Below are 115,343 nucleotides of genomic sequence, written 5' to 3'. Positions count from 1 at the left end.
AACGGTCCGGCGGTGAGGGTGATGCCGTCCACGAGGCTCTTGTTGAACGCCTCCGGCGTTTCGGTGACCGACTTCGGGTACAGGAAGCTGTTGCCCGCGAGCTGACCCTTCCACTCGCCGTAGTGCTTGGCGAAGGTGATGACGGCCTGGCGGTCGTCCACGCCGCGCTCGACCTTCTCGACGCGATCGAAGCCATTGGGCGCGGCGATCAGGAACTCGGTGTTCCTGCCGCTCATGGCCTCGGCCTGGGAGCGGATGTCCTCCCAGGTGATGGGGCTGCCGTCGGACCAGACCGCCTCGGGGTTGATGGTGTAGGTAACCTGCTGCGGTTCGGTGCTCGTCAACTCGACGCTGGTGAAGTAGTCGGTGTTGACCGAAAGTTCGCCCGCCGCATCGGTGTGGAAGGCGCGCGGCATCATCGGCCGCAGGATGCCCGCGATCTCGGCATCGTTGCCGTCGTTGGACAGCGCGTTCCAGTTCTCCGGGATGGCGCTCACCGCGAGCCGCAGGTTGCCCCCGTCGCGCAGGTCGCTCACCGGGCGCGGATTGATGTCGTTGGTGGTGCCGAGTTCGGCGACCGCCCCTTCGGGCGCGCTGTCGTCGCCGCCCGCACAGCCGGTGGCCGCCACGGCGACGGCCACCAGGGGTACCGCGAGACGCAAGCCTATCGAGCGCAACCGCATCGATCGCTCCTTCTGTTGGGAGAACTGCCGGATCACTTCAGGAAACCGATCTTGGTGTAGTCGTAGGAGGCCAGGCCCGTCGCCCCGTAGTTGGCGAGATCCGCCCGCACCGCCACATTGCCGGCCGACTGCATGAGCGGCAGTGAGAAACCGATCTCCCACAGCTTGCGGTCGATCTCGTTCGCCAAGTCGATCGCCCGCTGCGGATCGAGCTCGGCCAGCACCCGATCGATCAGGTCGTTGATCTCCTGCGAACCGATGCGGCCGTAGTTTCCCTGCAGATCATCGGGGTCGTACCGGTAGACCTGCGGCAGATTCTTCAATGCGAAGACGTCACTGGACCACACCCAGTGCGCCATGTCGAAATTACCGGGCCGGATGACGTCGGTGAACAGGCCCTGGCCCGGCTTGGTCTCGATGACCAGCTGCACGCCGATCCGGGCCAGGTTCTGCTGCATGATCTGCGCCATCTGGACCCAGGTGTCGGAGTTGTACATGACATCGCGGATCACCAGCTTACGGCCGTCCTTCTCCCGGACATCGCCGTTGAGCGTCCAGCCGAGCGCGTCCAACTCCCGTGCCGCGGCGTCGGGGTCGAACGGGAGGCTGTTGTCCTGGTATCCCACCTGGCCCTGGATGTACACGTGGTTGCCCAGCGGTGTCGGGTTCTCCACCAGCCCGTTCTGCAGGGCGGTCGCGATGCCCTGCCGGTCGATCGCCTTGGTGATGGCCACCCGAACGCGGGCGTCCTCGAGGATCGACCCCGGCGCACCATTGAAGGTCACATGCGACCAGCTAGCGCCGGGTGCGCGCCGGATCGCCACGCCCGGGGTGCCCTGGGCGATCTTCATATCGTCACGGGTCGCGATGCCGATCGCGTCGATCTCGTTGTTCTGCAGCGCGGGTAGCATCGCGTCGTCGGCGAGCACGCTGAAGGTCATGGTGTCGAGCTTGGGGGTGTCACCCCACCACTTCGGATTGCGGGCCAGGACGACGCGTTGCAGGGCGCGGTCCACCGATTGCAGCGTGAACGGTCCGGCGGTGAGCGTGATCTCGTCGCGCAGACTCTCGTTGAACGCCTCCGGCGTCTCGGTGACGGCCTTCGGGAACAGGAATCCCTCGCCGGCGAACTGTCCCTTCCAGTCGGCCCAGTGCTCCTTGAACGTGATGACCGCCTGCCGGTCGTCGACGCCGCGTTCCACCTTCTCCACCCGGTCGAATCCGAAATTCATTCGGATCAGATAGGCCGGATCAGACCCGCTCAGGGCCTGCGCCTGGGAACGGAGATCCTCCCAGGTGATAGGGGTGCCGTCGGACCAGACCGCGTCCGGATTGATGGTGTAGGTGACCCGCTGTGGCTCCGTGCTGGTGAGCTCGATACTCGTGAAGTAGTTGGTGTCCACCGAGAGGTTGCCCGCCGCATCGGTTCTGAACGCGCGCGGCAGCTGCGGCCGCAGCAGGCCGCCCACCTCGCCGTCCGCGTCGGTGTGCAGCGCGTTCCAGGTCTCGGGCATGGAGCTCAGCGCGAGCCGCAGATTGCCGCCGTCGCGCAACTCGCTCACGTCACGGGGGTTGATGTCGTTGGTGGTGCCGAGTTGGGCGGCGGTGCCCTGCGGCGTATCGCTGTCGTCGCCACCGGCGCAACCGGCGAGTACGACCGCCGCCGTGATCAGGGGCACGGCCAAACGTGTTCCCAGCGAACGGATTCCCACGGCTGTCTCCTATCGTGCTACCACCGGGACCGGTACCGCGTCGATGAGAGCGCGGGTGTAGTCGTGGCGGGGAGCGGTGAAAATCTGTTCCGCCGGGCCGTATTCGACGATCTCGCCGCGATACATGACGGCCACCTCATGAGCGAGGTTACGCACCACCGACAGATCGTGGGAGACGAACAGATACGACAGTCCACGCTCGGCCTGCAGGTCCCGCAGCAGATTCAGCACACCCGCCTGAATCGACACATCCAGCGAGGAGACCGGTTCGTCCAGCACCAGGATCTCCGGGTCCAGGGCGAGCGCGCGGGCGATATTGATGCGCTGCTTCTGGCCGCCGGAGAAGTCCGCCGGATAGCGGTCGGCGTGTTCGGGCCGCAATCCGACCTGCCGCAGCAGTTCCGGGACCCGCCGGTGGATCTCCTCACGCGGTCGGCCGTCGATGCGCAACGGCTGCGCCAGTGCGTCGAAGATCGGCAATCGGGGGTCCAGGGAGGCCGAGGGGTCCTGGAACACGATCTGCATACGTCGCCGGATATCGCGGCGCTGCTCCTTGGTGAGCGATTCCACGCTCCGGCCCAGGATTTCGATGCTGCCGCTCTCCGGCCGTACCAGGTCCATGATCTGGGTGAGGGTGGTGGACTTGCCCGATCCGGACTCTCCGACCAGTGCCAGCGTGCGGCCCGCTCGCACCTCGAAGCTGATGTCGTCCACCGCCTTCACCTCACCGATGCGGCGGCGGAAGACGACGCCCTTGGTGATGGGGAAGGACTTCTTCAATTGCGTAACCTTCAACACCACATGGGAGTCGGTGTCGGAGACGTGATCCGGTTCGGGGATGTCGCGCCGGTAGGCGTCGAACAGTGCCGCCGAACCGACTTCCGCGGTGCGGATACAGGCGGCACGGTGGCCGGGCTCGGTGTCCTGCAGCGGCGGTTCGGCGGCGCGGCAGTCGCCCACCGAGACGGGGCATCGGGGTGCGAACGTGCACCCGGGCGGCAGCGCGTGCATGGCGGGCGGCGCGCCGACAATGGGAATCAGGGCAGTTCGCGCCGGCCCGTCCATCCGCGGGATGGAGCCGAGCAGGCCGACCGTGTACGGCATCCGCGGGGCGTTGAAAAGTCCGGCGACGGGCGCGGTTTCGACGATCCGCCCGGCGTACATGACCGCCACGCGATCGGCGAGGGTGGCCGCGATCCCCATATCGTGGGTGATCATCACAACGCCCGCGCCGGTGATATCGCGGGCTTGGCGCAGCAGATCGAGAATCTGCTTCTGCACCGTCACGTCGAGGGCGGTGGTGGGCTCGTCGCAGATGATGAGTTCCGGATCGTTGGCGATGGCCATGGCGATCACCACGCGCTGGCGCATACCGCCGGAGAACTCGTGTGGGAACATCTTGGCCCGTACGGCGGGCTCCGGAATGCCGACCAGCTCCAGCAGTTCCACCGCCCGCGCGGCGGCCTGCTGCTTGCTCATCTTCTTGTGCGCCAGCAGCGCCTCGGCGATCTGATCCCCCACCCGGTACACGGGGGTGAGGGCCGAGAGCGGGTCCTGGAACACCATGCTGATCCGGGCGCCGCGCAGCGCCGACAGATGTTTGTCGCTGAGCCCCAGCAGTTCCCGTCCGCGCAGCCGGATCGAACCGCGCACCCGCGCCTGATCCGGCAGCAGGCCCATCACCGCCAGTGAGGACACCGACTTGCCGGAACCGGATTCGCCGACGATGGCCAGCACCTCACCGTCCTGCACGGTGTAGCTCACCCCGCGTACCGCGTCGATGCGGCCCTCCTCGCCCGGGAAGGAAACGTGCAGGTCCGCGACCTCCAGCAGGGGTGCGGTGGTGGTGCGCGTGTTCTTGTCGTCCGTCATGCCCCCGCCTTCTGTGTCGCCTTCGACGTCTTGCGCGCCCGAGCCCGCGCGGAACTCGGATCGAAGGCGTCACGCAGACCGTCGCCGACCAGATTCGCGCACAGCACCGTGGCGATCAGCAGGCCGCCGGCGAACATGAACAGCCACGGATAGGTCAGCGCCGACTTGGTGCCGGTGGCGATGAGCGAGCCGAGCGAAACGTCGGGCGGCTGCACACCGAAGCCGAGGAAGCTGAGTCCGGTTTCGGCCATGATGGCCGCACCCACCGACAGCGTGGTGTCGATGATCAGGATCGAGGCGATGTTCGGCACGATGTGGGTGGTGATCACCGTCCAGGTGGACGCGCCCATATACCGTGCGGCCCGGACGAATTCGCGCTCGCGCAGGCTCATGGCCAGACCGCGCACGATGCGCGCACTGATCATCCAGCTGAAGACGCTCAGCAGGCCGATCAGCAGCAGGATGGAACCGCTGCCCTTGGTGCGCGGTGCGAAGATCGCCACGATGATGAAGCTGGGCACCACGAGCAGCAGGTCGACCAGCCACATGACGGCCCGATCCGTCCAGCCGCCCAGCAACCCCGCCAGCGACCCCGCGAGAGCGGCGATGGTGGTGGAGATGAGTGCCACGCACAGGCCGATGATCAGCGACTTCTGCAAACCTCGCAGCGTCTGCGCCAGTACGTCCTGACCGATCTGGTTGGTGCCGAACGGATGTTCCGCACTCGGCGGCTGGAGCAGCGCCGTGTAGTCGAGCTCCTGATAGTCGTAGGGCAACAGCGGTGGCAGCGCGAACGCCGACACGAACATCAGCACCAGCACGATCAAACCGACCACGGCCGGCTTGTTGCGAAGGAAGCGGCGCAGCACCAGCTTTCGGCGTCCGGCCGCGGCCGGTGCGCCCTGGACGATGAGTTCGGCCTCGGTCATCCCACACGCACCCGGGGGTCGAGGATCGCGTAGACCACATCGGACAGCAGGCCCGATACGAGTACCACCAATCCGGCGAAGGCCGTGATGGTTACGACCGGATACAGGTCCTGGGCATTGATGGAGTCCACCAGCCATTCACCGACACCGTGCCAGCCGAAGATCTTCTCGGTGAAGGTCGCGCCCGTGATCAGGCCGCCGAAACTGTAGGCGAACAGTGTGGCCATGGGGATCAGCGCGGTGCGCAGGCCGTGCTTGTACAGCGCCCGGCTGCGGGTGAGCCCCTTGGCACGGGCGGTGCGGATGAAATCGGACTGGAGCACGTCCAGCATGGCATTGCGCTGGTAGCGGCTGTATCCGGCCATCGCGCCCAGCGCCAGGCCCAGGGTCGGGACGACCATGTGCTGGAGGCGGTCCACGAACTGGTTCCACAGGCCGTGGACGGCGGTCGCGGATGTCTCACCGGTATAGAGGAAGATCTGTTTGCCCGTGGCCATATTGATTTCCAGCGCACCGAATTTCAGCAGGGTGGCGAGCAGGAACACCGGTGTGGACAGCACCAGCAGCGAGATCACCGTCGTGAAATAGTCGCTGAACCGGTACTGCCGTATCGCGCCCGCCGCGCCGATCAACACGCCCAGCACCGTGCCGACCACCGAGCCGATCAGGAGGAGTCGCAGGCTGACCGCGATCCGGCGCGGCAGCTCCTCCGAGACCGGCTGTCCGGCCAGGGTCTGGCCGAAATCGCCGTGCAGCACGCCGCCGACCCACTGCACGTACCGGGGAATGACCGGCTCGTCCAGGTTCAGTTCCGCGCGCTTGGCGTCGATCACCGACTGCGGTGGCCGGGGATTGCGCTGCTCCAGGCTTTCCAAGGGATTGAAGGACCAGGATGCCGCCACGAACGTGAGAAACGACGCCAGTAGCAGCAATACGACATAGTTGAGCGCACGTCGCAGCAGAAATCCGGCCATCAGTCCCTCTCGGGTCGAGTCTGTAGCCCCAGATCATAGGGACCGACCTGAAGATATGCGCAGTACCGCGCAGCCAATGGCGGGCAAGTCGTGGCGGGCGGGTGCCGGTGGGGGTGCGCACGCCGTGATCGAACCGATTGTGAACGGTGGGTGGGGGATAGTCGACGGTACTGCTGCGAATGGGCATCTTTCGGGCAAGCGGGGGTCCTCTCGAGGCAGGATGGAACAGGTGACTCTCTTTCACCTGCCCAAACCCAAGATGGTCGCCACCGATGTCGACGGCACGCTCATCGACCACCGGGAGCAGGTGAGTGCCCGTACCAGAGCGGCCGTGGCGGCGCTGATCGCCGACGGCGTGCCGTTCGTGCTCGCGACCGGGCGTCCACCGCGCTGGATCGACCCGGTGGTGGACGGGCTGGGGTATGCGCCGCTGTGCGTGTGCGGCAATGGGGCGGTGATCTACGACAGTGCGCAGGATCGGATCCTGTCCACGCGGGTGCTGGATGTGGACACCCTCGAATGGCTGGCGGAACTGGCCGAGCGGCTGCTACCCGGGTGCGGGCTGGCGGCCGAGCGGGTGGGGGTCAGCGCGCACGATGCCGCCACGCCGCAGTTCGTGAGTTCGCCGGAGTACGAGCACGCCTGGCTGAATCCCGATGACACGCGGGTGGCGCGGTCGGAGGTGATCGCGGCGCCCGCCATCAAGATGCTGATCCGGCTGGCGGGAGCGACGAGCGCGTTCATGCGGGAGGTGCTGGAACCGCACCTGATCGGCCGCGCGGACCTGACCTATTCGACCGATGACGGGCTGGTCGAGCTGTCGGCCCCCGGCGTCACCAAGGCCACCGGGCTGGCCACCGTCGCCCAGCGGCTCGGGGTGCAGCACGCCACCATGATCGCCTTCGGCGATATGCCGAACGACGTGCCGATGCTGCGGTTGGCGGGGCACGGCGTGGCCATGGCCAACGCGCATCATGAGGCCAAGGAGGCCGCCGACGAGGTGGCCGCCACCAACAACGAGGACGGGGTGGCCCGCATCCTCGAACGTTGGTGGGTGTGAACGACTCTCGCCGCGCCGCCCGGTTACGGTGCGGGCAGCGGGGCCGGGATCGGGTCGGCGGCGGGCGCCTGCCCCAGTGGCTGCGGGATCGGCGCACCGGCGAGGGACTGGGAGGTCCCGAAGGTGTCGAGAATCGTCGTGATGATGCCGGTGGCCCGGTTGAAGATCAGCGAGCCGTACTGGAAGTCGGCGCGCACGCCGTCGGGCACCTCGTATTCGTCACTGGTCGGCATGCCCAGTAGGCCGGTGAACGCGCCCAACTGGATGAAGCGCTCCAGAATCTTGCCCACCACCCGGTAGACCCGGCCATCCGGGGTGGAGTAGGCGATGCCGTTGGCGAACTGCACGTACTCGCCGCCGTCCACGGTGGGCCGCGGTTCGGAGATGGGCGCGCCCAGCGGTCCGGCCGCCCCGCCCTGCTCGTTCCAGGTGCGTGCCACCGCGCTGCGGTCCAGCATGTCGAGCAGCAGGGTGGTCAGATCGGCCAGCGCCGTCAGGTCCGCGTCGGTCTCCGGATCGATGGACTGCTGCTGGTCCGCGCGCTGATCGGTGCGCGAGCGCGGCGGTGACGGCACCTCCTGCTGCGGGGAGACTCCGCCGGAGGCGTCCTCGGCGATCGAGCGGATCCGGTCCATCAGCCCGTAGGCCGCGTCGCCGGGGCAGCTGGTGTTGCCCACGTCGCGGTGCGCGAACACGATCGGCAGCCGGACCTCCTCGCCGAGCGCGTAGGGGGTGTAGCTGCTGCCCTCCGAGATCATGGTGGTGGTGCCCTCGGGGTCGAGTCCGGCCACCTTGGCCCGCCAGCCGATGAATTCGCCCATGGACCGCACGGCGGCCTCGCTCGGGGCCTGCTCCTCGTGGTTGCCCATGAACGACACGCCCGCGGTGTTCTCGTTGAACCCGCCCGCGTGCGCGCCCTGCACCGGCTTGTCGAGTCCGCCGGCGCGGCCCTCGAAGATCTGGCCGTACTTGTCGACCAGCGCGTGGTAGCCGATATCGCACCAGCCCAGGGTTTTCGCGTGATACGCGTAGATGGCGCGCACGATGCCCGCTGACTCGGATTTGGAGTAGTCGTTGCGGCCCGCGGTGTGGTGCAGCGTGATGCCCGCGACGCCGTCCTTGTCGTAGGTCGGGTCCTGGCAGCGCATGTTCTCGTCCGCACCCCACTGGGCGCGCGAGATCACCTTCGGGCCGCCGCCCGGCAGCGGCGCGGCCACCTCGGACAGCGTGGCGTCGATGACCCCGCGGCCCGGGTCGATGAGGACGGCCGACAGCGCCTCCAGCCCGATCTGCGCGGGATCGCCCGCCGCCGTGTCGGTGCGCGGCACGACGGCCGGATCGGCGGGAGACTGTGCCGGATCGGCGGGCGGTTGCGCCGGGTCGGCGGGGGGCACCGCGGCGGGATTCGTGGAGGCGGGCTTGCGGGTCACCAGGATCTGCACGGATTTGGTGTCGCCGACATAGATCGGCTCGGTGCCCGTGCGGGCGTCGGTGACGCCGTCCTTGGAGGTCGTCTCCACCGGTTCGGCCTCGTACCAGGGCCCCCAGGTGCCGTCCGGGGCTTGCGCGCGGATCATGGTGGTCGTGCCGGCCAGTTCCTTGGCGGTGAGCGCCACCATGCTGAACGGGGTGTCGCGGGTGATCTCCTTGACCTGCGCGCCGACCTGGTCGATGAGGTCGCCCGGCACCACGCCGGGGGCCAGGGCGGGACGTTCGGGGTCGCCGCCGATGACGGGTGCGGCGGGCTGGGCGGGAGCGTGGGTCTCCTCGCCGGACTCGGGGTCGAGGTGCGGGCTCGGTGCCGCGGGAACGTCGGCGGCGGGCGCTTCGGGCGCATTCGCGCCGGGTACCGCGGGACCTTCGGGGACCGCGGGAGCGGGGGCCTGAACAGTTCCGGATTCGCCTGGCGCGGTGTGGAATTCGCTGCCGGGGGCGGAAGGGGCGGCTGGATCGGGAGTGATCTGGGGGTCGGCCGCGCCGGGCTCGGCGATGAATCCGGGTGCGGCGGTGAAGGGGCCGACGGGGGTGCGGGGCTGGTCCAGCCGGGGTAGCGGGATCTCGCCGGGCAGTTCGACCCCGGGTGGCAGCGGGAGATTCTCGGGAATCCGGATGGACGCCGGTAGCGGCAGCATCCGTAGGTCGGATAGTCGTAGGTCCGGTAGCGGTAGGCCGGTGATGTCGCGCAGCGGCAGCACCACGTCGGGTGCGGCGGCCAAGGCGAGTTCGGCCACGTTCGCCGGTATTGCCGCGAGGTTGCGTTCTTCGGTATCGCGGTATGCCGGTGCGTCGCTCAGTGCTAGGGCACCGATCGGCGCGGTGACCGCCAATATGGTGACGACCGGGAGGACATATGAGCGTTTCGGTTTGCGGTACGGCACGAGCATCTCCCATTCCAGGTAGAACCGTTGATCGTCACCCGGTGTCGGGGGTTGATTCCTGACAAATCAACGATCACACTAGTCCCATCTGTCACAAGCCCTAAATCTGTAGTTGAGGATTACCAAGTAGCTCGAATGTAGCCTCGCGACACGGAAGAGCGGGTATGACATGCCGAACGGTTACTTGCTACAGCGACGTAGACGATGGAGGACGGTCAGCCTGTGCACGGTGGCCGCGGCACTGGCCGGGGGCACCGCCCTGATGCTCTGGGCCTGGCCCGACGGTGAGGTGCGCAATCAGGTGGCCGCCGGACCGTACGGCCACGGCCGCGGCCTCAGCCAGCACGGCGCGTACAACCAGGCCCGGGACGGCTGGAGCGCCGAACGCATTCTGGCCCACTACTATCCGGGCGCCGAGCTGGGCGCCATCGGACCCACCAATGTCCGCGTGCGCCTGATGGCCCAGGACGACAGCACCCTCGACGTCCGGTCCGACTCCGGCTTCTTCGTCGCGGGCCGCCGCGTCGTCGCGGGCCAGGCCGCCCATCTCACCGCCACGCCGACCGGGGCCGACGTGGTCGTCACCAGCGGCTGCGACGGCGAGGTGCTGTGGACGGGCAGCACCGACGATCCGTGGGTCTACCCGGTCGCGGCCGGACCCGACCGGCCCGCCGCCGAACATCTCACCCTCTGCGGCGGCAGCGCCTATCGCGGCGCGCTCGGCGTCGCCCTGGAGGGCGCGTCCGCACGCACCGTCAACGACGTGGACGTGGACGACTACCTGAAGGGTGTGGTGCCCGCCGAAATGGTGCCCGCCTGGGCCGACCACGGCGGCGCGGAGGCCCTGCGCGCCCAGGCCGTCGCGGCCCGCTCCTACGCGCTGGCCGAACAGCGCTACCCGTACGCGCAGACCTGCGACACCACCGACTGCCAGATGTACCCGGGCACCGGCAAGGAGGACGCGCGCACCTCCGAGGCCGTGCGCGCGTCCACCGGCCAGGTGCTGCTGCGCGACGGGCGCATCCTGCGCAGCGAGTATTCCGCCGCGCCCGATGGCGGCTCCGCCATCGACATCCGGACCCTCGAGGTGGGACCGACCCCGGCCGAACTGGCCCCGGCCCCGCTGCCCGCCGAGGTGCCGCCGACGGAAGGACCGGACGGCGAGGGGCTCGGCCCCGAACTCGTCGACGCGGTGGAGGTCGTCCTCGACCTCATCGACCTCATGGCCGCGCCGCCCGCCGCGGCCGGTCCGGATGCCCTGCCGACCAATCCCGTGCGGCAGCCCACCCCCGGCGGCACGATGGCCCCGAGCACCGCGTCCACGCCGACCCCGCCGCCGGTCACCACCACCGGGTCGGGCGGTGACACGTCCGCACCGGGCGCGGCAGCGTCCGCTCCGGAAGGCGGGGTCGTGGCGAGCGATCCGGCGCCGCGCGCCACGGTCGTCGACGTGCCGGGTCCGACGGTGGCGGGCGAGTCCGTGCCGCTGGGCTACGGCTCAGGTGAGTGAGGTGTCGCCGAGCGATTCGGCGAGGGAACGCAGCAGGGTCGCCAGCTCGTCGCGATCCTGACCGGACAGGCCGCCGAGCAGCCGTTCCTCATTGGCGACGTGCAGCGGAAGCACCTCGTCGACCAGGGCGCGGCCGCGGTCGGTGAGCCGCACCCGGACCGAGCGCCGGTCGACCGGATCGGGCACGCGCACCACCAGGTCCTTGGCCGCGAGCCGGTCGATGCGGTTGGTGATGGCACCCGAGGTGATCATGGCCGCGCGGTTGAGCGCGCCCGCGGTGAGCCCCTCCGCGCCGCCGGAGCGGTGCAGGGTGGCGAGCACGTCGAACTCCCACCGCTCGAGCCCGTGACCTTTGAAGAAGTCGGTGAGTTCGCGGTCGAACACGCGCGCCAGCCGGGTGATCCGGCCGACCACGGCCATGGGGGAGGCGTCCACGTCGGGGCGCGCCGCCCGCCATGCGGCCAGGATCTGGTCGACTGCGTCGGCCATCGTCACTCCTCTCGAGGGGAATAATCTCAACATGAAGATACTTGACGCTGAAGTACATAGCTGATTTTATTTCAACGTTGAGATTATCAATGGGGAGTGAAGAGATGACCGCCACCCGCGCCGGAGCCGCCTACACCGGCACCCTCGCCCTGACCGCCCTCGCCCCGCTGGTGTGGGGGTCCACCTACATCATCACCACCGAATTCCTGCCGCCGGACCGTCCGCTGTTCACCGCGCTCATGCGCGCCCTGCCCGCCGGACTGCTGCTGCTGGCCGTCACCCGACTGCTGCCGCGTGGCGAATGGGTATGGCGCGCGGGGATTCTGGGCCTGCTGAATATCGGCGCGTTCTTCCCGCTGCTGTTCCTGGCGGCCTACCGCCTGCCCGGCGGCGTGGCAGCCGTGCTCGGTTCGGCCCAGCCGCTGTTCGCGCTCGGTCTCGCCGTGCTGCTGCTCGGTGAGAAGCCGACGACCCGAAAGATCTCCGCCGGAGTGATCGGCCTGTTCGGGGTGGCACTGGTGGTCCTGAAGGCCACCGCGGTCCTCGATACCGTCGGCGTCCTCGCCGGACTGCTGGGTGCGGCGTCCATGGGCGCGGGCACCGTGCTCACCAAGCGCTGGGGCCGCCCCGAGGGCGTCGGCCCCCTCGCCCTCACCGGCTGGCAGCTCACCGCGGGCGGACTGGTGCTGCTGCCGCTGGCGCTGCTGGTGGAGGGCGCTCCGCCCGCCCTGGACGGGCGCGCCGTCACCGGCTACCTCTACCTCGGCCTGCTCGGCACCGCCGCCGCCTACGCCCTCTGGTTCCGCGGCCTGAGCCGCATGCCCGCCAGCTCGGCCGCCCTGCTCGGCCTGCTCAGCCCGGTATCGGCCGCCGTCATCGGCTGGATCGCGCTCGGCGAGGCGCTCAGCCCGATCCAGGTGCTCGGCATCGTCATCGCCCTCACCGGCACCCTGCTCGGTCAGCTCGGCGGCATGCCGAAGCCCGCGGTGCGGGCGGAGACACCCGCACCGGCGGTCACCTCGCGGATGCTCACCCGCACGTGACCTCCGCCCCCCGGTCCGGCGACCCGGTTCGGTCGCCAACGGGCGACCGCCTGGTCCGGCGGATCTCACCCGGCGGACGCTCACCGGGCTGCCGACGCGGCCTGCTCGAAGTGGTGAACGTAACCAGGTGGCTGCGCATCCCACCGTCCGGTGGCCCCGCCGTGATTCCGCCGGTCACTGCCGGAGCGGCCTGTAGCAAGTCCCCCCCCGCACACCGGGCGGGAAACCCGCAATCCCAACCAATTCCGAAAGGTTCGACAGCTATGCACATCACGGTATTCGGAGCAGCGGGCGGCGTCGGCAGCCGCGTCGTCACCGAGGCGCTCGGGCGCGGCCACGGCGTACGTGCGGTATCTCGCAATCCCGAACGGTTGCAAGGACTCCCGGCGGGCGTCGAGCGGCGGGCCGGGGATGCTTCCGACCCGGAACAGATCGCGGCCGCCAGCGTCGGCAGCGACCTGGTGATCAGCGCGACGCGGCCGGTGCCCGGTCGCGAGCACGAACTCGCCGAGGTCGCGACGGCCCTGCTGAAGGGCTTGACCGGCACCGGGATTCGGCTGCTGGTGGTGGGCGGCGCGGGCAGCCTCACCGTCGCGGGCACCGGGAAGACACTGCGCGAGCAGCCGGACTTCCCCGCCGAACTGCAACCGATCGCCACCGCCTGCGACCGGCAGCTGGAGGTGTTCCGGGCGGCGGACGGCTCCGTCGACTGGACCTACCTCAGCCCGTCGGCCCTGCTGGAACCCGGTGTGCGCACCGGCCGATTCCGCCTGGGCCGCGACGAACTCCTCGTCGACGCCGCGGGCGACTCCAGCATCTCCATGGAGGATCTGGCGGTGGTCCTGCTCGACGAGGCCGAGCGGCCGCGGCACTCACGGACCCGATTCACCGCCGGGTACTGAGCGAGGACGCCCGGGGCGAAGCGAACCGAGCGCCGAAACGAGCAGAGCGCCCCTCCGGTCCGGAGGGGCGCTCGTGTAGGCACGGTCCGATCAGAACACGCGGAATCCGGCTCCGACACCGCCACGGTGATCGATATCCGCCAGCACCAGGGTGATATTGGTGGACACCTCCGGGCGGTGAATGAAGTCACCGGCGCCCGCGCAAGCGCCGGGATCGATGGACAGCGGCCCGATCTGGACTTCCGAACCGGCCACGATCATGCCGACCAGCTGATCACCCAGCAGCACCGGACCGCCGGAGTCGCCCTGGTCGGCGCACACCTGGCTGCGGAAGTACCCCGGTTTGGTCTCCCACACCACACCGCAGGTGAAGCCGGTGGTGCGCCCGTTCTTGCAGACGTTGTCCCCGATGTTCGGCGGCGCGCCGACGCCGTTGATCACCGTCTGCGCCACCTGCCGGGTGGGCGCCACCCGGTCGGGGTCGAAGGCGATGACCGCCCAGTCGTTGCCCGCGCTCTTCTCCGCGATCACGCCGATGGTGCCGCTGTCGAGGGAGTACTCGGCGGCGATGCGCGCCCCGACCTCGCCGCAGTGCCCGGCGGTCAGGCCGACCAGGCGGTCGTCCCGGTCGAATCCGATGGCGGTGAGCGTGCATTCGCCGACGCTGTCGGGATCGTCGAGCTGCTCGACATAGATCCCGGAACCACCGCCCAGGACCGCCGCGGGCACCGCCTGCGCGGCACCGGCGGTGAGCACCGAGCCCCCCAGCGCCAGCGCCGCCACGACCGCCCAGCGAAGCATCCGGGCACGGCCGATCGCAATCATGAAGTTTTCCCTTCCCCCCAAGAACCTGGTGGAGCAGATAGTGCCAAAAGATCGTGGTCAGGAGCATACTGTAAAGGCTTGACCTTGACGTAGCGTCAACTTGCATCCTGGATTCCGTCGATGCGAAACGAAGGGGAAAGGACGTGACGGCGACAACCGAATGGTCCATCCAGGACCTGGCCAAGGCGGCCGGGACCACCAGCCGGACCCTGCGGCACTACGGCCAGCTCGGCCTGCTGCCGCCGAGCCGGGTGGGCGCCAACGGTTACCGCTATTACGACCAGGGCTCCCTGGTGCGACTGCAACGCATCCTGCTGCTGCGCGAACTCGGCCTCGGCCTGCCGGTCATCGCCGAAGTCCTCGCGGGAGAACAGGATACGAGCACCGCACTGCGCACGCATCTGGATCTGCTCCGGCAGGAGCAGGACCGGATCGCGCGTCAAATCGCTTCGGTGCGAACAACATTGCGCAAAACGGAAGCAGGTGAGCAACTCATGGCAGACGAAGTATTCGACGGCTTCGACCACACGCGGTACAAGGGCGAGGTCATCGAGAAGTGGGGCCGGGAGGCCTACGAGCGCGGCGACCGCTGGTGGCGGGGTCTGAGCGAGGCCGACAAGCGGGCGTTCCAGCAGACCCAGCTCGATATCGCCGCCGACTACGGCCGGGCCCACGCGGCCGGGCTGCCGGTCGACAGCGAGGAGGTCCAGGCCATCACCCAGCGACACTACGAGTGGGTGGCCGTGGGCTGGCAGGGCCGCCGCCCCGAGGCGGAGGCGTTCGTCGGCCTCGGTGAGATGTACGTGGCCGACCCGCGTTTCGCCGTGAACTACGACAAGCACGGCGCGGGCACCGCGGCCTATGTGCGTGACGCCATGAAGGCCTACGCTGACGCCCGGCTGTAACGGCGGAAACACGATCGCCTCCCGAGGGCGGCCGCAGGTAGAGTGCGCGCAACAATCCACGGGAGGGGATCAGGTAGGTGCATCCGTCCAGTCCGCACGCGTACACAGCGCGGCCGATTCCGGCCCCGACGCATGCGCCGCCGCGAGCGAACCCCTTCACCGGTATCACCGGTGGCGTGCTCGCGGCGCTGGGCGGTCTGGCGCACGGCCTGCTGGCGCTGGCCGCCGGATTCGTCCTGCTGGCGGGCACGGACCTGGTGCCTCCCGACCCGGAACCCGCCGCGCAGGCCGCACCGGGCAGACCAGACGATGCGATGCTGGCCGCCGCCCTGCTGATCTGTCCGGTATCCCTGCTGGTGGCAATAGGTTTGATCACCGGGACGGTGCTGCTGTTCAGCCGCCTCACGGCGGGCCGCTACACCATCATCGCCATTGCGACCATCGCCCTGCTGCCCTGGCTGGCGGTCATGCTGGCGGGCCACACCCTCGGCGCCATCGGCGTCCTGTTCCCGCTCACCACCGTGGTCCTCACCGCCTGGGCCAGCACCGGCCACTGGCTTCGCGAACAGCGTGTCCCGTGCCTCCCGGCAATGAAAATGTGAATTGCCAAGGAATAGCGGAGCTTTCATTCCGCACTCTGCACCGAGGTGCTGCGGGCTGGTCGCCCGGTAGGTTCGTCGAAACAAGCCCCCGAAGTCTTGGGCAGTCGACCGAAATGCTGCAATGCGATGGCAACCCTTTCGTAGCGTCGAGTGGAATCGCGGATGGTGCCGCATCATCGGAATGTGATATCAGTTTCGTCATCGGAATCGATCACGACTCCGATCACCTGGCGGGGGGCCGGAGTTCTCCCCGCGCGGTGGGAGAACGCATCCCAAGGGGAATTTATATGAAGAAGTTTGCTGCCGCCGGTTTCGCCGCTTTCGCGGCCGCTGGAATCATGATCGCGGGTGCGGGTCTGGCGACCGCGGATGAGGGCGACGGCGGCGCCGGTGGCACCGGTTCCGCGTCGCAGCTCACCGAAGTGCTCACCGCGCTGATCACCGGCAGTGCCGGAAGCACCCCCGGTGGCGGCGGCGACGAGTAATTCGGCCGGTACCGGGCAGGACGACAGGCGGGTGGCGCTCCGGGTGGAGCGCCACCCGCCTGTCATCTTTCCGCCTGTTCACCGGCCCCGTCCGGCCTAGCGCGGAACGGAGTACTCGGCTCCACCCAGCTACCGCGCGGACTTCCGATACGCTGGGCTCCCGTGACCGTCGCATCCCCCTTCGATCTCATCGTCGTCGGCTCCGGCTTCTTCGGGTTGACCATCGCAGAACGCACCGCCAACCTGCTGGGAAAGCGGGTGCTGGTGGTCGAACGCCGCTACCACCTCGGCGGCAACGCGTACTCGGAGGCGGACCCGGAAACCGGCATCGAAATCCACAAGTACGGCGCCCATCTCTTCCACACCTCCAACAAGCGGGTGTGGGATTACGTGAACCAGTTCACCGAGTTCACCGGGTACCAGCACCGCGTCTTCGCCATGCACAAAGGCCAGGCGTACCAATTCCCCATGGGCCTCGGCCTGCTGTCGCAGTTCTTCGGCCGCTATTTCACCCCGGACGAGGCACGCAAGCTCATTGCCGAGCAGTCCGCCGAAATCGACACCAAGGACGCGGCCAACCTCGAGGAAAAGGCCATCTCCCTGATCGGCCGCCCGCTCTACGAGGCATTCATCCGCGACTACACCGCCAAGCAGTGGCAGACCGACCCCAAGGAACTGCCCGCGGGCAATATCACCCGCCTGCCGGTGCGCTACACCTTCGACAACCGCTACTTCAACGACACCTACGAGGGCCTGCCCAAGGACGGCTACACCGCGTGGCTGGCCAAGATGGCCGAATCCGACCTCATCGAGGTGCGCGTGGACACCGACTGGTTCGAGGTGCGCGACGAGATCCGCGACCGGAATCCGGACGCCCCCGTCGTCTACACCGGCCCGCTGGACCGCTACTTCGACTACGCCGAAGGCGAACTGGGCTGGCGCACCATCGATTTCGAGACCGAGCACCTGGACACCGGTGACTTCCAGGGCACCTCGGTGATGAACTACAACGACGCGGACGTGCCCTACACCCGCATCATCGAGCCGCGCCACTTCCACCCCGAGCGCGACTACCCGGCCGACAAGACGGTCATCATGCGCGAGTACTCGCGCTTCGCGCAGACCGGCGACGAACCGTACTACCCCATCAACACCCCGGACGACCGCGCCAAACTGCTGGCCTACCGCGAGCGCGCCAAGGCCGAGACCGCCGCGGCCAAGGTGCTCTTCGGCGGCCGCCTGGGCACCTACCAGTACCTGGACATGCACATGGCCATCGGCAGCGCGCTGAACATGTTCGACAATGTGCTGCGCCCGCACCTGGAGTCCGGTGCGCCGCTGGTGGACACCGCCGAATGACCGCCCACGTGATGTTGGAAGAGATGACCACCGACACCCGCGCGAAATCGCTGCTGCAGCGCATCATCCTGCCCCGGCCGGGTGAGCCCCTCGACGTGCGCAAGCTCTACCTCGAGGAGTCCGACACCAATGCCCGGCGCGCGCACGCGCCGACGCGGACCTCGCTGTCCATCGGCGCGGAGTCCGAGGTGTCGTTCTGCACCTACTTCAACGCCGTGCCCGCCAGCTACTGGCGGCGCTGGTCGGTGCTCACGTCGATGGTGCTGCGCCTGGACCTCTCCGGCCACGGCCGCGTGGACGTCTACCGCTCCAAGGCGGACGGCTCCCGCATCCACGTGCGAGGCGACGAGTTCAGTTCCAGCGGAACCGAATCCACCACCGTGGAATTCGAGGTGGAGCTGGCCCCGTTCGAGGACGGCGGCTGGATCTGGTTCGACATCACCACCGACACCGCCGTGGACCTGCGCGGTGGCGGCTGGTACGCACCCGTCGAGGCCCCGGGCGCGGGCAGCATCGCCATCGGCATGCCCACCTTCAACCGGCCCGGCGACGCGGTGAAAACCATTGCGGCCCTTGGTTCCGATCCGCTGGTGCTGGAGAAGATCCGGGCGGTCATCATTCCCGACCAGGGCACCCGCAAGGTGGTGGACGAGCCCGGATTCGCCGAGGCCGCAACGGCTCTCGGTGACCGGCTGACCTTCCACGACCAGCCCAACCTGGGCGGCTCCGGCGGCTACAGCCGGGTCATGTACGAGGCGCTGAAGACCACCGACGCCGAGTACATCGTCTACATGGACGACGACATCGAGATCGAGCCGGACTGCATCCTGCGCGCACTGGCCTTCTCGCGCTTCGCCAAATCGCCCATCCTCACCGGCGGGCAGATGCTCAACCTGCAGGAGCGCTCGCACCTGCACGTCATGGGCGAGGTGGTGGACCGCTCCATCTTCATGTGGACCGCGGCCCCCAATGTCGAATACGACCACGACTTCGCCAAGAACCCGCTGCGCGACCGCGACAACTCCAAACTGCTGCACCGCCGCATCGATGTGGACTTCAACGGCTGGTGGACCTGCGTCATCCCGCGCCGGGTGGCCGAGGAGATCGGGCAGCCGCTGCCGCTGTTCCTGAAGTGGGACGACGCCGAATACGGCCTGCGCGCCCGCCAGGCCGGGTACCCGACCGTCACCCTGCCGGGTGCGGCCGTGTGGCACATGGCGTGGAGCGACAAGGACGACGCCATCGACTGGCAGGCGTACTTCCACCTGCGCAACCGCCTCGTGGTGGCCTCGCTGCATCTGCCCAATGACGGCCGCCCCATGGTGGTCAATACGGTCAAGGCCACCCTGAAACACCTGCTGTGCCTGGAGTATTCGACGGTCGCCATCCAGAACGAGGCGATCCGCGACTACCTGGCCGGTCCGGAGAAGCTGTTCGACCTGCTGCCCACCGCGCTGGGCAAGGTGCACGCCATGCGCCAGCAGTATCCGGACGCGGTGATCCTGCCGTCCTCCACCGAACTGCCGCTGGCCAGTCACGCCGATGTCGGCGCGGTCGGCGAACCGGCCAACCCGATCGCCAAGGTGGCCCGGCTCGGCAAGGGAGTGCTGCACAACTTCCGCAAGGCCAAGCCGCGGCATCACGAGACCCCGCAGCTGAACGTGCCCACCCTGGACGCCCGCTGGTTCCTGCTGTCGCAGGTCGACGGCGTCACCGTCACCACCGCCGACGGCCGCGGCGTGGTGTACCGCAAGCGTGATCCGCGCCGGGCCCTGGAGCTCTTCCGGGAAGCCATGCGGTTGCGCAAGGAGCTGGCCGAGCGCTTCCCCGAGGTGCGCGAACAGTATCGTCGCGCGCATCCGTGGTTGACCAGCAAGGCCGCATGGGAGAACGTCTTCGGCATCGGCACCACGCAGCACGCCGACACCACGAACAACGCTGAGACCACCGAGAACTCAGGAGAGCGCCCGTGACCGCCGCCCCCCAGCCGCCCGGCCCCGACCGTGAGCTGCCCATCTCCGACGTGGCATCCGAGCGCGCCGGGCTCGCGGTGGCCGAGCAGGACGGTTGCTGCGGCGGCGGCTGCTGCGATCAGCCCCGGCCGCCCGCCGAGGTCGCGATCATCAACGCGGTGCAGAGCCGGATCGGGACTCCGCGGGTGATCAGGGCGGCGCGCGGCATGTCGCACTTCGGTGAGCACGCACTGGGCTGGATGGCCATCGGCGCGGCCGGAGCGCTGGTCGACCGGAAGCGCCGCCGCCAGTGGGCCGGGGTCGCGGTCGGCGCGTTCGGCTCGCACGCGGCCTCGGTGGTGATCAAGCGGATCGTGCGCCGCCCGCGGCCCAACGACCCGTCGGTGCAGGTCAATGTGTCGACCCCGAGCAAACTGAGCTTCCCGTCCTCGCACGCGACATCCACGACCGCGGCGGCTGTGTTGCTCGGCAGGCTCACCGGGCTACCCTTGCCTGCGGTGCTCGTCCCGCCGATGCTGCTCTCCCGGGTCGTCCTCGGAGTGCACTACCCGTCCGACGTGCTCGCCGGTTCCGCGCTGGGCGCCGCATCAGCCGCCGCAGTGCTAGCCGCCGAAAAGAGACTCGCCAAGTGACGACACAGGAAAGAGCCGACGTTGATATGAGCGAAGAGCCGACCAGCACCGACCTGGACGAGGCGGTCGTCAAGGGTCCGCCGAAGACCTTGGCCGGCGGTCTGATCAAGGCCGCGCGCCCGCGCCAGTGGGTGAAGAACGTGCTGGTCCTGGCCGCGCCGCTGGCCGCGGGCAAGACCGCCGCCGGTGATCTGGTGATCGGCGACTGGACGGTCATCTGGCACGTCGGCATCGCGTTCGTGGTGTTCTGCCTCGCGGCCTCGGGCATCTACCTGGTCAACGACGCGCTCGACGTGGAGGCCGACCGGGCGCATCCGACCAAGCGCTACCGGCCGATCGCGGCCGGTGTGGTGCCGGTCAATCTGGCCTACGCGCTGTCGGCGGTGCTGCTCGTCGGCTCGATCCTGCTGTCGTTCGTGGCCTCCTGGAATCTGGCCGTGGTGATGGCCGTCTACATCGGCATCCAGCTGGCCTACTGCTTCGGCCTCAAGCACCAGGCCGTGCTCGATATCTGCATCGTCTCCTCCGGTTTCCTGCTGCGCGCGGTGGCCGGCGGCGCGGCGGCGGATATCGCGCTGTCGCAGTGGTTCCTGCTCATCATGGCGTTCGGTTCGCTGTTCATGGCGGCGGGCAAGCGCTATGCCGAATTGAAGATCGCGCTCGACACCGGCGCCAAGATCCGCAAGTCGCTGCAGTACTACACGCCGACCTACCTGCGTTTCGTCTGGACCCTCGCCGCCACCGCCGTGGTGGTGTTCTACGGTCTGTGGGCGTTCGAACAGGGGCGTGCCAAGGACACCGAGTGGTTCGCCATCTCGATGATCCCGTTCACCGTCGCGATCATGCGGTACGCGGTAGACGTCGACGGCGGTGAAGCCGGTGAGCCCGAAGAGATCGCCCTGGGGGACAGGGTCCTCCAGTTCCTCGCAATCGCCTGGATCGGAGCGGTAGGTGTCGCTGTCTATCTCACCTGATGTGGTAGCGGGACAAGTGCGGGAAGAAGACGAGGACAACCCGACGCGGGCATTGCCGGTCGGGCGGTCCCGGCATGCCGACGCGTCGGCGCGCCGCTTCACGCGACTATCCCGCGCCACATTCGCCGGTGGGATCGTGCTGGCCGCCACGCTGTTCGCGGTCGGCGGCTGGCAGCGGCGCTGGATCGCCGACGACGGCCTGATCGTGCTGCGTACCGTGCGCAACCTGCTCGCGGGCAACGGGCCCGTGTTCAACGCGGGCGAGCGCGTCGAGACGAACACGAGCACGGCCTGGACCTACATCGTCTGGTTCTTCAGCTGGCTCACCCAGATCCGGCTGGAGTACGTGGTGCTCGCGATCGCGCTGACCCTGTCGGTGGGCGCGATCGTGTTCGCCATGCTCGGCGCGGCCAGGCTGTGGGGCGGCGCCGGCTCGGCGCTGCTGCTGCCCGCGGGCGCGCTCGTCTACATCGCGGTGCCCCCGGCCCGCGACTACGCCACCTCCGGTCTGGAGTCCAGCCTGGTCATCTTCTGGCTGGCCCTGCTGTGGTGGTGGATGATCCGCTGGTCGCAGGCCGAACGGGTGCGGCTGGCCAATTTCTTCGGGCTGGTGTTCACCGCCGGTCTGGCCCCGCTCGTCCGGCCGGAGATGACGCTGGTCGGTGCGCTGGCGCTGCTCATGATCTTCTGCGCGCCGCTGCCGGAGACCCGGCTGCGGCCCATGGTGTTCCGCGGTCTGATCGTCGCGGTCGCGGGCCTGCTGCCGGTGGGCTACCAGATCTGGCGGATGGGCTACTACGGGCTGCCCTACCCGAATACCGCGGTCGCCAAGGACGCGGGCGGGGCCAAATGGGGGCAGGGCTTCGTGTACCTGTGGAATCTGCTGGGGCCGTACTGGCTGCTGCTGCCGCTGGCGCTGCTGTTGATCGTCGGCGTGGTGGCGTGGCGGACCGTGTCGCCGTCGCGGTACGCGCCCGCGGTCTCGGCTTCGGACTCGGACTCGGCTTCGGGCGTGCGCGCCCGCCTGCACCGCGTCGGCGTCCGGCTGCGCACCCCCGGTGCGGTGGTGGCGCTGGTGCTGGTGAGCGGAATCCTGCTCGCGCTGTACCAGATCCGGGTCGGCGGCGACTTCATGCACGGCCGGGTGCTGCTGCCCCAGCTGTTCCTGCTGTTGCTGCCGGTCATGGTGATCCCGGTGCGCGCGCCGCGGTGGGATCCGGCGGCGGAGTCGGCGCTGCGGCGGATCGACTGGGTCTTCGTGGCGATCGTGGCCGCCTGGATCGGCACCGTGGGCTGGGCGCTGTTCGCCTGCAACACCACCGCCATCAAGAGCGGTACCAAGATCGACTCGTCGGGCATCGTGGACGAGCGGGTGTACTACGTGCTCAACACCGGCCACGACCACCCGATCCGGGCCGAGGACTACCTCGACTACCCGCGCATGCGGGCCATGATCGACGACATCGCCAACAACCCCAACGGCGGCCTGCTGCTGAATTCGCCGTCGTTCATGTTCTGGTACATCGCACCGCCGCCGCAGCCGATTCCCGACGGCGGCGCCGGACATACCGTTTTCTTCCTGAACCTCGGCATGACCAGCATGAACGTTCCGCTCGACGTGCGGGTCATCGACCCGATGGGCCTGGCCTACCCGTTGGCCGCGCACACCGATCGGCTGGTCGACGGCCGCATCGGCCACGACAAGAGCCTGTATCCGGACTGGGTGATCGTCGATGCCGGCATGGTGGACAAGAAGCCGTGGATGCCCTGGTACCTGGACGAGAAGTGGGTGACCCAGGCCCGCACGGCGATGTCCTGCCCGGACACCGTCGCGCTGCTCATCTCGTCCCGGGAACCGCTCACCTTCGAGCGGTTCCGGCACAACCTGAAGCATGCCCTCGACTTCGCCTCCTACCGCATCGAGCGGGTGCCGAAGTACGAGATCCAGCGCTGCGGTCTGGTGGATCCGACGACACCGCCGCCCGCGCCCCGATAGCAACGACCGTGCCGCGCCCCCTTCGAGCCGCGAAGGGGGCGCGACGCGTTGTCCGGCCGACGGATCGGCGATAGCGGAAACGAATGAGGAGGTTCGATCTCCGTATCGGCCTCCGCGACGACGGTCGCGATGAACGACAATTGTGTGATTCACCGCATCCCCACGGTCAGGACCATGACCTCGGTAGGGTGCGGTAGACGGTTCACCGTCCGCCCGGGTCCGTGTCGCCGCCCGCGACACGCGAACTTCCGGACAAACCGTGCGTTGTCTCACCTTTATCTCGTTTTGGTAACGCTCCGTGACGTCGGGCGCGATACGCTCATCGAGATGAACGCCCGCCGCGGCCGCATGCCCGCATGCGCCGTGGCCGTTAGCGCAAGATGCCGCCGAGTTCTTTTTCGGCAGGGGAAGGTCCGGCGGCACAGACCGAAAGGCCGGACACACATATGCGAGGCGTGGATAGACGTCGGAGATCCCGCGGCTGGTTCAAGAAATCGGTAGTGGGCGTGGCTCTGGCGATGTTGCTGCCGTTCGGGGTGTCGGTGGCAGGCGCGGGGACCGCTTCCGCCGCGTTCAACCCGGATGGGTTCGACTTCTGGGTCGACTCCAGCATGGGACCCATCAAGTCGCGCGTCTTCCGCGCGGCCGACGGCAACACCAACCGTGTCGTGTACGCCCTGGACGGCATGCGCGCCCGCGAGGACCTGAACGGCTGGGAGATCGACACCGAGGTCGCCCGGTCCCTCACCGCCGCCAATATCAATGTGGTGATGCCGGTCGGCGGCCAGTCCAGCTTCTACGCCGACTGGAACGCCCCCAGCACCATCTTCGGCCTGCCCGCCGGTTCCTCCTCCGGTTCCTCGGGCTCGGCGTCGGGCTCCTCCTCGGGCTCGGGCGCGTTGCAGCTGGCCGCGGGCGGTCCGGGCAAGAGCTACACCTACAAGTGGGAAACGTTCATCACCCAGGACCTGCGCAACGCCCTGCGGGACCGCCTCGGCTTCAGCCCGTACCGCAATGGCGTGTTCGGCCTGTCAATGGGCGGCTCCGGCGCGCTGACCCTGGCCGCCTACCACCCGGACCAGTTCAGCTTCGCGGGGTCGTTCTCGGGCTACCTGAACATCTCCGCGCCGGGTATGCGGGAGGCCATCCGCGTCGCCATGGTCGATGCGGGCGGCTACAACGTGGACGCCATGGCCCCGCCGTGGGGGCCGCAGTGGCTGCGCATGGACCCGTTCGTCTTCGCGCCGCGCCTGGTCGGCAGCAACACCCGCCTGTGGATCGCCGCCGCCAGCGGCCTGCCCAACGGCGACCCGGTCGCCTTCTCCACCCTGAACGGCATGGGCCTGGAGGCCCTGGCCCTGGCCAACACCCGCGCCTTCCAGGTGCGCATGGCCACCCTGGGTGCGAACAACGTGCACTACGACTTCCCGGCGTTCGGCATCCACAACTGGCGCAACTGGGAAGACCAGGTCAACCGCATGATCCCGGATCTCTCCGCCAATATCGGCTAGGAGGCTCCCAGTACCGAGTCGTCCCGCGATCACCGAGGCTGTGATCGCGGGACGACTTGTTTCGCAAGGTTCGGGGTAACTCACCGGGTACGCCCGAAATCGGATTGGCACACGACCGCCGGCACGCGTGCGCGATGGTCGACGGCACTCAGCCGTGCGCCGAAGTCGCGGAGAGGCGGTACAGACTCGCCGGGGGCGACACGCGGAACGGGATCGGTCAGACGTCCGATACTCGATTCGTATCGAAGATCAAGTGAGCGCTGCCGGCGCTCGATGGATCTGCACTGCTCGAAGAACTGCTCGGAACGACGCCCGGGGCGGCTGCCGCGGGTGACTGCTCGGACGGAGGTCGAGGTCGATGCGTGGTACGAGGTTGAGGAAATCGGTGCTGGGGATCGCGGCGGCGCTATTGCTGCCGCTGGGGCTCTCCGCACCGCTGGCACCGCAGGCGGCCGCCGCCTTCGACCCGTCGGGCTTCGACTTCTGGGTGGACTCCCCGGCCATGGGTCCGATCAAATCCCGCATCTTCCGCGCGGCCGACGGCAACACCAATCGCGTCGTCTACGCCCTCGACGGCATGCGCGCCCCGGAGACCCTCAATGGCTGGGAGATCGAGACCAATGTCGCCCAGGTGTTGACCAGCTGGAACATCAATGTGGTCATGCCGGTCGGCGGCCAGTCCAGCTTCTACGCCGACTGGAACGCCCCCAGCAATTTCTTCGGGGTGCCGCCCGGTGCGGCGGGCTCGGTCACCGGTTCGGGTGCGACCGAGGCGTTCATGGCCGGTCCGGGCAAGAGCTACCGGTACGAGTGGGAGACCTTCCTGACCAACCACCTGCGCTGGGCGCTGCGTGACCGCCTGGGCTTCAATCCGCACCGCAACGGCGCGTTCGGCCTGTCCATGGGCGGCTCGGCGGCGCTCACCCTGGCCGCCTACCACCCGGACCAGTTCAGCTTCGCGGGGTCGTTCTCCGGCTACCTGAACATCTCCGCGCCGGGTATGCGGGAGGCCATCCGCGCCGCCATGGTCGACGCGGGTGGCTACAACGTCGACTCCATGGCCCCGCCGTGGGGGCCGCAGTGGCTGCGCATGGACCCGTTCGTCTTCGCGCCCACGCTGATCGCCAACAACACCCGCCTGTGGATCGCGGCGGGCAGCGGCGTGCCCATGCAGCAGGACCTCCAGCAACCGTTCGGGGTGGCCGCCGACCGCGTGATCCGCGGTGCGCCGCTGGAGGCGCTCGCGCTGGCGAACACCCGGGCCTTCCAGGTGCGCATGATGTCGCTGGGGGCCCGGAACGTGGTCTATTCGTTCCCCAACGTGGGCCTGCACGCCTGGACGAATTGGCAGGACGAGGCGTATCGAATGATTCCGGATCTGTCGGCGAATATCGGCTGAATTCTCGCTCGTTCAGCCCCCTTGCGAACTATCACGATTCGGCAACCGAAGGCGTTTCGTGGCCGGTCGGAAACGTAGCTGCGCCTTAGCTGGGCGGCAAGGCGTGTGCGTTTCGGTTGCGGTCAACGATGATCGGCGGAGGGCGAAGTGTGATGCGGTTCGGGCTCGGCTCCATACGTGCGACGGTGGCGGCGGCGGTCGCCGCGCTGGCGGTCCCCTTGGCGGCGGCGGTGGGCGGGGTGAGCGCACCCGCGTCGGCCGCCTTCGATCCGGGCGGCTTCGATTTCTGGGTGGATTCCAGCATGGGGCCGATCAAGTCGCGCATCTTCCGCGCGGCCGACGGCAATACCCAGCGCGTGGTGTACGCCCTCGACGGCCTGCGGGCCCGCAACGACCTGTCCGGCTGGGAGGTCGACACCGATATCTCCCGCGTGCTCACCGCCTGGAACATCAATGTGGTGATGCCGGTGGGCGGCCAGTCCAGCTTCTATTCCGACTGGGTGGCGCCCAGCAACACCAACGGCCAGCAGGTGCGCTACGCATGGGAGACATTCCTGACCCAGGACCTGCGCAATGCGCTCGCCACCCGGCTGGGCTTCAACCCGCGCGGCAACGGGGTGTTCGGCCTGTCCATGGGCGGCAGCGCGGCGCTGGTGCTGGCCGCCTACCACCCGGATCAGTTCCGTTATGCCGCATCATATTCCGGTTATCTCAATATTTCCGCGCCGGGTATGCGTGAGGGGTTGCGGGCGGCCATGCTGGATGCGGGCGGCTACAACATCGACGCCATGTGGGGTCCGCCGTGGAGTGAATTGTGGCTGCGCAACGACCCCTTCGTTTTCGCGGAACGGCTGCGCGCCAATGGAACCCGCCTGTGGATATCGTGTGGAAACGGACTGCCCGGTGCTCGGGACCAGGTGCGTCATCCCATCGACGCCTACCACATCGGCAATGCCATGGGCCTGGAGACCGTCGCTCTCGCGAATACCCGCGCCTTCCAGGCCCGGCTCGACAGCCTCGGCCCGCACAACGCCCACTTCGACTACACCTCGGACGGCATCCACAACTGGTTCTACTGGCAGGATCAGGTCCTGAAGATGCTGCCGGACCTGAGCGCGAACATCGGTTAGCCGTAACGTTTTTCCGTTTGCCGCGACAGTTGGTGCGAACCACGATAAGGTCACCGCACGATAACGGTCATCGAGTGGGCGGATTTCGGCCACGTGATTGGCTCGGTCTTGCTAAGGCAATCACGGTCGAATATCGTCCAGCGAGCGCAAGTGTGACCACATCGTGGTAGCGCCGTCGTTGGCACCGGAGAGTCGGGATCCGTGCGAGCGGCTCGAGCGCACCGGCCACAACAGCAGAAAGAGAGCAGTATTCATGCGTTTCGGCAGGACCGCCGCGCGGGTGGAGTCGGGACGGCGGGGCGCGACCCGCGGTTGGAGCAAGCGGATGCTGGCCGCCGGAGCGGCCGCGCTGGCACTGCCGCTCGCCGCCGGTGTGGCGGCCCCGACGCTCGCTACCGCCGCCCCCGTCCACGGACCGGTATTGCGAGCCCCGGCGGGCGGTTACGAAGAACTGATGGTCCCGTCCAGCATGGGCCCGATCAAGGTTCAGGTGCAGTGGGCCAGCCAGGGCGGCAGCGCCGCGCTGTACCTCCTGGACGGCATGCGCGCCCGCGACGACCGCAATGCCTGGGCCAATGCCGACGAGGGCGGCGCACCCCAGCTGTTCGCCAATGACAACGTCACCGTCGTGATGCCGGTCGGCGGTCAGTCCAGCTTCTACACCGACTGGTACTCGCCGTCGAACACCAACGGCCAGAAGTACACCTACAAGTGGGAGACCTTCCTCACCAAGGAACTGCCGCAGTTCCTGGAGGGCTACGGCGTCTCCCGCACCAACAACGCCATCGCCGGCCTGTCCATGGGCGGTTCGGCCGCCCTCATGATGGCCGCCTACCACCGCGAGCAGTTCAAGCACGCCTCCTCGTTCTCGGGCTACCTGAACATCTCCGCGCCGGGCATGCGCGAGGCCATCCGCATCGCCATGCTGGACGCGGGCCGCTTCAACGTGGACTCGATGGCCGCGCCGTGGAGCCCGCAGTGGCTGCGCATGGACCCCTTCGTCTTCGCGCCGCAGCTGAAGAACCTGCCCATGTACATCTCGGCCGGTTCCGCGCTGCCGGGTCAGTACGACCGCCCGGCCTCGGCGGTCGGCGTGTTCAACACCGGGAACGCCATGGTGCTCGAGGCGCTGTCGCTGGTGAACACCCGTGCCTTCCAGGCTCGCCTGGGTCAGCTGGGCATCGGTGCCCGCTACGACTTCCCGGCGACCGGTACCCACACCTGGCTGTACTGGCGCGATCAGCTGGCGAACGCGCGCCCGGATATTCTGCGCGCGCTCGGAGTCTGATAGTCGGAGTCCGATAGTCGGAGTCCGATAGTCCGACACCGGTCTGATAGTCCGACACCGGAACGCAGGCGGCGGCCGACCTCGAAAACGAGGTCGGCCGCCGCTTTTCGTGGTCTATCGGCGGGGTCGGGCGGCGTCACAATTGCGCCGAAAGCGCATTCCGTGCCGGACATCTTCCGCCAACCGGGACCGATTACCGCGCGTCTTCCCGGTCTTTGCCTCGTTTTGGAGGTACAAACACTCCTGTGACTGGTGTTGTTCGTGAGGCGAAATTGGTACGGCGCTGGGTCGCCTGTGCCGTCGCCCTGCTGCCGTTGGCGGCGGGGATCGCCATCGCGGGTCCGGTCGCGGCCGCCCCCGAGGCCGCCGTATCGGCTCCGGCGACCGTGCAGCGGGCGGTGTGGCTGACCGACCGGCGAGTCGCGCTGTGGGTGCATTCGCCCGCCATGAACGAGGCGGTGCAGATTCAACTGCTGCTGGCGCGGGACTGGAACACCCGCCCGGACGCGAAATTCCCGGTGCTGTACCTGCTCGACGGGCTGCGCGCCCAGGACGACGAGAACGGCTGGACCAAGGACGCGAGCGCCGACGAATTCTTCGCCGACAAGAACGTCACCGTGGTACTGCCGGTGGGCGGCCAGTCCAGTTTCTACGCCGACTGGCTGCAACCGAACAACGGCCACAACTACAAGTGGGAGACCTTCCTGACCGAGGAACTCCCGCCGCTGCTGGAGGGCCAGTGGCGCGCCACGAATGTGCGTGGTGTGGAGGGTCTTTCGATGGGCGGCACGGCGGCCATGTTCCTGGCCGCGCGCAATCCCGGCTGGGTGCGCCACGCCGCCTCCTACTCCGGCTTCCTGACCCTCACCACGCTCGGTATGCCGCAGGCGGTGAATTTCGCCATGCGCGACGCGGGCGGATTCGATTCCGAGGCCATGTTCGGGCCGCCCACGAGTCCGCTGTGGGCCGAACACGATCCGTATCAGCTGGCGGACAAGCTGAAGGACATCAGCCTGTATGTCTCCAGTGGCAGCGGCACCGCGGGCGCGACCGACCCGCTCTCCGATATTCCGGGCATCACCACCAATTACGCCGGTATGGGCCTGGAGGTGCTGTCGCGGCTGACGACGCAGAATTTCGTCGCCAAACTCAACAAGATCAGTATTCCGGTGCAGGTGAATTACCGCGCCTCCGGCACCCATACCTGGCCGTACTGGGATTTCGAGATGCGGCAGTCCTGGCCGCAGGCCGCGGCGGCGCTCGGCGTGGACGCCACACCCGCCGACTGCGCGGTGGGCGGCGCGATCGCCGGGGCGGTGCAGGCCAACAACTGGCTGGGCGGCTGTCTGACCGGCGAATACCAGGTGCCGGGCGGAATCGCCCAGGACTTCACCGGCGGGCGGGTGTTCTATTCGCAGGACACCGGCGCGATCCCGACCGGCGGCATGATCGGCGGCAGCTATCAGGGCACGGCCGGACCGGGATCCGGACTCGGCATGCCGACCGGCGGTGAGGCGGCGCTGCCCGACGGTCGCGGCCGCTTCCAGCCCTTCCAGCACGGTTTCATCTACTGGACCCCGGCGACCGGGGCGCATCCGGTGCGCGGCGCGATCCTCGACGAGTGGGCCCGGCTGGGGTACGAGGGCGGTCCGGCCGGGTATCCGACCGGGGCCGAGCAGGCCACCCCGCACCGGGACGGCGTGGTGCAGGGCTTCGAGCACGGTCCGATGTACTTCAGCCCCGCGACCGGCGCGCATCTGGTGCAGGGGCTGATCCTCGGCAAGTACGCCCAGCTCGGCTTCGAGAACAGCGTCTTCGGCTTCCCGACCGCCGGGGAGGTCGGCCTGAAGGACTTCGGCCGGATGAGCCGGTTCGAAGGCGGCAATATCTACTGGAGTCCGCTGTCGGGCGCGTGGGGCGTGCGCAATGGCGCGATCATGGACGCCTGGGGCGCACTGGGTTTCGAGAACGGTCAGCTCGGCTTCCCGACCGGCGACGAAACCGAGATCCCCGGCGGCAGCCAGCAGACGTTCCAATTCGGCACGGTCGTCGTCAAGGACGACAAGGCCCAGGTGGTCGCCATCGACGGTCGCCCCATCGCCCTGCCCGGCCCGCCGCCCGCGCCCATCGACCAGCCGCGGCCGGACTCGGCCGCCCCGCCGCCCGGCCCGGAGGTCCCGGCCGCCCCGGCCGCGGCACCCGCGGCCCCGCCCGTCGCATCCGACGTCGCCGCATCCGAAGCCGCTGTGCCGCAACCCTCGGTGGCCGCGCCCGGGGCTCCGCCCGATGCGTCCCCGGCTCCCGCGTCCACCCCGGCCATCGCACCCGAGGCCACCGCACCCGAGGCCACCGCATCCGAGGCCATCGTGCCGCAGCCGTCCACCGCGGTGCCGGGGTCACCGTCGCCCGAGGTCCCGGCCGCGGCCCCGCAACCCCTGACCCCCGCCCCGGCCGCCGCCGCCCCGGACGCCATGCCCGCACCCGAACCGGAGCCCGTCCACGCGCCTCCCGTCGTGCTCGACATCCCTCCGGCGACCCCCGGCGGCCCGGCGGTGGTGCTCGACATCCCCCCGGCGACCGCGCCTCAGCGCACGCCCTGATTCTCCGCGCGGCCGGTGCGAGCCGCGGGTCGACACCCTTGCCGTGTCATATCCGCCCGCGCGGCCGAATGACGCAGGTCACCGCGTGTGGCAGCTCTGAGAATCGCATGAGGGTCGTTTTGCTGGGCAACACTTCTCGGTAGCTTGCCGCTAGCCTGGTGGCGACCTTGTGCCCTGGACGCTTGTGCCCTGATAGATCCGAGGAAGCGAACTCATGCAACGGACCCGTGGAAAAGTGATCGGCGTGGTGGCGGCGTGTGCCGCCGCCGGATTGCTGGCCGCCTGCGGCGATAACGATTCGACCGCGACGAGCACGCCCACGCTGTCCTCGACCACGTCGGCGAGTTCGTCGGCGGCGCCCACGACCACCGAGTCGGCCGCCCCCGAGTCGCCGCAGTCGACCGAATCGGCCGAACCCCCGGCCGAGCCCCAGGCCGAGCCACCGGCGGAGGAGAACACCGAGCGTCCGCAGCCGGTGCCGACCGAGTTCGTCACGCCGCAGAGCGACGCGCCCGCGCTGAGTGACAAGGACAAGACCTTCATCGAGGAACTGAACAAGCGCGGCGTGCACCCGTCCTCCCCGGATATCGCCCTGAGCGCGGGCAACCTGGTCTGCCAGGGCAAGTCCGAAGGCGCGCCCGAGGACCAGATCATCACCTACGTGACCGCCATCGCGGGCTCCGATCCCACCTTCGACCCGAGCAAGATGCCGGTCGAGGAGGCCGGGAAGATCTACTACGAAGTCGCCTCCGCGAGTTACTGCCGGTGACCCCGCGCCGCCGCTCCGCACGCCGGTCCGCACCGGCGGGATGCCTGCTGTTCCTGGCGGTGGTCGCGCTGATCATCGTCGTGGTGATCCTGCTGTGGTACCTGCTGGCGGGGCGGCTGCGCCTGCCCGGGCCGACACCGCCCGGGCCGAAGGAGCCGACCTCCCAGCCCGCGTCCTGTCCGGACGTGCTGATGCTGTCGGTGCCGGGCACCTGGGAGTCGTCCAGCAATGACGACCCCTACAACCCGTCGGCCAATCCGATCTCGCTCATGCTGAACATCTCCAACCCGATCCGGGAGCGGTTCCCGAACGAGCGGGTGGAGGTCTACAGCGTTCCGTACGTGGCGCAGTTCTCCAACCCGATCGCCATTCCGCCGGACGGCCAGCAGTCCTACAACAAGAGCCGTTCCGAGGGCGTCGCCCGCGCCACCGACAAGCTGGCGCAGACCCATCGGGAGTGTCCGCTCACCACCTACGTGATCGCGGGCTTCTCGCAGGGTGCCGTGATCGCCGGTGACCTGGCCGCGGATATCGGCGCCGGCAAGGGCCCGGTGCCCGCCGACAAGGTGCTCGGCGTGACCGTGATCGCCGACGGCCGCCGGATCGACGGGCCGGGGCAGGCCATCGAAGTCGGCAACGCCCCGCCGGGGGTGGGCGCGGAGGTCGCGCTCAAGGGCCTGAACGTTCCGGGCATCACCATGACCGGACCGCGGCCCGGCTTCGGCGAGCTGGCCGATCGCACCTACACCATCTGCGCTCCGGGCGATCTGATCTGTGATTCCCCGGATCAGGCACTGAACCCGGTCAACTTCCTCAGCAGTGTCGGCACCCTGGTGCGCGCGGCCGGGAATCCCGTGCACAGCCTCTACCACGGGTACGTGGTGGACGACAGCGGCACCACCGCCACCCAGTGGACGGTGAACTGGGCGGCCGGGCTCATCGAGGGCGCTCCGCACCCACCGCATTCGTGACCGGAACCACCTGGTCGGGCCGTCGTGGCGAACAACCCTCGGCATTGAGGGCTTGCGCCCGCCGACCGACCCCGTGGTTTGGCGCACAACCTGTAAAGTGCTCCGAGATTGTGACGCCGGTCGATGAGGCCCGGTGGCGCAGAGCAATCGATCTCAGCCAGGAGCATCAGTTCAATGACAGGAGTCGCCGTACCGGCCGGTCGTGAGACCGTGCCGAGTACACCGCCGCGGGCATTCCGCTTCGCGGCGGCCGGCGAGGGCAACCCGTCCGAAGGCGGCGCGCGCAAGTTCATCAAGCTCGCGCAGCGGGCCGAGGATTTCGGATACGACGCGTTCGCCGTGCCCGACGCCCTGGGTCCGCAGGTGGGTCCGATCGCGGCCCTCGGTGCCCTGGCGGTGGCCACGGACCGAATCCGGCTCGGAACCTCGATGCTGGCCAACGGTTTTCGGCATCCGGCGGTGCTGGCCAAGGAAGCAGCCACGCTGGACGTGCTGTCCCGGGGCCGACTGGAGCTGGGTGTGGGCGCGGGTTGGCTGGCCGACGACTTCGACGCGGCGGGCATCGACTTCGACGCACCCGCGGTGCGGCTGGAGCGCCTGGACGAGACCCTGACAATCCTGGACGTGCTGCTGCGCGGCCAGGAATGTCACTTCGAGGGCAAGCACTATCGGGTGCGGGGGATCAGGGGTGCGCCGCGACCGCGGCAGGGCCCGCGTCCCCCGCTGGCCACCGGCGGCGGCGGACCGCGCCTGCTGCGACTGGCGGCCCGGCACGCCGACATCATCTCGGTGGTGCCGCCCACCACGCCCGAAGGGCGGATGCTGCTGTCCGGTATCACGCTCGACCGAACCGTCGAGCGGGTACGGATCATCCGGGAGGCGGCCGGGCCGCGCTTCCCGGAGATCGAGTTGAACTGGGCGATCACGGCCGTGATCGTCACCGACGATCGGGAGCGCGCCGCTGCCATGGCGCTCGACGCGATCGACAAGGGCCTGCATCCCAACCTGGATGTGGACGTACGGTTGTCGGTGGAGCAGATCCTCGCGTCACCGTATGTGGCGATCGGCACCCACGAGCAGATCGCCGACCACATCCGCCGGGTGCGGCAACTCACATCCATGTCCTACGTGGGCGTATTTCCCACTCAAATGGAGGCATTCGCACCGGTGATCCCATTGCTGCGACATGAGTGAGCAGGTAGATCGGATCGCTCCGGACACTGGTCCGGCGCCTGCTCTGTAACATGTCCCTGGTTTGAGTACATCTAGCCAATAGGCGGTCACCGCGCAGACCGCAACAGAATTCTGCAGGTTGGCTCTTGCACGTTTAGAGCACCGGCGGGCGAAAGAGAGTCGGGGCCTCACAGGTGACAGCGGCCGTATCGCCGCCCCTGCTTCGTGTGCCTCGGAGGAGAAGGAATGGACGAGACTTTCGACGACTACCTGGACGAAACCGGGAAGATCACGATTCCCGAGGGCCGGACCCTGGTCGATTACGTCGAGAAGCACACGATCGGTAACGACGCCAACGATCTGGCGTACCGCTACATCGACTACTCGCGGGAGCGCGACGGCGAGTACCAGGACCTGACCTGGAGCCAGTTCGGCACGCGGCTGCGCGCGGTGGCCGCCCGACTGCAGCAGGTGACCAAGGAGGGCGATCGGGTCGCGATCCTCGCCCCCCAGGGGCTGGATTACGTCATCTCCTTCTTCGCCGCCATCTACGCGGGCTGTATCTCGGTGCCGCTGTTCGATCCGGACGAGCCGGGCCACACCGACCGTCTGCACGCCGTGCTCGGCGACTGCACGCCCTCCGCGATCCTGACGGCCAGCTCCTCCGCCGCCGGTGTTCGCCAGTTCTTCCGCGCGCTGCCCGCCGCTCAGCGTCCGCGCATCATCGCCGTCGACGCCATCCCCGACAGCGTCGGCGACACCTGGGTGCGTCCGGACATCACCGTGGACGACATCGCGTACCTGCAGTACACCTCGGGCTCCACCCGCGTCCCGGCCGGTGTGGAGATCACCCACCGCGCCGTCGGCACCAACCTGCTGCAGATGGTGCACGCCCTGGACCTGAACTGGAATTCCCGCGGCGTCACCTGGCTGCCGCTGTTCCACGACATGGGTCTGCTGACGGTGATCCTGCCCGCCGTGGGCGGCAAGTACATCACCATCATGTCGCCGTCGGCGTTCGTGCGCCGTCCCTCGCGCTGGATCAACGAGCTGGCGGCCGTGGCCGACGGGGCCGGAACCTTCGCCGCGGCACCGAATTTCGCCTTCGAGCACGCCGCCGCGCGCGGCCGCCCGCGCAACGGCGAGACCCTGGACCTGTCGAACGTCATCGGCCTGATCAACGGTTCCGAGCCGGTGACGGTCTCCTCGATGAAGAAGTTCAACGAGGCGTTCGCCCCGTACGGGCTGCCCAAGACGGCCATCAAGCCCTGTTACGGCATGGCCGAGGCCACCCTGTTCGTGTCGGCCACCCGCCACGAGGACGAGGCCAAGGTCATCTACGTCGACCGCGACGAGCTCAACGCGGGCCGGGTGAAGAAGGTGGAGCAGGGCACCCCCAACTCCATCGCACAGGTGAGCTGCGGTTACGTGGCGCATTCGCAGTGGGCCACCATTGTCGACGCCGAGACCATCGACGATCCCGAGGGTGCGCTGGAACTGGCCGAAGGCCGCGTCGGCGAGATCTGGCTGCACGGCAACAATATCGGCATCGGCTACTGGGGTCGTGCGGACGAGACCCAGAAGACCTTCCGCAACCGCCTGGTGCGCCGGCTGCCCGAGGGCAGCCACGCCGAGGGCACCCCGGCGGACGCGCACTGGATGCGCACCGGCGACTACGGCGTGTACATCGACGGCGAGCTCTACATCACCGGCCGCGTCAAAGACCTGGTGATCGTGGACGGCCGCAACCACTACCCGCAGGACCTGGAGTTCTCCGCGCAGGAGGCGTCCACCGCGCTGCGGCCGGGCTTCGTCGCCGCCTTCGCCGTCCCGGCGAACCAGCTGCCCGCCGAAGTCTTTGCCGCCGACAGCCATTCGGGCATCAGCTTCGACGCCGACGACGCGTCCGAGCAGCTGGTCATCGTGGCCGAACGCGGTCCGGGCGCGGGCAAGGCCGATCCGCAGCCGATCGCCGACGCGGTGCGCGCGGCGGTCTCGCAGCGGCACGGCGTGACCGCCCGCGATATCCTGCTCGTCCCGGCGGGCTCGATTCCGCGCACCTCCAGCGGCAAGATCGCGCGCCGCGCGTGCAAGGCGGCATACCTGGAGGGCACACTGCGTGGTGGTTACACGCAGCAAGCTTTCCCCGATGCACCAGACGAGGAGTGAGGCCTAGTCTCACGAAGCAATGGCGCGGGTCCGGTGCGGCCCGCGCCATTCACTGCATTCAGTGCCGTGCACCCGACGCAGACAGGTAGCTTGAAGAACTGATGGCTGAGAACGAGGGCAACGTCCCCACCGAGACGATCGAGACCGCGGCAACCGAGGCGACCGCGACTGTCGAACGGGCCGCCGGTACCGATATGTCGGTCGCTGAGCTGCGAGAATGGTTGCGACGCTGGGTCGCCGACGCCACCGGTCAGCCCATCGAGAACATCACGGTGGACCGCCCGATGGAGGAATTCGGCCTCGCCTCCCGCGACGCGCTGGCCCTCGGCGGTGATATCGAGGATCTCACCGGCGTGGTGCTGAACGCGACCATCGTCTACCAGCATCCGACCATCGCCTCCCTCGCTGAGCGCATCATCAACGGTGAGCCGGACGCGCCGGAGGACACGCCGGACGATGCTTTCTATACGCAGGGCTATCAGCCGGGCGAGGCGCACGATATCGCCATTGTCGGCCTGTCGACCCGACTGCCCGGTGCGGGGGACACGCCGGAGTCGACCTGGGATTTCATCATCAAGGGCGGCGACGCCATTCGTGAACTGCCCGAGGGCCGCTGGGACGAGTTCAAGTCCGACCCGCAGGCCCGCGCGGCCATCGAGAACGGCAATACCAAGGGCGGCTACCTCGACCAGGAGGTGGTGAAGGGTTTCGACGCGGAGTTCTTCGCCATGTCGCCCATCGAGGTGGAGCGGGTCGATCCGCAGCAGCGGATCATGATGGAGCTGACCTGGGAAGCCCTGGAGCACGCGCGGATTCCCGCCAGCGATCTCAAGGGTGGTCCGGTCGGCGTCTTCATCGGCTCCTCGACCAGCGACTTCATGCTGGTCACGGCACTGGGCCTGGGTAAGGAACCCGATCCGAACGTGCCCTTGTCGGCCGAGGCGTACGCGCTGCTGGGCGCGTCCACCGGCATCATCGCCAACCGCGTCTCCTACTTCTTCGACTTCCGCGGCCCGTCGGTGACCATCGACACCGCCTGCTCCTCCACGCTGGTGGCGGTGCACGACGCGGTGCGGTCGCTGCGCAACGGTGATTCCGATGTGGCGCTCGCCGGTGGCGTGAACATGATTCTCGCCCCGATGGCCAGCCTCGGGTTCGATATCAACGGCGCGGTGGCCAAGGACGGCCACATCAAGGCGTTCTCCGCCGATGCCGACGGCATGGTGCGCTCCGAGGGTGCGGGCTTGGTGGTGCTCAAGCGCCTGGCCGACGCCGAACGCGACGGCGACACGATCTACGCCGTCATCAAGGGTTCGGCCGTCAACAACGACGGCCGCTCCAACGGCATCTTCGCGCCGAATCCGGACGCGCAGGCCGACGTGCTGCGCCGCGCCTACCGCGATGCCGGAATCGCGCCCTCCACCGTCGATTACATCGAGGCGCACGGCACCGGCACGCTGATCGGCGATCCCATCGAGGCCGACGCGCTGGGCCGGGTGGTGGGTCGCGGCCGCGAGGCCGACAAGCCCGCTCTGCTCGGATCGGCCAAGACGAACTTCGGTCACCTGGAGTCCGGCGCGGGTGCGGCCAGTCTCGCCAAGATCATTATGGCGTTGCAGCACAACGTGATTCCGCCCAATATCAACTTCGCCGGGCCGAACCCGTACATCCCGTTCGAGCAGGCGCATCTGAAGGTCGTCGAGCAGCCGACCGAATTCCCGCGCTACAGCGGCAAGGCCACCATCGGCGTCTCCGGCTTCGGCTTCGGCGGCACCAATGCCCACGTGGTCATCCAGGAGTACGTGCCGACCCCGGCCGTTCCGGAGAGCGCCGACACCGCCGATCTCGACAATTCCGGTCTCGACAACGAGGCCACCGATGTGCTGGCCGAGGCCGAGAAGTTGGTGGAAGCCGCCGCACCGGAGCCGGAGTGGGCCGAACGTGACGAGCCGCTGCCGGTGATCCTGCCGGTGTCGGCCTATCTGCCGTCGCGCCGCAAGCGCGCCGCCGCCGACCTCGCCGACTGGCTGGAGAGCGACGCGGGTAAGGACACCCCGCTGGAGAATGTGGCGCGGGCGCTGGCCAAGCGCAGCCACCAGCGTTCGCGCGGCGTCGTCATCGCCAAGAACCGCGAAGAGGCGATCGCGGGCCTGCGCGCCATCGCCGCCGGTAAGCCCGGCGCGGGCGTCTTCACCGCCGACTCCCCCGCCGCCGAGGGCCCGCTGTGGGTGATGGCCGGTTTCGGTGCGCAGCACCGGAAGATGGGCAAGCAGCTCTACCAGGAGAACCGCATCTTCCGCGAGACCGTCGACCAGGTCGACGAGCTGGTGGTGGACGAGGCCGGGTACTCGGTCAAGGAGATGATCCTCGACGACGCCCAGGACTGGGATATCGGCACCGGGCAGGTCGGCACCTTCACCATCCAGGTGGGTCTGGCGGCGGTGCTGCGCGCGCACGGCGCGGAGCCCGCGGGCGTGGTCGGCCACTCGCAGGGTGAGGTGGCCGGGGCCTACATCTCCGGCGGCATGAACCTGGAGGACGCGGTCCGCGTCATCTGCTCGCGCGGTCGCCTGATGGGCGAGGGCGAGGCCATGATCACCGACGACCAGGTGCGCAATATGGCGCTGGTCGAGCTGAGCGCCGCCGATATCGAGGCCATGCTGCCGGAGTATCCGGATGTGGAGGTCGCGGTGTACGCCGCGCCGACCAACACCGTGATCGGCGGCCCGCCGGATCAGGTGCACGCCATCGTCGCCAAGGTGGAGGAGCAGGGCAAGTTCGCCCGCGTGCTGCAGACCCGCGGCGCGGGCCACACCTCCCAGATGGATGTGCTGCTGGGTGAGCTCGCCGCCGAGCTGGCCGGTATCGAGCCGGCCAAGCTGAAGGTGGACCTGTACTCGACCGCCCACAAGGACACCGTGTACCGCGCGGGCCACGCCCCCGTGCACGATGTGGACTACTGGGTCACCAATATGCGCGGCTCGGTGTACTTCACCAATGCGGTGCGCCAGGCGGTGGACACCGGTATCACCACCTTCCTGGAGCTGGCCCCGAATTCCGTCGCGCTCATGCAGGTGCTGGGCACCACCTACGCGGCGGGCGTGCACAATGCCGCGCTCATCCCGACGCTGAAGCGCAAGGAGGACGAGTCGGCGGCCGTCATCGCCGCGCTCGCCCAGCTCTACGTCAACGGCCACCGGGTGAACCTGCCGTCGCTGCTGCCCGCGGGCGACTACGCGGATATTCCGCGGACGGCGTTCATGCGCAAGGAGTACTGGCCCAAGGTGGCTCTGGCCGGTGGCTCCGGCAACACCCGGGTGCCGGGCGCGCATGTGTCGCTGCCCGACGGCCGCCACGTGTGGGAGGTACAGGCCGGTGTCGTCACCGACCTCGACGCGCTCGTGAAAGCCGCTGCCGCGCAGGTGCTCTCGGACGTGCGGACCGGCGCTTCCTACGCCTACGGCCCCATTCCGGCGTCGGGCACCCTCACCACCACGCTCACCCCGTATCCGGGTGGCGCGGCGGCGCAGGTGCACGCCAAGGCGGGCAACTCGTTCACGCTGCTCTTCGACGGTGTCGTGACCTCCGGTGCCCCGCTGCCGGAACCCGTTGCCGCGCAACCGGTCCAGCAGGCGGCCGAGTCCGCTCCCGCCGAGGTCGCGGTGGCCGCGGCCGCGGGCGAGCGCTGGGATCCCAACGGTCCGCAGACCATCGAGGACCGCCTGGCCGTCATCGTCGCCGAATCCATGGGCTACGCCGTGGAGGACCTCCCCATGGAGATCCCCCTCATGGAACTGGGCCTCGACTCCCTGATGGCCATGCGCATCAAGAACCGCGTCGAATACGAATTCGACATCCCGCAACTCCAGGTGCAAGCGGTCCGCGACGCCAACCTGCTCGAGGTCGGCAAGGTGCTGCGCTACGCCATCGAGCACCGTGACGAGGTCGCGGCCCTGGCCGCCCGCCAGGCCTCCGGCGAAGGCGAAATCGCCGTGGACGCCGACTTCGTCTCCGCCGCCCGCGCCGCCATGGCCACCGGCGCGGACCCCTTGGCCGCCGCCCTCGGCACGTCCGACGCCGCGTCGGGACGGCCCGCTGCGGATGACGTTGTGTCGGGACAGCCCGCCGCCGCCGACGCCGCCGCGCCCGGCCGGCCGTCCGCCGACACCGCTGCGCTTGGGCAGTCTGCGCCAGGGGCGCAGGGTGGGCAAGCGCAGCACACTCCGAGCGAGAGCGATTCTCAAACGGGAACCGTCGAGGCCGCCCCTCCGGCAGCCGAAACCGACAAGGACAACGTTCCCCCGCGCGACGCCGCAGAACGCCTGACGTACGCCACCTGGGCCGTGGTGACCGGCAAATCGGCAGGCGGTATCTTCACCTCTCTGCCGATCCTGGACGACGACACCATGACCAAGCTGGCGGCCCGCCTGTCGGAACGCGTCAAGGCCCAGATCGACATCGACGAGCTGCGCGACGCCGAAACCATCGAGAAGATGGCCGATATCGTCCGTGGCTACCAGGACAAGGCCGACGTGGACGGCTTCGTGCGCACCCTGCGCGCTAGGGAGCCCGGCTCGGATGCTCTGCCGGTCTTCGTCTTCCATCCGTCCGGCGGCAACACTCTGGTCTACGAACCGCTGCTGAAGCGTCTTCCGACCGGTACACCCATGTACGGCTTCGAACGGGTCGAGGGCTCGATCGAAGAGCGTGCCCGACAGTACATTCCGGAGATCCGCAAGATCCAGCCCGAGGGGCCGTACGTTTTCTACGGTTGGTCGCTGGGCGCGGTCTTCGCGCTGTCCGTCGCCCAGATCATGCGTGCCGAGGGCGCGGATGTGCGCCTGGTCGGACTGATCGACCTCGCGATTCCAACCGAGCCCGAGGACAATTCGCCCGAGGCGCGGGTGGCTCGGATCAAGCGCTTCCAGGCGTTCGCCCAGAAGACCTACGGTTTCCAGGGCGAACTCGACGATGAGCAGATCGAGGAGTTGGCGGCCGCCAGCGACGAGGAGCAGTACCAGATCATCATCGAACTGGTGAAATTCGCGGGCGTCGACATTCCGGGCGGTGTGCTCGAGCACCAGAAGACGTCGTGGATCGAGGGGCGCGAACTTCAGAAGATCACTCCGTCGAGTTACGACGGTCACGTGGTTCTTTACCTCGCGGATCGCTACCACGACGGCATTATTGAGCTGGAGCCGCGATACGCACACCGACGTCCGAATGGCGGCTGGGATGAGCACATCCCGAATCTGGAGATCATCCACATTCCGGGTGACCACCTCCAGATCATCGACGAACCGCGCATCGCCACCATCGGTGCCGATTTGACGAAGAAGCTGACGGAGATCGATTCCGCGAATTAGGTTTCGCGAAAGGAGACCAGTGAGCACTACCGCCGAGAAACTCGCCGACCTGCGACAGAAGCTGGACGTCGCGAGGGAACCGGCGGGGGAAGCGGGAGTCGCGAAGCGGGCGCGCAAGGGTATCCCTTCCGCCCGTGACCGGATCAATATGCTGCTCGATCCGGGCACCTTCGTGGAAATCGGTGCGCTGGTACGCAACCCCGGTGACAAGAAGGCGCTGTACGGCGACGGCGTCGTCACGGGGCACGGTCTCGTCGACGGCCGCCCGGTGGCGGTGTTCTCCCACGATCAGACCGTCTACGGCGGTTCGGTCGGTGAGATGTTCGGCCGCAAGGTCGCGGGCATCATGGAGTTCGCCGCCAAGGTGGGCTGCCCGGTGGTCGGCATCAATGACTCCGGCGGTGCGCGTGTGCAGGAGGCGGTGACATCGCTGGCCTGGTACGCGGAGCTGGGGCGGCGTCAGGAGCCGCTGTCGGGTCTGGTGCCGCAGATCTCCATGATTCTGGGCAGCTGCGCCGGTGGCGCGGTGTACGCGCCGATCAATACCGATGTGGTGGTGGCGACCGAGGCCGCCTACATGTTCGTCACCGGCCCCAAGGTGATTCGCGAGGTCACCGGTGAGGATGTGAGCCTGGAGGAGCTCGGCGGCGCGCACAGCCAGGCGCAGTACGGCAATATCCACCATGTCGCCAAGGACGAGGAGGCGGCGTTCGGGTGGGTGCGCGACTATCTGTCGTACCTGCCGTCGAGCTGCCAGGAGTTGCCGCCGATCGTGAATCCGGGGCTGGAGCCGGAGATCACCGACACCGATCTGGAACTGAACTCGATCGTGCCCGACGCCGACAATGCCGGGTACGACATGCACGAGATCCTGTTGCGCATCTTCGACGACGGCGATTTCCACGAGTTCGGTGAGTCGGCGGGCAAGAACATGATCTGCGGTTTCGCCCGGGTGGACGGCCGCAGCGTGGGCGTGGTCGCCAATCAGCCGATGGTGTACGCGGGCGCGCTGGACGCCCGCGCGTCGGACAAGGCGGCGCATTTCATCCGGCTCTGCGACGCCTTCGAGATCCCGCTGGTGTTCGTGGTGGACACCCCGGGCTTCCTACCCGGCGTCGAACAGGAGAAGATCGGCGTCATCAAGCGCGGCGGCCGATTCCTGTTCGCCTTCGTCGAAGCCACCGTCCCCAAGGTGACCGTGGTGATCCGCAAGTCGTACGGCGGCGGCTACGCCGTCATGGGTTCCAAACAGCTCGGCGCGGATGTGAATCTGGCCTGGCCGACCGCCCGCATCGCGGTCATGGGCGCGGAGAGCGCGGTCAGCCTGATCGGCGCGAAGACCATCGACGCGGCCCCCGAGGAGCAGCGCGCCGCCATTCGCCAGCAGATGGTCGACTTCTACAACGCCACCGTCGCCACCCCGTGGGTGGCGGCCGAGCGTGGCTATATCGACGCCGTCATCGAACCGGCCACCACCCGCCTGGAGATCCGCCGCGCCTTGCACCTGCTCCGCGACAAAACCGTCGCCCGCAACCCCCGCAAACACCACCTGCTGCCGCTGTGACATCCGGCCGGTGTCGAGCGCGAGCCCACCCCGCCCGCGTCCGGCGCGCCCCTACCTCTTCCCTGCGCCAACAGCGCGGCAGCGCGGTGGGCGCTACCCCGTACGACACCCCGGATTACCGGGAATCGGTCAGTCGATAGCCCCGCATATGAGAGCCTTCAGCTATGAGCAGCAAACCGAAGGCCGTACTCGAAGGCGGGCCCGACGGCCTGAAGACGCGGATCGTCCCCATCACCCCGCCGGGCGTGGAACTGCGGGTGGCCTTCGAGGACGGCTACGAGCGGTTCAAGGTGACGCCGCGCTGGGCCGATACGCCGGAGGGTAGCCTGCCGGTGTACGAGTGGGTCGCCCATATCGCCCGGTGATGTCGGGCGTCGGTGATTCGGGCGGGTGCCCGGCACGGTAGCGCGCGGTGTGCTCCGCTGCGTCGGCGGGCGCGTCGGCGGGCGTGTCAGGTCGGTGTCAGGGCGGCGTCAGCCCCGCCGCCGACAGTGGTAGCCATGACGACGAACAACACCACCACCGCCCCTTCGGCCTGGACCGGCATGGTGCCGGTCGAGGACACCGCCCTGGCCGTCACCGACACCGGCGGCCCCGGGATTCCGGTGGTCTATCTCAACGGTCAGTTCGCCACCCGGGGCTATTGGAAGCGGGTTGTCGCCGAACTCGGTGCCGAGTTCCGCCACATCACCTTCGACGAGCGGGCGCGCGGCAAGTCGCGGCGTTCGGCCGACTACTCCTTCGAGGCCGCCGTCCGGGATGTGGATGCCGTCCTGGCGGCCCGGGGTGTGGACCGGGCGCTGGTGGTGGGCTGGTCCTACGGGGCGCTCGTCGGCGCGCACTGGGCCGCCCGCAATCCGGATCGTGCCGTGGGCGCGGTGCTGGTCGACGGCGCGTTCCCGTACGACTGGCTGGACGACGCCATGGAGCGGCGGATCCGCAAGCTGTTCCAGCGGTTGAACTGGGTCATGCCGCTGCTGCGTCCGACGCGCCTGACGCCGCGCATGTCGGCGGCGCAGCAGGCCGAGAGCAATATCGAACTGGGCAGGCTCTCCCGCGAGCGCGAGCTGGGTCCGGTGCTGGACGGCATCGGCGTGCCGACCCGCTATGTGGTGGCCTCGGGGAAGTCCTTCGGCAGCCGTGGCGACGAGCAGGAACGCATCCGCACCAGCCTCGACGCGGTGTGCGCCCGCAACCCGCGCATCCGCGTCAGCGCGAAGGTGACGAGCAACCATTCCCACCTGTTGCGCAGGGACTTTCGCGCCATCGCGGCGGCGGTCCGGGAAACGGCGGCCGCGGGGCGGCGCTGAATGGCCACAGCGTCCGCGCGATGCGACAGCGCCCCCTCCCAGCGGATGCCGGAAAGGGGGCGCGAGTGCCGGACGGGTCGGCTCAGACCCGCATCTTGCCGGGACTCCACCAGCCGGAACGGGTTTCGGTGCCGGTGGTGATCTCGGCCGGGGTGGCCGGGTAGAACTGGTCGTAGCGTTCCAGCGAACCCCAGTCGCGCGCCCAGTCGTCCTTCAGATAGGTCGGGATGGTGACCGATCCCGCGATCATCTGGGAGAAGCCGAGCGGCCCACCGAATTCCTCGGCCTGCCAGGTATTGGTGGAGCTGACCGCGAGCGGCCGGTCCGGCAGGATGCGGTAGTTCGGCACGTCCGCAACGCCGTAGCGGTGGTTGAACGGCTGCTGGCAGGGGAACTGCAGGCCCACGGCCCAGTCCAGCAGCACCGGCTGGGTGCCGCCGATGAAGCTGTTGAGCGACTGCAGCTTCGGCACGCGCGGCGGGGTGAAGGCCAGCCACTGGTCGCCGATGAGGATCGGGTCCTTGGCGTGGATGCGCACCACGTCGGCGTCACCGGGCAGTTCGTCCCGCGGCACCCGCACATTCCGCCACGACGGGGCGGGACCGATATCGCGCGGCCGGTACGAGCCGAGCTGTTCGATGCTGCCGTCGGGCAGCCGCCGCCCGTAGTCCAGGAACAGGTCCTGGCCGTAGGTCATGCGCCCGGTGTCGTCGAAGGACATGACGCGTCCGGCCACCGACATGACCACCAGCGGCGAATCCGCTGTGCGGGCGGGCAGTTGGTACCAGCTGGAGTACAGCTCGGCGGGCTGCTGCACCCCGTCCTGCCAGCTGCCCATGACCGGCGTGGTGGCCGGGTCGAGGCCGAAGGGCAGCGCGGCGACGGAGCCGTTGACGCCTTCCGCGCCCAGACCGCCGCCGGTGCCCGCGTTCTCGCCCTCGGCGAAGGCGGGGCCGATGGTCTGGGTGGAGGTGTTGCCGGTGCCCGGCTTCACCTCGACACTGTCGGCGTCGAGCTGTTCGGGAACGCCGTTGGGGGAGAACCCGACCGGCTTCTGCCCGGCGAGCGGATCGCCGTTCAGCGGCGGCCGCTCCGGGTCGATGATGGGTTGCAGGTTGCCGCCGTTCGAATCGGCTTCCACCAGAACGTCATTGGCGAGACCGCACGAATTGCCGCCCAGCGCGTCGATATTCGACCGGGCCAGCGAGTACGCCGGGTACTGCGAGTACGCGCCCTTCACCAGCGACAGCACCTCGAACAGCACCATGAACGCGGCCACCACGGTGAGCGGGATGGCGGCGAACTTGCGAATCCGCCTGCCGCGCTTGGTCCGGGGGTCGGCGGGCGGTTTGGCGTAGCCCTCGCGCAGCGACTGCCAGGCCACCAGCGCGAGCGCCAGCCCGAACAGCATGAGCATGACGGTGTTGGACTGGTAGCCCTGGAAGGACACCCGCTTGTCGAACCACGGCACCCCGAAGCTGGATACGTACCAGTACCCGTTGATGCCGGAGAAGGCGACGGCGAGGGTGAACAGCAGACCCGCCAGGAACACCGACCGGTTCTTGCGTGACCGCAGTGCCGTTGCCGACACCGCGACCGCCGTCACCGCCGCCAGCGAGCCCGCGATACCCGCGTACGCGCCGAAGTGGTGCGTCCACTTGGTCGGGTTGAACATCATGAAGAAGATGGTTCCGAACACCACGCCCATGAGCCGCCAGGTCGGCGCGCTGGCGATGCCCGCCAGCTGCCGCCGCCGCAGCAGCAGCAACATGGTGGTGATCAGGCACAGGATCATGACCAGGAAGGCGAACCGCCGCGACAGCGAACCGTCCACGGTCTCCACGAACAGGTAGTAGTAGCGCAGGTAGTCCTCGTACCAGGCCAGGTTGGGGCCGGTGTCCTGGCGGACCCGGTTGGCCTCCATGATTCCGGCGAAGGTCTGGTCGCCGAATACCACCACGAGCACCAGGAATCCGGCGGCGGCAATGGGCGCGAGCAGCGCGGTGGTGCCCAGTTCCCGATGTTTGCGCACCACGATGCGCACCAGCGGCCGGATGGCGACCAGCAGCGCCGCCACACACATCAGACCGGTGGGCGCGGCGGCCAGCGTGAACGCCGCGATCAATACCGCGACGGCCGCGGGCAGCAGCCGCGAGGTGGCGATGGCCCGCTCGATGGACACCCAGGTCAGCAGCGCGCCCAGGGCCACGATGGGTTCCGAGCGCAGCCCGTTGTCGTAGGGCAGCCAGAAGGCCAGGAACACCAGCCCACCGGTCCACAGCGCCACCCTGGAGTTGCGCACGCCCCGCCCCAGGCGCGGCACCACCTCGCGGCTGATCACCAGCCAGCAGAGGATGCCGCACAGCAGCGCCGGAATCCGCACCCACGCACTGGCGGTGGAGATTTCGGCGAATGCCTGGATGACGTAGTAGTACCAGCCGAACGGCGCTTCCGGCACGCCGTACCAGCGGAAGTAGTTGGCCATGTAGCCCGCGTGCGGTGCGACCCGGGTCATGGTGAGGATGTAGCCGTCGTCGGAGGTGTTCGCGCCCACGAAGTGCCACAGCGTCAGCGTGCCGATCACCGCGCCGTCCGCCCAGGTGGGTTTCGACCAGTGCCGAGGGAAGATGCGCCGGTGCCCGCGACCGTCCGCGGTGTCGAGTACACCCAGCGCGGCCATGGCGATCAGGGTGAGCAGCACCGCGCCGATGAGCGCGACCAGTTTGACGATGGTCGGCGTGGAGGAGAACCGCGAATCCACCGTCATGGTGAAGGCCAGCCCCGCCGGGACGTCGCCGACCAGATCGGTGAAGACGCCGACCACCTGCGGGCGCAGATCCCCGAGCAGCTGCCCCTCCAGCGGCACCACCACGGTTTCGGTGCCACCGCCGGGCAGCGGGCGCTCGATGGTCCGGGTCAGCCCCTCGAATTTCGCGTGGGTGCGCGTGCTGTCGGAGGTGATGACGATCTGCGAGCATTCGCTCATCTCGGACCGCTGCGCGGACGCCACCACGGCATTGCGGTCCACCACGTCCACCGTCTCGCCCGACACCCGCACGAACAGCGCCTGCAGGTCGGCCTCCCGGCCCTGCGGCGGCGCGGTCGACAGCAGGATCCCGCCCCGCGGATCCGCCAGCTGCGTCACCGCCGAACAGGGTATGGCGACATTCAGATCGATGGGCACCTGCGACATGAGCGGCGCTTGGATATTGCCCAGCGTCCCGTTCTGCGGCCAGTCGATCACCGCCGTCGTCTGCTTGACGGGAAGGAACGGCGTAGCCAGCGCGAGCAGCGCTCCCAGCACGCCCGCGACTATCGCGATGATCTTCGCGGTGCGGAAGTCACGCGGCGTCGCGGCGGGCGTCTCGGGCGGTGTCGGCTTGGTGAGTACAGCTGCGGTGGCGTCGGGCACGGTGAGAGATGGTATCTGGCAACGCTGTGAGTGACCGCGTTCACTGGGCCGTTGCGGGACGTATACCGGGCCGAGTTGATTCCAGCCGGAAAGACTCGCGGTGCGGTCCGGTAAACCGCCAGGTCAACGTGTGCCCCCGAGTGAGGCTCGGCGTCGGGGCCCGCAGTGTCAGTGGGTGTGGTCCAGCGCGGGGGAGTCGGGGTGGGCGAGCAGCCACTCCATGCGGCGGCGGCTCGCGTCATCCACGGGGGCACCGTGGGGCGCGCTGACTTCACCGATCGAGCGGCCCCGATCACCGCGCCCGGATCGGGGCGTCATCGGCCAGCCCGGAGCGGGTCTGCACGGTGACGTCCAGTTCGGCCGGTTCGGCGTCGCTCACGTACGGCGTGAACTTCTCCAGCGAACCCCAGTCCCGTCCCCAGTCGTCGTCCAGATAGGTGGGTACGGTCTGGGCCTTCAGGAGCAGGCCGGTCCAGCCGAGGGGGCCGCCGCCGATATCGTCCTGCCAGGCATTGGAGGCGTCGGAGCCGATCCGGTCGGGCATGATGCGCCACTGCGGGACTTCGGCGACGCCGTCGTGGTGGTCGAAGGGGCGCTGGCAGGGGAAGGCGAGGCCGACGTGCCAGTCCTCCAGCACCGGGGCGGTCCGGCCGACCACCGAATCGAGGGTGGCCAGCTTGGGCAGGCGCGGCGGGGTGACGGCCAGCCACTGCTTCTGGGTGATGTCGGCGTCATGGGCGACCAGACGAACGGCGTTGGCCGAGGCCGGAATATCGCGCAGCGGCACCCGCAGGTTGCGCCAGGAGGGGGCCGGGCCGATATCGATGGGGCGGATGCGGCCGATGTCGGTCACGGTGCCGTCGTCGGCGCGGGTGCCGTATTCGACCCACAGGTCCTGACCGTAGGTCTCGACGCCGTCGGCGTCGATGTAGCGGATGCGCCCGGCGGCGGTGACGGCGAGCACCCGGTAGGCCGGGTCGTCGCGCATGCTGTCGGTCAGATCCAGCCGGTACCAGTGGGTGGTGAGGTCGGCGACCCGCTGCTCGTCCCGGGTGTAGCTGCCGAGTACGGGGGTGCGCGCCGGATCGAGCCCGAAGGGCAGCGCCACATTCGAGCCGTTGATCCCCGCCTGCTGACGGCTGCCGCCGCCGGTGCCCGCACCGGTGGTGCGGCTGGTCTTGTTGTCGTCGGTGCCGACGGAATTGGCGCTGCCGGTGACCGTCTCCTCCTCGTCGGCGGTGAGGTCGGCGGCCACCCCGTCGGGGGTGAAACCGGTGTTCTCGGCATCCAGCCCGTCGGCGGGCGACCCCTCGAAGGGTTGCAGCAGCGAATCGGGTGTATCGGTCTCCACCAGCACCTCATTGGCCAGTGCGCACGAATCCCCGCCCAGCGCACGCAGATTCGATTCGGCGATGGAGTAGGCCGGGTACTGGGTGACCGTCGCCTTGGTCAGCGACGCCACCTCGAACAGCACCAGCGCGGCCACCGCGATGGTGAGCGGCATGGTGGCGAACTTGTCGAAACGTCCTGTGCCGCGCGGGGTTCTCGTGTACGGCTGCCGGTAGTGCTGGATCAGCGCGACGAGCAGGAAGATCACCGAGAGCCCGAGGAACAGCGTCGAGAAGCCCTTCCCGGCGATGGACGGCGCTTTGTCCCACCACGGGACACCGTAGCTGGACACGTACCACCAGCCGTTGGACCCGGTGAAGGTGACGGCGAGCAGGAAGAACACCGCCGCCGTGAACAGCGAACGATTGCGCGGCGAGCGAATCCCGTTGACGCCCACCGCGACCGCCGTCAGCGCGGCCAGTGAACCGGCCAGCCCCGCGTACACGCCGAAGTGGTGGGTCCACTTGGTGGGGGTGAACATCATGAGCAGCAGCGACATGAACACGATGCCGAGAATCCGCGCCGACGGCCCGCGCGAGGTGCCCGGAATCCGCCCGTTCTTGCGCAGCATCACCAGTACGCACACCCCGAGGCAGAGCAGCATGATCAGCACGCCGAAGCGCCGCGACAGCGATCCGTCGGGGGAGAGCATGAGCAGCGAATCCCACCGCGTGCGCTCGTCGAACCAGGCCACATTCGGCCCGACCAGCGTGCGCACCCGGGTCGCCTCCATGACGGTGGCCAGCGTCTGATCCGCGAAAACCACCACCAGCACCAGCGTTCCGGCCGCGACGCCGGGAGCCAGCAGCGCGGCGTAGCGCAGGACCGCGGCTCCCCAGCCCGACCGGCCGGTCGCCGTGGAACCGGCAGCTGCGTCGCCGTGCGCCGCCTTCGCGGCCCGCGGCTCATCGGCGGCGGCGGAATCCGCAGCTCCGGCGGCTGCTCGCTCCACTTCCGAGCGCGGCTCGACGGCCCGATGCACCACCGGGTAGTCCGCCCGCGCCCGCTTGATGATGTGCTGGAGCACCGGTCGCGAACCCGCGATGAGCGCGGCCAGGCAGATCAGCCCGGTGGGTCCGGCGGCCAGCGAGAAGGCCGCGATGAGCACGGCGACGGCGGCGGGCAGCAGCCGTCCGGTGGCAATGGCGCGTTCCATGGAGCACCAGGTGAGCAGCGCGCCCGCCGCGATGAGCGGTTCGGGGCGCAGCCCGTTGTCGTAGGGCAGCCAGGCGGCCAGGAACACCAGTCCGGCCGTCCACAGCGCCACCCGGTCGCGTCGCACGCGAGCGCCCAGGCGCGGCAGCACTTCTCGGCTGATCACCAGCCAGCACACGATGCCCGCGAGCAGCGAGGGCAGTCGCATCCACGGGCTGGCGTCGCTGATGCGCGTCATCCACGCCAGTAGTTCGTACGGCCACCCGAACGGCGCTTCGGCCACCCCGAACCACCGGTAGTAGTTGGCCATGTACCCCGACTCCCGCGAGGCGCGAGCCATATTCAGGATGTAGCCGTCGTCGGAGGTGTTGGCCCCGATGACGTGCCACAGCCCCAGCGTGCCGAGTACCGTCACATCGGCGAGCCCGAACTTCCACCAGCGCGCGGGCAGGAAGCGCCGATGCCGCCGTCCGTCGGTGGTGTCCATCAGATGCAGCGCGATGAGCGCGATGATGGTGAACACCACCGCGCCGATCATGGCCAGCCGTTTGAGCAGGGCCGGGCTGGAGGTGAAGCGCGCGTCGATGTCGACCGCGGCCGTGGCCGCGCCCAGCCGGTCCCGTGGCACATCGGTGAAGACACCCACCACCTGCGGCCGCGCGTCCCCGCCGACCTGTCCGGCGAACGGCGTGCCGTCCTGCCGTGCCGCCCCGGTGATCTCGGTGCGCGTCTCGGCGGCGGTGGAGTGCACCGTCAGCGCGCCGCAGTCACCGAGTTCGGCCAGCGGGGCGGACAGCAGCGGAATATTGCGCACCAGCACCTGAACGGTGCGGCCGGTCGCGGGCTCGTCTTCCACCCGGACCACCAGGCCCTTGTCCACCGCCTGCCCGGATGCCGCCGGGACGGTCGAGAACAGCGTGCCGGTCTCCACTCCGTCGCGCACCACCGCGCACGGCAGCGCGGCGGTGAGCTCCAGCGGCGTGTACGACACCAGCGGCGCTTCGAGATTCGCGGTGTCGCCCTGCGGCCAGTGCAGTGTCGGCCGGTCCTGCTCGATCGGCAGGATGGGCATCAACGCTGCCAGCACGACGGCCAGCAGACCGGAGATCAGGGCGATCAGGCGGAGTCGGGGTAACGCTCGGGTGTCTGCGCGCACGGACGTCGATGCTATCGACCCTTGCCCGCCCGGTATCGCAACAGCACCACCCCGGAGCGAAATGCCGTGGTCTCGGCGAGTCGCAGTTCCGGAATCGCCGTGCCGTCGGGGAACAGCCGCGCGCCCCGGCCGAGCACCACCGGGTGGGTGAAGAGCCGGAACTCGTCGACCATTCCCGCGGCGACGAGTTGGTGCACCACGCTGATGCTGCCGGTGACCACGATGTCGTTGCCCGGGGCCGCTTTCAGCGCGCGGATCTCGTCGGCGAGCGGTCCGCTCAGTACGGTCGAGTTGTCCCAGCCGGGTTCGGTCATGGTCCGCGACGGCACGTACTTGTGCACCTTGTTCAGGTATTCGGCCACGCCGGTGGTGTCGGTGTCGACGACGGTGGGCCAGTATCCGCGCATCTCCTCGAAGGTCTTCCGCCCGAATACCACCGCGTCACAGGCGGCGAACTGCGCGCGTACCGCCTCGACCTGGTCGGATTGATCCGGACCCGCGGCGGGCGCGAACCAACCCCCGGTCGCGTCGATGACGCCGTCGAGGGTGATGTTCTCGGTGACTATCAGATCTCGCATGGCAAGCCTCGCTTTCTGTCGGACCGTCGATCCGGCGGTTGGCGACCACCCGGGAGCGAACGGCCTCAGCGGTGGTGCAGCTGGGACAGGGCCGTACACCAATGGCGACTGCGCGGCGCGGCGGAATTCATCGGTGGCTCAGACGAGTCCGCGCACATCCCAGATCCAGACACCGTTGACGCGCTGCCCGTGGAAGCCGAGCAGCTGGTCCACGGTGAGGCGCAGTACCTCGCCGTGTTCGGTGGGCGGCAGCACCAGCACATCGGCCTGCCAGTACCGCAGATCCGCCAGCGCCTGGGCGCGCAGCGCGTCGTCGACGACCGGAACCCGGTCGGCCTGCTGGGCTTTCATGAGCAGGGTGGCGGTGGGCCGGTCGTCGGGGCCGTAGCGGCCCTTCTTGTCGGAACCGGTGGGCCCCACGAAATAGCCGCCCGCCAGCGGGAAGCTGAAGTCGGCGGCGGTCTGCCAGCGCAGGGCGCGGGCGTCCGGCGGGGTCGGCGGCGGCACGATCACCACGGAACCGTCGGTGACATACCGGTTCACGGTGCCGTCGGCGAAGAAGGCCGGGGTGGGGGCGCGCTGCACCACCGGAAGAATGGTGGGCGTGAGCGGTACCAGCGCCACGGCCAGCGCGGCGAACCAGGCCAGCGGCCGCCAGTCGGTCGCCGACTCCCGCCAGTACAGCACCGCGCGCTGCGTCGCCAGCGCCAGAATGGCGGCGATGGCCGGTATGGCGGCGAAGGTGAAGCGCGATTCCAGCACCGAATTCACCAGCGGCAGCTGCTCGAACCAGTGCCAGGGCAGCGTGATTCCGGTGTCCTCGCGGCCGATCATCAGGCTCGACCCCAGCGACAGCAGGGTGAACGCCACGATCACCACGCTCGCCGCGCGCACCACCCGGTTGCGCCACAGCAGGATCGCGCCGACGGTGACGAGCAGTAGCAGCGGCCAGCCGAAATACGAGTTCTCCTCGGTGGGATTGATGGCCACGTTCGTGCCCGGCGAGAGCATGCCGCCCAGTGATTCGGAGGGGAACTGGAACAGCGCCTCGAGATCGTTGCCCATGGGGCCGTGGTCGATGGACCGGTACGACTGCGGCCCGAAGAACTGCCACCACAGCGGAATCTCGGTGAGCGCCACCGTGATCAGCGCGGCCAGGGCGACCGTGGGCGTGCTGCCGCGCAGCACGTGCCAGCCCAGCCGGGGCCGGTGCAGGTAGTACACGAGCGCGAAGACCCCGAAGGCCATGGCGTAGATGAGCAGCGGTTCCTCGCCCAGCGCGATCTGCAGCGCCACCAGCAGGCCGAGGACCACGGCGTCGCGGCCGCGCCGCCCGAACGGCCGTGCCGTCGCGAGATCCGCCCGGTCGACGTCGGCGGTCGGTCGCGCCGTCGCGGGGACCGCCCGGTTGCCGCCGGAGGTTTCCGCGCGTTCGGCCAAGCGGAGGAACCGCGCGGTAATGATCGGCAGCAGCAGGAGCACCACGAAGTTCGGGTGCGCGTTGCCGTGCGAGATCATGCCGGGCGCGAAGCCGCAGAACAGGCCGCCGATCGCCGCCGCGGGCCGGGAGTCGACCAGGTGGCGCGAGAAGAGCCAGTACCAGGCGAACGCCGTTCCGGCCAGTCCGAGGGTGAGCACGAGCACGAAGGTGACGGTCGGCCCGAACAGCAGGGTGATGGGTGTGAACGGCACGCCGACGCCGAACATGGCGGTATTCGCCATCATGTTGACGCCGTCGGGATAGTTCTGCAGCACGGTGCCGAGGGGGTTCTCCAGGTTCGCGACATTGTGCGCGGTGACGGCGAAGAACCATTCCCACATGGTCTGGTCCTGACCGCTCTTGATCAGATACCCGTCCTCGGGGTGCCGCCACTGTCCGGAGAGCACCAGCACGGCCAGCGCCAGATAGCCGCCCGCGATCAGGAGGTCGGTGCGGGCGAGCCGGAGGCGGTGCGCGATTCGCCGGGATCGGGACAGGTGCGCGGCGGTCTTCGGGACGGTCCGCTCCAGCACTTCCAGCACTGCCACGGCCGACCCGGTTTTGTCCGTCCGGTCGGTTTCCCGCCCCGAATTCACAAGCTGACTCCTCTTACCGGCACAACAGCCCGCCACGCTACCGGCCGCGGCTGAGATTCCGCTGGCAAGTCCGGGAGTTATCCACAGAGAACATCACCAATCCACAGATTTCAGGCGGTTTATCCCCAGATGTGTCGAGTGCCGGGTAGGTGCGGCCGCCAGCGCCTACCGTTTCGGTATGCGATTGCATTTCGACCTCGAGGAGGACGAGGAGTTCACCGTCGCCGCCGAGCTGCTGGTGCGGCGGTGCGCGGAGTGGGCGCGGCAGCGGGGGACGCCGATCGTGGAGCCGATCGCGGGCGTCGCGCTGGAGGCCCGGCACCTGAGCAGCGACGGCCGGCTCGCGCACTGGACGCCGGACGCGGTGTGCGATGTGCTGCTGGACTGGATTCCCGACGCCGCGGCCGAGATCGACCGGGCCGCCGACGCCCCGGATACGCTGCGGACACTGCTCGGCTATCTGGCCGACAACGGGCTGCTGGATCCCCGGGGCAGCGGACTCGACGAGCTGCTGGAGGTGATCACCGAGACCGAGCCGGAATTCCGCGCGGAGCTGCGGGACGCCCTCGCGCTGGAAGACACCGCCGAGTTTCCGGATGCGGGCGGCGCAGCGGGTGTGAGCCCGGCGGACCGGCCGGGCGGCACTCGGGCGACGAACCGGGCTGACGGTGTTCCGGGTGTGGGCCGGGTAGGCCCGGCGGACGGCGCGCTGGGGGCGGAGGGTGTTCCGGGTGTGAGCCCGGCGGATCGGACGGGCGGCGCGCTGGGGGCGGACGGTGTTCCGGGTACGAGCCCGGCGGACCGGATGGACGACGCGCTGGGGGCGGACGGTGTTTCGGGTGTGAGCCCGGCGGATCGGACGGACGGTGCGCTGGGGGCGAGCGGGCAGGTCGGTGCGTTCGGACCCGGCGGTGATCCCGGAGCGAACGGTGCTTCCGGTCCGCGCAGTGCTTTCGGCGCTCACAGGCCGTCCGGTCCGCACGGTGCCGACGCGGAAATCTCCGAGGCGCTGATGCGCGTGCTGACCGGCGATCTGGATGCGGCCGACCTGGAAACGGCCGATCTGGATCCGGCCGAGGTGGACGATCTGGTGGCGCTGTTGGAATCCGGGCTGATCTCGCATGGCCCGGACCTGCTCGTCGGTGACGAAGGCTCCGTGCGGACGTTCGCCCAACCTCCGGTCGTCCTGCCGGACCGCGCGGATTTGGTCGCGGCGGCCGAGGCGGCACCGGTGGTGCGGCAGTTGCGGCAGCTGGTGGACTGGGTCGGCACCGGCCGCGCGCTCACGGCGCACGGCCGCCTGCGCATCGCTGACGCCCGGGAACTGGTCGCCCTGCTCGATACCGGCGACGACCCAGCGGGCGTTCGCGACGCGACGCGCCTGCCGGAGCTGACCCGGCTGGTCGCGTGGGCGAAACACCTACGTTTGGTTCGCGTCGTGCAGGGCGAATTGCGGCAGGTCGCCAGGGCGCGTCCCCTGCTGCGCGATTCCCTGGCGCTGTGGCGGCGGGCTTTCGACGCCGTCCTCGAATCGGCGGAGATCACCTACGGCACCTCGCGATTCGACGACCTGTCCCCGCTGTCGGACGTGCACGAACTGGTGCTGCCGGACATGCTCAACACCCTGTACGGCATGCCGCATCCGATGCCGCTGCGACGGCTCGAGGAGCCGGTGTTGGCGCAGTGGTCGGAGAACTACGCGGATTTCACGGCTGCGGGGTCGGCGCGGGACGAGCGGGCGCGTATCGGCGCGGACCTGCTGACCGTTTTCCAGGTGCTGGACCGTCTCGGTGCCGTCGAGCTGACCCGTGGCGTCGCGGACCCGCTGTACCTGTCGGATCTCAACGACCCCGAATTCGATCCGGTGCCCTGGCTCGATGCCAAGGCGCGCAAGGCATTACGCACCGACCTACGCAAGCCGGGCACCCTCGTGGCACTGACCGATCCGGGTACCGCCGCCATGCGGGATCGGCTGCTCGCCGAGGGCCGCGAGGCCGGCGTCGTCGGCGAACTGCGCGCTGCCGACGCCGCCGGACTGCTCGGCGTGGTCGCCGACCACTACACCGCGGAGACCGCCCACCTGGAGATCCACGGCTGGCTCGACGCCCACCACGGCGACCGCGAGCCGCTGCTCCAGGCGATTCGGGACTGCCCCTTCCGTGGCCGCGCGGCCGCCATGCTGCGCATCCTGGGCTTGGCGTTACCCGACGGCCCCCGCTTCCTGCGCGGCCTGCGCGGCGACCCGGTGCTGACCCCGCTGGTGGTGGCCCAGCTCGTCTCCGACGGCGAATTGAGCATGGTTGACATCACCGACGACGAGGGCCTGCTCGCCATGACGGAAAGCATGCTGCAACTGCTCGAAATCGGCGGCCCCGCGGCGGTGTTGGAGCAACTGGCGGATACGCCGCCGACCGAGCGCGGCGAACTGGCGTGCACACTCGCCGAATCCGGGCATCCGGCCCGAACGGCCCTCGCCGAACTGGTGTCCGTCATTCGAACGCCGACAGTGAACGGCAGGCGGTACAACCGTGGCGATTGAACCGGACGAAGCGGATGCGAAGATATCGCAGGTCAAATAGTTTTCCTGTTCTCCCGCAATGTGATTCGCTATAGAATGAAGATATGAACGGGGGAGGGGAAATTCAGGAGCGTGGCATCGCCCGCGACATGGTCGCAGCGGCGACCACCGCGCTGAACTGCGATCTCACCCGCATGAACGATGACGATTTCGTCGAATGGATGCGCGAGGTCGAAACGGCGCGTCGGCTGCTGGATGCGTTGTCGCACAGGTTGGTAATCGAGACTTCCGACCGCTCGCTGGGTGAACGGTCCGGTGTGGCGGGTACCAGGCAATTCCTGATCGAGACTGTGCGAATCTCGCGCGCCGACGCCAATTCCCGCTATCGCATGGCCGAGAAGCTGGGCCGATTCCACCTGCTCGCCGGATTCGACGGCGCGGTCGAATTGCCGAATACCGCACGCGCCCAATCCGACGGTGAGATCTCCGCCGACCACGCCCGCCAGATCGTGAAGGTGATGAGGCGGATTCCGCACGCGGTAACGCCCGCCGACCGTGAAGCGGCCGAACGTGTGCTGGCCGACACCGCCCGCAAGGTCACTCCCGACGACATCCCCCGCGTGGGTGACGAGATCCTCGGCTACCTCGACCCCGACGGCGCGCTGCCCGACGACCGCGACCGCGCCCGGCAGCGCGAGCTGGTGCCGGGCCGCCAACGCCCCGACGGCATGTCGCCGCTCAACGGCCTGGTCGATCCCACACTGCGGGCCTTCCTGGACATGGTCTTCGCGAAATGGGGACGGCCGGGCATGAACAACCCCGACGATCCCGACAGCCCCCGCACCGCCCCCGCTGCCGTCGACCCCGCTGTGATCGAGGCCGCCGCCCGGCGTGACCGGCGATCGGCCGGGCAGCGCAACCACGACGCCCTCACCGCATTCCTCGCGGCCGGTGGCGGCCCGGAGAAACCGGGCACCCATCGCGGCCTCCCGGTATCGGTCATCCTGACCATGCACCTCGGCGATGTCGAACGCGCCCTCGGCATCGACTCGATCGTCGAGCCCGGTGACGCGGTCGCACGAACCGCATCGGGCACCCGCATGTCGATCACCGAAGCTCTGCGCATGGCGCAGCGCTCGATACCGACCCTGGTGGTGTTCGACCACACCGGCATGCCCCTGCACCTCGGCGGCAGCCGCCGACTCGCCTCCCCGTGGCAGCGCCTCGCCCTCATCGCGGCCGAACGCGGCTGCACCCGCCCCGGCTGCGACGCCCCGGCCGTCTACTGCGCCGTCCACCACAAACGCGAACACGCCGCCGACGGCCCCACCGACATCGAAAACCTCACCCTCGCCTGCGACCCCTGCCACGCCCGCATCACCAACACCTCCCAAGGCTGGACCACCCCCGCCCCACCCCTGGGTGCCCGCGCGGTCGGCCCCGCCACCTGGATCGCCCCCCACCACGTCGACCCGACCCGCACGCCACGCACCAACCCCCGCCACCACGGCGGCGAGCTACTCGCCCACGCCCGCCGCCAGATCCTGGCCGACTACGCCCACGCCGCCGAACAACACCGGCACTGGTTGGCCGCTGCCGACCCCGATCCGGACCGGCCGCAGACCCCGGTGGACACCGATACCGATACGCAGCACCCGGCCGGGCAACTCAGAGACGGTCACCGCATCTGCACCCGAAGACCTCGCCGTGGCAGTTGAATGCCACGGGCAATGAATCCGCAGGCCGCGCCTCGCGACCGCGTTCAGTCCTGCCAGATACCGCTGGTGAGGAAGCCATCCCACTGCTCCGGGGTGAACCACAGCTCGGACCCGCCGGGATTCTTCGAATCACGCACGCCGACAGCGTTTTCCGCGTGATAGACCTCGACGCACTGCTTCCCGGTCTCGGATCGACTGGACTTATACCATTCTCCCTGGATCGGCTTCCTCACGCCGTGTACTCCTTCGCCGCCCGAAACACCAGATCTCTGGTGTCCTTCTCCGTCAACGCTACCGCCTGCAATTGCGTGATCGCCTGCCGATACTGATCGACAACATCGGCTCGTTCGGTGGTCATGGGGGCGTTCACCACGTCCAGGTACACCACCGGCGGCACCGTCAGGCCGCTTGCGCCACGCGGAAACTCCAACAGGGTGAAGCTCTGGACGATCAACCCTCGATGTGGTCCCACTCCGAACGGTACGACGCGGATGCTGACATTGATCTGTTCGCCGACCTCTGCCAGCCAGCGCAGCTGATCCGCCATCACGGCCGGGCTGGCAGGCCGGTGACGTAAAACCGCTTCGGACAGCAGGATATCCATCCGGAAATCGACTTCGCTCAACCGACTTTGCCTGCGGGTCATCAGTTCGAGCCTTCGTTCGGTATCGACCGGGGGCAGATCCGGCTCATCGATGAGAATCACAGCTCGCCGGTACTCGGGGATCTGAAGCAGGCCCGGCACGAGCACGGTTTGATGGCTGATCATCACGTTTGCCGCGGATTCCAGCCGCAGATAGTGGGGGAACTGCGAGACGAACTGGTCCGAGTACGGTTGCCAATAGCTTTTCGAATTGCCCTGTGCCTGGTCGGCCTTCTCGTGCGACCGCAGTACTTCCCACAGCCGCATAGCCTCCGCGCGCTGGTCGTCGTCCCCACCATAGAACTCGAGCAGTTGTTCGATCTGCGGCGTGCTCAGCCGCGTCGGCCAGCCTTCCTCGAGCCGCATGATCGTCTGGCGTGACGTGTCGATGTGTTTGGCGGCGGCCAGTGGCACCTTCCCCGCCGCTTTGCGCAGCGACTGGACGAACGCCCCGAAATCCATACGGGCGACTGTTGTTCCGGCCATTTCGTCAGCCTCACTATCGTCCGAGTGTCCAGTACGGACAGTGTCCACAGTGGACACTCCACGGTATTCCGCGGACTGTCCACACGGTGTGGATTCGGAGATGTCTACTGGTCCTACACCCGGCGACGACAGCGCGGATCCGCCGCTCGGTGCTTCGAATCGAACCGGTACGCACGCGAGGAGATCGTCGAATGTATTGGGAAGTCTGGATTCTGGGATTGGCAGCGTTGGGTGCGCTCGTCTTCGTCTGGGCGATGCGCGGTATCGGCGAGGACTGGCGGGAGGATCGCGAGCTTCCCCCTTTTGTCCTGCCGTACGTCGAAGGTGGCGGCAGCGTGGAGGTTCCGCGTCCACGCCGTCGCGGTGGCGCGCATCGTTCGGGGCGTGGCAGACATCGTTGCGGCAGCGGATTCGATGGTCGACTGCTGATGGCGGGCTCGCCGAGCGGCGGCAAGTGATGCTCGAATCGCCGCCGACACCGGGTGCCGATCGTGCGCCATGCCCCGCGTGGGGCTCCTACCAGCTGGCCCGTCATAGTCTCGAAGCGCACGCCGGATGCCGCAGCGCGGACTGCCCGCACAAGGCCCCGGCCATGGCGGCCTTGATCGAGGCGGTCGACGCGGAGTTGGCGGAGGTACGCATGCTGATCAAGGATGCGACATCCACCGAGCCCACGAGCGATCCCCTTGCCCGCCACGCCGACGAGTTCGCCGCTCGCCTGGCGGCCGTGAGCCGGCCCGCTGACCCAACCCGAAGCGGCGGCCGAGCCTGGACCGGCGACGCGACCCGGACTGACGAAGCGGCCCGATCGGCGACGTGACCCGGGGGCGTCGTGAGCCGGGCGGGCGTCGTGACCCGGGATCAGCGCTCCACGACCACCACCGTGAACGGTCCGATATCGGTCACGGTGAAGCGGGGGTCGTCGAACAGCTGAGCCGGGAAGGTCACCTGGTAGCGCTTCACGTTGGGCTGGTTCGGGTAGACGTCTTCGGCCAGGCGCAGGGTGTAGTTGTCGCCGGACTGGCGGAAGAGGAAGGCGTCGGGGGCGCGCCAGGGGGCGGTGCGAAGGGCCTCGACCAACTCCTCGGGGGATTCCAGGGTGGACCAGCGCTCGATCTCGTCGGCGCGGGCCGGGAAATCGGCGAGTGGATTGGCGTAGTGCGAGGTCAGGGCCTGGAAACCGAAGTAGGGGTAGATGGACAGGAAGCTGAGGTCGGCGGTGAGCACCACCGTCTCGTCGCGGGGGCGGCCGGTCTGCTCGCGCAGGGCGGCATCGATCTCGTGGTAGTACGAGACCGCCGACGGGGGGAACTTGTCCGCGCGCACGCCGTCGCCGTCGGTGTCGGTGTAGGCCGTGGTGATCTCCGGTTCGAGGATCTCCGGGATCTGCTGGCCGAAGCCGATCGCGCCGAGCACGGCCACGGCCGCGACCACGGCCCGGAACCGTTCCGGCTCGTTCAACACCTGGTAGATCGCCCGCGCGCCCTCCGCGAAACCGAACGCGCCCGCCGCCGCCAGCAGCACCAGCAGCACCGGCTCCAACCGGAAGGACAGCAGCGTGGTCCCGGCCGCGGTCAGCAGCATGGACAGCAGGCACCACAGGTAGACGGCCACCACGCCCACCGTCAGCGCCTGCGCCCGCCGTGAACTGCCCACCCGCAGCACCAGCCAGATCACGCCGATCAGGCACAGCCCGCCCAGCAGTGAGAGTTCGAACATGGGCAGCGGCAGCCGCGCCCCGCCCTCGGGCAGATAGTGGAAGGCGGTGCCCGAGCTGGGGAAGCCCTCGCGCAGTACCCGCAGCAGGAACGGCAGCCACACCACCAGCGCCAGCAGCCCCGCGACCACGCCGATCGCGATCAGCCGCACCAGGATCGGCCGCAGCAGCCGCCAGACACCGGGCACCTCCTGCTTGGTGCGCCGATGCACCCGCAGCGCGGCATGCCGCTGCCACAGCGCGATTCCGGCGGCGGCCACCGCCATCAGACACACCGCGAACACCGCCACCGCGAAATACAGCGTGTAGAACGTGGCCGCCAGCCCGAGGAACAGCCCGGTGCCGAGCACGGCCCCCCACCCCCCGGCGGTCGAGACAGACCCCACAGCCCGGGAACCCGCGGCCTCGAAACCCACAGCCCCGGACCCTGCGGCGTCGGAACCCGCAGCGCCGGAGCCCGCGGCTTTGGATCCCGCCGCGCCGGAGCCAGCGGCGTCGGATCCTGCCGCCCCGGAGCCCGCGGCGTCGGATCCTGCCGCCCCGGACCCTGCGGGGTCGGATCCTGCGGCGTCGGATCCCGCCGCCCCGGACCCTGCGGCTTCAGAGGTCGTCGCGCTGGAGCCCGCGGCTTTGGATCCTGCCGCGCTGGATCCCGCCGCCCCGGATCCTGCGGCGTCGGATCCCGCAGCGTCGGATCCCGCAGCGTCGGATCCCGCAGCGTCGGATCCTGCGGGGTCGGATCCTGCGGGGTCGGATCCTGCGGGGTCGGATCCTGCGGGGTCGGATCCTGCGGCGTCGGATCCCGCAGCCCCGGAGCCCGCGGCTTTGGAACCCGCGGCCCTGGATCCAGCAGCTTCGCCGCCAGCTGTTCGTGCACCCTCGGTCTGAAATTCAGCCCGATATCCAACAGCCCCGTATTCGGCGGGCCGGTGCAGCGCCCCCCAGGCCAGTACCAGCACCGGCGGCAGCAGCACGACCAGCACCGCGCTGTACGCCTCCGGCGCGGCGTACGCCACCGTCACCGCCGTGGTGGCGGCGGCGACGGCGATCGCCCAGTCCGCACGAATCAGCTTGGACCACAGCACGAGTGCCAGCGCCGCGGCCACGGCCAATGCGGTGATGGCCCAGGGCTTGAACGCCTCCCATCCGTCGAGGCCGAACAGATTCGCGAATCGCCCACCGGCCCAGAACCATCCGGCCGGATAGAACGGCGGCAGATCCACGTAGTTCATATCCCGCAGTGCCGCACCGTCGGTCAGCCGCGTCAGATACTGCGTCCGGAACTCCTGGTCCACCGACAGCCCGAACAGATACAGCTTGGTCGCCCCGAGCGGCATCCCCAGCGTCACCGTCACGAACGTCGAAATACCGCCCCACGACAGCACTTTCGCCACCCACGGCCACTTCCGCGCCCGCACCAGCCAGATCGCCGCCACCAGCATGGCGACGGCGACCACCTGCCCGACGGTGGTCAGTGCCCGCGTCACATTGGAGGAGTTGAACGCGGGCCACGCCACGCTCGCGAACGCCACCAACCAGACCCCGGCCACCACCGCGGCGACCGCGCCCGCGAGCACCGCCTCACCGAGCGCGCCCCCGGCCTGCCGCGCCAGCAGCCCCCCGCGCCCCCCGGTTGGTTCCGTAGTCGTGTCGTGCACTCTGCCTCCGGATGCTCGGTCCGTGTGTGGTCACCGCGCGACAGCCTAACCGCCCGCCACGCCCACACCGCGTTACCTCGGGCTCGACCCCGCAGACGAGAACTGCCGCACCTTCACGCCGAAGATGCGGCAGTACACGGTTGTCGCCGATACGCGGCGGGCCGGGCCCTCGAACGACCCCTACACCGGCAGCTTGCGGAACACCGCGCGCGGGATGTGCCGCAGGATCATCATCACGTAGCGGAAAGTGCCCGGGGCCCAGACGATTTCCTTGCCCTTGGCGGAACCGCTGACCGCGAGCGCGGCCACCTGCTCCTTGTCCACGGTGAGCGGGGCTTCCTTGACGTGCGCCGACATCCGGGTCCGTACCTGTCCCGGGCGGATGACGGTGACGCGCGGCCCGTGCGGGCGCAGCGCCTCGCCGAGGCCCAGGTAGAAGCCGTCGAGTCCGGCCTTGGTGGAGCCGTAGACGAAGTTGGAGCGGCGCACCCGCTCGCCGGCGACCGACGACATGGCGATGATGCGGCCGTAGCCCTGCACCTTCATCTTCTCGCCGACCAGCACGCCCACCGAGACGGCGGCGGTGTAGTTGAGTTCGGCGGCGATGACGGCCTTGCGCTGGTCCTGCCACAGTTCCTCGGCGTCGCCGAGCATGCCGAAGGCCACGATGGCGACATCGACGTCGCCGCGCGCCCACGCCTGCTCGATGACCTCGGGGTGGCTGTCCATATCGAGCGCGTCGAAGTCGATGAGCTCGACGTCGGACGCGCCCGCGTCCTTCATCTGCGCCACCGCCTGCTCGCGCAGCGGATCATTGGGCAGCGCCGCGAGGACGATGCGCGCGGGGGCTTTCTTCAGGTACTCCGAGCAGATCGCCAGACCGATCTCGGAGGTGCCGCCCAGCAGCAGAATGGTCTGCGGATTCCCGACCGCATTGATCACTGAAGCTCCAGCCTTCTCGCCATATCGGACATGAAAACGCCTGTGGGGTCGACGGTTCGGCGGACCTTGATCCACTCGCCGATCCGGGGGTACATCTTGTGGAAGGTCTCCGCGGTGGTGCGGGAGTCCTTGCCGGTGTAGAGCCGTCCGCCGAATTCCAGCACGCGTCGATCGAGGTCGTTGACGAACTCGTTGAGCCCCGCCTTGATCGGGAAGTCCACGCAGATGTTCCAGCCCGGCATGGGGAAGCTCAGCGGGGCCTGGTTACCCGGACCGAACAGTTTGAAGACGTTCAGGAACGAGTAGAACCCGGACTGCTGGATGTCGACGATGATGCGCTTGAACTCGTCCACCGACTCCGGCGGCACCACGAACTGGTACTGCAGGAAGCCGTTCGAGCCGTAGCCGCGGTTCCACTCACCCAGCATGTCCAGCGGGTGATAGAACTGCGTCAGATTCTGCACCTTGCCCCGGTAGGTACCCGACTTGCGGTACCAGATCTCGCCGATGGGCGTGAAGGTGTACTTGTTGGCCAGCCCGTTCGGGAACACGTCCGGCAGCGTGAAGAAGGTCTTGCCGTTGAACTTCAGCGGATCCTTCCGCAGCTTCTTCGGCAGCTGATCCAGCTTGGCCAGATTGCCGCGCGAGATCGCGGCGCGCCCCAGCTTCGGCATCGGGCTGATGGCGTCGAACCAGGCCGAGCTGTACTCGTAGCGGTCCTCGGAACCGTCGCTGTGGAAGGCGATGGTGTCGTCCAGCGTCGGGGTGACATCACCGTCGGCAATGAAATACGCAGTCTCGGTGGGCGTCATCTCGATGGTGGCCCGCAGGATGATGCCGGTCAGACCGCACCCGCCCACCGTCGCCCAGAACAGCTTCGCGTTCTTCTTGGGCGTGATGTGGTGCACGGTGCCGTCGGCGGTGAGCAGCTCCATCGACCGCACGTGATTGCCGAAGCTGCCCGCGCTGTGATGGTTCTTGCCGTGGATATCCGACCCGATGGCCCCGCCCACGGTGACCTGCCGGGTGCCCGGCAGCACCGGCACCCACAGGCCGAACGGCAGTGCGGCCTTCATGAGCTGATCCAGGTTCACGCCGCCGTCGACATCGACCAGTCGGGTGGCGGCGTCGATCTTGTGGATCTTGTTCAGCGCGGTCATGTCGACCACGAGACCGCCCGCGTTCTGCGCGTTGTCGCCGTACGAACGCCCGAGCCCGCGCGCGATGACGCCGCGGCGCAGATGTGCGGGCTTCGACTCGTTGTCTTCGGCCACCATGGCGACCGCCTTGGCGATCACCTCGGGATCGGACGTGGCGAGGACCTCGGATGTTGTCGGTGCGGTGCGACCCCATCCGGTGAGCTTCCGGGTCTGCGTCGGCAGTGCGTACGCTCCCTCGGAGGCCGAGCTCGTCTCGGCGGCACCGGCAGTGGTGGTCTGAGCTTTCGTGGACATCGGGATAGAGGCTACAGGCATAACCGCCCATCGGCTGGTGCCGTTACCTGTGCGCGGCATTACCCTTCTGCTCTGTGACCGCGGAACCCCACCTGCCCCTGCCGCCCGAGCTGCCCCTGGTCGACGAGCCGGGCGGCACCGATGTCGATCTGAAGACCCAGATCGTCCGCTTCACGCTGACCGGCGGCTTCTCCGCGGTGGTGGACTTCGGGCTGTACGTGCTGCTCATGAGCGTGGTGGGGGTGCCGCGCGATATCGCCAAGGCGATCAGCTTCGTCGCGGGCACCACGACCGCCTACCTGATCAATCGCCGCTGGACCTTCAAGGCGCCGCCGAGCCGCAAGCGCTTCATCGCGGTGGTGGCGCTGTACGCGGTGACCTTCGCGGCGCAGGTCGGCATCAATGCGCTGCTGAACATCGTGCTGCCGGAGATGAAGGTCGATGTGGCCGGTCACACATTGACCGGTGCCGTGCTGGTGGCGTTCGTGATCGCGCAGGGCACGGCCACGGTGATCAACTTCATCGTGCAGCGCGCGGTGATCTTCAAAATCCACTGACTCGCGTCGATGATCCACTGACTCGCGTCAATGCTCGACCAGCGTGCGCGCTTCCTCCTTGGTCCGGAAGTAGTCGCCGCCTTTGGCACGGACGTTGTCGGTGCCCCACCGGCGGGGTTCGCGGGCGGCGGGCACCAGGTGGGGGATGTGCTTGCGGCAGTGGATGTACGCCTCCTCGACGTCCACCACCACCCAGCGTTCGATGACGCGTCCGCGCTCGCCCTCGGGCAGCCCGTCGATATAGCGCCGCATGAGCGCGTCGTCGACGATGCGGGCGGAGCCGTTGATGTGCAGTCCGATGAGGTCGTGCACGAAGTCGATGAGCAGGATGCCCACGTGCGGGTTCTCGAGGATATTGCCGAGGCTCGCCATCACCCCGTTGCCGCGGAGTTCGGGGTAAGCGACGGTGTGCTCGTCGATAACGTGGAGGAAGCCGGGTTTGCCCGCCCGGAAGCTGGTATCGCATTCGCCGTGCTTGTCGGCGGTGGCGATGAAGGCCATATCCATCCGGCGGATGAATTCGATCATGTGGGTATTGAGCCGGTCTCGCACTTGATCCTCGTAGAAACGCTCGGCGCGGTCTTGTGTCCCGTAGCGTTCCTGTAGTTCGCGTTCGCCATCGCTGCCGCTTCTGATGCCGGGCATTGTGCGCCCCCTCTGGTAGCTGGAGTCCGGATGGGAGAGGCTCGGCCGCGAACTTCGGCCATCCGAAATGCTATACGGTTTAACTATTCTCATGTGGCGAATGGCTGAAACAGCGCATTTTCCCTGGTAGAGCTCGCTCGACTGGCGCCGGTCAGACCTTCCGGTGCGAGGGTCCTCCGCGGTAGGCGTTCTCACAAGGAGTCGGGGCGGCGTAGCTGGTGGTGTGCTGATCATTCATTCGGACGTGCGGCTGCGAGTTCGGCTGTGCGCGCGAGTATTTCGCAATCCTGAATTGTCCTTTTTGCATAGTTTTGTCCGAGTTGGCCGGGTGTCAGCCCCCTGGAACAAGACCAAAGGGTCAGTTTGCTTTGCGTTCCAACGCCATTCGATCCAGCACCGTCACCGACCCCCGGCTCAAACGCACCACCCCCGCGTCCTCGAGTTCGCGGAGCACCTTGTTGGCGGTTGCCCGCGTCGTGCCCGCCATGGACGCCAGATCCTCCTGGGTGAGCCGGATCTGCGGGGCCCGGTCCGGATCCCCGTAGACCCGCGCCAGATGCGACAGCCGCCGCAGCACCCGCGTCTCCACCGGCAGGTACAGCGCCTCCAACACCGCCGCGGACAGCCGGCGCACCTGCGCGGCCAGCGAGACGGTGAGGAACCGCTCCACCTGTGGATGATCCTTGCGCAGCCGCTCCAGCCGATCCCGGCTGAGCGTGAGCGTTTCGGCGTCGGTGACCGCCACGATGGTGGCGGTGCGGCGCGCGTCCGGACTCAGAATCGCCTGCTCGCCGAACATCTCACCCTGGCCGAGGATGGTCAGGGTGGCGGTGTGGCCCAGCGGCGTGGTCACCCGGACGATGAGTTTCCCGCTGGTGATCAGGTGCAGGCAGTCCCCGGGATCGCCTTCGTGGCAGACGATGTCGCGCCGCCGGAACTTGCGCGGCGTGCACGCGGCGACCAGCTCCCGTCGTTCCGCGGGCGACAGCCCGTCGAACAGTTCGAATTCCATCTCACCCTCACCGCAGTGCCTCGAGTTCGTACACCGTCACCGGGTCGCGTTTGCCCTTGATGTCGAAGGCCCCCCGATCCCGGACCACGGCCCGGTCACCGAGCCGCGTTCTGGTCAGCGGGCCGACCACCACCGTTCCCGGTTCGGCCAGCGACTCCAGTCGCGCCGCCAGATTGGTGGTGTCACCGATGGCCGTGAAGTTCCGCATCTGCGGCGCTCCCACATTGCCGACCACGGCTGGTCCCGTATTGACTCCCACTCGAAACATCGGCCAGTCGTCGCGATGCGCAACATCCACCCGCTCCCGCACCCCCGCCACGGCCCGCTGCAAGGCCAGCCCGGCCCGCGCCGCCCGCAGCGCGTGATCCGGTTGCCGCACCGGCGCATTGAAGATCGCCATCACCGCATCGCCCACGAACTGCACCACGGTGCCGCCCTGAGCCAGAATCTCCGGAACGATCGCGGTGTAGTAGGTGTTGAGCATCCGCATCACCTGCTCCGGCCCCACCCGCTCCGCGAACGGCGTGAATCCCCGCAGATCCGCCATCAACACACTCACCTCGTGGATCTCACCCCCCAACCCCGCCTGCGACGGATCGGCGATCAGCGCCGTGGCCACCGCGGGCGACATGTACGACCGGAACAACCCATCCAACTGCTGATACAACCGCGCGTTCTCCAACACCACCGACGCCTGCGCCGCGAACGACCGCGCCACCGCCTGCTCCGCCGCCCCCAGCGGCACCGGTTGGTCGTGCGCTGCTCGGCCGGTAGCCCCGGGTGGGTTCCTGTCCGCAGGTGCCGGACCGGACGCGCCCGGCGACGCCGGTGTCGCATCCTCCCGCCGATCGACGCGGCGTGCCCCCGCCGGACCGGGGGAGGGTGGTGCGGGCTCGCCAGCGGCGGCCTGGCCGGTCCGGTCCGCCGCCCCGCCGGTGGGTGGCTCGGCCGCGGCGAACCCCGCCGTGCCTCTCCGGAGCCCGGCGGCGTTCAGTGCTCGCGTCACCGCGCCCGGCGAGGTATCCGGCCCGGCCGAGCCCGAAGGCCGCCGCTGTCCGCGCGGCGCGCGATCGCCTGGCAGCGCGGAATCGCGGCCTTGCCGCGCTGGTCCGCCGAATCGCGTTGCGGGCGAATCGGACCCTTGATCGGACCCGGGCTGACCGGAAGCGTCGCCGACCGGCGGCGTCGCCGCGGCGGGGCCACTCGGCGCGGGCCGCCAGCCGAACCCGCGTCGTGCGCCGGGGTGGTCGTGTCCTGGATCGGTTGTGCCGGTGTCGTGCACCGTCCCGGAGATCTCGGTCGCGGCATTCGCGGGGGCGGCCGTGCGGGTCAGTTCCAGCACTCCGGCGTGGAACCCCTTGACCATCAGGGGAAAGGTATGCGCGCCCGGATTCGGTGGACCGCCGTCCTCGAAGTGCAGGCGGCCCTGGCGCAGGATGCCGATGCGCACGGTGTCACCCTCGAAGGCGTAGTTGGCCAAGCGCTGGATCTCGGTGAGCAGCTGGTTCTCGCCGCGGATCACCGAGGAGCGTTCGCCGACGGCGACCAGTGCGCCGAGGCGGCGCACCTGTTCGCGTTCGCTGCCGACCGCGCGGGCGCTCTGCTGGAGCACCGCCACCTGGCGTTCGGTGAGGCCGAAGCGGCGGGCGAGCTCCTGGCCGACCGCGCCGAGGGGTTCGGCGGCGGCGACCCCGCCGCTGGCGCGCTGGTCCAGGGCGGCGACCATTTCCTCGAGCGCGCGGGCGTAGTCGCGGTGGATGGCGTCGAGGGTGCTGCGCAGCGTCACGCTGTCGAACAGGCCCCGTGCCGACCCCTCCCGCAGGAAGGTGAGGTGGGTACTGAGGGCGATGAGCGCGAACGCCACCCCCAGCAGCACATGCCACTCCCACCACGACACCCGCCAGCTGCGCCCGAACCCCACCGCGAACAGCGCCTCCGCCAACAGCACGAAGGCGGTGAGCACGCTCAGCACCACCGTGCCGCGATTGCGGAAGTACAGGTAGGCGTAGCGCACCGCCGCCACCAGATAGCAGGCCGCGCCCACGAACACTCCCGCCACCAGCGGCCCCTGCGCCTCCGACGGATCGGGGACGGCGTCGAAGGGCGGCACCCGGGTCAGCGACAGCAGCGCCCACACCACCATGAGCGTGATGGGCAGCGCCGCGAGCAGGTCCGTGTACCGGTGCGCGCGCGTATCCGGCGGATACTCCACCGCCGAGGCCAGGGCGGCGAAACCGCCCAGCACCATGCCGACCGGCACCGCGGTGGTGAAGCCGACATTCGGGGTGGACAGAATGATTCCGGGCGTCGCCAAGGCGTGCAGTCCCAGGAATCCGGCGTTCAGCTGAAATACCAGCGACACCAGGATCAGCCGCATATCCCGATGCGCCCGGGCGGCCCGCAACAGCAGCACTCCGAGGACCAGCGCCACCACGGCCGCGCCCAGGATCAACCAGAAATGCACACCGTGGTGCTCGAATTCGTGATCCAGGTGCGGCCGTGCCACCAGCACCCACAGACCGATGGCGGGCAGGCTGACATGCACCAGCCACAGCAGTATCCGGACGGGTGACATGCGGGCCACCGAGCTCAGGCCGGAGTGAGCGTGACCGGCACGCCGTTGAACACGGCATTGCCGGAGGGTGCGTCGACGAGCGAATCATCGGTCAGCACATTGGCGTTCACCCCGGCGTGCTCGCGGGCCACGCGCTGCGAGCTGTCCGCGTGGCCCCAGCCGTGCGGCAGGCTCACCACGCCGGGCATGATCTCCTCGGTCGGCTCGACGGCCACGATCACGGTGCCCGCCGCGGATCTCACGACGGCCTGCCCGTTCAAGCCCAGCCGCGCCACATCGTCGGGGTGGATGTGCAGGGTGCACCGGTTGGATCCGCCCACCAGCGTCGAGACATTGTGCAGCCAACTGTTGTTGGACCGCAGCTGCCGTCGCCCGATGAGCACCATCTCCGGTGCGTCGTCGTGCAGCCGCGCCCGCAACCGCTCCACATCCGCCAGCAGCTGCGGCGGTGCGAGCTCCACCTTCCGCGACGCCGTGCGCAGCACCCCGGGCAGCCGCGGCCGCAGCGGCCCCAGGTCGATGCCGTGCGGATTGTTCAGCAGCACACGCAAGTTCAGTGCGCCATTCCACTGAGACGGGCCTGCGCCGTCATCATGCATCCCGGTGTCGGCTGCGCCCCGAATCGGCGTGGTGCCGCTGTCGTCACGCGGCGGCTCGTCGCGGGCATCCGGTGTAGGTGCGGTGTCCACCGCGCCCGTTGGTGGCGTCCCGTCCGGCCCGGTCGTTTCGTCCGGCACCGCTGCCTGACCGCCGCCGTCCGCAGCGACGGTGCCGCGCGCGGCCGGGTTCCACTCGCCGTACGGCCCGAACCGCAGCATCATGTCGATGCGCTGCTCGGTCGTGTTCTCGCCCAGCAGTTCCGGGCGGCGTTCGAGCAGTCCGGCCTTCTGCAGGGTGCCCGCGATGACCATCTCGTCCACCGCCTCGAGCGGGGTGACGCCCTCCGGCGGCCGCTGTCCGCTCACCGCCATGGCCAGTCGGGCGAGGATCTCGGCCTCCGAGGGGTGGCCGCCGAGCGGTACCAGGGGGCGCGAGTAGCGGGCATAGTTGCGCACCGCGAAGTTCAGCAGCGCGAAATCGAAGTGCGGTGCCTGCACGATGCGCGGCGGCGGCAGGATCACATCGGCGTGGCGGGTGGTCTCGTTGAGGTACCGGTCCACGCACACCATGAATTCCAGTCCGGCGAAGGCGGCGTCCAGGCGCGCTCCGCTGGGCGCGGAGAGCACGGGATTGCCCGCCACCGTCACCATGGCCCGTATCTGTCCCTCACCCGGCGTGCCGATCTCGTCGGCGAGGGTGGCGACGGGCAGCTCGCCCATGGCCTCGGGCAGTCCGCGCACCCGGCTGGTCCACCGCCCGGTGCGGAACGGACGGGACCGCACGATTCCCAGCGCCGCTCCGGCGGCGAACATGGCACCGCCGGGGGCGTCGAGATTTCCGGTGAGCACATTGACCACATCCACCAGCCACTGCGTGACGGTGCCGAATTCGGCTGTGCAGGTGCCGATCCGGGCGTAGACGGCGGCCGACGGCGCGGCGGCCAGCTCGCGGGCGATCCGCGTCACCGTCGCGGCGGGCACGCCGGTGCGGGCCGACACCACGTCGGGGGTGAAATCCGCGGCGGCCGAGCGGATCTCGTCCAGGCCCTCGACCTCGACGCGAATATCGGTGAGCTGTTCGGCGAACAGCGTGTGCACGATCCCGAACAGCAGGTACGCATCACTGCCCGGCCGGACGAACAGGTGCTCGTCCGCCAGCTTGGCCGTGCGGGTGCGCCGCGGATCCACCACGACGAAACGACCGCCGCGTTTGCGCAGCGCCTTCAGCCTTCCCGGGAAATCCGGTGCGGTGCACAGCGATCCGTTCGACTCCAGCGGGTTCGCGCCGAGCATGAGCAGATAGTCGGTGCGGTCCAGGTCCGGCACCGCGACCGTGAGCGGATCGCCGAACATGAGTCCGCTCGCGACCTGCTTGGGCATCTGGTCGGCGGTGCTGGCGGAGTAGATGTTCTTGGTGCCCAGCGCGCGCAGTACCAGCGGCAGGTACAGCGCCCCGGCCACGGTGTGCGCATTGGGATTTCCGACGTATACGCCCACGGCCTGATTGCCGTGCGCGTGCGCGATGGCGGGCAGCCGTTCGCCGATGAGCGTGAAGGCCTCCGCCCAGCTCGCGGTCCGCCATTCGTCGGTGTCGCGGTCGCGGATCATGGGTTCGGTCAGCCGATCCGGGTCTTCGTCGAGAGCGCCGAGGCTGGCTCCCTTGGGGCAGATGAAGCCGTGACTGAACGGGTCGGCATGGTCGCCGCGTACGGCTGTTACGTGGTCGTGGGCATCGAGGGTGAGTTCGAGACCGCACACCGCCTCGCAGAGCGGGCAGGTGCGCAGCAGCGTCCGGGGGCTGTCCGTGACGGAGGTCATACCTCATCATCGCTCGCGACCCCGACAGGCGAAACCGGAAGCGTGCTATTTGTGTCGGGATGCCGACACAACGAGTGTCTGCGCGCGGACAGACCCGCCGCCGATTCGCGGCCAGGCTGGGCACATGCGGTTTCTCGAACGAACACAAGCCCTCGAAGCACTGCACGCCGTCCGCGCGGACATCGCCGCGGGCACCGCCACGGTGGTCGAGGTGACCATCGCGGGTGAAACCGGCCTGTTCGTGCGCACCTCACCCCAACCCGGCCCGCTCTGCCGCGCCACCCTGCGCAACCATCCCGCCCGCCTCACCCCCCGTCAGCAGGATGTCCTCGAACTGGTCTGCGCGGGCCTGACCAACCCGGAGATCGCCGACCGCCTCTACCTGTCGGTCCGCACGGTCGACCATCACGTCTCGTCCATCCTCACCAAACTCGGCGTCCCCAACCGCCGCGCCGCCCGCGCCGCCGCCCTCCACCACCAGGCCAGCGCCCCGGACGCCCGCCGCCGCGCCGCGCACGCCCGCCGCCACCGCGGCGCTCCGGCGGTGACCCACCTGTCCCACACCGCGTGATCCGGACGAGACCCGCCCGATACCGACGACAGCCCCCTGCCGAACGGCAGGGGGCTGTCGCACGTCCACTCGCACGGTATCCACCGTTGTCCGCGCACGCGAAAACCGCGGGTGCCGGGGTGCACCCGCGGTCAGCGGATTCCTGGAACGATTTACATCAGGAGGCGATGCGCGCCACCTGCGGCTTGCGCCCGCTCACGGCGGCCCGCACGGCGGCGGAGATCGCCACCACCGGCGGCACCCAGCGTGCCTCCTGCGGGGCGACGCCCCAGCACGCCGACCCGGCGGCCGACAGCTGCGTCGGCGGCAGCGGGATGCCCGCGCCGTCGGAGTGCACGATGGCACCGGCGGCGCGCAGCGCCTCCAGCGCCATGGCGGCCTTCTGCACGCCGGTGACCAGGTGGATTTCCCGGCGCTCGGTGCCCGGGATCTCGATGACCGGCCCCGAGAGGTTGTTGGCACGCAGGAACCGACGGACGAAAGCGGCGGTCTCCCCGGATACCTCGATACCCGCCAGATTGTCGTCGGTGATCAGGCAAATGCCGTTGGCCGTTTCGGCGACCGTCCAGCCACGCTGGGTGTATTCCTGCGCAGATGCGGCCAACACTGCGGCCGTGACGGAAGACGAAAACGTCGTACGCACTGGATTCTCCATTCCCCGGTAGATCTAGGTCCTGCTCTGTGCGTGGTATCGCCGCCCGGTGTCCGAGGCGTTACAGGCTCTTTTTCACGCGTCTTCGTTCGCGGCTACAAAAGAGACAGCTCCGCGTTGTAGGTGGCGCTACTGAGCCGCTGTCGCAGCAGTGACAAAACCTGTGCGATGCTCACTACCTGCGATAACGCCGAAGTTGCTCGCGCCCACGCGTTTCCGGGCGTGATGCGCCCGGAAAGGGGAAGTGTCGGAGAACACACTGCGTCGCACTGTAGCGCGGATGTGATTGCGATCAGACTTGGCGTGCCGGAAGCCCGGTGGGAGAGGAGCGTTTTCGTCCATGACCGATCGATCGGGTGGGGATCAGTCCGACTTGGACGAGTTCGAGGCGGAATCGCGCTGGCTGGCGTTCAAGGAGTCGGCGGTGAAGCGCATGTCCCGGCATGCCGCCGAGGCGGATGCCGACGACCAGCGGCCGGTCGAACCCTTTACCAGCCCAAGCGCATTCGGATCCTGGAGCGTCGATGCCGCGCGGGGCCTGGTTGACCTGCAATTCCGCCGGACCGCCACGCGCACCCTGCTGCCGCTGGCCTATCTGCTGGGTTTGGCGGGCGCGGTCGCCATTCCCATCGCCTCGACGGTGTTACTGCTGAGGTCCTCGGTATGGGTGGGAGTGGTGTTCGCGGTGGTGTTCGCGATACCGTTGGGGCTCACCATCGCCGCCACCGTGCGTCTGCTGCTGGAATTCCTGGTGAACGCCTCACGGCTGGCGGGCAGGGTGGAGCACATCGCCGACCTGGCCGACGATCTGTTCCAGGCCCTGTCGGATGTGGCCGAACCGGTCAATCAGCTGTCGGAGGATATGCGTGCCGTGCAGTTCTGGCGATTCCGAAAGCGCAACTCCCGCAAGTAGTTTCGTCCCCGAAGGGCCGCCCGTGGCGGTCCGGGCGTTCCCCGCGTCCATGGATCGGCGAGATTTCCTGTGTCACAATGCGATCGCAACTTGTTAGGGGGACGGATGGCTCTACCGCAGGGGATCACCGGATCGACCATGCCGCGTCGGCAACTCGGTCGTCAGCTTCGTGACCTGCGCAATCGCGCACGCATGACGACCCGGGTGGCCGCGCAGCGACTGGAATGGTCCGAGGCCAAGATCTGGCGTATCGAGACCGGTCAGACATCGCTGCGCAGCCTCGATGTTGAGGCCATGTGCCGGATATACGGCGCTCCCGAAGATGCCATCCAGCCGCTGGCCGCGCTGGCCCGGGAGACCAAGGCGCGCGGCTGGTGGACCGAGTACAGCGACGTCATCGACGAGGGCTACGAGGTGTACATCGGCCTCGAGGAGGCCGCCGCCCGCCTCACCACCTATGAGAACGAGCTGGTGCCCGGCCTGTTGCAGACCGAGGACTACATGCGCGCGGTGCTCGCGGGCGCGTACCCGGGCATCACCGCCGAGCAGATGGACCGCCGGGTGCGGGTGCGCACCGCCCGCCAGGAACTGCTGACGCGCTCGTCCGCCCCGCTCCGGCTGGACGTGGTGATCTCCGAGGCGGTGCTGTGGCATCGGATCGGCGGGGAGGGCGTCACCGCCGGTCAGCTGGATCGCCTGCGTGGCCTGGGCGAGCTGTCGAATGTGCGGCTGCGGCTGGTGCCCGCGGACTGCGGCTACCACCACGGCATGGATGCCGGGCGCTTCGTGCTGCTCGAATTCCCCGCGCCCGCGGGGGAGGTGCCCGAACCGCCGGTCGTCTACGTGGAATCCCTCACCGGCTCCTCGTATCTGGACAAGGAGCACGATGTGGAGCGATACCGCGAGGCGTTCCGGGCCGTCGCCGCGGTCGCGGTGGACGCCGCGCCGGTGATCGAATCCGTGCGCGCCTCGGTCTGACTCGCGCGCCCGTCGCGCGGCTGTTTGTGTTGTTTCACAGAACTCGCGCGCACCCATTGTCCCCGAGCGTGACGGCCGTTACAGTCGGTGCTAGCAGGGTGCTTGCAACTGCGAGCGCGAACCCTGTGGAGTGAGCCAGACAAAGGAGTCTGACCATGCCAGGTGAGAGCACCGACAGATCCATCGGGGAACTATCCGCGGCCGGCCCCACACGCGGCCGACAGATGCTCGTCGACGACCGCTTCACGGCGGTCGCCGCCAAGTTCTTCCAGATCTTCCGCCGCCCGCGTGCGGGTGGCGGCGCCTTCGCGGTCTTCCTCGACGGCGAGCCGGTGCTCGACATCTGGGCGGGCTGGGCCGAACCCGGACGCCGCTGGGCCGCCGACACCATGGCGCTGTCGTATTCCACCGGCAAGGGCGTGGCGGCCACCGTCATCAACCGCCTCGCCGATCGCGGGGTCATCGACCACGACGCTCCCGTCGCCGAGTACTGGCCCGAATTCGCGGCCGCGGGCAAGGGCGAGATCACCGTGCGGCAGGCGCTCGCGCATCGTGCCGGAGTGCAGCGCATGCGCGGACTGCTCGACGATCCCGAGGATCTGCTCGATCACGACAGGGTGGCCGCGGCCATGGCGGCGAGCGCGCCGGATCCGCTGCGGCACCGGGCTTCCGGATATCACGGCCTGAACTTCGGCACGCTGGTCGCCGAGATCGCGCAGCGGGCGACCGGGCGGCCCTTCACCGATCTGGTGCGCAGTGAACTCGCGGAGCCACTGGGCGACAACGACTTCTGGTTCGGGGTGCCCCGGCGGCATCGGCACCGCGTCGCCCGGCTGTCGCCCCGGCTCAGTGTCGGCAAGGTGCCGTTCGACCGTCTGGTCGGGCTGCCCGCGCGGGTGCGGGTGCTGGATTCGGCACGCGGGGCGGTGTACGACGGCTGGGCCGACATGTCGGTGGGGGAGCGCCCCTACGATGCCATGATGCCCGGCTGGAACGGGACCTTCACCGCGCGGTCGCTGGCGCGGATGTACGGGGCAATCGCCAATGACGGCATGGTCGGCCACCGTCGCCTGTTCAGTGCACCGGGCGCGCGCACCCTCGCCGAGATGCCCGTGAACAGCCGATTCGACTACGTCCTCGGCGCGCCACCACAGTTCGCGCTCGGGTACCACCGCGCCATCGTCGGCGCGACGCTGACCCGGAAGGCGTTCGGGCACTTCGGCATCGGCGGATCCGGTGGGATGGCGATCCCCGGCCGCGGCCTGGGGATCGGATTCGTCACCAACCAGCTCGGCTATTCGGCCATGACGCTGGGCGATGCCCGGCTGCCCATGCTGGCGGCCATGACGCAGCGGGCCGCGCGGGCGGCACGCGGCGAGGGCGCGGCGGTCGCCGCCTGATTCAGCTGGTGCCCTTGAGTTTTCGCCAGCCCCCGGCGCGGTTGTTGGCGATGATCTGCCGGAACATGGCGAGTAGCGCCGGGGCGTTCAGGGTTTCGCCTTCGCGCACCGCGACGGTGCGGGCCGTCTTGTTGTCGTGCCCACCGGTGATGATCCCCTCGGGATCGGGAACGATGGCCCCGTCGTAGAGGAATACGTTCACGTGGTCCTTGGCGGCGAGCAGCGCGCAGATATTGCCGTCCAGCACGAAGTAGGGGCGCACCGTGCGTTTGATGGTCTCGACGACGTCCGGATCGGCAGCGTGCACCAGTTCTCGTACCTCCTGGCACACGGCCCGCTGCCATTCCGGTAGCGCGTCGATGTAGGCGTCGACCCGCGGATCGACCGCATAGGAGGGCATGGCCGCAGCATACGGCTCAGCGCAGTGACTGTTCCAGGATTTCGCGATGTGTGGGTGCGGCCTCGCGGTGCAGTGCGCGGCCCTTGTCGGTGAGGCAGACGAAGATGGCGCGGCGGTCTTCGGCGCACAGGGTGCGGTTGACCAGGCCGTCGCGTTCCAGGCGGGCCACCGCGCGGGAGAGGGCGCTCTGGCTGAGGTGGATGTCTCCGGCGAGGTCGCTCATCTTGTAGCTCTCGCCGCCGGCCTCCATGAGCCGGTCGAGGGTTTCGAATTCGCTGAGCCCGATGTGGTGGCGGCCCTGCAACTCCTTCTCGAGGGCGCAGGACGCGGTCGCGTGCCGGGTCAGCAGCTCACGCCATTCGGCTACCAGCCCGGTGGCTTCGGGCCGGTCGACAGGCGCTGTCGGCTTCGGCATGGGGCCATCTTAGTGGTCGCGGGGTAACCATGCAACTGCATTTAATGCTTGCACAATTAATGCGTGCGCATGTACTGTTTCGGCTCATGACGACAACGGCTCTGAAATCGGCTGCCGCAACCGCCGATACGAACAGCTGGCCCCTGCGCCTCTGGGGCATGCTGATCACCCTGTGCATCGTGCTGTTCCTCGACGGTCTGGACGTGTCGATGATCGGCGTCGCACTGCCGTCCATCGGAACCGAACTCGACCTCTCCACCTCCACCCTGCAATGGCTGGTCAGCGGCTATGTGCTCGGCTACGGCGGACTGCTGCTGCTGGGCGGGCGCACCGCCGACCTGCTCGGCCGCCGCAAGGTCTTCCTGATCGCGCTGGCCGTCTTCGCCCTCGCCTCGCTGGCGGGCGCACTGGTCAGCTCCGGCCCGCTGCTGATCCTCACCCGCTTCATCAAGGGCCTGGCCGCCGCCTTCACCGCTCCGACCGGCCTGTCCATCATCACCACCAACTTCGCCGAGGGCCCGGCCCGCAACAAGGCGCTGTCCATCTACACCGTGTTCGGTGCGGGCGGCTACTCCATGGGTCTGCTGTTCGGCGGCCTCATGACCGGCATCGGCTGGCGCTGGACCTTCCTGCTGCCGGTGCCCATCGCACTCGCGGCCTTGGTCGCCGCCATCTTCCTGGTGCCCAAGGACTCCCCCGCCGAAGAGGGCGGACACGACATCCTCGGCGCGGTGCTGTCCACCGCCGCCATGCTGCTGCTGGTCTACACCGTCGTCACCGCTCCCGAGGTGGGCTGGGCGTCGGCACGCACCATCGGCTCGTTCGTGCTGGCCGCCGCGCTGTTCGCCGGATTCGTCGCGGTGGAGAAGCGGGTGCGATACCCGCTGGTCCGCCTGGGCATCCTGCGCAAGGCCACCCTGGTCCGCGCCAGCCTCGCCATCATCGCGGTGGGCGGTTCGTACTTCAGCTGGCAGTTCATCACCACGCTGTACTTCCAGGACACCCTGGGCTGGTCGCCGCTGCACCTGGCGCTCGCCCTGCTGCCGGTGGGCCTGCTGGTCGTGACCTCCGCCTTCGTCTCCGACAAGCTGGTCGACCGGTTCGGCACCGGGCCGATCATCGCCGTCACCATGGCGGTCATGGCCGTCGGCTACCTGATGTTCCTGCGCGTCGACACCGCCCCGGACTACCTGACGGTGCTGCTGCCCGCCATTCTGCTGATCGGCATCGGCTGGGTCGGATTCCCGGCCATCAACATCCAGGCCACCAGCGGTATCGACAACGACGAACAGGGGCTGGCCGCGGGCGTGCTGCAAACCGCCATGCAGGTCGGTGCGGCCATCGTGCTGGCGGTGACCACCGCCATCGTCACCTCGGGCGCGCACACCGACACCAGCCCGGCCGCCATGCTGGACACCTACCGGCCCGGCCTGCAATTCGGCGCGGGCGTGGCGATCGTCGGAGCCCTGGTCGCCCTCACCGTCTACCTGCCCAAGCGGCGCAAGAACCGCGACACCACCCGGGAGGAGGCCGACCTGCAACTCGTCGGCTGACCCGATCTCCGGCCCGGCGACGGTCTTCCCTCGTCGCCCGCCGGGCCGGATCGCCGGGGCGCACCGCACACGCGGTGCGCCCCGGCGCTTTCAGCGTCCGCGGCGCTATCGCCGCCCCGCATCATCCCTGCCGTTCCGCGACTCCGGTGTCCGTGCGGCGCGTCCTACCGTCGTTGTCACCCCCGGGTTGTCACCATGTCGGTGTGAGTCGCGAGAGGCTGGCTGCGGTGTTCGCGCGTCGTCGGGCGCGGCTGCGGTCGCGGCGCTACGCCACCGCGGCGCTGAACCCGCCCACCGCGCCCTGCGAGACCGTGCCCGTGACCACCCCGGACGGGGCGCGGCTGCGGGTGCGCGTCTACGGGTCGGCGCAGGGACGGCCGATCGTATTCGTGCACGGCTGGGGCTGCTGTCTCGAATACTGGAATCCGCAGATCAACGCCTTCGCCGACCGCTATCGCCTGATCTGCTACGACCAGCGCGGGCACGGTGAGAGCGGCGTCGGCGCCGACGCCCCGACGATCGATCAGCTCGGCGACGATCTGGCCACCGTACTGGCCGCCACCCTGCGCCCCGGCGAACGGGCGGTGCTGGTCGGGCACAGCATGGGCGGAATCACCGTGCAGGCGTGGGCCGCCCGCCACCGCGACCAGTTCGACTCCCACGCGGCGGGCGTGATCCTGGCCAACACCACCTCGGGCCGTATCGCCACCGGCACCGAACTGGTGCCCGGCTTCAATGTGCCGCTGCGGATACTCGGCCGCCGCGTCCAGCTCCCGGTCCGATCGCTGGTGTGGCTGCTCGGCCTGCCGCTGCCGATTCCGGGCGGCCCACTGGTGAAGTGGTTGATCCGCTGGCGCATCATGTCGTGGCGAGCCACCCCCGACGAGGTGGCCTTCGTCCTGAATATCGTGCGCTCGTGCCCGCCGCGCGGTCGCGCCCGGGTCGAACGGATGCTCGCCGAATTCGATCTGGGTCCGGCCGCCGAGCATCTCACCGCGCCGACCACGGTGCTCGCCGGAGACCGCGATCGGCTGCTCCCGCTGGCCATGTCACGAGCCCTCGCCGACGCGCTGGACCGGGTCGGCAGCCTGGTGGCCTTCCACATCCTGCCCACCGGGCACACCGCGAATGTCGAGGCGACCGACCGCTTCAACGCCGAACTGGCGGCCACCGCGCGGCGCGCCTTCGACACCCCGGGCGCGACCACCGGCTGATGGACACGCGGTCGTGCCAGCGGCCGCGACTTCGGCTCGGCTATCGGCTCGGACCGCGGTGACGGACAGCGCTACGACCCGACGTGTTCAGCGGCGACGGGTGGCGACGCTCCGAGCAGCGGTGGTGCCGCGACGGTCCGATGCCGGGCAGCCTGGGGTTTCAATACAGCAGCCGTGCGTCCGACAGCGACGGCGCGGCGGCGTCCTTGGCCGAGCGGATGACCGTGAGCGGCCGCCCGTCCCGGTCCACCGTCGGCCATTCGATGCCGATGGCCGGATCGAAAGCGTCCACCTCGCCGTCGAGTTCGGGCGTGTACTCCAGTGAGCACAGGTAGGTCACCGTGGAACCGTCCGCCAGCGACAGCAATGCGTGCCCCAGCCCCTCGGCCAGGAACACCGACCGGCGCGTCACATCGTCGATCACCACGGCGTCCCACCGCCCGAAGGTCGGCGAGTCGGGCCGCAGATCCACCACCACATCCAGGAACGCGCCCCGCACACAGGTCACGTACTTGGCCTGCCCCGGCGGATTCGCGGTGTAGTGGATGCCGCGCAGCACCCCGGCGGCGGAGGTGGAGACGTTCACCTGCAGCAGATCGAAGGGCCGCCCCACCGCCTTCTCGAATTCCGACGCCTTGAACTGCTCGAGGAACACCCCGCGCTCGTCACCGTGCAGCCGCGGCGTGAACTCCCACGCGCCGGGCACCGACAGCTCCCGAATCTCCACCCTCAGCGCTCCCGTCCCAGTGCGCCCAGCTCCCATTCGCGGCCGTGTTCCAGCAGATTCAGCAGATAGGTGCCGTAGCCCGAGCGTTCCAGCGGTTCGGCCAGGGTGCGCAGCTGCTCGTCGTCGATGAAGTTCATGCGCCAGGCCACCTCCTCGGGCACCCCGATCTTGAGGCCCTGCCGCTCCTCGATGGTGCGCACGTAGTTGGCGGCGTCCAGCAGCGAGTCGAAGGTGCCGGTGTCGAGCCAGGCGGTGCCGCGGGCGAGCACCTCCACCCGCAGCCTGCCCTGTTCGAGATAGGTGCGGTTGATATCGGTGATCTCGTATTCGCCGCGCGCCGAGGGCCGCAGCCCGCGGGCGATCTCGACGACGTCGTTGTCGTAGAAGTACAGCCCCGGAATGGCGTAGTTGGAGCGCGGCCGCTTCGGCTTCTCCTCGATGGAAATGGCCTTGCCCTCGGCGAATTCCACCACGCCGTAGGCGGTGGGGTCGGAGACCCGGTAGGCGAACACCGCGCCGCCGTCGAGCCCGTCGAAGCGGTGCAGCGTGGTACCGAGGCCGGGGCCGTGGAAGATGTTGTCGCCCAGCACCAGTGCCGCGCAGTCGGTGCCGATGTGGTCGGCCCCGAGGACGAAGGCGCGGGCGAGCCCGTCGGGTTCCGGTTGCACCACGTAGGAGATGGACAGCCCGAACCGGCTGCCGTCGCCGAGCAGGCGCGCGAAGGCGTCGCTGTCCTCCGGTGTGGTGATGACCAGGATGTCCCGGATTCCCGCCAGCATGAGCGTGGACAGGGGGTAGTACACCATCGGTTTGTCGTACACCGGGACCAGCTGTTTGCTCACCCCGCGCGTGATCGGATGCAGCCGTGAGCCCGTGCCGCCCGCCAGGATGATTCCGCGCATGTCACAGCAGTCTGCCAGTTGGGTCGCGGGCGGAGGCGGGGAGGTTCCGACTCGACCGCGAATCGATCACGGCCGTTTACCGCAATGCCCTTGTGGCCATTAAGTGTTGCATACGTCACGTTCCCATGGTGTTCTGAAACGACGCTATGTGAGATGTCAGCGCCGACTCTCGCGCGCCGGGTGCCCGAGCCCTGTTCGGTCCCTGGACGAACGGCTCGGCGCGCCAACAACGAGGTAGGTGCGCGATGACAGCGACAAGTGACAGCGTCCCGGTGGCCAACCCGCACGGCGTCAGCGTGTACGCGCATGCCCTGGCGGCGGCCTGCCGCACCGTGGTCCGACCGCTCGGGGGCCTGGTGCCCGTCAACGCGCTCACCATTCCGGTGGCGGCGACCGTGATCAACGGGCTGTCGAAATTCCGGCCGCAGCCGCGCGGTGTCGAGCGGGAGCAGGTGCGGCTCAGGGGTTTCCGCATGGAGATCGTGCGTCCGGCCGGAGCCCGCAGTTTGCTGCGCGACGGCGCGATCATGTACATGCACGGCGGCGGGTTCTTCCTGTGCGGTCTCGACACGCATCGCCCCGTGGTGGCGGCATTGGCCCGGCGCACCGGTCTGCCGGTGGTGAGCGTGGAGTACCGGCAGCTGCCCGATACCGATATCTCCGGTTCGGTCGACGACTGCCTGACCGCCTACCGCTGGCTGCTCAGCCACGGCGCGGATGCCTCGCGCATCGTCTTCGCCGGTGATTCCGCCGGCGGCTACATGACTTTCGCGACCGCCCTGCGCGCCCGCGAGCAGGGGTACCCGGTGCCCGCCGGTCTGGTCGGCCTGTGCCCCGCCCTGGATCTGGACTGCACCGAGAAGCGCGCCCACCCGAATCTGCACCGGGACCCGCTCATTCCGCTGTCCGCCCTGGAATCGGTGGTGCGCCTCGGTGCGACCGTCGACGGCTGCCTGGACCCGCGACTCTCACCGGTCAACGGCGCGCTCGCGGGTATGCCCCCGGCCCTGCTCATCGTGGCCGAGGACGAGGTGCTGCGCCGCGACAGCGAACTCATGGCCCAGCGCCTGGCGGTCGCGGGCGTCCCGGCCACCCTGGAGGTCTGGCGCGGTCAGGTGCACGCCTTCATGGCGATCTTCCCGGGCATGCCCGAGAGCCGGGCGGCACTGGCGTCGGTCGCCCGCTTCGTGCGCGCCCGACTCGAAGCCGAGCAGATGATGCGCACGGCCTGAGTCTCGCGCCACCGTGGCGGCCTCGGCCCGAGCCGGGCACGACGGACCCGTGCTGTGGCACGCATGGCGTCCCCGGACACGGCGAACCCGCCCGGTCTCGGACCGGGCGGGTTCACCTGTGGCGCATACCGATTACTTGGCAGGCGGTACGAAGGGCTCGTTGATGGTCTGGAAGTACTGCAGGATCGACACGACGGCCACCGGGGCGGTGATCAGGATGGTGCCGGCGATACCGATGAAGCTGGCGCCCGCGGCGGCGCCGATCAGGCAGCCGATGATCGGACCGGAGCCACCACCCAGGGCGACCGGAAGGGTGATCGCGGTACCCGCGGCGATGCCGAGGCCGCAGCCGACGATGCCGCCGAGCACGGTCGTGGTCAGGCCGGCCAGGGTGCCCGCCAGGCCGATCTGGTCCTTCATCCGGGAGAAGGCGGCCTTCTCGCGGTCGTAGGGGGTCTTGAACTGGTCGGGCGCGGCGAACGGCACCGCGACCGGCTTGTACACCGCGTGCTCCATGTCGAGCTGCGGGGTCAGGGTGGCGGTGTTGCCGCTGATCTCCGCGGCGATCGGGAAGATGAACTCATCGACCTGAGCGGTGAGCGGAGCGCCGCCCATCACGGTGCCGTTGGCGTCCTTGATCTTCAGGGCGCCGTCCTCGACCGCCAGCGACCCGATGTCGGTGGTGAGCTTCAGGCTCTTCTCCTGGATCTCATAGGAGACATTGACACCCTGCGGTGCCGGAGCCGGCTGGGCGTTGACGGTGCCCGCGGTGACGCCCAGGGCAGCGATAACCATGGCCGACGTCGCGGCGAATTTCCTCATCAGCATTCTTTGAAACCTCGATACGAAGAGCTCGGGGGGACAGGGGAATAGAAATCGAGGCCAGCTAACGATCGGTGAACCTACTGTGACCGTTCATTCAATTCTTGTTCACCACGGCGACTCACGTGTTCGTCGGGCCGTGGAAACACACAGGTCGTAACGGGATTCTTCGAATATTCCGGACGGAATAGACATTCGAAAACGGCAAATTTGTGTTCGAGATCACAAATGGCGAGAGTGTAAATGTGACGCATTCGAGCGAATGTTGCGGGACGGCGGCGAAATTGCGACATTTCGGCACGGAATCGGGACCTGCGGAGGTATTCGGTGTTTCCACCGCGCAGCCGACAGCGCGCAGCCGGCGCACCGCCGCTGTGCACATCGGGTTACCTGATGGCCCCCGGGCGGCGGGAGAACTCGGTAGGGTTCTCCTGTGCGACTGCTCGTAACCGGTGGCGCCGGCTTCATCGGCGCGAACTTCGTTCATCAGACCGTGAACCGTCGGCCCGGTGTCCATGTCACCGTGCTGGACAAACTCACCTATGCCGGAAACCGGGCCTCGCTGGACCCGGTGGCCGACCGCATCGAGTTCGTGCACGGCGATATCGCCGATGCCGCGCTGGTGGACCGGCTGGTCGGGGGTGTGGACGCGGTGGTGCATTTCGCCGCCGAATCACACAACGACAATTCCATCGCCGATCCGTGGCCGTTCGTCCAGACCAATATCGTCGGCACCTTCGCCCTGCTGCAGGCGGTGCGCAAACATCGGGTGCGCTACCACCACATCTCCACCGACGAGGTGTACGGCGACCTGGCACTCGACGATCCGGCCGCGTTCACCGAGGACACGCCCTACAACCCGTCCAGCCCCTATTCGGCAAGCAAGGCTTCCAGCGACATGTTGGTGCGCGCCTGGGTGCGCTCGTTCGGCATCCGGGCCACACTGTCCAACTGCAGCAACAACTTCGGCCCCTATCAGCACGTCGAGAAATTCATTCCGCGCCAGATCACCAATCTCATCGACGGCATCCGCCCGCGCCTCTACGGCGCGGGACATCAGGTACGCGACTGGATCCACGTGGACGACCACAACAGTGCGGTATGGGAAATCCTGGAACGCGGGCGCATCGGGCAGACGTATCTCATCGGCGCCGACGGAGAACGCGACAACAAAGCGGTGGTGCGGCTCATCCTGGAGGCATTCGGCCGCGATCCCGACGACTTCGACCACGTGACCGACCGCCCCGGCCACGACCAGCGCTACGCCATCGATTCCACGCTGCTGCGCACCGAACTCGGCTGGGCACCGGAATACCGCGACTTTCGCGCGGGACTGGCCGCCACCATCGACTGGTATCGCGCCAACGAATCCTGGTGGCGGCCGCAGAAAGCCGTCACCGAGAGTGCCTACGCCGCCGCCGGCGAGAAAGTCCTGTAAGCCGCGGAACTCTCGTAGGCCGCGCGCTCGTCGGTAGGCTCGCGCGGCTCACCGGGTCCCGGCGAGCCGCGCGATGTCCGGTACGCCGCGCGGTTTCCACCCCGGAATACTTCAGCCCCAGACGATGGAGCAGTATTTCGCGGCCGCGGTGACGAGTGCGAACACGGAGGCGGAGACGATGACGACGGCCGGTCCGCGCGACGGCGTAAGACCCTCGGAATCGGTGAGCCGCAAGGGCATCCAGCGCAGCACCACCGCCATGGCGGCAATGGCCAGCGGGACGAAGTACCGGCCCTGCACACCGTCGATGATGTAGTAGCCCACCGGCGTGAAGGACATGTACAGCGTCACGTAGATCATGGCCACGCTCGCCAGCACGGTCAGCGCGACAATGGCGGTGCGCGCGTTGCTCGCCCCCGGCAAACGATCGGCGATGCCGACGCTCACCGCGAAGGCGAGCAGGCAGGCCAGCATCGTGATGGCCGGGACATCGATGTAGGCGAAACCCAGCTCGCCGAAGAACTGGGTGAACCAGCGCTGGTCGCGCAGCCACACACTGTCGCCGAACACGCTCAGGAAGCGCAGCGGATCGCTGAGAATCTCCGAAAGCTGATCGCCGGGACGCACGGTGCCCCACTGGTGCGGGGGCCGCATCAGGCTCATGCCCTCGCCGGTCGGGGCGGCGATCTTCATCCACGCCGCGAACACGCCCGCGCCGACGGCCGCGACCGCCCACGGCAGGAACCGCAGCGGCCCGCGCAGACCGTATCGCCGCGCCGGAATCAGCACGGTGAGCATGGCCAGCAGCACATAGGTCGGCTTGCTGATCGGCAGCAGCACCGTGGCGGTCAGCGCCGCGACGGTCTCCGGACGGGTCAGCCGGTCACCGAGGAACAGGCCCTTCACCAGCAGCGCCGACACCAGGATGGCCAGGGCGTTGGTCATGGTGTCGGCCGTGACCGTGCCCGCCTGGAAGACCGCGATGGGCAGCACCGCCACCGTGAACGCCAGCCACTGCACCCGGTGCCCGCGCAGCGTCCGCAGCGCGAAGCCGACGATCAGGAGGTAGGCCAGCAGACCGGACAGCCGGGTCACGGTATTGAGCGCGCCGACGCTCAGGTCGAGCGCCTCGGAGAGCCGAATGCCCAGGGCCGCGGGGACATACGGAACGGGGGAGTAGGCGGCGGTATTGGTGAACCACACATCCCGGGTCTCCGACGTCACCGGCGCCGCGCCGAGGCGGTCGTAGACGCCCGGATCGGCGACCATCGGGTCGGGTTCTTCGGGATTGTTGTTGTAGTCCCCGAACGCGTAGCTCATCAGCGCGTCGATGCTGGTCGGCACCTGACCGCCGTAGGCGACGTCGCGATCGTCCTGGATCTCCTCGGGCAGGAACCCGCCGTGCGCCACCTGATAGGCCCGCCCGAACTGGGTGATCTCGTCGTGTCCCCAGAAGGGCGGCGTGGCCACCGCGAACAGCGCCCCGAAGACCCCGGCCACCACGACGAACGCCAGCGCCGCCGTGCCGAACCGGCGTTCGATGGCGTCCGCGATGCCGCGTGCCGCACCGGATCTCGTCGCACCGGCTTTCGTCTCGTCGCCGCCGATCACGGTCGGCTGTGCGCGCCCGGCGGCGGTCGATGGCTCGGCGACCGTGCTGCTCGCATTCTCGGTCGCGGTGCTGCTCGCACCCTCGGGCGCGGTGGTGTGCGCGGTGCCCGTCGTATGCGGCCGCCGCACCTCCTCCCAAATCGGGGTGTCGGTGGCTGCGGTCGCTCTGTCGCCGTCCGATGCGGACGCGGCCGTCGTCGCGGAGGTCGCCGCGCTGTTGTCGTCGCCGCGTGCCCCGCTGCCGTTCTTCGATTCCACCGCGCCATTCTCCGATGCGGAGGCCGAGTCTCCGGACGCCGCCGCGCCGGATTTGTCGGATACCGAGGTCATCGGCGTGAACCGCCGGAACGCTCGGGCTCGCGCACCTCGGCTCCGACGGCCGAGTAGCGCAGATAGATCAGCCGCGCGGCCTCGTGCCGGGAGCGCTTGATGCCGTCGAGAATGAGACCGGCCGTCCACGCGAGCGTGCCGAACAGCAACAGCGTGAATCCGAGGAACAGGGTGGGGAAGCGCGGCACCTCGTGGATTCGGTAGAACTCCACCACGATCGGGACGATCAGGACGATCGACAGCAGCCAGGACAGGGTGCCGAACAATCCGTAGAAGGCGACCGGTCGCTCGTGCCGGGCCAGGCCGACTATCAGGCGCAGGATCTTGAATCCGTCGGTATAGGTGCGCAGCTTGGATTCACTGCCCGCCGGGCGATCCCGGAAACCGACCGGCACCGCGGTCTGGGGCACGCGCAGATGCTGCGAATGCACCGTCAGCTCGGTCTCGATCTCGAACTCGCGCGATACCGCCGGGAAGCTCTTCACGAAACGCCGGGAGAACACCCGGTAGCCGCTCAGCATGTCCTCGACGTTCTCGCCGAACACCTTGCCGACCACGCCGTTGAGCACCTTGTTGCCGGTCTCGTGCCCGGCCCGGTACGCGGATTCGCCCGCCAGCTCGCGCCGGACCCCCAGCACATGGTCGTAGGGGCCGTCGAGCAGCGTGGAGATCATGAGCGGCGCCGCGGAGGCGTCGTAGGTGTCGTCGCCGTCGATCATCAGATAGATGTCGGCCTCGATATCGGCGAAGGCGCGGCGCACCACATTGCCCTTGCCCTTGCGGTACTCGGTCCGCACGATCGCTCCGGCCTCGCGCGCCCGCTCGGCGGTCGCGTCGGTGCTCAGGTTGTCGTAGACGTAGACGACAATGCCCGGCACGGCGGCCTTGAGGTCGGTGACGACCTTCGCCACCGCGGCCTCTTCGTTGTGGCACGGCACGATGGCGGCAATGCGAAGCTCGGTGGACTCCACCCGGTCAATCCTTGCGATCGGAAGGGATAACGACATCGGGAGGGTACAGGCTGCGACCCTCGACACACCTCGTCACCCTCTCATCCCCCGGATATACCCGCACCCCGAACCCGCATGCGCCGCGTGTCGATCCCGACTCGCCGTCGGCGGCATGCGCACCGGGACCACCGGCGATGTCGTCGGCCCGGTCCGGCCGGCGGCGTGCGTCGGGTCCGCGACGGATCGCGGATCTCCGGTTCTGCGGTACCGTCGGCCCGGTGTCCACGAGTGAGCCCACGGTCACCGAGCCGGATCGGGGTGCGTCCATAACCGGCAAGGCGCGCGCGTTCCTGCGCAAAGGCGGGGCCTTCCTGGTGGTCGGCGCCATCGGATTCCTGGTCGACGCTGGCACCTACAACGTTCTCGTGTTCTGGGGCGGCGAGGGTCCGCTGTTCCACGCCCCGCTGCCCGCCAAGATCATCGCCATCGGCGTCGCCACGGTAGTCACCTATTTCGGCAACAAATGGTGGACCTATTCCGATCATCGGGGCGAGACCGGCACTCGCCACATCCTCATCTACGCCCTGCTCAATGTGATGGCCATCGGGCTGCAACTGAGCTGTTTGGGATTCTCCCGCTACGTGCTCGGACTCGACAGTCCGTTGGCGGACAACGTCTCCGGAACTCTGGTGGGCCAGGCGGTGGCCATGGGGTTCCGATTCTGGGCGTACGGGAAGTTCGTATTCACCGGCCCGCGTGACAATGACGGCTAGCGCGGGTTCACGGTGCTCGGCGGCGGACGCATTGATATTCTCGCCCCGCCGAGCGCGTTCGTGGAACTGCGTCCACGTCATGGTTGAGCCGGTTTCTGTGCTAAATCGAGGGATAAGGGATTCATGGTGGACCAGTCGGGTGGGCAGGCCGTGACCGAGATCAGCGATCGGGAGACCGCGGCCGCGCCGCAGGCCCTGCGGGCCGATCACGCCGCGCCGGAGCGGCTCGTGTTGGCGCGCGGCGTCTTCACCGGGCCCGCGCCGCGCATCAACGACGATCTGTACGCGGTGGTCAAGGGCGGCAAGGCGACCCGGGAACGATTCACGCTGCGGCTGCCCAAGGGCGCGAGCGCGCACACCAACACCTACTTCGGCCGCTTCGCCGCCAGCTACTGGCAGCGCTGGACCACGGTCACCGAGGTCGAGGCCGCCCTCACCCTGGAGGTGACGGGCAAGACGCTGGTCCGCCTGGCCGCCTCCGATATCGCCGGGCACCGCCGCGTGATCGCCACCACGGAGACCCGCGAGAGCGGCCGCGTCGCGCTGCGCGCCGCCCTGGACATGTATGTCGACGGCGGTGCCATCTGGCTGGAGATCGACGCCGTCGGCGGTGAGGTGCTGATCAGCGACCTGCAGTGGACCGCGCCCGCGCCCGAGCGGGTGCGCCCGGTCGCCGTCGCCATCTGCACCTTCAACCGGGCCGAGGACTGCGCGCACACGGTGGCGGCGCTGGCCTCGGATCCGACCGTGCTCGATGCCATCGACGCCGTCTACGTCGTCGACCAGGGCACCGACCTGGTGCAGGACCGTCCGCTGTTCCAGCAGACCCAGCCCAGGCTCGGCGACAAGCTGCGCTACATCCGGCAGCCGAATCTCGGTGGGGCGGGCGGCTTCACGCGCGGCCTCTACGAGGTGTCGGCCGCCAACGAGCACGCCGACGTCATCCTCATGGACGACGACATCCTGTGCGAGCCCGAAACGGTGCTGCGGCTCAACGCCTTCGCGAATGTGACCGTGGAACCCACGCTGGTCGGCGCGCAGATGCTGTTCCTCTACAACCCCGACTACCTGAACGTCGGTGCCGAGGAGACCGATCTCGGCAAGCTGCGCCACGGCCAGAAGGTGTCGAAGGCGCTGCGCAACACCAGCATGCTCAAGAAGCATCAGGAGCGCCGCGTGGATGCCGGGTACAACGCCTGGTGGACCTGCCTCATCCCGGCCGAGGTGGTGGCGCGCATCGGCCTGCCGGTGCCGATCTTCTTCCAGTGGGACGACGTCGAATACGGCCTGCGCGCCCGCGAGCACGGCTTCGTCACCGTCACCCTGCCGGGCGCCGCCGTCTGGCACGCGGACTTCTACTGGAAGGACTTCGACGACTGGGCGCGCTACTTCTCCTCGCGCAACTCCCTCATCGTCTCCTCGCTGCACGCCGACCTGGATCCCAAAGCTGTTACCCGGCAACTGCTCCGCGAGATCGGCGAGTACCTGGTCGGCATGCAGTACGGCTTGGCCCACACCACCCTGCAGGGCATCGAGGACTACCTGAAGGGGCCGGAGGCGCTGCACGACGGCGGCCAGGCCGCGCTCGCCGCGGCCCGCTCCTCGCGCGCCGACTACCCGGAGACCATCAAGCATTCGGCCGCCACCGCCCCGGTTCCCAACGCGCACATCGGTATCCGCCGCGCTGGCGGTGAACCGAGCCGTCCCCTGCTGATCCTGTTCAAGCGCGCCATCACCCAGTGGACCGGCCGCACCCAGCCCGGACTGGTCGGCGTCACCCGCGAGGACGCGCACTGGTGGCACATCTCGCTGTTCGACCACGTGGTGGTCACCGACGCCTCGCAGTCCGGCGTGCGAATCCGCAAGCGGGACAAGGCCACCGCCCGTCGCCTGTTGCTGCGCGCCATCCGGGTGCTGCGGCAGCTTCGTCGTGAACTGCCCGACATGCAGCGCCGTTACCGCGCCGCCATGCCGGAACTCACCAGCCGCCGGAACTGGGAGCGCCTCTACGGCATCGACGGCGAGTGACGCGGCTCCGATTCCCGGCAGTGCCGAAAGCAAAGCGGCCGTGCCCGAACAGGCACGGCCGCTTCGTTTTTCGCGGGACCGCCCCCACAGCGGTCCGGCGACGCTTCGACTCTTCGAATCTGCCACGCCCGCCGCGAACCTTCAACCGCATTTCGCGGACGACCGCCGATTCCGCGGAGACGGTCACCGGTTTCGCCGGTCGTTGTGCACACTGCCGTTAGCCCTTCCCCGGGCCACCGTCACGCTCAACGCGCGGCGGTGAGCAATGCGCGGGTGGCCGACGGCAGATCGGTTTCGAGCCAGTCGGGCAGGCCGTCGGCGTGGGCGTGCCTGCGAATGGCGGCGTAGGGCAGGTCGACGATGGCGCGGGCCACCGCGTCGAGTTCGCGGGGGCCGTCGCTGCCGTAGATGCCGTGGGCGATGCGGTGCAGGTGCTCGATGAGCGGTTCGTTCATGGTGTCGAGGCGGTCGCCGAACGCGGTGTCGGGAGCGCCGTCGAGCAGGTCGCTGGGTCGCACTTCGAGTAGCAGGCGGGCATCGTCGAGGGACTCGCGGCCGAAGGCGACGGAGGCGGCGCACATGGCGACCGCCGCTTCGATCGGATCGTCCACGTCGGCGGCTTCGAGCACCCGGGTCTGGAAGCGCTCCAGCGCGCGGATCCACGCGGCGGTGAGAACCCCGTTTCTATTGCCGAAGCGGTGGTAGAGGGTGCCCACGGGCGCGCCGCTGGCCTCGGCGATGGCGGCCACCGAGGCCGCGCGCGGGCCGTCACGCAGCACGAGCGCGCGAGCTGCGTCGAGGATCACGTCGGTGTCGTGCTTCCGGGGAGGTGCCATGAACTAGTACAGTCCTTTTATATGGAGCGCTTGCCCTATATTGATCAGCATTCCAGGATAGTCGCCGCCGATCGTGCGCGAACATGGGCGGCCCTGCTGCGCTCGAGCGGTGGCGACCCCGACGATCTCAGCACACTGCCGCACGGATTCGTGCTCGACGAGGCCGACCCGCCCCGGCGTTTGACGCTCACCGGCGCGAATCGGATCACCCGCTACGGCATCACCTGGCGGCTGGAGGCGGTGGACACGCACCGCACCCGGCTCACCGCCGAGAGCCGGGCCGAATTCCACGGCGTCATCGGAAAGATCTACCGCGCCCTGGTCGTCGGGACCGGCGCACACGCCTTCGTCGTGCGACGACTGCTGCGTCGCACCGCGGCCGCGGCCGCCGAGTCATGACACCCGAGCGATGTCGTTCACAGGAACAGATCGGTGGTCAACGGCCCGTCGCCCGGCACCACGCGGTACTTGTCCAGATCCGTGATCCCGTGTGCCGCCAGCACCTCGTCGTCGATGAAGAAATTGCCGGTGGTGTCCTTGGCGGGTGAGGTGAGTACCAGATAGGCCGCGTCGGCGTAGATGTCCGGGGTGCGGGAGGTGGCGATCATCTGTTCCCCGCCGAGCAGATTCTTCACCGCCGCGGTGGCGATGGTGGTGCGCGGCCACAGCGAGTTCACCCCGATGCCGTATTTGCGCAGCTCCTCGGCCAAACCCAGCGTGGTGAGCGACATGCCGTACTTGGCGATGGTGTAGCCGAGCGAGCCGCCCGCCCACTTCGGGTCCAGGTTGAGCGGTGGGGACAGGGTGAGGATGTGCGGGTCGCGGCCCGCCTCGGCGGAATCCTTCAGCGCCGGGATGCACAGTTTGGAGAGCAGGAAACTGCCCCGGCAGTTGATGTCCTGCATGAGGTCGTACTTCTTCATGGGCAGCACCTCGGTGGGCGACAGGTCGATGGCCGAGGCATTGTTGACCACCATGTCGATGCCGCCGAAGCGCTGCGTGGTGAGCTGGACCGCCTCGGCCACCGCCTCGTCGTCGCGCACGTCGCCCACGAACTTGAGTACCTGCCCGCCCGCGTGCTCCAGCTCCGCCGCCGCGGTGTGGATGGTGCCCGGCAGCTTCGGGTGCGGCGTATCGGTCTTGGCGATGAGCGTGATGTTCGCCCCGTCCGCCGCCGCCCGCCGGGCGATCTCCAGCCCGATCCCGCGGCTGCCACCCGACATGATCATGGTCTTGCCGGCCAGCGGCTTCGCAGCGTCCGTCATGGGTACCACTCCTGTTCGTCTGCCTTCGCCCCGCTTCCGATCATCCGCGCGTCGGCACGCGAACGGGGTGAAAACCTGCCGAATCGGACACTAAGCCACCGTCGGACTATATGCAACTAGGTGCATAGTGGTGCCAGCGGAGAGAACCCGCAGGCCGACAGCGGCCCCGGGCGTACCGCTCAGCGTGCCCCGCTATTTCTCCGGTGTCGGCTTGTGGAACTGTTCGCGGCGGCCCAGCCGCTGCAACCGCAGCCACTCCATGAGCCCGGCCGGATCCTTCTGCTGAATCAGGAAGAACCACCCGAACCGCGCCACCTCCTGCGGCAGCAGCTTGCGCATACCCGGCTGCGACATCAGATAGCCGCGATTGCGGTAGGTGAAGAACCGCTTCACCGGATCGTCCGGATACTGGGTGTGCATGCGCCCGCCGAGAATCGGCTTGAACTCCGCCGACCCGTTGGGGTGCAGATAGGCGGTCTGCAAGCAGGTGCCGAACGGCAGGCCCGAGCGCACCAGCCGCCGATGCACCTCCACCTCGTCGCCACGCACGAACAACCGCAGATCCGGCACGCCGATCACATCCACGGCCTCCGCGGAGACCAGCGCGCCGTTGAACAGCGAGGCGATGCCCGGCAGGAAGTCCTCGTCACCGAGCTCGGAGCGCAGCCGCCGCCACACCAGGCCGCGGCGCAGCGGGAACGCCAGCCGATCCGGCTCGTCGATATCGGCCACCACCGGCGACACCTCGACCAGATTGTGGCGCTCGGCGCAGTCGAACAGCGTCTCGAGCACCTCCGGACCCTCGGGCCGCCCGTCGTCGTCGGCCAGCCACACCCAGTCCGCGCCCATGGTGAGCGCATGCAGAATGCCGAGCGCGAAACCGCCCGCACCGCCCAGATTGTGTTCCGAGCCCAGGTAGGTGGTCTCGATGGGCTGCTCCCGCACCAGCTCGCCGACCTCGGGTTCGTTGCCGTTGTCCACCACGATCAGGTGATCGATGGGACGGGTCTGCGCGCTCAGCACCTTCAAGGATTCGGCGAGCAGCTCGCGGCGTTTGTGGGTGACCACCACCGCGATGATCCTGGCACCGTCGTAGATCGGCGAATGCTGATCGGTCATGCGGAATTTCGCTCCATCTCACGCTCGCGTTGCAGCTCACGCAGCACATGCGCCACATGATCCCCGGCTTCGTCGCCCTCGTAGGCGCGCACCACTTCTTCGATTCCGCCGTGCATCCGAACATGCCCGTGGTCGATCCACAATGCCGAATCGCACAACTGGGCAAGAAATTCGTTCGAATGACTGGCGAATACCAGGATGCCCGAACGTGAAACGAGTTCTTGGAGGCGCACCCGCGCCTTCTTCATGAATTCCGCGTCGACCGCGCCGATACCCTCGTCCAGCAGCAGGATTTCCGGGTCGATGGAGGTGACCACACCCATCGCCAAGCGCACCCGCATACCGGTGGAGTAGGTGCGCAGCGGCATCTCCAAATAGTCACCCAGCTCGGTGAATTCGGCGATCTCGTCGATCTTGGCGAGCATCTGCTTGCGGGTCTGCCCGAGGAACAGGCCGCGAATGATGATGTTGTCGTACCCGGAGATCTCCGGATCCATGCCCACGCCGAGATCGAAGACCGGCGCGACGCGGCCGCGAATGCGCGCACTGCCGCGACTCGGTTCGTAGATGCCCGAAAGCAGCCGCAGCAGCGTCGATTTGCCCGCGCCGTTGTGGCCGACCAGGCCGACCTTGTCGCCCTCCTTCAAGGAGAGCGAGATGTCGCGCAGCGCCTCCACGACCACCACATCGGACTGGTTGCGCCCGATCGCGCCGCCCGCCTTGCCCAGGAACGCCTTCTTCAGCGACCGCGACTTGGCGTCGAAGATCGGGAACTCCACCCACGCGTTCCGGGTCTCGATGCTCACCTGCTCCGGCTCATCCGAGCCCCGGCCGCCGCTCATGGAATCACTACTCGATGCTGTCATCATCGGCCTTCACACCCAGTACGGGACGCGGGAACGGAATTGCTTCATAGCCAGTATCGCCGCCGCCCAGCCGAGGACGGTGATGGCCGCCACCACGATCCAGCTGCGCAGATAGATCGGGTCGCCCAGCAGCGGGGCGCGCACGATCTCCAGGTAGTGATACGTCGGCACCAACTCGACCAGTTTCGCGCGCTCGCTCACCGCGCCACCCTGATCGTGCAGCGCCTTGGTGGTCCACATGACCGGGGTGAGCACGAACAGCATGAGCGTGGTGCTGCCGAGGATCGGCGCGATATCGCGATAGCGGGTGCTGAAGATGCCGAAGAAGATGGTCACCCACATGGCGTTCAGGAACAGCATCACGATCCCCGGAATCGCCAGCAGGACGGTCCATTCCAGATTCCGCCACACGCCGAACAACACCAGCATCAGGATGTAGATGCCGGCGTTGTGGATGAAGAACAGGAACTGCCGCCACACCAGGCGGTACACGTGCACGCTCAACGCCGAGGGCAGCTGCTTGATCAGTCCCTCGTTGGCGATGAACACATCCGAGCCCTCGAGGATGCTGGCCGAGATCACACCCCACACGATGAGGCCGACCGTCACATAGGGCAGATACTCGCGCAGCGGCTGATCCAGCAGGGTGGAGTAGAGAATGCCCATGGCCGCCGCCTGCAGGCCGGTGGCGATGGTGATCCAGAACGGCCCCAGCACCGATCTGCGGTAGCGCTGCTTGATGTCCTGCCAACCCAGCGACAGCCACAATTCGCGCTGGGAGAAGCCCCCGCGGAAGTCCTTGAATGCACGGCGGAACGACTGGGAGTCCGACACTAGCGGCACCGGGGAGTCGGCGGCGGGCGCCTCGAGCGTCGCCGAGTCGGTGGGAGCAGCAGCTGGCACAGCACCCGACTGTACCGCCTCCCCGAATCTTCAGCGGACGGCTGTCAGCCGTTGGGGGATGTGCATCCGTGCCTGCGTTGCGAGCCGGATCCATTGTGGGCGTACCCGGGGAGTTACCCGCATCTTGCGAGATCGGTTGTTGCGTTCGGCGGTCGGGGGGTGTTTCTGGATTCTGGGTTGGGAGCGCTGGCGCTCCCAACCTGCGATGTGCTTCGGTCAGAGATCTTCGGTCAGAGATCTTCGGTCAGAGGTACTGCCCGCTGCCGCCGGTGACGCCGCCGCCGGGGTGGCGGGGGTCGGCGGTGTGGGTGCCCGGGGGGAGTTGGCGCATTTGCTCGAGTTGGGCTCGGGCGGCCATCTGCTGGGCGAAGAGGGCGGTTTGGATGCCGTGGAACAGGCCTTCCAGCCAGCCGACCAGTTGGGCCTGGGCGATGCGGAGCTCGGCGTCCGAGGGGACCGTCTCGTCGCTGAAGGGGAGGGCGAGGCGTTCCAACTCGTCGCGCAGCTCCGGGGCGAGGCCCTGCTCGAGCTCCTGGATGGAGGTGCGGTGGATCTCGGCCAGGCGGGTGCGGCTGGCGTCGTCCAACGGCGCGTGGCGGACCTCCTCGAGTAGCTGTTTGATCATGGTGCCGATGCGCATGACCTTCGCCGGCTGCTCGACCATATCCGCGAGCGACTCTTCTTTTTCGTCGGATTCGTCTGGTTTGTCGTCGCCCATCACATCGCCGGTGAGCGCTTCGTCGCCGGTCGAACCCGATTGCGCGCTCGCCGGAATGATCAACGGTCGGCCCTCGGGACCAATCACGACAATGGAATCCGGTGTCCCGTCCGATTGCGTCATAATCCCTATCCTGCCGTCTCCCGGTCGAACGCGCTAAGGCACCCGCCGACGGGAGTCGAACACAGCAACACGGTTACGCCGGTCTGGCAACTGCCTTTAGAGTGGCCTGCATGACTTACGACGTCGCAAGGGTGCGGGGCCTCATACCGTCCCTGGGCGACGGCTGGATCCATTTCGACCCGCAAGCCGGCATGCTGGTCCCGGATTCGGTATCGCGGGCCGTATCAACAGGTTTCCGGACCTCCGCCTTCTCGCACACCAACCGGCACGGCGCGGCCAAGCGCAGCGCCGCCATCCTGGAGGCCGCCCGCGAGGCCGTCGCGGACCTGGTGGGCGGCGATCCGGCGGGCGTGGTGCTCGGCCCGGACCGGGCGGTGCTGCTGGCCTGGCTGGCCGAGTCGCTGAGTTCCCGGCTGGGGCTGGGCACCGGGATCGTGCTGTCGCGTCTGGACGACGAGGCCAATGTCGCGCCGTGGCTGCGGATCGCCAATCGGTACGGCGCGCACGTGCGCTGGGCGGAAGTGGAGATCGAGACCTGTGAGATGCCCGCGTGGCAGTTCGAGGAACTGATCGGACCCACCGCCCGCCTGGTCGCTCTGACCGCGGCGTCACCGATCGTGGGCTCGGCCCCGGCGGTGCGGGTGGCGGCGGACCGGGTGCACGAGGTGGGCGGCCTGCTGGTGGCCGACTGCTTCGGCGCGGCCCCGTACGCGCTCATCGACATCGACGAACTGAATGCCGACGTCGTCGCGCTGAGCGCCCCGGCCTGGGGCGGCCCGCAGATCGGCGCGCTGGTGTTCCGCGACCCGGCCTTCCTGGACCGCATCCCCTCCATGTCGCTCAACCCCTACGCCAAGGGCGCGGAACGGCTGGAGGTCGGCGGCCACCAGTACGCCCTGCTCGCCGGGCTGACGACCTCCATCGACTACCTGGCCAGCCTGGACGAGCGCGCCACCGGCACCCGCCGCGAACGCCTGGAGATGTCGATCACCTCCCTGCAGGACTACCACGACCAGCTCTTCGAGCACCTCATGGAAACCCTGGACACCGTCCCCAACCTCACCGTCATCGGCCGCGCCTCCACCCGCATTCCCACGGTGTCGTTCACCATCGCGGGCATGCAGGCCGAGAAGGTCTCGGCCAAGCTGGCCGACGCCCGCATCGGCACCCTGAGCGGATCACACGGCGGCAGCCGCCTGCTCGACGCCCTCGGCGTGAACGACGAGGGCGGCGCGGTCACCATCGGCCTGGCCCCGTACACCACCAGATTCGAGATCGACCAGCTAGGTCGCGCGCTCGCGGCGCTCGACACCTAGCGGCGGCATGTCCGGCCGCGGCGATTACACCTCAGCCGCGGTGACCCTCGCCGATGGCGAGGATGACCTTGCCGACCGTTTTGTCGGAGTCCAATAGTCGGTGGGCCTCGCCGGCCTCGGTCACCGGCAGTTCGGCGTGCACGACCGGCGTCACGGTGCCCGCGGCGACCAGGGGCCAGAGGTGCCGCCGCAGTTCGGCGATGATCTCGGCCTTGGAGCCGCGCCCGGTGGCGGGGCGGCGGCGCAGGTTGGTGGCGTGAACGGTGCCGCGCTTGCCCAGCAGTGCACCCAGGTTCAGTTCGGCTTTCACCCCGCCCTGCATGCCGATGACGACCAGCTGCCCGTCCTCGGCCAGAGCGTCGATATTGCGGGACAGATAGGACGCGCCCATCACATCGAGAATGATGTCCGCGCCGGCGCCCTCCGCTCGCAGCGCCTCGACGAAATCCTGCTCCCGGTAATTGATCAGAATGCTCGCACCCAATTCCGCGCAGGCGTCCAGTTTCAATCGCGAACCGGCGGTCACCGCCACGCGCGCCCCGCGGCTCACCGCCACCTGGATGGCATGGGTCCCGATGCCGCTGCCGCCGCCGTGAATCAGCAGCAACTGTCCGGCGTGCAGCCCGGCCCGCATCACCAGATTCGACCACACCGTGGCCGCGACCTCCGGCAGCGCCGCCGCCGCGGCCAGATCCATCTCCTCCGGCACCGGCAACACCTGTGTCGCGGGCACCACCACGCGTTCGGCGTAGCCGCCACCGGAGAGCAGTGCGCACACCCGGTCGCCGGGGCGCGGATCCCGCACTCCCGCACCGACTTCCGCGACCACCCCGGAGCACTCCAGCCCGATGATCTCGCTGGCTCCCGGCGGCGGCGGGTAGAACCCCTGCCGCTGGAGCAGATCCGCGCGGTTGACCCCGGCCGCCACCACCTCGATCGCCACCTCGCCCGGCCCCGGCGCGGGCGGGTCTGGAACCTCCGCCCACCGCATGACCTCGGGGCCGCCGAATTCGTCCAGAGTCACCGCGTACATACCAGCGAGCCTACGACGCCAACGGATTCCCATACAGCGCTCGGGCGGCGCACAGCATTCTGTCAGCTTCCACCGGCAGGCTGGGAGCCGCAGCTCGAGAAAGGAGTTCCCATGGTGGGATTCGTCGTGACGCTGGCCATGTTCGGGATGCTGCTCATGATGGCCGTGTCCGCCCCGCTGGCCGGTACCTCGTCGCGCGCCCTGGTGCGGGTGCGCCGCCGTTGATCCTGCGGCCGGAGAACCGAATTTCCGCAAGGTTCTCCGACGTCGACGCATGGTGTGTGCCAAACCACTAGCGTCTCGTGAATGAGCAGTTTCGTCGACTTCCAGTTCGAGATCTACTTTCAAGGCCTCGGCGGTACCGTCCCCGCACTACCGATGTCCGCGGCCGGACTGGAAGCACGCGCCCGGGAGGTTCTCGACCCCGCGGCCTTCGCCTATGTGGCGGGCAGCGCCGCGGCGGAACGCACCGCCGCGGCCAATCTCGCCGCCTTCGACAAGTACCGGCTGCTGCCGCGCATGCTGCGCGGGGCCACCGGTCCCGGTGTCCGCGACCTGTCGGTGGAGGTGCTCGGCACCCGCTTCGCCGCACCGGTGCTGACCGCGCCGATCGGCGTGCTCGGACTGCTGCACGAACGAGGTGAGACCGTGGTCGCCGACGTGACCCGGGAGCTCGGCATCGGCATGGTGCTGTCCACCGCCGCCTCCTCCACCATCGAGGAGGTGGGCGAGCGGGCGGGCGACTGGTGGTACCAGCTGTACTGGCCGAACGACCCCGAGCTGGCCCGCTCCTTCGTCGAACGCGCCGAGAAGGCCGGAGCCAAGGCCATCGTGGTCACCGTCGACACCCCCTCGCTCGGGTGGCGGCCGCGCGACCTCGAGCACGGGCATCTGCCGTTCCTGCACGGCAAGGGCATCGCCAACTACCTGTCCGATCCGGTCTTCCGGGCCCGGCTCGCCGCCGCGCCCGAGGAGGGCGAGGAGGCCATGCGCAATGCCATCCTCACCTGGGCCGGACTCTTCGGCAATCACGCCCTGCGGCCCGCCGACATCGGCCACCTGCGCGAATGGACCGAACTGCCGATCGCGGTGAAGGGCGTGCTGCACCCCGACGACGCCCGCCAGTGCGTGGACGCCGGAGCCGACGGCGTGATCGTCAGCAATCACGGCGGCCGCCAGGTGGACGGCGCGGTCGCGGCGCTGGACGCGCTGCCGACCATTGTCGCCACCGTCGGCGACCGGGCCGATGTGCTCTTCGACTCCGGAATCCGCACCGGCTCCGATGTCATGGTCGCGCTGGCGCTGGGCGCGAAGGCCGTGCTGCACGGTCGGCCGTGGGCGTACGGCCTGGGGATCGCGGGAGCCGACGGCGTCCGCCACGCGCTGCGCTGCCTGCTCGCGGATTTCGATGCGGCCATGGGGCTTTCGGGCTGCACGTCGGTCGGCGACCTGTCCCGCACCATGATCTCCTCCTTCCGCTGAGACCATGCGCTCGGCAGCACCGAGACCGGCCGGAGCGCCGGAATACAATGAGCCGGTGGTCGACGGTTCCGGGGGTCGCGTGGCCGAACCGAGGTGGCTCACCCCGGCGCAACAGCGCGCCTGGCGGGCCTACATGGAGGGCTCGCAGCGGCTCATGGCCGAACTCAACCGGCAGTTGCTGGCCGACAGCCGACTGTCCCTGGCCGATTACCGCATCCTGGTGAAACTGTCCGAGGCGCCCGGCCGCGCCATGCGCATGAGCGACCTGGCCGACGGCGTGCTCTCCTCCCGCAGTCGTCTCACCCACCAGATCCGCCGCATGGAAGCCCAGCGCATGGTGCGCCGCACCTCCGCCGAGGAGGACGGCCGCGGCGTCCGCGCCCACCTCACCGAGGAGGGCATGCGCCGCCTCCGCGCCGCCGCCCCCGGCCACGTCGACGCCGTCCACCGCGACTTCATCGACCTCCTCACCCCCCAACAACTGGAAGCCGTAGCCGCCGCGTTCACCCTCATCGGCCGCGCCCTCGACAACCGACCACCCCCGTAACCCCGCCGATCGGGCCGCCCCCGCCCGCCTCTCAGATCAACGCTCAGGGCTTCGCGGCGCGTCTCGGTTCTGGACCGACCGGAGCGGAGGAGCGAAGCGGGGGAGCGGAGGGAGGGAAGAACCGAGACCTCCAGCGCCGCGAAGCCAGCCCGCAGCGCAGCGGAGGGCAGTCGAACACAGCACTGCTAATATCGGAGCCCTGGAAGCGTGGCAGAGCGGCCGAATGCACTCGCCTTGAAAGCGAGCGTCGTGAGAGCGACCGGGGGTTCAAATCCCTCCGCTTCCGCCAGGTCCGGGCAGGTCGAAACCAGTTCTCGAAACTGGTGACGACCGCCGGTCGGTCGGCTGTCCGGACCTCTCGCTTTCCCGGCTGTCGCGTGTTCTCAGCGAAAGCCCCTCAGCCGCTTCCGGATTCGTGCCACAAGCGGACCGCCGTAATCCCGTGTGCCAATCGGTCGGGTTGTGTGCGGACTCACGACACGATCTGGGTCGCGTCATGCTTGCTCCAGGATTCCTCTGGCAAACTGGCGAACGTGCCCCGCCACCAGTGGTGTCGTCTCGTCGGCGCGATCGTCTGCGCCACACTGATACTCGGTGCGGCGTCTCCGGCCGTCGCCCGTCCGCCCGCGGATTCCGGTTCGGCGGAAGGCAATTCGACCGTCCCGGAGGTCTCCGTCGCCGCGCCCGCCATCGAACGGGTGGAGCACATCGACGACCGCTTCCACACGGTCTTCGTCCGCTCCCCGGCCATGGGGCGCGTCGTCTCCGTCCAGGTGCTGCTGCCCGCCGACCGGAGCCGACCCCGCCCCACCCTCTACATGCTCGACGGCCGCAGCGCCGCCGAGGACGTGAACAACTGGACCGCCCGGGGCGGCGCGCTCGAGTTCTTCGCCGACAAGCCGGTGAACGTGGTCTTCACCCTCGGCGGCGCGTCCAGCTACTACACCGACTGGAAGCGCCCCGATCCGCATCTCGGCGTCAACCGGTGGGAAACCTTCCTCATCCGCGAACTGCCGCCCCTGATCGACGCCCACTTCGACGGCACCGGCCGCCACGCCGTCCAGGGCGTCTCCATGGGCGCGGAGGCCGCCATGATGCTGGCCGTGCGCAGCCCCGGCCACTTCTCCGCCATTGCCGCCCACAGCGGCTGCTACGCGGTCAGCTCCGACTACGGCCGCGCCCAGGCACAGGCCGTCGTCACCACCGACGGCGGCGACACCGCCAACATGTTCGGCGCGGAGGACGACCCCCAGTGGGCCGCCCACGACGTCTACGCCCACGCGGAAGCCCTGCGCGGCACCGGCATCTACCTCTCCGCCGGCATCGGCCTCCCCGGCCCGCACGACCTCCCCGGCACCGAGGAATACCCCGACTCCATCCTCTTCGGCGGCCCCCTGGAAGCCGGCGCCTACGCCTGCACCCTCCAACTCATCGACCGCCTCAGCCAACTCGGCATCCCCATCACCGCCAACCTCCGCCCCACCGGCACCCACTCCTGGCCGTACTGGCGCGACGAACTCCCGCGCGCCTGGCCCACCCTCGCCAAGGGCCTCGGCCTCGGTTGACCGCCGTGGTCAGCGCGTGCCGTCGCGCACCGGCACGAGCCGGTAGGTGACCCATGAGCTGAACGGGAAGTGCGGTTTGTCGATCTTGATGCGCAGTGTCCGGATCTCTCCGGTGGCGGGCGACGCGACGGGCAGTTCGGGGCGTGCCGTCACCGGATCGGGTGGCTCGGTTGTCCACATGCGTTCGAAGTCCGGATGTGCGCTGCAGCGGTCGACGAGCTCGGTGATCGCGGTCTCCGGCACCGAGATCGGCCCCATGACGCGCAGCCCGTAGGCGAAGCCGTGCGCCAGCTGCTCCCAGGTCGGCAGCACCTCACTCGCCAGCGGTTCGGTGAACAGCCAGGTGAGCAGATTCGCTGTGGGCTCCGCCCCTGGAAAGGTCTCGGCCCATGCGGAATTGGCGCCGAGGACATCGCCCTCGGGAAGAGTGAGGTAGGCGGCCGGATACGGCAGATCCTCCAGGTCGGCGATGGCATCGGCATCCGGCCGACTCGGTGACGGCCCCAGGATGCGGGTGAGCGTCCCCGGATACAGGGCGGCGATGATCCGCTCGCGATAGAGGTAGGCGATGGCGAGCGCGTCGAACAGCGCCCCCACGAACTCCAGACTCGGTACCAGCCGCCCGGCCTCGACCTTCTCGATCGAGGACTTCGACCACCCGGTCGTCCGCGCCAGCTGCGCCTGCGTCATCCCCAGCGCCTTCCGCCGGGTCCGCACGAACTCGGCCAACCGCCCTCTGGACATCGAACTTCCACTCTCCTGTAGCCCAACTCACAACGCCCCGGCATGAAGTCGCACCCGTACTGCGACTCCGGCACGTTGACACCACCGCCCCCGGAAACCAGGCTCTATCCGGAGCTCGATCGAGCCCGCGCGCCGGGGGTCGGTGCCCCGGAGGGGAGCGCACCGACCCTCGTTCGAGCCGCCCGAACCATCACCCGGAAACACGAAAACCCCCACAGCCATTGGCAGCGGGGGTCTTTCACTGCGCGCCCGGAGAGACTCGAACTCCCAACCTTCTGATCCGTAGTCAGATGCTCTATCCGTTGAGCTACGGGCGCAGGACTATTCATTTGTGGGCGCCCGGCGAACCGGGCTTGGCGGAGGCGAGAGGATTTGAACCTCCGGTCCCCGTGAAGGGACAACTCATTAGCAGTGAGTCCCATTCGGCCGCTCTGGCACGCCTCCTGGACGCCTTCTTGCGAGGCCGCCGGTCCTTTCGAACCGCCGGGGACAAAGGTTACACAGCAGCCGACCAAGACGCAAAACGGCTGGTCAGGCGAATGAACCGCGGGTCAGCGGAGGTGGCTGTCGAACCAGTCGAAGATGCGGGTCTGGGCGTCGACGACCGCGGCGTCGTCGAAGGCGTCGCGGTCGAAGCCGGGGTGGTCGGGGCGGTGGTGCAGGCCGGGGTAGCTGACCACCAGGGTGGCGACGGCGGCGCGGGCGGCGGCGTCGCGCAGTTGTTCCACGTGCTCGGGCGGGGTGACGGGGTCGTCCTCGCCGTAGAGACCGAGCCAGGGGGCCTTCAGTTTCGGTGCGGCGTGGACGAGGGCGTCGGCCTGCGGCGTCAGCGGGCTGTCGATGCCGGGGGCGGCGATGCTCACGGCCGCGCCGATCGGCCGACTGGTCGCCACCAGCAGGGCCGCGGTGCCGGCGGAGTCGAAGCCGAGTACGCCGACGCAGTCGCGGAAGACGCCGTGCCCGATCAGCCAGTCGAAGCAGGCGTCGAAGTCGGCGAACAGGTCGTCGCCGAAGACCTTGTCGGCCTGCGCGCCATTGGTGCGATGGAACAGGTCCGGGGCCAGCACCGTCCAGCCCTCGTCGGCCAGCGACCGCATCATGTCCAGCAATGGATCGGTGAACTCACGTGATTCGTGCAGCACCACGATGCCGCCCCGCGCGTGACCATCCGGTTCGATCACGGTGACGGGGACCCTGGTGGCGTCGTGCACAGGGGCCAGATCTCGGTAAACGCCCGACATAAAGCCAGGGTAGTGAAGGTAGGTAAAGTTCCGGATAAATCCTGGGCCGACATAGGGTGGAGGCGTGAGCGCGCACATTCGTCCGGACCTCGACGCCATCCCCGCGTACGTCGCGGGCCGCAGCCTGCCCGGTGTGGTGAAACTGGCCAGCAACGAGACCACCTTCCCGCCGCTGCCGTCGGTCGCCAAGGCCATCGCCGAGGCCGCCGAACAGGTCAACCGGTACCCGGATATCACCGCCACCGAACTGCGCACCGCCGTCGCCGAATTCCACGGGGTCGGCATCGAGAACGTCGCGGTCGGCTGCGGCAGCGTGGCGCTGTGCCAGGAGATCATCCAGATCACCTGCGGTGAGCACACCGACGAGGTGGTGTTCGCGTGGCGGTCCTTCGAGGCGTACCCGATCGTCACCCGCATCGCCGGGGCGCGCGCCGTCCAGGTGCCGCTGGATCACGACTTCGCGCACGATCTCGACGCTCTCGCCGCCGCCGTCACCCCGAATACGCGGGCGGTGTTCGTGTGCAACCCCAACAATCCGACCGGGACCGCGCACGGCAGCGCCGCCATCGAACGCTTCCTCGACACCATCCCGGACACCGTGCTGGTGGTCTTGGACGAGGCGTACTACGAATACCTGCGCTTCCCCGCCGATCAGCATCCCGACGGCGTCGAACTCGGCCGCACCCGCCCGAATGTGCTTGTGCTGCGCACCTTCTCCAAGGCTTACGGGCTCGCGGGCCTGCGCGTCGGCTACGCCGTGGGCGATCCGGCCGTGATCACCGCCCTGATGAAGGTGCGCGTCCCGTTCAGCGTCAACCGGCTCGCCCAGGCCGCCGCCATCGCCTCGCTGGACGCCCGCCACGAACTCCTGGAGCGCACCGACGCCGTGATCGCCGAACGCGAGCGCATGCGCACCGCCCTGGCAGCCGCGGGCTACCGGGTGGCCGACAGTCACGCCAACTTCCTCTGGCTCCCGCTCGGTGACCGCAGCGTCGAATACGGTGATGCCAGCGCCGCGGCGGGCGTCCTCGTCCGCCCCTACGGCACCGACGGCGTCCGCGTCACCGCCGGTGATCCGCACGAGAACGACCAGTTCCTGGCCTTCGCCACCCACGCCGACACCATCGCCCGCTTCCTGGACTGACCCCGCCCGCGCGGGTGCGGGACTCGTCAGGCGCGGCCTTCGATCCCGAGTGCTGACCGGTTGTCCCACGCCTGAGGCGGTGCGGGACAACGGGGTTCACTTCCAGGCGGTCAGATCGGGCAGGTCGCCCTTCAGGTCCGAGCCGTCGGAGCGGCCGATCAGCCAGGTGGCGAGAGCCGTTGCCGTGCCGGTGATCTCGGTGACGGCGGCGGAGCCGATGGTGGCGGTGTAACCGGTATCCGTTGCGGTGACGGTGAATCCGGGGGCGTCGGGATCCGCGGTGCGGGCGCGGTCGGCGAGCGCCTCGGCGAGCAGGCGGGTGGTGAACGAGGCGGGCCAGTCGGCGGGGGAGTAGGCCACCGCCAGATCCACATGGTGGATCTCCACCTCGAGCAGACGCATCCACACGATGCGGGTGGCCGGGATCTCGGTGCCCTGGCGGTTGCGGACCGAGGTGGCCCAGCGGTCCTCGGGCAGCACCCGGGCCAGGTCCAGCCAGCGGTCGGAGGCGGCCCGCAGATCGTCGAGCTGCTCGCGGAGCGGGCGCGGCGCACCGGCCTCGATATCGGCGTCGCGCAGGTACGCGCTCGCGTACTGCGGGGTCTCGATGCCGGTGCGGGCCCACAGCAGCAGGTTGACCAGACTGTCCGCATTGCGGGACAGATGGGCCAGCACATGGCCGCGGGTCCAGCCGGGCAGGAGCGAGGGTTCCACCAGATCGGCGTCGCGCAGGTCGGCGACGGTGGTGAGCAGGCGTTCGGTCGCGGTGGCGACAGTGTCGAGCTGCGTGGGGATCGCGGTGAATTCCGGTGCGTCGCTGGTCACATCATCCGACCATACCCACGGGCGGGGTGGCGTGCCGGTTCGCCGCCGCTACCTGCGCGCCCAGCGCCATCAGCCACAGCGACATCGCCCCCACCTGCACGCGCTGTGCGATCCCGAGCCCGTGATCGCCCGGCAGATTGTCCGCGATGAGCAGCCACGCCGTGGCCACCGACCCGATGACCAGAACCCACAGCCCCGCATGCCGCACGATCGGCCACCGCCGGTACCGGAACGCCGCCACCGCGAACGCCAGCATGGCGATGAAGATCGAGAACACCGCCAGCGTGCTGGTCAGCGCATGCACCTGATGCAGCTGTGGAAACAGCGGACTCTCCCCGGCGGGCACCTCGGCCGCCGGATCCAGCGGCGCCAGCGCATCGGCTATGGTGGCCGCCCCGAAACAGCCCAGGGCGACCCAGCCGACGGTGGTGTACCCGCGCCGCGGGAACAGCAGCAGCCCGCCGCCCGCGGCGACCACCAGCATGGCCCCGGTCAGAGTGTCCGCCGTGGTGAAGACGCCGCGAAACGGCGCCCCGCGCTCGGCGAGCTGGCTGAGGAACGAGGTGAACGGATCGATCCCCACCGGCAGGACGAACTCCAGCACCCACGACGAATAGCTGGCCCCCGCCAACACGATGAGCACCGCGAGCCCCCACCGCAGCATCCGCCGAAAGCGCGACTCCGGCGGATACTCGCGCCCGCCCGAGCCACGCTCACCCGCGCTCGCGCTCGCGCCCGTGCCCGTGCCTACGTTCGTGCCGCCCGTGCCGCCCGCGCCCGCGCCTGTGCCGCCCGAGCTCGTGCCGCCCGCGCCCGAGTTCGTGCCGCCCGCGCCCGAGTTCGTGCCGCCCGCGCCCGCGCCCGTGCCGCCCGCGTTCTCGCCCCGCTCATTCTCGGGAGGCGTCATCGCCACTCGCTTCCGCCGCAGCACCGCCCTTCGCACGCGAACCGCCACCGTGCGGGCGGCTCGGCATCACGCACCCCAGACCGGACCGTTCGGCCGGTATCCGACATTCTCGCCCATCCACCCGCCATACCCGCCGCGCCGCGCGGGCCGTATGTACACCCCGTCGCCGCCCGCCCCGTCGTCCCACAACGGCATACCCGAGTAAGTCCTCGCCTCCGGGCATCGAGCGCGGCCCAGGGTTGCGGCCCGGCACGAGTGCGTCGACCACCGCCCGATTCAGCCGGTCACCGCGCTCGACCGGCTTCGTGAACACGCGACCGTCGCGGTGGACGACGCCACCGTGCGGGTGATGGACCGTTTCCGCCCGTTGAGCTCCCCCGTTCGCCGAGCCGCCCGACCCGCCTGCGCCGCCGGTGCCGCGCTAGCCGCCACGTCCCGTGCGCCCCCTCACCCCGTGCGCCCCAACGCCTTACACACCGTCTCCGCCGCAGTCTCGACCCGCTCGTGCTCCCACACCCGAACGACCGTCCACCCCGCCGCTCGCAGCCGGGCGTCGGTGTCGCGGTCGCGCGCCACATTCCCCGCCAACTTCTCGGCCCACCATTCGGCATTGTTCTTGGGAAACGTCGCGTGTTCGGGGCAGCTGTGCCAGAAGCAGCCGTCCACGTACACCGCCACCTTGCGGCGCGGGAAGACGATGTCGGCCCGTCGCCGCAACCCCCGCATCGGTGCCCGGTCCACGAAGAACCGCGCCCCGCGCCGATGCAGTTCCCGCCGCAGCGCGATCTCCGGCGCGGTACCGGCCCGCCGCTGTCGCGCCATCCGCGCACTCGTCGCGGCGTCCGTCCGCGGCCGCCCCGCCGCTCGCGACCCCTCGCTCATCCCACCTCCCGCATCGACCCCCATCCTCCCGCCAGAGGGCGAGCGCCGCGAGGGGGAACCTGTGGCGGCATCGCCCGAGCGAACGCCGCCACCGATTCCCCCTCGGCGCTACGCCGCTTCGCTGGGGCGGCCGCCCATGCGGTCGAGGTGGTTTTCGACGTCGGCGATGAAGCCGGGCGGGAAGCGCAGCGAGCCCATGCGGGTGCGGCGGAGGAAACCGGCGGTGGCGCGGGCCGACAGCAGGCTGGAGTCGTCGAGGAACCAGCGGAGGTCCTCGTAGGGGGCGTGCACGGGCCAGGTGGAGACCGGTACCCGGTACACGCTGCCCGCGTGGCCCCAGGCGGCGGTGGGCCAGCGCCGGCCGGTCGGCAGGGGTTCGCCGGGGATGGCGTCGGCGGCGGGGGCGGACAGGCATTCGCCGACCCACGACGCCATCCGCACCGCCACGGCATTGCCGACCAGCTTCCAGCGGTGGCCCTTGCGCACGGTGGGCACCGACAGCGCGGGGGCGGTCCAGTCGCGGTCGAAACCCTGGAGACGTTCGGCATCGGTGATGCCCGGGGTGACGATCTCGCCGGAGGGCAGCCGCACCGCGGGCGGGCTCGCGATACCCAGTGCGGAACCGCCTTTCAAGGTCGGCACCGCATTGACGGCCCAGCCCAGCCCGCGCGTGCCCTCGGTCCAGTAGAAGCCGCACGGATCGTGATCGGCGGAGCCGACCACCCGCTCACCGGCATCGGTCCCGAACAGCACCGGCCGCGGATCCTCGGTGCGGGAGGCCAGCATCAGCACCCGTTCGCGCCGCTGCGGCAGCCCGAACGCCCGCGCGTCCACCACCCGGTACGCCCACAGGTAGCCGAGCTCCTCCAGCGCGGTGGTGATGTGCCGCATGGCCGCCCCGCCGCCCAGTTGCAGCATGAACGGCACGTTCTCGATGAGCAGCCAGCGCGGCCCGCGTTTGCGCCGCACCAGCCGGAACACCTCGTCCACCAAACCCGAACGGGAGCCGGTGATTCCGGCGGTGCGCCCGGCCTGTGACAGGTCCTGGCAGGGGAATCCGGCGGCCACCAGCTCGGTTCCGGCGGGCAGGGCGCGCAGCCGGGTCACATCGGAGTGCACGGGCACATCCGGGAAGTGCGCGCTCAGCACCGCCTGCGCGCCCTGGTCGATTTCGCACAGCAGTTCACTGCGCCAACCGTGCGCGGCGAGCCCGAGCTCGAGTCCGCCGATACCGGCGAACAGGCCCACCATCCGCGCCACAGCTGTCCTTTCACCCCGGTCCCGATCTGCCGTCAGAACGTTACTCGAGTGGCGGCGAACCGGCGGTGATCCACACCCTGCCCTGCGACCGGCACGGCCACCGCGCTCGACAACACGCCGACGGAATTCCGTCACGCCGCACGGCCTGTCGCGCATGTCGCGCGGGGGGACAGCTGTCACCCGCCACGGGAACGGCTGCTGCCGAGTCCGGTGGCCGCGCACGGCGGTGCAACCCGGACACGCCGTGCGAACTCGCTGGGGGCTGCCGTGTGTTCGCCGGGCGAACGGGGCGTGGACGTACGGTAGATGCGTGACGACGGACAGCAACGGCGAGGAAATCCGGGCCGGGGGCGCCCGGTGGCCCGCGATCCTCACCTGGCGGGCGCACAACGGGTCGCGGATGGAGTCGGTACGGGTGGTGCTGAACGGCAACCGGATTCGCGCGGCGGGCCGCATCATCGCCGGTGCGACCGCGGAGAGCGAGGCGTTCAGCGCCTCCTACGACCTGGTCACCGACGAGAACGGGGTGACCAAGCGCCTGTCCCTGCGCAGCACCGTCGCGGCGGGGGAGCGGCACGCCTCCATCGCCCGCGACGAGGAGAACTACTGGCTCATCGACGCGGGCGCCACGCACGTGCGCTCCACCTTCGGCGGCGCGCTCGATGTCGACATGGTGCTGAGCCCGTTCTTCAATACGCTGCCGATTCGCCGCTACGGCCTGGCGCACACCTCCGAGGACATTCAGGTTCCGGTGGTCTACGTACGCCTGCCGGACCTGCTGGTGCAGGAGGCGAGCGTCACATACAGCTCGGGTCCGGACGGCATCCACGTGCTGTCACCGGTCTCCAGCGCCACGGTCACCGTCGACGCCGACGGTTTCCTGCTCGACTATCCGGGGCTGGCCGAGCGGATCTAGGCGAGGTGTTCGATGACGCCGCCGCGGCGTCCGGCCTCGGCCAGCTTCGCCAGCCAGTCGTGGTCGCCGGGGCGGATGCCCTCGATCGCCCACCGCCGGAAGGTGTCGTAGTCGTTGCGCGCATCGTGTCCGGCCTCGGTGAGCTGGGCGAGGGAGTCGGTGTCGCGCAGGCTGTCCCGGGCGGCGGTGAGCACCCGCAGGGTGTCGTCGAGCACCTCGAGCAGCGCGTCGGCATTGGGCTCGCAGATGGCGCGGACCAGTGCGGGCGCGGTGGCGGCCACCCGGGTGCCGTCGCGGAAAGAACCGGCGGCCAGCCCGAGCGCCAGCGCGCCGCCGCCCGCGCCCTGGATGGCGAGGGCTTCGGCCAGCACGTGCGGCAAGTGCGAGATGCGGGCGACGGCGCTGTCGTGTTCGGCCGAGAGCACCGGCACGACCACGGACCCGCAGTCCAGGGCCAGCCGCGCCACCCGGGTCCATGGGTCGGCGTGCACGCCCGGATCGACGCTGATCGCCCAGGCCGCCCCCTTGAACAGGTCGGGAGAGGATGCGGCCCAGCCGGATTCACTGGTCCCGGCCATGGGGTGCCCGCCGACGAAGCGTGCGCCCAGTTCGTGCCGGTGCACGGCGTCGAGCACGGGCTTCTTCACACTGGTCACATCGGTGAGCGGACACGCGGGCGCGAAGCTGCGCACGTCCGAGAGCACGGTGTCGAGGGCGGGCTGCGGCACGCCGATCACGATCAGCGCGTCGCGGTCCGCGGCCCGGCCCAGTACGGCCCCGATGTCGGCGCTCACGTCGAAGCCGTCGGCGCGCGCGGCTCGCACACCCGGCTCCGACCGGTTGAATCCCCACGCTTCGTACCCCGCGGCGACGGCGGCACGCAGCACCGAACCGCCGATCAATCCCGTCCCGAGGACACAGACAGCTGGTTTCCGATCGCCCGTCATGGCACCAGATTCGCATACGACTTCAACATTTCCCCCGAAGCGGACTACCGTTGCGCCCATGGCAGCACAGCGCTCGAGCACGAATAGGGCGACGTCGGACGAATACGACGACGTGGAAGGGTTCGCAGTGGCGGTTGTCCGCGAAGAGGCCACCTGGAAGGTCACGCCGTTGACTCAGGCGGCGCTCTCCAGTCTGGCCGAGGCCGAGCGAGAATTGCGCGAGTTGCGCAGTTCCGGCGCGGTATTCGGCCTGCTCGACGTAGACGACGAATTCTTCATCGTCCTGCGTCCAGCACCGACCGGCAGCCGCCTGCTGCTGTCGGACGCCACCGCCGCCATCGACTACGACATCGCCGCCGAGGTGTTGGAGGCGCTGAATGTCGAGATCCCGGATATCGATCCGGACGAACTCGACGATATCGAGCCGTGGGAGGAGGGCGACCTCGGTGTCCTGGCCGACCTCGGACTGCCGGAACCGGTGCTGAGCGTCATCCTCGCCGAAACCGACCTCTACCCCGACGAGCAGCTCGGCATGATCGCCCAGCGCCTCGGTTTCGCGGGCGAGTTCTCGGCGGTCCTGGACAAGCTGCCCCGCTGAAATGAGCGCGGCCGGATCTCGCGGTGCCGCCGGGCGGGCCGACGAGTCGCTCATCCGCGCGGCGATCGCGGCCGCGGCGGCGGCCGATCCGCGTGACGTTCCGGTGGGTGCGGTGGTCTTCGACGCCTCGGGTCGTGAGCTGGCGCGCGCCGCCAATGCCCGCGAGGCCCTCGGCGACCCCACCGCGCATGCCGAGGTGCTGGCCCTGCGCCGGGCCGCCGCCGTGCACGGCGACGGCTGGCGGCTGGAAGGCTGCACCCTCGCGGTGACCCTGGAGCCCTGCACCATGTGCGCGGGCGCGCTCACCCTCGCCCGCATCGGCCGCCTGGTCTTCGGTGCCTGGGAACCCAAAACCGGTGCGGTCGGCTCGCTGTGGGACGTCGTACGTGACCGACGTCTCAATCATCGTCCCGAGGTCCGCGGCGGCGTCCTCGAATCCGATTGCGCCGCACTACTGGACACCTTCTTCCACGCCCAGCGCCCCTGAGTAGGCGATTTCGGTTTCCGCGGGGTCGTCCGGTAAAGTCACCAGCGGTGGCGTGTCCGAGCGGCCTAAGGAGCACGCCTCGAAAGCGTGTGAGGGGTAACCCCCCTCCGAGGGTTCAAATCCCTCCGCCACCGCTTCCGCCCCTCACCTGCTCGCGCAGGTGAGGGGCTTTTTGCTGTCAGCGGATGAGCAGCCGCGCCACCGTCTCCGGGTGGTACGCGAATCCGGCGTGGCTGGTGTCGAGGGTGTCGACCTCGAACCGGTTGCCGGGTGTCGCCGGTCATCGCGGCCAGGGACTCGTCGGGTTGCAGGGCGTTGAGGAAGGCGAGGAATTCCTGCTCGCTGCGGTCCGCCATCAGGGCGGCGTGCAGGCGCCGGAGCTGGTCCCGGCCCGCGCCCCGGTAGTTCGCTCGCCCCACTCCGAGTTCCTGCACGTCGCCGATGTTCAGGTCGCCGAGCTCGGGCAGCAGGCTCCCGGCGAACTCGGGCTCGGACATGTACTCGATGGGGTTGCGCAAGCTGGTGCAGGCCCATGCGGAGATGTACACGATCCGGTCGAGCAGATCCGGTACCTGGTTGGCGACCACGCTCACGCTGGTGCCGCCGAGGCTGGCGCCGACCAGTACGACCGGCCCGTGCTCGCGCACCCGCTCGACCACGGTCCGCACGGCGGCGGCATTGTCCTCGAGGGTGACCGCCGCGAGTGTGGACGGTTCCTTCGCGAGCAGAGCACGACCAATTGCGATCGGTCGCGCGCACCGAGCGCGCCCAGCGGACCCGCGCTCATCGCCGCCGCGGTCTCGGTGCGCTATCGGCTCGCCCGCAAGTGGCTCGCCGCCTCGCTGGTAGCCCTGGTCAGCGGCCAGTTCCTGCTGTCGGTGGCGGCAACGGAATTCCAGCTAGGTCAGTACCTGCGCCTGACCGCGGCCGGGCTGTCCGCGTTGTTCGCGATCCTCGCGGCCCTGGAATGTCATCGGGCGTGGACGCTGGCCGCCGCCGACCGCGGATGACCGAATGCGGTGTCCCCGAAAACAACTCGCCCCCCATCCGATGGATGAGGGGCGAGTCTCGTCGATGAGCGGCGTCAGACGCCCGCCGGGTCCTTCTCCAGCGCGACCGCGTCGTTCCGCGACTTGTTCTCCCGCATGGCGGTGAGCTTCGCGCCCTCCACGTCGATATCGGGGAGGATGCGGTCCAGCCACTTCGGTATCCACCAGGCGTAGGGGCCCATGAGGACCAGCAGCGCCGGGATCACGATCATGCGGACGATGAAGGCGTCGAAGAAGACGCCCGCCGCCAGGGCGAAGCCCATGGACTTGGCCACCACGTTCTCCTGGAGCATGAACGCGCCGAAGACGGAGATCATGATGACCGCCGCCGAGGTCACGACGCGGGCGCCGTGGTGGTAGCCGCTGATCATGGCGTTCCTGGAGGACTTGCCGTGCACGTACTCCTCGCGCATGCGGGTCACCAGGAATACCTGGTAGTCCATGGCCAGGCCGAATACCAGGCCGATCAGCATGATCGGCAGGAAGCTGACCAGCGGATGGCCCTCGAACAGCCCGAACGCGCCCTCCTGGAAGATCAGCACGGTCGCGCCGAAGGTGGCCGCCATGGACAGCAGGAAGCCGAGCGCGGCGGTCAGCGGCACCAGGATGGACCGGAACACCAGTACCAGCAGCAGGAACGCGGCCCCGGCCACCAGCGACAGGTACGGCACGACCGCCTTCAGCAGTGCCGCCGACACATCCGCGTAGATGGCGGTGGTGCCGGTGATGCCGTACTCCATGCCGTACTTGTCCTTGAACTCGGACTCGGCGTCGCGGGCGTGCTCGACCAGGTCCTTGGTGGTCTGGTCGTTCGGTCCGGCGTCGGGGACGCCGGTGAACAGCGCCGCGTTGCCGTTCTCGCTCGGCATGGTGGCGGTCAGGTAGTCCATGCCCTCGTAGCCCGCCAGCCGCTCCCGCAGGTCGGTGACCGCGGCCTCGCGCTGGTCCTGCGGCACGTCGGTGAGGTCCACCGCCACCATGAGGGTGCCGTTGGAGCCCT

93 protein-coding genes, 4 tRNA genes and 1 pseudogene (1 of these 98 running past the window's edge) are annotated in these 115,343 nt (G+C 68.9%); 52 read left to right on the top strand and 46 right to left on the bottom strand.

The window, feature by feature from the left end; all coding sequences use genetic code 11:
* The 5 genes in view from QMO76_RS22510 to QMO76_RS22490 are tightly spaced (at most 32 nt apart) and all read right to left on the bottom strand, a layout consistent with a single transcriptional unit that may run on beyond the window.
* Positions 1-683, bottom strand: the start of a protein-coding gene (locus QMO76_RS22510) for an ABC transporter family substrate-binding protein (protein ID WP_306363306.1). The gene continues 997 nt to the left of window position 1, outside the view; the window shows 683 of its 1,680 coding nt (coding positions 1-683); the start codon lies at positions 681-683; the stop codon falls past the left edge of the window.
* A 32-nt stretch (positions 684-715) separates the two neighbouring features.
* Positions 716-2,395 (bottom strand): ABC transporter family substrate-binding protein, encoded by a 1,680-nt coding sequence (locus tag QMO76_RS22505; protein WP_306363305.1) that lies wholly within the window; start codon positions 2,393-2,395, stop codon positions 716-718.
* Positions 2,396-2,404: 9 nt separating this feature from the next.
* Entirely contained in the window at positions 2,405-4,267 is a 1,863-nt protein-coding gene (locus QMO76_RS22500; RefSeq protein WP_306363304.1) for an ABC transporter ATP-binding protein, read from the bottom strand.
* Positions 4,264-5,196 carry an ABC transporter permease gene (locus QMO76_RS22495; RefSeq protein WP_306363303.1) on the bottom strand — a complete coding sequence of 311 codons (933 nt, stop codon included), beginning with the start codon at positions 5,194-5,196 and terminating at the stop codon, positions 4,264-4,266. Before QMO76_RS22495 ends, QMO76_RS22500 begins: the two co-directional genes overlap by 4 nt.
* Positions 5,193-6,170, bottom strand: coding sequence for an ABC transporter permease (locus QMO76_RS22490; RefSeq protein ID WP_306363302.1), 978 nt, complete (start codon positions 6,168-6,170; stop codon positions 5,193-5,195). The genes QMO76_RS22495 and QMO76_RS22490 overlap by 4 nt, the downstream gene beginning before the upstream one ends.
* A gap of 220 nt (positions 6,171-6,390) precedes the next feature.
* On the opposite strand from QMO76_RS22490, the gene QMO76_RS22485 reads away from it, so the two are divergent.
* The gene (locus tag QMO76_RS22485) at positions 6,391-7,230 is read left to right on the top strand and encodes an HAD family hydrolase (RefSeq protein ID WP_306363301.1); all 840 of its coding nucleotides are present in this window, start codon (positions 6,391-6,393) and stop codon (positions 7,228-7,230) included.
* A gap of 23 nt (positions 7,231-7,253) precedes the next feature.
* On the opposite strand, the gene QMO76_RS22480 is transcribed toward QMO76_RS22485, so the two are convergent.
* Entirely contained in the window at positions 7,254-9,461 is a 2,208-nt protein-coding gene (locus QMO76_RS22480; RefSeq protein WP_306363300.1) for an N-acetylmuramoyl-L-alanine amidase, read from the bottom strand.
* Positions 9,462-9,837: 376 nt separating this feature from the next.
* Between QMO76_RS22480 and QMO76_RS22475 the strand changes: the two genes are divergently transcribed.
* Positions 9,838-11,118, top strand: a complete 1,281-nt coding sequence (locus QMO76_RS22475; protein ID WP_372342044.1) for a SpoIID/LytB domain-containing protein — start codon at positions 9,838-9,840, stop codon at positions 11,116-11,118.
* Here the strand turns inward: QMO76_RS22475 and QMO76_RS22470 are convergent.
* On the bottom strand, positions 11,107-11,607 hold the full coding sequence (locus QMO76_RS22470; RefSeq protein WP_306363299.1) for a MarR family winged helix-turn-helix transcriptional regulator: 501 nt from the start codon (positions 11,605-11,607) through the stop codon (positions 11,107-11,109). The two genes, QMO76_RS22475 and QMO76_RS22470, sit on opposite strands and share 12 nt — an antisense overlap.
* A gap of 104 nt (positions 11,608-11,711) precedes the next feature.
* Between QMO76_RS22470 and QMO76_RS22465 the strand changes: the two genes are divergently transcribed.
* On the top strand, positions 11,712-12,650 hold the full coding sequence (locus QMO76_RS22465) for an EamA family transporter (RefSeq protein ID WP_306363298.1): 939 nt from the start codon (positions 11,712-11,714) through the stop codon (positions 12,648-12,650).
* 263 nt (positions 12,651-12,913) lie between these two features.
* Positions 12,914-13,552, top strand: coding sequence for an NAD(P)-dependent oxidoreductase (locus QMO76_RS22460; protein ID WP_306363297.1), 639 nt, complete (start codon positions 12,914-12,916; stop codon positions 13,550-13,552).
* Positions 13,553-13,642: 90 nt separating this feature from the next.
* Here QMO76_RS22460 and QMO76_RS22455 read toward each other — a convergent pair whose 3' ends face one another.
* Positions 13,643-14,377, bottom strand: coding sequence for a S1 family peptidase (locus tag QMO76_RS22455; protein WP_306363296.1), 735 nt, complete (start codon positions 14,375-14,377; stop codon positions 13,643-13,645).
* 143 nt (positions 14,378-14,520) lie between these two features.
* On the opposite strand from QMO76_RS22455, the gene QMO76_RS22450 reads away from it, so the two are divergent.
* The 21 genes and pseudogenes from QMO76_RS22450 (at position 14,521) to QMO76_RS22350 (ending at position 44,553) form a co-directional block, all read left to right on the top strand.
* The gene (locus QMO76_RS22450) at positions 14,521-15,282 is read left to right on the top strand and encodes a MerR family transcriptional regulator (protein ID WP_306363295.1); all 762 of its coding nucleotides are present in this window, start codon (positions 14,521-14,523) and stop codon (positions 15,280-15,282) included.
* Between the two features lie 77 nt (positions 15,283-15,359).
* Positions 15,360-15,884, top strand: coding sequence for a hypothetical protein (locus tag QMO76_RS22445; RefSeq protein ID WP_306363294.1), 525 nt, complete (start codon positions 15,360-15,362; stop codon positions 15,882-15,884).
* A 287-nt stretch (positions 15,885-16,171) separates the two neighbouring features.
* Entirely contained in the window at positions 16,172-16,369 is a 198-nt protein-coding gene (locus QMO76_RS22440; RefSeq protein WP_306363293.1) for a hypothetical protein, read from the top strand.
* Positions 16,370-16,531: 162 nt separating this feature from the next.
* On the top strand, positions 16,532-17,728 hold the full coding sequence (gene glf / locus QMO76_RS22435) for a UDP-galactopyranose mutase (RefSeq protein ID WP_306363292.1): 1,197 nt from the start codon (positions 16,532-16,534) through the stop codon (positions 17,726-17,728).
* A complete protein-coding gene (locus tag QMO76_RS22430) occupies positions 17,725-19,701 on the top strand; it encodes a glycosyltransferase (RefSeq protein ID WP_306363291.1) in 1,977 nt (658 codons plus the stop codon). Before glf ends, QMO76_RS22430 begins: the two co-directional genes overlap by 4 nt.
* Before the next feature lie 77 nt (positions 19,702-19,778).
* Positions 19,779-20,333 carry a phosphatase PAP2 family protein gene (locus tag QMO76_RS22425; protein WP_306363442.1) on the top strand — a complete coding sequence of 185 codons (555 nt, stop codon included), beginning with the start codon at positions 19,779-19,781 and terminating at the stop codon, positions 20,331-20,333.
* A gap of 26 nt (positions 20,334-20,359) precedes the next feature.
* Positions 20,360-21,307 carry a decaprenyl-phosphate phosphoribosyltransferase gene (locus tag QMO76_RS22420; RefSeq protein ID WP_306363290.1) on the top strand — a complete coding sequence of 316 codons (948 nt, stop codon included), beginning with the start codon at positions 20,360-20,362 and terminating at the stop codon, positions 21,305-21,307.
* Position 21,308: 1 nt separating this feature from the next.
* Complete coding sequence (gene zomB, locus QMO76_RS22415) at positions 21,309-23,303, top strand: flagellar motor control protein ZomB (RefSeq protein WP_372342043.1); 1,995 nt, start codon at positions 21,309-21,311, stop codon at positions 23,301-23,303.
* A gap of 446 nt (positions 23,304-23,749) precedes the next feature.
* The gene (locus QMO76_RS22410; protein ID WP_306363289.1) at positions 23,750-24,814 is read left to right on the top strand and encodes an alpha/beta hydrolase family protein; all 1,065 of its coding nucleotides are present in this window, start codon (positions 23,750-23,752) and stop codon (positions 24,812-24,814) included.
* Positions 24,815-25,172: 358 nt separating this feature from the next.
* A complete protein-coding gene (locus QMO76_RS22405; protein WP_306363288.1) occupies positions 25,173-26,213 on the top strand; it encodes an alpha/beta hydrolase family protein in 1,041 nt (346 codons plus the stop codon).
* A 152-nt stretch (positions 26,214-26,365) separates the two neighbouring features.
* Positions 26,366-27,343 carry an alpha/beta hydrolase family protein gene (locus QMO76_RS22400; RefSeq protein ID WP_306363440.1) on the top strand — a complete coding sequence of 326 codons (978 nt, stop codon included), beginning with the start codon at positions 26,366-26,368 and terminating at the stop codon, positions 27,341-27,343.
* Positions 27,344-27,596: 253 nt separating this feature from the next.
* Positions 27,597-28,631 carry an alpha/beta hydrolase family protein gene (locus QMO76_RS22395; RefSeq protein ID WP_306363287.1) on the top strand — a complete coding sequence of 345 codons (1,035 nt, stop codon included), beginning with the start codon at positions 27,597-27,599 and terminating at the stop codon, positions 28,629-28,631.
* A 272-nt stretch (positions 28,632-28,903) separates the two neighbouring features.
* Positions 28,904-30,706, top strand: a pseudogene (locus QMO76_RS22390) (alpha/beta hydrolase-fold protein); the annotation flags it as partial.
* 739 nt (positions 30,707-31,445) lie between these two features.
* Positions 31,446-32,000, top strand: coding sequence for a DUF732 domain-containing protein (locus QMO76_RS22385; protein WP_306363286.1), 555 nt, complete (start codon positions 31,446-31,448; stop codon positions 31,998-32,000).
* Complete coding sequence (locus tag QMO76_RS22380) at positions 31,991-32,971, top strand: cutinase family protein (RefSeq protein ID WP_372342053.1); 981 nt, start codon at positions 31,991-31,993, stop codon at positions 32,969-32,971. The genes QMO76_RS22385 and QMO76_RS22380 overlap by 10 nt, the downstream gene beginning before the upstream one ends.
* Positions 32,972-33,145: 174 nt before the next feature.
* Positions 33,146-34,165: an LLM class F420-dependent oxidoreductase gene (locus QMO76_RS22375; RefSeq protein ID WP_306363284.1), complete on the top strand. Its 1,020-nt coding sequence runs from the start codon at positions 33,146-33,148 to the stop codon at positions 34,163-34,165.
* Positions 34,166-34,390: 225 nt separating this feature from the next.
* The gene (gene fadD32, locus QMO76_RS22370; protein WP_306363283.1) at positions 34,391-36,313 is read left to right on the top strand and encodes a long-chain-fatty-acid--AMP ligase FadD32; all 1,923 of its coding nucleotides are present in this window, start codon (positions 34,391-34,393) and stop codon (positions 36,311-36,313) included.
* A gap of 101 nt (positions 36,314-36,414) precedes the next feature.
* A complete protein-coding gene (pks13, locus tag QMO76_RS22365) occupies positions 36,415-41,679 on the top strand; it encodes a polyketide synthase Pks13 (protein WP_306363282.1) in 5,265 nt (1,754 codons plus the stop codon).
* A gap of 19 nt (positions 41,680-41,698) precedes the next feature.
* A complete protein-coding gene (locus QMO76_RS22360; protein ID WP_306363281.1) occupies positions 41,699-43,243 on the top strand; it encodes an acyl-CoA carboxylase subunit beta in 1,545 nt (514 codons plus the stop codon).
* Positions 43,244-43,407: 164 nt separating this feature from the next.
* The gene (locus QMO76_RS22355; RefSeq protein ID WP_029930421.1) at positions 43,408-43,608 is read left to right on the top strand and encodes a DUF5988 family protein; all 201 of its coding nucleotides are present in this window, start codon (positions 43,408-43,410) and stop codon (positions 43,606-43,608) included.
* A gap of 135 nt (positions 43,609-43,743) precedes the next feature.
* Entirely contained in the window at positions 43,744-44,553 is an 810-nt protein-coding gene (locus QMO76_RS22350) for an alpha/beta fold hydrolase (RefSeq protein WP_306363280.1), read from the top strand.
* A gap of 82 nt (positions 44,554-44,635) precedes the next feature.
* Here QMO76_RS22350 and QMO76_RS22345 read toward each other — a convergent pair whose 3' ends face one another.
* The 4 genes from QMO76_RS22345 to QMO76_RS22330 form a co-directional block, all read right to left on the bottom strand.
* Positions 44,636-47,965, bottom strand: coding sequence for an arabinosyltransferase domain-containing protein (locus QMO76_RS22345; protein ID WP_372342042.1), 3,330 nt, complete (start codon positions 47,963-47,965; stop codon positions 44,636-44,638).
* Positions 47,966-48,257: 292 nt separating this feature from the next.
* Entirely contained in the window at positions 48,258-51,665 is a 3,408-nt protein-coding gene (locus QMO76_RS22340) for an arabinosyltransferase domain-containing protein (protein ID WP_372342041.1), read from the bottom strand.
* Positions 51,666-51,676: 11 nt separating this feature from the next.
* Positions 51,677-52,243 (bottom strand): dihydrofolate reductase family protein, encoded by a 567-nt coding sequence (locus QMO76_RS22335; protein WP_306363279.1) that lies wholly within the window; start codon positions 52,241-52,243, stop codon positions 51,677-51,679.
* 138 nt (positions 52,244-52,381) lie between these two features.
* A complete protein-coding gene (locus QMO76_RS22330; RefSeq protein ID WP_372342052.1) occupies positions 52,382-54,265 on the bottom strand; it encodes a glycosyl transferase in 1,884 nt (627 codons plus the stop codon).
* A 232-nt stretch (positions 54,266-54,497) separates the two neighbouring features.
* Here QMO76_RS22330 and QMO76_RS22325 point away from each other — a divergent pair, with 232 nt between their 5' ends.
* Both QMO76_RS22325 and QMO76_RS22320 read left to right on the top strand, forming a co-directional pair.
* Positions 54,498-56,858, top strand: coding sequence for a hypothetical protein (locus tag QMO76_RS22325; protein WP_306363277.1), 2,361 nt, complete (start codon positions 54,498-54,500; stop codon positions 56,856-56,858).
* A gap of 83 nt (positions 56,859-56,941) precedes the next feature.
* Positions 56,942-58,555 (top strand): HNH endonuclease signature motif containing protein, encoded by a 1,614-nt coding sequence (locus QMO76_RS22320; protein ID WP_306363276.1) that lies wholly within the window; start codon positions 56,942-56,944, stop codon positions 58,553-58,555.
* A 44-nt stretch (positions 58,556-58,599) separates the two neighbouring features.
* Here the strand turns inward: QMO76_RS22320 and QMO76_RS22315 are convergent, their stop codons facing one another.
* Positions 58,600-58,788: a DUF397 domain-containing protein gene (locus QMO76_RS22315; RefSeq protein ID WP_306363275.1), complete on the bottom strand. Its 189-nt coding sequence runs from the start codon at positions 58,786-58,788 to the stop codon at positions 58,600-58,602.
* Positions 58,785-59,660 carry a helix-turn-helix transcriptional regulator gene (locus tag QMO76_RS22310; protein WP_306363274.1) on the bottom strand — a complete coding sequence of 292 codons (876 nt, stop codon included), beginning with the start codon at positions 59,658-59,660 and terminating at the stop codon, positions 58,785-58,787. The genes QMO76_RS22315 and QMO76_RS22310 overlap by 4 nt, the downstream gene beginning before the upstream one ends.
* Positions 59,661-59,875: 215 nt before the next feature.
* On the opposite strand from QMO76_RS22310, the gene QMO76_RS22305 reads away from it, so the two are divergent.
* Both QMO76_RS22305 and QMO76_RS22300 read left to right on the top strand, forming a co-directional pair.
* Entirely contained in the window at positions 59,876-60,142 is a 267-nt protein-coding gene (locus QMO76_RS22305) for a hypothetical protein (RefSeq protein ID WP_306363273.1), read from the top strand.
* A 134-nt stretch (positions 60,143-60,276) separates the two neighbouring features.
* On the top strand, positions 60,277-60,504 hold the full coding sequence (locus tag QMO76_RS22300; protein ID WP_306363272.1) for a hypothetical protein: 228 nt from the start codon (positions 60,277-60,279) through the stop codon (positions 60,502-60,504).
* Between the two features lie 41 nt (positions 60,505-60,545).
* Here the strand turns inward: QMO76_RS22300 and QMO76_RS22295 are convergent, their stop codons facing one another.
* The 3 genes from QMO76_RS22295 to QMO76_RS22285 all read right to left on the bottom strand — a co-directional run bounded on the left by QMO76_RS22295 (position 60,546) and on the right by QMO76_RS22285 (position 65,455).
* A complete protein-coding gene (locus QMO76_RS22295) occupies positions 60,546-63,017 on the bottom strand; it encodes an arabinofuranosyltransferase (RefSeq protein WP_306363437.1) in 2,472 nt (823 codons plus the stop codon).
* A 222-nt stretch (positions 63,018-63,239) separates the two neighbouring features.
* Positions 63,240-64,001, bottom strand: coding sequence for a decaprenylphospho-beta-D-erythro-pentofuranosid-2-ulose 2-reductase (locus tag QMO76_RS22290; protein WP_306363271.1), 762 nt, complete (start codon positions 63,999-64,001; stop codon positions 63,240-63,242).
* Entirely contained in the window at positions 63,998-65,455 is a 1,458-nt protein-coding gene (locus QMO76_RS22285) for an FAD-binding oxidoreductase (protein ID WP_306363270.1), read from the bottom strand. Before QMO76_RS22285 ends, QMO76_RS22290 begins: the two co-directional genes overlap by 4 nt.
* A 74-nt stretch (positions 65,456-65,529) precedes the next feature.
* Between QMO76_RS22285 and QMO76_RS22280 the strand changes: the two genes are divergently transcribed.
* On the top strand, positions 65,530-66,012 hold the full coding sequence (locus tag QMO76_RS22280; RefSeq protein ID WP_306363269.1) for a GtrA family protein: 483 nt from the start codon (positions 65,530-65,532) through the stop codon (positions 66,010-66,012).
* 27 nt (positions 66,013-66,039) lie between these two features.
* Here the strand turns inward: QMO76_RS22280 and QMO76_RS22275 are convergent, their stop codons facing one another.
* The 4 genes from QMO76_RS22275 to QMO76_RS22260 form a co-directional block, all read right to left on the bottom strand.
* Positions 66,040-66,657 (bottom strand): pyridoxamine 5'-phosphate oxidase family protein, encoded by a 618-nt coding sequence (locus tag QMO76_RS22275; protein ID WP_306363268.1) that lies wholly within the window; start codon positions 66,655-66,657, stop codon positions 66,040-66,042.
* Positions 66,658-67,015: 358 nt separating this feature from the next.
* Complete coding sequence (locus QMO76_RS22270; RefSeq protein WP_306363267.1) at positions 67,016-67,669, bottom strand: Crp/Fnr family transcriptional regulator; 654 nt, start codon at positions 67,667-67,669, stop codon at positions 67,016-67,018.
* A 7-nt stretch (positions 67,670-67,676) separates the two neighbouring features.
* On the bottom strand, positions 67,677-70,244 hold the full coding sequence (locus QMO76_RS22265) for an adenylate/guanylate cyclase domain-containing protein (RefSeq protein WP_306363266.1): 2,568 nt from the start codon (positions 70,242-70,244) through the stop codon (positions 67,677-67,679).
* Positions 70,245-70,258: 14 nt separating this feature from the next.
* Positions 70,259-72,661 carry a molybdopterin-dependent oxidoreductase gene (locus tag QMO76_RS22260; RefSeq protein ID WP_306363265.1) on the bottom strand — a complete coding sequence of 801 codons (2,403 nt, stop codon included), beginning with the start codon at positions 72,659-72,661 and terminating at the stop codon, positions 70,259-70,261.
* 124 nt (positions 72,662-72,785) lie between these two features.
* Between QMO76_RS22260 and QMO76_RS22255 the strand changes: the two genes are divergently transcribed.
* Positions 72,786-73,232, top strand: coding sequence for a LuxR C-terminal-related transcriptional regulator (locus QMO76_RS22255; RefSeq protein ID WP_306363264.1), 447 nt, complete (start codon positions 72,786-72,788; stop codon positions 73,230-73,232).
* A 157-nt stretch (positions 73,233-73,389) separates the two neighbouring features.
* Here QMO76_RS22255 and QMO76_RS22250 read toward each other — a convergent pair whose 3' ends face one another.
* On the bottom strand, positions 73,390-73,887 hold the full coding sequence (locus tag QMO76_RS22250) for a hypothetical protein (protein WP_306363263.1): 498 nt from the start codon (positions 73,885-73,887) through the stop codon (positions 73,390-73,392).
* A gap of 337 nt (positions 73,888-74,224) precedes the next feature.
* Here QMO76_RS22250 and QMO76_RS22245 point away from each other — a divergent pair, with 337 nt between their 5' ends.
* The 3 genes from QMO76_RS22245 to QMO76_RS22235 all read left to right on the top strand — a co-directional run bounded on the left by QMO76_RS22245 (position 74,225) and on the right by QMO76_RS22235 (position 77,175).
* The gene (locus QMO76_RS22245; RefSeq protein ID WP_306363262.1) at positions 74,225-74,797 is read left to right on the top strand and encodes a DUF4282 domain-containing protein; all 573 of its coding nucleotides are present in this window, start codon (positions 74,225-74,227) and stop codon (positions 74,795-74,797) included.
* Between the two features lie 105 nt (positions 74,798-74,902).
* Positions 74,903-75,775: a helix-turn-helix transcriptional regulator gene (locus QMO76_RS22240; RefSeq protein WP_306363261.1), complete on the top strand. Its 873-nt coding sequence runs from the start codon at positions 74,903-74,905 to the stop codon at positions 75,773-75,775.
* Positions 75,776-75,930: 155 nt separating this feature from the next.
* Positions 75,931-77,175 carry a serine hydrolase domain-containing protein gene (locus tag QMO76_RS22235; RefSeq protein ID WP_306363260.1) on the top strand — a complete coding sequence of 415 codons (1,245 nt, stop codon included), beginning with the start codon at positions 75,931-75,933 and terminating at the stop codon, positions 77,173-77,175.
* A 1-nt stretch (position 77,176) separates the two neighbouring features.
* Here the strand turns inward: QMO76_RS22235 and QMO76_RS22230 are convergent, their stop codons facing one another.
* Complete coding sequence (locus QMO76_RS22230) at positions 77,177-77,575, bottom strand: DUF1801 domain-containing protein (protein ID WP_306363259.1); 399 nt, start codon at positions 77,573-77,575, stop codon at positions 77,177-77,179.
* A gap of 16 nt (positions 77,576-77,591) precedes the next feature.
* Positions 77,592-77,990, bottom strand: a complete 399-nt coding sequence (locus QMO76_RS22225) for a MarR family transcriptional regulator (RefSeq protein ID WP_306363258.1) — start codon at positions 77,988-77,990, stop codon at positions 77,592-77,594.
* An 86-nt stretch (positions 77,991-78,076) separates the two neighbouring features.
* Between QMO76_RS22225 and QMO76_RS22220 the strand changes: the two genes are divergently transcribed.
* Complete coding sequence (locus QMO76_RS22220; protein ID WP_306363257.1) at positions 78,077-79,543, top strand: MFS transporter; 1,467 nt, start codon at positions 78,077-78,079, stop codon at positions 79,541-79,543.
* A gap of 203 nt (positions 79,544-79,746) precedes the next feature.
* Positions 79,747-80,757: an alpha/beta fold hydrolase gene (locus QMO76_RS22215; RefSeq protein WP_306363256.1), complete on the top strand. Its 1,011-nt coding sequence runs from the start codon at positions 79,747-79,749 to the stop codon at positions 80,755-80,757.
* Positions 80,758-80,917: 160 nt separating this feature from the next.
* Here the strand turns inward: QMO76_RS22215 and QMO76_RS22210 are convergent, their stop codons facing one another.
* Together QMO76_RS22210 and rfbA are read right to left on the bottom strand one after the other, a co-directional pair.
* The gene (locus QMO76_RS22210; protein ID WP_306363255.1) at positions 80,918-81,484 is read right to left on the bottom strand and encodes a dTDP-4-dehydrorhamnose 3,5-epimerase family protein; all 567 of its coding nucleotides are present in this window, start codon (positions 81,482-81,484) and stop codon (positions 80,918-80,920) included.
* Between the two features lie 2 nt (positions 81,485-81,486).
* Complete coding sequence (gene rfbA, locus QMO76_RS22205; RefSeq protein ID WP_306363254.1) at positions 81,487-82,386, bottom strand: glucose-1-phosphate thymidylyltransferase RfbA; 900 nt, start codon at positions 82,384-82,386, stop codon at positions 81,487-81,489.
* A 245-nt stretch (positions 82,387-82,631) separates the two neighbouring features.
* On the opposite strand from rfbA, the gene QMO76_RS22200 reads away from it, so the two are divergent.
* Entirely contained in the window at positions 82,632-83,618 is a 987-nt protein-coding gene (locus QMO76_RS22200) for an alpha/beta hydrolase (protein WP_306363253.1), read from the top strand.
* A 132-nt stretch (positions 83,619-83,750) separates the two neighbouring features.
* Here the strand turns inward: QMO76_RS22200 and QMO76_RS22195 are convergent, their stop codons facing one another.
* Complete coding sequence (locus QMO76_RS22195) at positions 83,751-84,446, bottom strand: hypothetical protein (protein ID WP_306363252.1); 696 nt, start codon at positions 84,444-84,446, stop codon at positions 83,751-83,753.
* 427 nt (positions 84,447-84,873) lie between these two features.
* Between QMO76_RS22195 and rfbB the strand changes: the two genes are divergently transcribed.
* Entirely contained in the window at positions 84,874-85,878 is a 1,005-nt protein-coding gene (gene rfbB / locus QMO76_RS22190; RefSeq protein WP_306363251.1) for a dTDP-glucose 4,6-dehydratase, read from the top strand.
* A 111-nt stretch (positions 85,879-85,989) separates the two neighbouring features.
* Here rfbB and QMO76_RS22185 read toward each other — a convergent pair whose 3' ends face one another.
* Together QMO76_RS22185 and QMO76_RS22180 are read right to left on the bottom strand one after the other, a co-directional pair.
* Positions 85,990-87,819: a DUF2142 domain-containing protein gene (locus QMO76_RS22185; protein WP_306363250.1), complete on the bottom strand. Its 1,830-nt coding sequence runs from the start codon at positions 87,817-87,819 to the stop codon at positions 85,990-85,992.
* Positions 87,816-88,790 (bottom strand): glycosyltransferase, encoded by a 975-nt coding sequence (locus QMO76_RS22180; protein ID WP_306363249.1) that lies wholly within the window; start codon positions 88,788-88,790, stop codon positions 87,816-87,818. Before QMO76_RS22180 ends, QMO76_RS22185 begins: the two co-directional genes overlap by 4 nt.
* Before the next feature lie 257 nt (positions 88,791-89,047).
* On the opposite strand from QMO76_RS22180, the gene QMO76_RS22175 reads away from it, so the two are divergent.
* Both QMO76_RS22175 and QMO76_RS22170 read left to right on the top strand, forming a co-directional pair.
* Positions 89,048-89,542: a GtrA family protein gene (locus tag QMO76_RS22175; RefSeq protein ID WP_306363248.1), complete on the top strand. Its 495-nt coding sequence runs from the start codon at positions 89,048-89,050 to the stop codon at positions 89,540-89,542.
* Between the two features lie 123 nt (positions 89,543-89,665).
* A complete protein-coding gene (locus QMO76_RS22170) occupies positions 89,666-91,570 on the top strand; it encodes a glycosyltransferase (RefSeq protein WP_306363247.1) in 1,905 nt (634 codons plus the stop codon).
* 245 nt (positions 91,571-91,815) lie between these two features.
* On the opposite strand, the gene QMO76_RS22165 is transcribed toward QMO76_RS22170, so the two are convergent.
* Entirely contained in the window at positions 91,816-92,406 is a 591-nt protein-coding gene (locus tag QMO76_RS22165) for a TetR/AcrR family transcriptional regulator (RefSeq protein ID WP_306363246.1), read from the bottom strand.
* A 21-nt stretch (positions 92,407-92,427) separates the two neighbouring features.
* Between QMO76_RS22165 and QMO76_RS22160 the strand changes: the two genes are divergently transcribed.
* On the top strand, positions 92,428-92,805 hold the full coding sequence (locus QMO76_RS22160) for a hypothetical protein (protein WP_306363245.1): 378 nt from the start codon (positions 92,428-92,430) through the stop codon (positions 92,803-92,805).
* Between the two features lie 17 nt (positions 92,806-92,822).
* Here the strand turns inward: QMO76_RS22160 and QMO76_RS22155 are convergent, their stop codons facing one another.
* The 5 genes from QMO76_RS22155 to QMO76_RS22135 form a co-directional block, all read right to left on the bottom strand.
* Positions 92,823-93,671 (bottom strand): NAD(P)-dependent oxidoreductase, encoded by an 849-nt coding sequence (locus tag QMO76_RS22155; protein WP_306363244.1) that lies wholly within the window; start codon positions 93,669-93,671, stop codon positions 92,823-92,825.
* A gap of 192 nt (positions 93,672-93,863) precedes the next feature.
* The gene (locus tag QMO76_RS22150) at positions 93,864-94,790 is read right to left on the bottom strand and encodes a glycosyltransferase (RefSeq protein ID WP_306363243.1); all 927 of its coding nucleotides are present in this window, start codon (positions 94,788-94,790) and stop codon (positions 93,864-93,866) included.
* A complete protein-coding gene (locus QMO76_RS22145; RefSeq protein ID WP_306363242.1) occupies positions 94,787-95,632 on the bottom strand; it encodes an ABC transporter ATP-binding protein in 846 nt (281 codons plus the stop codon). Before QMO76_RS22145 ends, QMO76_RS22150 begins: the two co-directional genes overlap by 4 nt.
* A gap of 33 nt (positions 95,633-95,665) precedes the next feature.
* Entirely contained in the window at positions 95,666-96,499 is an 834-nt protein-coding gene (locus QMO76_RS22140) for an ABC transporter permease (protein WP_372342051.1), read from the bottom strand.
* A 304-nt stretch (positions 96,500-96,803) separates the two neighbouring features.
* Positions 96,804-97,400, bottom strand: coding sequence for a bacterial proteasome activator family protein (locus tag QMO76_RS22135; RefSeq protein WP_306363240.1), 597 nt, complete (start codon positions 97,398-97,400; stop codon positions 96,804-96,806).
* A 110-nt stretch (positions 97,401-97,510) separates the two neighbouring features.
* Between QMO76_RS22135 and QMO76_RS22130 the strand changes: the two genes are divergently transcribed.
* On the top strand, positions 97,511-98,716 hold the full coding sequence (locus QMO76_RS22130; RefSeq protein WP_306363239.1) for a cysteine desulfurase-like protein: 1,206 nt from the start codon (positions 97,511-97,513) through the stop codon (positions 98,714-98,716).
* A gap of 31 nt (positions 98,717-98,747) precedes the next feature.
* On the opposite strand, the gene QMO76_RS22125 is transcribed toward QMO76_RS22130, so the two are convergent.
* Entirely contained in the window at positions 98,748-99,749 is a 1,002-nt protein-coding gene (locus tag QMO76_RS22125; protein WP_306363238.1) for an NAD(P)H-quinone oxidoreductase, read from the bottom strand.
* 306 nt (positions 99,750-100,055) lie between these two features.
* On the opposite strand from QMO76_RS22125, the gene QMO76_RS22120 reads away from it, so the two are divergent.
* The 4 genes from QMO76_RS22120 (at position 100,056) to QMO76_RS22105 (ending at position 103,343) form a co-directional block, all read left to right on the top strand.
* On the top strand, positions 100,056-101,231 hold the full coding sequence (locus tag QMO76_RS22120) for an alpha-hydroxy-acid oxidizing protein (RefSeq protein WP_306363237.1): 1,176 nt from the start codon (positions 100,056-100,058) through the stop codon (positions 101,229-101,231).
* Positions 101,232-101,364: 133 nt separating this feature from the next.
* The gene (locus QMO76_RS22115) at positions 101,365-101,778 is read left to right on the top strand and encodes a MarR family winged helix-turn-helix transcriptional regulator (protein ID WP_306363436.1); all 414 of its coding nucleotides are present in this window, start codon (positions 101,365-101,367) and stop codon (positions 101,776-101,778) included.
* A gap of 201 nt (positions 101,779-101,979) precedes the next feature.
* A tRNA-Ser gene (locus QMO76_RS22110) sits at positions 101,980-102,067 on the top strand.
* A gap of 244 nt (positions 102,068-102,311) precedes the next feature.
* Complete coding sequence (locus QMO76_RS22105) at positions 102,312-103,343, top strand: alpha/beta hydrolase family protein (RefSeq protein WP_306363236.1); 1,032 nt, start codon at positions 102,312-102,314, stop codon at positions 103,341-103,343.
* 9 nt (positions 103,344-103,352) lie between these two features.
* Here the strand turns inward: QMO76_RS22105 and QMO76_RS22100 are convergent, their stop codons facing one another.
* From QMO76_RS22100 to QMO76_RS22085, 4 genes are all read right to left on the bottom strand, one after another.
* Entirely contained in the window at positions 103,353-104,087 is a 735-nt protein-coding gene (locus QMO76_RS22100) for a helix-turn-helix domain-containing protein (protein WP_306363235.1), read from the bottom strand.
* Positions 104,088-104,331: 244 nt separating this feature from the next.
* Positions 104,332-104,404, bottom strand: a tRNA-Arg gene (locus QMO76_RS22095).
* A gap of 37 nt (positions 104,405-104,441) precedes the next feature.
* Positions 104,442-104,531: transfer RNA gene (locus QMO76_RS22090), tRNA-Ser, on the bottom strand.
* A 107-nt stretch (positions 104,532-104,638) separates the two neighbouring features.
* Positions 104,639-105,328, bottom strand: a complete 690-nt coding sequence (locus QMO76_RS22085; protein ID WP_306363234.1) for a dienelactone hydrolase family protein — start codon at positions 105,326-105,328, stop codon at positions 104,639-104,641.
* Between the two features lie 64 nt (positions 105,329-105,392).
* Here QMO76_RS22085 and hisC point away from each other — a divergent pair, with 64 nt between their 5' ends.
* Positions 105,393-106,472 carry a histidinol-phosphate transaminase gene (hisC, locus tag QMO76_RS22080; RefSeq protein ID WP_306363233.1) on the top strand — a complete coding sequence of 360 codons (1,080 nt, stop codon included), beginning with the start codon at positions 105,393-105,395 and terminating at the stop codon, positions 106,470-106,472.
* A gap of 96 nt (positions 106,473-106,568) precedes the next feature.
* On the opposite strand, the gene QMO76_RS22075 is transcribed toward hisC, so the two are convergent.
* The 4 genes from QMO76_RS22075 to QMO76_RS22060 all read right to left on the bottom strand — a co-directional run bounded on the left by QMO76_RS22075 (position 106,569) and on the right by QMO76_RS22060 (position 110,337).
* Positions 106,569-107,297 (bottom strand): maleylpyruvate isomerase family mycothiol-dependent enzyme, encoded by a 729-nt coding sequence (locus tag QMO76_RS22075; RefSeq protein ID WP_306363232.1) that lies wholly within the window; start codon positions 107,295-107,297, stop codon positions 106,569-106,571.
* A gap of 1 nt (position 107,298) precedes the next feature.
* Positions 107,299-108,204 (bottom strand): DUF998 domain-containing protein, encoded by a 906-nt coding sequence (locus QMO76_RS22070; protein WP_306363231.1) that lies wholly within the window; start codon positions 108,202-108,204, stop codon positions 107,299-107,301.
* A 447-nt stretch (positions 108,205-108,651) separates the two neighbouring features.
* Entirely contained in the window at positions 108,652-109,086 is a 435-nt protein-coding gene (locus tag QMO76_RS22065; protein ID WP_306363230.1) for a very short patch repair endonuclease, read from the bottom strand.
* A 108-nt stretch (positions 109,087-109,194) separates the two neighbouring features.
* On the bottom strand, positions 109,195-110,337 hold the full coding sequence (locus QMO76_RS22060) for a DNA cytosine methyltransferase (RefSeq protein ID WP_306363435.1): 1,143 nt from the start codon (positions 110,335-110,337) through the stop codon (positions 109,195-109,197).
* A gap of 319 nt (positions 110,338-110,656) precedes the next feature.
* Here QMO76_RS22060 and QMO76_RS22055 point away from each other — a divergent pair, with 319 nt between their 5' ends.
* The gene (locus tag QMO76_RS22055; RefSeq protein WP_306363229.1) at positions 110,657-111,262 is read left to right on the top strand and encodes a putative glycolipid-binding domain-containing protein; all 606 of its coding nucleotides are present in this window, start codon (positions 110,657-110,659) and stop codon (positions 111,260-111,262) included.
* On the opposite strand, the gene QMO76_RS22050 is transcribed toward QMO76_RS22055, so the two are convergent.
* Positions 111,259-112,209 (bottom strand): prephenate dehydrogenase, encoded by a 951-nt coding sequence (locus QMO76_RS22050; protein WP_306363228.1) that lies wholly within the window; start codon positions 112,207-112,209, stop codon positions 111,259-111,261. The two genes, QMO76_RS22055 and QMO76_RS22050, sit on opposite strands and share 4 nt — an antisense overlap.
* Positions 112,210-112,267: 58 nt before the next feature.
* On the opposite strand from QMO76_RS22050, the gene QMO76_RS22045 reads away from it, so the two are divergent.
* The 4 genes from QMO76_RS22045 (at position 112,268) to QMO76_RS22030 (ending at position 114,304) form a co-directional block, all read left to right on the top strand.
* Complete coding sequence (locus tag QMO76_RS22045) at positions 112,268-112,807, top strand: tRNA adenosine deaminase-associated protein (RefSeq protein ID WP_306363227.1); 540 nt, start codon at positions 112,268-112,270, stop codon at positions 112,805-112,807.
* 1 nt (position 112,808) lies between these two features.
* Entirely contained in the window at positions 112,809-113,294 is a 486-nt protein-coding gene (locus QMO76_RS22040) for a nucleoside deaminase (protein WP_306363226.1), read from the top strand.
* Positions 113,295-113,340: 46 nt separating this feature from the next.
* A tRNA-Ser gene (locus QMO76_RS22035) sits at positions 113,341-113,428 on the top strand.
* Positions 113,429-113,479: 51 nt separating this feature from the next.
* Positions 113,480-114,304 (top strand): hypothetical protein, encoded by an 825-nt coding sequence (locus QMO76_RS22030; RefSeq protein ID WP_306363225.1) that lies wholly within the window; start codon positions 113,480-113,482, stop codon positions 114,302-114,304.
* Positions 114,305-114,378: 74 nt separating this feature from the next.
* Here QMO76_RS22030 and QMO76_RS22025 read toward each other — a convergent pair.
* Positions 114,379-115,343 (bottom strand): MMPL family transporter (locus tag QMO76_RS22025; RefSeq protein WP_306363224.1); only part of this gene is annotated, 965 nt, incomplete at its 5' end.

The sequence above is a fragment of the Nocardia sp. CC227C genome, assembly GCF_030767025.1.
In the GTDB taxonomy this organism is placed as follows: Bacteria; Actinomycetota; Actinomycetes; order Mycobacteriales; family Mycobacteriaceae; genus Nocardia.
Note: the sequence above shows the minus strand (reverse complement) of the source record. Positions and strands in the feature narration are given on the sequence as shown.

Coding starts and splice junctions, on each gene's coding strand:
- QMO76_RS22410 (WP_306363289.1), top strand. CDS start 23,750: ATGCGAGGCGTGGATAGACGTCGGAGATCCCGCGGCTGGTTCAAGAAA.
- QMO76_RS22375 (WP_306363284.1), top strand. CDS start 33,146: ATGACAGGAGTCGCCGTACCGGCCGGTCGTGAGACCGTGCCGAGTACA.
- QMO76_RS22455 (WP_306363296.1), bottom strand. CDS start 14,377: ATGATTGCGATCGGCCGTGCCCGGATGCTTCGCTGGGCGGTCGTGGCG.
- QMO76_RS22100 (WP_306363235.1), bottom strand. CDS start 104,087: ATGTCCAGAGGGCGGTTGGCCGAGTTCGTGCGGACCCGGCGGAAGGCG.
- rfbA (WP_306363254.1), bottom strand. CDS start 82,386: ATGCGCGGAATCATCCTGGCGGGCGGCACGGGCTCACGGCTGCATCCG.
- QMO76_RS22040 (WP_306363226.1), top strand. CDS start 112,809: ATGAGCGCGGCCGGATCTCGCGGTGCCGCCGGGCGGGCCGACGAGTCG.
- QMO76_RS22150 (WP_306363243.1), bottom strand. CDS start 94,790: ATGACCGATCAGCATTCGCCGATCTACGACGGTGCCAGGATCATCGCG.
- QMO76_RS22270 (WP_306363267.1), bottom strand. CDS start 67,669: ATGGAATTCGAACTGTTCGACGGGCTGTCGCCCGCGGAACGACGGGAG.
- QMO76_RS22130 (WP_306363239.1), top strand. CDS start 97,511: ATGACTTACGACGTCGCAAGGGTGCGGGGCCTCATACCGTCCCTGGGC.
- QMO76_RS22050 (WP_306363228.1), bottom strand. CDS start 112,209: ATGACGGGCGATCGGAAACCAGCTGTCTGTGTCCTCGGGACGGGATTG.
- QMO76_RS22405 (WP_306363288.1), top strand. CDS start 25,173: ATGCGTGGTACGAGGTTGAGGAAATCGGTGCTGGGGATCGCGGCGGCG.
- QMO76_RS22115 (WP_306363436.1), top strand. CDS start 101,365: ATGGAGGGCTCGCAGCGGCTCATGGCCGAACTCAACCGGCAGTTGCTG.
- QMO76_RS22285 (WP_306363270.1), bottom strand. CDS start 65,455: ATGTCCACGAAAGCTCAGACCACCACTGCCGGTGCCGCCGAGACGAGC.
- QMO76_RS22335 (WP_306363279.1), bottom strand. CDS start 52,243: ATGCGAGATCTGATAGTCACCGAGAACATCACCCTCGACGGCGTCATC.
- QMO76_RS22250 (WP_306363263.1), bottom strand. CDS start 73,887: ATGGAGAATCCAGTGCGTACGACGTTTTCGTCTTCCGTCACGGCCGCA.
- QMO76_RS22490 (WP_306363302.1), bottom strand. CDS start 6,170: ATGGCCGGATTTCTGCTGCGACGTGCGCTCAACTATGTCGTATTGCTG.
- QMO76_RS22460 (WP_306363297.1), top strand. CDS start 12,914: ATGCACATCACGGTATTCGGAGCAGCGGGCGGCGTCGGCAGCCGCGTC.
- fadD32 (WP_306363283.1), top strand. CDS start 34,391: ATGGACGAGACTTTCGACGACTACCTGGACGAAACCGGGAAGATCACG.
- QMO76_RS22120 (WP_306363237.1), top strand. CDS start 100,056: ATGAGCAGTTTCGTCGACTTCCAGTTCGAGATCTACTTTCAAGGCCTC.
- QMO76_RS22500 (WP_306363304.1), bottom strand. CDS start 4,267: ATGACGGACGACAAGAACACGCGCACCACCACCGCACCCCTGCTGGAG.
- QMO76_RS22255 (WP_306363264.1), top strand. CDS start 72,786: ATGCGGTTTCTCGAACGAACACAAGCCCTCGAAGCACTGCACGCCGTC.
- QMO76_RS22030 (WP_306363225.1), top strand. CDS start 113,480: ATGAGCAGCCGCGCCACCGTCTCCGGGTGGTACGCGAATCCGGCGTGG.
- QMO76_RS22400 (WP_306363440.1), top strand. CDS start 26,366: ATGCGGTTCGGGCTCGGCTCCATACGTGCGACGGTGGCGGCGGCGGTC.
- QMO76_RS22395 (WP_306363287.1), top strand. CDS start 27,597: ATGCGTTTCGGCAGGACCGCCGCGCGGGTGGAGTCGGGACGGCGGGGC.
- QMO76_RS22485 (WP_306363301.1), top strand. CDS start 6,391: ATGGAACAGGTGACTCTCTTTCACCTGCCCAAACCCAAGATGGTCGCC.
- QMO76_RS22320 (WP_306363276.1), top strand. CDS start 56,942: ATGAACGGGGGAGGGGAAATTCAGGAGCGTGGCATCGCCCGCGACATG.
- QMO76_RS22070 (WP_306363231.1), bottom strand. CDS start 108,204: ATGACGCCTCCCGAGAATGAGCGGGGCGAGAACGCGGGCGGCACGGGC.
- QMO76_RS22495 (WP_306363303.1), bottom strand. CDS start 5,196: ATGACCGAGGCCGAACTCATCGTCCAGGGCGCACCGGCCGCGGCCGGA.
- QMO76_RS22440 (WP_306363293.1), top strand. CDS start 16,172: ATGAAGAAGTTTGCTGCCGCCGGTTTCGCCGCTTTCGCGGCCGCTGGA.
- QMO76_RS22125 (WP_306363238.1), bottom strand. CDS start 99,749: ATGTACGCGGTGACTCTGGACGAATTCGGCGGCCCCGAGGTCATGCGG.
- QMO76_RS22165 (WP_306363246.1), bottom strand. CDS start 92,406: ATGGCACCTCCCCGGAAGCACGACACCGACGTGATCCTCGACGCAGCT.
- QMO76_RS22195 (WP_306363252.1), bottom strand. CDS start 84,446: ATGCTGATGAGGAAATTCGCCGCGACGTCGGCCATGGTTATCGCTGCC.
- QMO76_RS22275 (WP_306363268.1), bottom strand. CDS start 66,657: ATGCCCGGCATCAGAAGCGGCAGCGATGGCGAACGCGAACTACAGGAA.
- QMO76_RS22060 (WP_306363435.1), bottom strand. CDS start 110,337: ATGGTGGGCCTGTTCGCCGGTATCGGCGGACTCGAGCTCGGGCTCGCC.
- QMO76_RS22245 (WP_306363262.1), top strand. CDS start 74,225: ATGACCGATCGATCGGGTGGGGATCAGTCCGACTTGGACGAGTTCGAG.
- QMO76_RS22325 (WP_306363277.1), top strand. CDS start 54,498: ATGCGATTGCATTTCGACCTCGAGGAGGACGAGGAGTTCACCGTCGCC.
- QMO76_RS22465 (WP_306363298.1), top strand. CDS start 11,712: ATGACCGCCACCCGCGCCGGAGCCGCCTACACCGGCACCCTCGCCCTG.
- QMO76_RS22045 (WP_306363227.1), top strand. CDS start 112,268: ATGGCAGCACAGCGCTCGAGCACGAATAGGGCGACGTCGGACGAATAC.
- QMO76_RS22200 (WP_306363253.1), top strand. CDS start 82,632: ATGACAGCGACAAGTGACAGCGTCCCGGTGGCCAACCCGCACGGCGTC.
- QMO76_RS22185 (WP_306363250.1), bottom strand. CDS start 87,819: ATGACCTCGGTATCCGACAAATCCGGCGCGGCGGCGTCCGGAGACTCG.
- pks13 (WP_306363282.1), top strand. CDS start 36,415: ATGGCTGAGAACGAGGGCAACGTCCCCACCGAGACGATCGAGACCGCG.
- QMO76_RS22355 (WP_029930421.1), top strand. CDS start 43,408: ATGAGCAGCAAACCGAAGGCCGTACTCGAAGGCGGGCCCGACGGCCTG.
- QMO76_RS22225 (WP_306363258.1), bottom strand. CDS start 77,990: ATGCCGAAGCCGACAGCGCCTGTCGACCGGCCCGAAGCCACCGGGCTG.
- QMO76_RS22240 (WP_306363261.1), top strand. CDS start 74,903: ATGGCTCTACCGCAGGGGATCACCGGATCGACCATGCCGCGTCGGCAA.
- QMO76_RS22310 (WP_306363274.1), bottom strand. CDS start 59,660: ATGGATTTCGGGGCGTTCGTCCAGTCGCTGCGCAAAGCGGCGGGGAAG.
- QMO76_RS22065 (WP_306363230.1), bottom strand. CDS start 109,086: ATGAGCGAGGGGTCGCGAGCGGCGGGGCGGCCGCGGACGGACGCCGCG.
- QMO76_RS22235 (WP_306363260.1), top strand. CDS start 75,931: ATGCCAGGTGAGAGCACCGACAGATCCATCGGGGAACTATCCGCGGCC.
- QMO76_RS22160 (WP_306363245.1), top strand. CDS start 92,428: ATGGAGCGCTTGCCCTATATTGATCAGCATTCCAGGATAGTCGCCGCC.
- QMO76_RS22230 (WP_306363259.1), bottom strand. CDS start 77,575: ATGCCCTCCTATGCGGTCGATCCGCGGGTCGACGCCTACATCGACGCG.
- QMO76_RS22305 (WP_306363273.1), top strand. CDS start 59,876: ATGTATTGGGAAGTCTGGATTCTGGGATTGGCAGCGTTGGGTGCGCTC.
- QMO76_RS22085 (WP_306363234.1), bottom strand. CDS start 105,328: ATGTCGGGCGTTTACCGAGATCTGGCCCCTGTGCACGACGCCACCAGG.
- QMO76_RS22135 (WP_306363240.1), bottom strand. CDS start 97,400: ATGACGCAATCGGACGGGACACCGGATTCCATTGTCGTGATTGGTCCC.
- QMO76_RS22260 (WP_306363265.1), bottom strand. CDS start 72,661: ATGACCTCCGTCACGGACAGCCCCCGGACGCTGCTGCGCACCTGCCCG.
- QMO76_RS22350 (WP_306363280.1), top strand. CDS start 43,744: ATGACGACGAACAACACCACCACCGCCCCTTCGGCCTGGACCGGCATG.
- QMO76_RS22265 (WP_306363266.1), bottom strand. CDS start 70,244: ATGTCACCCGTCCGGATACTGCTGTGGCTGGTGCATGTCAGCCTGCCC.
- QMO76_RS22220 (WP_306363257.1), top strand. CDS start 78,077: ATGACGACAACGGCTCTGAAATCGGCTGCCGCAACCGCCGATACGAAC.
- QMO76_RS22170 (WP_306363247.1), top strand. CDS start 89,666: ATGGTGGACCAGTCGGGTGGGCAGGCCGTGACCGAGATCAGCGATCGG.
- QMO76_RS22430 (WP_306363291.1), top strand. CDS start 17,725: ATGACCGCCCACGTGATGTTGGAAGAGATGACCACCGACACCCGCGCG.
- QMO76_RS22155 (WP_306363244.1), bottom strand. CDS start 93,671: ATGACGGACGCTGCGAAGCCGCTGGCCGGCAAGACCATGATCATGTCG.
- QMO76_RS22420 (WP_306363290.1), top strand. CDS start 20,360: ATGAGCGAAGAGCCGACCAGCACCGACCTGGACGAGGCGGTCGTCAAG.
- QMO76_RS22385 (WP_306363286.1), top strand. CDS start 31,446: ATGCAACGGACCCGTGGAAAAGTGATCGGCGTGGTGGCGGCGTGTGCC.
- QMO76_RS22300 (WP_306363272.1), top strand. CDS start 60,277: ATGGCGGCCTTGATCGAGGCGGTCGACGCGGAGTTGGCGGAGGTACGC.
- QMO76_RS22470 (WP_306363299.1), bottom strand. CDS start 11,607: ATGGCCGACGCAGTCGACCAGATCCTGGCCGCATGGCGGGCGGCGCGC.
- QMO76_RS22145 (WP_306363242.1), bottom strand. CDS start 95,632: ATGAGCGGCGGCCGGGGCTCGGATGAGCCGGAGCAGGTGAGCATCGAG.